78 protein-coding genes, 2 pseudogenes and 1 riboswitch (1 of these 81 running past the window's edge) are annotated in these 93,031 nt (G+C 46.1%); of the genes and pseudogenes, 48 read left to right on the top strand and 32 right to left on the bottom strand.

Features of this window, described 5'->3' with window-relative positions; all coding sequences use genetic code 11:
• The 10 genes and pseudogenes from DKW60_RS05135 to hrpA form a co-directional block, all read left to right on the top strand.
• Nucleotides 1-256: pseudogene (locus DKW60_RS05135) on the top strand (type IV pili twitching motility protein PilT); the annotation flags it as partial.
• Entirely contained in the window at nt 253-1,398 is a 1,146-nt protein-coding gene (locus DKW60_RS05130; RefSeq protein WP_109836590.1) for a PilT/PilU family type 4a pilus ATPase, read from the top strand. The pseudogene DKW60_RS05135 and the gene DKW60_RS05130, both read left to right, overlap by 4 nt.
• Before the next feature lie 23 nt (nt 1,399-1,421).
• Nucleotides 1,422-1,664, top strand: a complete 243-nt coding sequence (locus DKW60_RS05125) for a hypothetical protein (RefSeq protein ID WP_109836589.1) — start codon at nt 1,422-1,424, stop codon at nt 1,662-1,664.
• Between the two features lie 161 nt (nt 1,665-1,825).
• Nucleotides 1,826-3,346, top strand: a complete 1,521-nt coding sequence (locus DKW60_RS05120) for a tetratricopeptide repeat protein (RefSeq protein ID WP_109836588.1) — start codon at nt 1,826-1,828, stop codon at nt 3,344-3,346.
• Between the two features lie 12 nt (nt 3,347-3,358).
• Nucleotides 3,359-5,170 carry a hypothetical protein gene (locus DKW60_RS05115; RefSeq protein WP_109836587.1) on the top strand — a complete coding sequence of 604 codons (1,812 nt, stop codon included), beginning with the start codon at nt 3,359-3,361 and terminating at the stop codon, nt 5,168-5,170.
• Nucleotides 5,171-5,208: 38 nt separating this feature from the next.
• Nucleotides 5,209-6,090, top strand: coding sequence for an OmpA family protein (locus DKW60_RS23945; protein WP_219988638.1), 882 nt, complete (start codon nt 5,209-5,211; stop codon nt 6,088-6,090).
• Nucleotides 6,091-6,105: 15 nt separating this feature from the next.
• Complete coding sequence (locus tag DKW60_RS05105; protein ID WP_109836586.1) at nt 6,106-8,322, top strand: primosomal protein N'; 2,217 nt, start codon at nt 6,106-6,108, stop codon at nt 8,320-8,322.
• A 106-nt stretch (nt 8,323-8,428) separates the two neighbouring features.
• Nucleotides 8,429-9,082 carry an SPOR domain-containing protein gene (locus DKW60_RS05100; protein WP_109836585.1) on the top strand — a complete coding sequence of 218 codons (654 nt, stop codon included), beginning with the start codon at nt 8,429-8,431 and terminating at the stop codon, nt 9,080-9,082.
• A 146-nt stretch (nt 9,083-9,228) separates the two neighbouring features.
• Nucleotides 9,229-10,473: a GGDEF domain-containing protein gene (locus DKW60_RS05095; RefSeq protein WP_181389588.1), complete on the top strand. Its 1,245-nt coding sequence runs from the start codon at nt 9,229-9,231 to the stop codon at nt 10,471-10,473.
• Nucleotides 10,412-14,302, top strand: a complete 3,891-nt coding sequence (gene hrpA / locus DKW60_RS05090; RefSeq protein ID WP_245929589.1) for an ATP-dependent RNA helicase HrpA — start codon at nt 10,412-10,414, stop codon at nt 14,300-14,302. Before DKW60_RS05095 ends, hrpA begins: the two co-directional genes overlap by 62 nt.
• 103 nt (nt 14,303-14,405) lie before the next feature.
• Here hrpA and DKW60_RS05085 read toward each other — a convergent pair whose 3' ends face one another.
• A complete protein-coding gene (locus tag DKW60_RS05085; RefSeq protein WP_109836582.1) occupies nt 14,406-15,365 on the bottom strand; it encodes an ArsR/SmtB family transcription factor in 960 nt (319 codons plus the stop codon).
• Nucleotides 15,366-15,475: 110 nt separating this feature from the next.
• Between DKW60_RS05085 and metH the strand changes: the two genes are divergently transcribed.
• On the top strand, nt 15,476-19,165 hold the full coding sequence (metH, locus tag DKW60_RS05080; RefSeq protein WP_109836581.1) for a methionine synthase: 3,690 nt from the start codon (nt 15,476-15,478) through the stop codon (nt 19,163-19,165).
• A 593-nt stretch (nt 19,166-19,758) separates the two neighbouring features.
• Here metH and DKW60_RS05075 read toward each other — a convergent pair.
• Nucleotides 19,759-20,184: a type II toxin-antitoxin system VapC family toxin gene (locus tag DKW60_RS05075; RefSeq protein ID WP_109836580.1), complete on the bottom strand. Its 426-nt coding sequence runs from the start codon at nt 20,182-20,184 to the stop codon at nt 19,759-19,761.
• On the bottom strand, nt 20,177-20,440 hold the full coding sequence (locus DKW60_RS05070) for a hypothetical protein (RefSeq protein WP_109836579.1): 264 nt from the start codon (nt 20,438-20,440) through the stop codon (nt 20,177-20,179). Before DKW60_RS05070 ends, DKW60_RS05075 begins: the two co-directional genes overlap by 8 nt.
• A 458-nt stretch (nt 20,441-20,898) precedes the next feature.
• Between DKW60_RS05070 and DKW60_RS05065 the strand changes: the two genes are divergently transcribed.
• Both DKW60_RS05065 and DKW60_RS05060 read left to right on the top strand, forming a co-directional pair.
• Nucleotides 20,899-21,486, top strand: a complete 588-nt coding sequence (locus tag DKW60_RS05065; RefSeq protein WP_109836578.1) for a hypothetical protein — start codon at nt 20,899-20,901, stop codon at nt 21,484-21,486.
• Nucleotides 21,483-21,983, top strand: coding sequence for a DsbA family oxidoreductase (locus tag DKW60_RS05060; protein ID WP_109836577.1), 501 nt, complete (start codon nt 21,483-21,485; stop codon nt 21,981-21,983). Before DKW60_RS05065 ends, DKW60_RS05060 begins: the two co-directional genes overlap by 4 nt.
• A gap of 48 nt (nt 21,984-22,031) precedes the next feature.
• On the opposite strand, the gene DKW60_RS05055 is transcribed toward DKW60_RS05060, so the two are convergent.
• The gene (locus tag DKW60_RS05055; protein ID WP_109836576.1) at nt 22,032-22,616 is read right to left on the bottom strand and encodes a TetR/AcrR family transcriptional regulator; all 585 of its coding nucleotides are present in this window, start codon (nt 22,614-22,616) and stop codon (nt 22,032-22,034) included.
• A gap of 136 nt (nt 22,617-22,752) precedes the next feature.
• Between DKW60_RS05055 and DKW60_RS05050 the strand changes: the two genes are divergently transcribed.
• Nucleotides 22,753-23,301, top strand: a complete 549-nt coding sequence (locus tag DKW60_RS05050) for a carboxymuconolactone decarboxylase family protein (RefSeq protein WP_109836575.1) — start codon at nt 22,753-22,755, stop codon at nt 23,299-23,301.
• Between the two features lie 138 nt (nt 23,302-23,439).
• On the opposite strand, the gene DKW60_RS05045 is transcribed toward DKW60_RS05050, so the two are convergent.
• From DKW60_RS05045 to DKW60_RS05035, 3 genes are all read right to left on the bottom strand, one after another.
• The gene (locus tag DKW60_RS05045; protein WP_109836574.1) at nt 23,440-24,324 is read right to left on the bottom strand and encodes a DNA ligase; all 885 of its coding nucleotides are present in this window, start codon (nt 24,322-24,324) and stop codon (nt 23,440-23,442) included.
• 256 nt (nt 24,325-24,580) lie between these two features.
• Complete coding sequence (thiB, locus tag DKW60_RS05040) at nt 24,581-25,558, bottom strand: thiamine ABC transporter substrate binding subunit (RefSeq protein WP_109836573.1); 978 nt, start codon at nt 25,556-25,558, stop codon at nt 24,581-24,583.
• Nucleotides 25,559-25,619: 61 nt separating this feature from the next.
• A riboswitch (TPP riboswitch) is annotated at nt 25,620-25,724 on the bottom strand.
• 55 nt (nt 25,725-25,779) lie between these two features.
• Nucleotides 25,780-27,006: a multidrug effflux MFS transporter gene (locus DKW60_RS05035; protein ID WP_245929588.1), complete on the bottom strand. Its 1,227-nt coding sequence runs from the start codon at nt 27,004-27,006 to the stop codon at nt 25,780-25,782.
• Nucleotides 27,007-27,143: 137 nt separating this feature from the next.
• Here DKW60_RS05035 and ppnN point away from each other — a divergent pair, with 137 nt between their 5' ends.
• Nucleotides 27,144-28,514 carry a nucleotide 5'-monophosphate nucleosidase PpnN gene (gene ppnN / locus DKW60_RS05030; protein ID WP_109836571.1) on the top strand — a complete coding sequence of 457 codons (1,371 nt, stop codon included), beginning with the start codon at nt 27,144-27,146 and terminating at the stop codon, nt 28,512-28,514.
• A 207-nt stretch (nt 28,515-28,721) separates the two neighbouring features.
• Here the strand turns inward: ppnN and DKW60_RS05025 are convergent, their stop codons facing one another.
• Entirely contained in the window at nt 28,722-29,201 is a 480-nt protein-coding gene (locus DKW60_RS05025) for a hypothetical protein (RefSeq protein ID WP_109836570.1), read from the bottom strand.
• Nucleotides 29,202-29,283: 82 nt separating this feature from the next.
• Here DKW60_RS05025 and DKW60_RS05020 point away from each other — a divergent pair, with 82 nt between their 5' ends.
• The gene (locus tag DKW60_RS05020) at nt 29,284-29,757 is read left to right on the top strand and encodes a MarR family winged helix-turn-helix transcriptional regulator (protein WP_109836569.1); all 474 of its coding nucleotides are present in this window, start codon (nt 29,284-29,286) and stop codon (nt 29,755-29,757) included.
• A gap of 101 nt (nt 29,758-29,858) precedes the next feature.
• On the opposite strand, the gene DKW60_RS05015 is transcribed toward DKW60_RS05020, so the two are convergent.
• The gene (locus DKW60_RS05015) at nt 29,859-31,439 is read right to left on the bottom strand and encodes an isocitrate lyase (protein WP_109836568.1); all 1,581 of its coding nucleotides are present in this window, start codon (nt 31,437-31,439) and stop codon (nt 29,859-29,861) included.
• A 114-nt stretch (nt 31,440-31,553) separates the two neighbouring features.
• On the opposite strand from DKW60_RS05015, the gene DKW60_RS05010 reads away from it, so the two are divergent.
• The 3 genes and pseudogenes from DKW60_RS05010 to DKW60_RS24635 all read left to right on the top strand — a co-directional run.
• Nucleotides 31,554-32,492: a LysR family transcriptional regulator gene (locus DKW60_RS05010; RefSeq protein ID WP_109836567.1), complete on the top strand. Its 939-nt coding sequence runs from the start codon at nt 31,554-31,556 to the stop codon at nt 32,490-32,492.
• A 267-nt stretch (nt 32,493-32,759) separates the two neighbouring features.
• A complete protein-coding gene (locus DKW60_RS05005) occupies nt 32,760-33,977 on the top strand; it encodes a mannan-binding lectin (protein WP_109836566.1) in 1,218 nt (405 codons plus the stop codon).
• A gap of 15 nt (nt 33,978-33,992) precedes the next feature.
• A pseudogene (locus DKW60_RS24635) lies at nt 33,993-34,097 on the top strand (hypothetical protein); the annotation flags it as partial.
• A gap of 137 nt (nt 34,098-34,234) precedes the next feature.
• On the opposite strand, the gene DKW60_RS04995 reads toward DKW60_RS24635, so the two are convergent.
• The 3 genes from DKW60_RS04995 to DKW60_RS04985 all read right to left on the bottom strand — a co-directional run bounded on the left by DKW60_RS04995 (nt 34,235) and on the right by DKW60_RS04985 (nt 36,803).
• Nucleotides 34,235-34,636, bottom strand: coding sequence for a thioredoxin family protein (locus tag DKW60_RS04995; protein ID WP_109836565.1), 402 nt, complete (start codon nt 34,634-34,636; stop codon nt 34,235-34,237).
• Nucleotides 34,637-34,651: 15 nt separating this feature from the next.
• A complete protein-coding gene (locus tag DKW60_RS04990; protein WP_109836564.1) occupies nt 34,652-35,365 on the bottom strand; it encodes a cytochrome c biogenesis CcdA family protein in 714 nt (237 codons plus the stop codon).
• A 163-nt stretch (nt 35,366-35,528) separates the two neighbouring features.
• Nucleotides 35,529-36,803 (bottom strand): NAD(P)/FAD-dependent oxidoreductase, encoded by a 1,275-nt coding sequence (locus DKW60_RS04985; RefSeq protein ID WP_109836563.1) that lies wholly within the window; start codon nt 36,801-36,803, stop codon nt 35,529-35,531.
• A 194-nt stretch (nt 36,804-36,997) separates the two neighbouring features.
• Between DKW60_RS04985 and DKW60_RS04980 the strand changes: the two genes are divergently transcribed.
• Entirely contained in the window at nt 36,998-37,585 is a 588-nt protein-coding gene (locus tag DKW60_RS04980) for a DUF302 domain-containing protein (protein ID WP_109836562.1), read from the top strand.
• A gap of 269 nt (nt 37,586-37,854) precedes the next feature.
• On the opposite strand, the gene DKW60_RS04975 is transcribed toward DKW60_RS04980, so the two are convergent.
• The 8 genes from DKW60_RS04975 to DKW60_RS04945 all read right to left on the bottom strand — a co-directional run bounded on the left by DKW60_RS04975 (nt 37,855) and on the right by DKW60_RS04945 (nt 46,490).
• Complete coding sequence (locus DKW60_RS04975; RefSeq protein WP_109836561.1) at nt 37,855-38,628, bottom strand: TspO/MBR family protein; 774 nt, start codon at nt 38,626-38,628, stop codon at nt 37,855-37,857.
• A 146-nt stretch (nt 38,629-38,774) separates the two neighbouring features.
• On the bottom strand, nt 38,775-40,193 hold the full coding sequence (locus DKW60_RS04970) for an MFS transporter (RefSeq protein ID WP_181389587.1): 1,419 nt from the start codon (nt 40,191-40,193) through the stop codon (nt 38,775-38,777).
• Between the two features lie 81 nt (nt 40,194-40,274).
• Nucleotides 40,275-41,060 carry a carnitinyl-CoA dehydratase gene (locus tag DKW60_RS04965; RefSeq protein WP_109836559.1) on the bottom strand — a complete coding sequence of 262 codons (786 nt, stop codon included), beginning with the start codon at nt 41,058-41,060 and terminating at the stop codon, nt 40,275-40,277.
• Nucleotides 41,053-42,384, bottom strand: a complete 1,332-nt coding sequence (locus tag DKW60_RS04960; protein WP_219988637.1) for an acetate--CoA ligase family protein — start codon at nt 42,382-42,384, stop codon at nt 41,053-41,055. Before DKW60_RS04960 ends, DKW60_RS04965 begins: the two co-directional genes overlap by 8 nt.
• A gap of 32 nt (nt 42,385-42,416) precedes the next feature.
• The gene (locus DKW60_RS23940; RefSeq protein ID WP_219988636.1) at nt 42,417-42,803 is read right to left on the bottom strand and encodes a CoA-binding protein; all 387 of its coding nucleotides are present in this window, start codon (nt 42,801-42,803) and stop codon (nt 42,417-42,419) included.
• Between the two features lie 112 nt (nt 42,804-42,915).
• Complete coding sequence (locus DKW60_RS04955; protein ID WP_109836558.1) at nt 42,916-44,076, bottom strand: acyl-CoA dehydrogenase family protein; 1,161 nt, start codon at nt 44,074-44,076, stop codon at nt 42,916-42,918.
• 33 nt (nt 44,077-44,109) lie between these two features.
• On the bottom strand, nt 44,110-45,585 hold the full coding sequence (locus DKW60_RS04950) for a carnitine 3-dehydrogenase (RefSeq protein ID WP_109836557.1): 1,476 nt from the start codon (nt 45,583-45,585) through the stop codon (nt 44,110-44,112).
• Nucleotides 45,585-46,490, bottom strand: a complete 906-nt coding sequence (locus DKW60_RS04945) for a beta-keto acid cleavage family enzyme (RefSeq protein ID WP_109836556.1) — start codon at nt 46,488-46,490, stop codon at nt 45,585-45,587. The genes DKW60_RS04950 and DKW60_RS04945 overlap by 1 nt, the downstream gene beginning before the upstream one ends.
• Nucleotides 46,491-46,588: 98 nt before the next feature.
• Between DKW60_RS04945 and DKW60_RS04940 the strand changes: the two genes are divergently transcribed.
• The 4 genes from DKW60_RS04940 to DKW60_RS04925 all read left to right on the top strand — a co-directional run bounded on the left by DKW60_RS04940 (nt 46,589) and on the right by DKW60_RS04925 (nt 52,645).
• Nucleotides 46,589-47,554: a GlxA family transcriptional regulator gene (locus tag DKW60_RS04940; protein ID WP_109836555.1), complete on the top strand. Its 966-nt coding sequence runs from the start codon at nt 46,589-46,591 to the stop codon at nt 47,552-47,554.
• Between the two features lie 499 nt (nt 47,555-48,053).
• Complete coding sequence (locus DKW60_RS04935; protein ID WP_109836554.1) at nt 48,054-49,235, top strand: D-alanyl-D-alanine carboxypeptidase/D-alanyl-D-alanine-endopeptidase; 1,182 nt, start codon at nt 48,054-48,056, stop codon at nt 49,233-49,235.
• A gap of 109 nt (nt 49,236-49,344) precedes the next feature.
• The gene (locus tag DKW60_RS04930) at nt 49,345-50,238 is read left to right on the top strand and encodes a DMT family transporter (protein WP_109836553.1); all 894 of its coding nucleotides are present in this window, start codon (nt 49,345-49,347) and stop codon (nt 50,236-50,238) included.
• Nucleotides 50,239-50,308: 70 nt separating this feature from the next.
• Nucleotides 50,309-52,645, top strand: a complete 2,337-nt coding sequence (locus tag DKW60_RS04925) for an EAL domain-containing protein (RefSeq protein WP_109836552.1) — start codon at nt 50,309-50,311, stop codon at nt 52,643-52,645.
• A gap of 28 nt (nt 52,646-52,673) precedes the next feature.
• Here the strand turns inward: DKW60_RS04925 and DKW60_RS23600 are convergent, their stop codons facing one another.
• On the bottom strand, nt 52,674-53,063 hold the full coding sequence (locus tag DKW60_RS23600) for a phasin family protein (RefSeq protein ID WP_181389586.1): 390 nt from the start codon (nt 53,061-53,063) through the stop codon (nt 52,674-52,676).
• Between the two features lie 246 nt (nt 53,064-53,309).
• Here DKW60_RS23600 and DKW60_RS04915 point away from each other — a divergent pair, with 246 nt between their 5' ends.
• The 5 genes from DKW60_RS04915 to DKW60_RS04895 all read left to right on the top strand — a co-directional run bounded on the left by DKW60_RS04915 (nt 53,310) and on the right by DKW60_RS04895 (nt 57,209).
• Nucleotides 53,310-54,377 carry an SGNH/GDSL hydrolase family protein gene (locus DKW60_RS04915; protein WP_109836551.1) on the top strand — a complete coding sequence of 356 codons (1,068 nt, stop codon included), beginning with the start codon at nt 53,310-53,312 and terminating at the stop codon, nt 54,375-54,377.
• Between the two features lie 338 nt (nt 54,378-54,715).
• Entirely contained in the window at nt 54,716-55,912 is a 1,197-nt protein-coding gene (locus tag DKW60_RS04910; RefSeq protein WP_109836550.1) for an RtcB family protein, read from the top strand.
• A 139-nt stretch (nt 55,913-56,051) separates the two neighbouring features.
• Nucleotides 56,052-56,240, top strand: a complete 189-nt coding sequence (locus tag DKW60_RS04905; RefSeq protein WP_109836549.1) for a hypothetical protein — start codon at nt 56,052-56,054, stop codon at nt 56,238-56,240.
• Between the two features lie 206 nt (nt 56,241-56,446).
• Nucleotides 56,447-56,671, top strand: coding sequence for a hypothetical protein (locus tag DKW60_RS04900; RefSeq protein ID WP_109836548.1), 225 nt, complete (start codon nt 56,447-56,449; stop codon nt 56,669-56,671).
• Nucleotides 56,672-56,723: 52 nt separating this feature from the next.
• Entirely contained in the window at nt 56,724-57,209 is a 486-nt protein-coding gene (locus DKW60_RS04895) for a flavin reductase family protein (protein ID WP_109836547.1), read from the top strand.
• Here DKW60_RS04895 and DKW60_RS04890 read toward each other — a convergent pair.
• Together DKW60_RS04890 and rapA are read right to left on the bottom strand one after the other, a co-directional pair.
• Complete coding sequence (locus DKW60_RS04890) at nt 57,202-58,125, bottom strand: alpha/beta hydrolase (RefSeq protein WP_109836546.1); 924 nt, start codon at nt 58,123-58,125, stop codon at nt 57,202-57,204. The genes DKW60_RS04895 and DKW60_RS04890 overlap by 8 nt on opposite strands.
• Nucleotides 58,122-60,968, bottom strand: a complete 2,847-nt coding sequence (gene rapA, locus DKW60_RS04885) for an RNA polymerase-associated protein RapA (protein WP_109836545.1) — start codon at nt 60,966-60,968, stop codon at nt 58,122-58,124. The genes DKW60_RS04890 and rapA overlap by 4 nt, the downstream gene beginning before the upstream one ends.
• A 262-nt stretch (nt 60,969-61,230) precedes the next feature.
• Between rapA and DKW60_RS04880 the strand changes: the two genes are divergently transcribed.
• The 9 genes from DKW60_RS04880 (at nt 61,231) to DKW60_RS04840 (ending at nt 70,417) form a co-directional block, all read left to right on the top strand.
• Entirely contained in the window at nt 61,231-62,058 is an 828-nt protein-coding gene (locus DKW60_RS04880) for a c-type cytochrome (protein ID WP_109836544.1), read from the top strand.
• Between the two features lie 23 nt (nt 62,059-62,081).
• Nucleotides 62,082-62,912 (top strand): carboxylating nicotinate-nucleotide diphosphorylase, encoded by an 831-nt coding sequence (gene nadC / locus DKW60_RS04875; protein WP_109836543.1) that lies wholly within the window; start codon nt 62,082-62,084, stop codon nt 62,910-62,912.
• Between the two features lie 495 nt (nt 62,913-63,407).
• Nucleotides 63,408-64,058 (top strand): cell division ATP-binding protein FtsE, encoded by a 651-nt coding sequence (ftsE, locus tag DKW60_RS04870; protein WP_109836542.1) that lies wholly within the window; start codon nt 63,408-63,410, stop codon nt 64,056-64,058.
• 7 nt (nt 64,059-64,065) lie between these two features.
• Complete coding sequence (gene ftsX, locus DKW60_RS04865; protein WP_109836541.1) at nt 64,066-65,025, top strand: permease-like cell division protein FtsX; 960 nt, start codon at nt 64,066-64,068, stop codon at nt 65,023-65,025.
• An 8-nt stretch (nt 65,026-65,033) separates the two neighbouring features.
• A complete protein-coding gene (mutL, locus tag DKW60_RS04860) occupies nt 65,034-66,962 on the top strand; it encodes a DNA mismatch repair endonuclease MutL (protein ID WP_109836540.1) in 1,929 nt (642 codons plus the stop codon).
• Nucleotides 66,962-67,918: a tRNA (adenosine(37)-N6)-dimethylallyltransferase MiaA gene (miaA, locus tag DKW60_RS04855; RefSeq protein WP_109836539.1), complete on the top strand. Its 957-nt coding sequence runs from the start codon at nt 66,962-66,964 to the stop codon at nt 67,916-67,918. The genes mutL and miaA overlap by 1 nt, the downstream gene beginning before the upstream one ends.
• Nucleotides 67,919-68,085: 167 nt before the next feature.
• Nucleotides 68,086-68,319, top strand: coding sequence for an RNA chaperone Hfq (gene hfq / locus DKW60_RS04850; RefSeq protein ID WP_026744930.1), 234 nt, complete (start codon nt 68,086-68,088; stop codon nt 68,317-68,319).
• Nucleotides 68,320-68,445: 126 nt separating this feature from the next.
• Nucleotides 68,446-69,696 carry a ribosome rescue GTPase HflX gene (gene hflX, locus DKW60_RS04845; protein WP_342767107.1) on the top strand — a complete coding sequence of 417 codons (1,251 nt, stop codon included), beginning with the start codon at nt 68,446-68,448 and terminating at the stop codon, nt 69,694-69,696.
• Nucleotides 69,697-69,805: 109 nt separating this feature from the next.
• A complete protein-coding gene (locus tag DKW60_RS04840) occupies nt 69,806-70,417 on the top strand; it encodes a DUF1131 family protein (RefSeq protein ID WP_109836537.1) in 612 nt (203 codons plus the stop codon).
• Nucleotides 70,418-70,489: 72 nt separating this feature from the next.
• On the opposite strand, the gene DKW60_RS04835 is transcribed toward DKW60_RS04840, so the two are convergent.
• Together DKW60_RS04835 and DKW60_RS04830 are read right to left on the bottom strand one after the other, a co-directional pair.
• Nucleotides 70,490-71,650, bottom strand: coding sequence for a glycosyltransferase (locus DKW60_RS04835; RefSeq protein ID WP_109836536.1), 1,161 nt, complete (start codon nt 71,648-71,650; stop codon nt 70,490-70,492).
• Nucleotides 71,651-71,791: 141 nt separating this feature from the next.
• Nucleotides 71,792-72,709, bottom strand: a complete 918-nt coding sequence (locus DKW60_RS04830) for a hydrogen peroxide-inducible genes activator (protein ID WP_109836535.1) — start codon at nt 72,707-72,709, stop codon at nt 71,792-71,794.
• A 160-nt stretch (nt 72,710-72,869) separates the two neighbouring features.
• Here DKW60_RS04830 and gorA point away from each other — a divergent pair, with 160 nt between their 5' ends.
• Nucleotides 72,870-74,231 carry a glutathione-disulfide reductase gene (gorA, locus tag DKW60_RS04825; RefSeq protein WP_109836534.1) on the top strand — a complete coding sequence of 454 codons (1,362 nt, stop codon included), beginning with the start codon at nt 72,870-72,872 and terminating at the stop codon, nt 74,229-74,231.
• Here gorA and DKW60_RS04820 read toward each other — a convergent pair.
• Entirely contained in the window at nt 74,228-74,935 is a 708-nt protein-coding gene (locus DKW60_RS04820) for a DUF3108 domain-containing protein (RefSeq protein WP_109836533.1), read from the bottom strand. The genes gorA and DKW60_RS04820 overlap by 4 nt on opposite strands.
• A 206-nt stretch (nt 74,936-75,141) precedes the next feature.
• Here DKW60_RS04820 and trxA point away from each other — a divergent pair, with 206 nt between their 5' ends.
• Both trxA and rho read left to right on the top strand, forming a co-directional pair.
• Entirely contained in the window at nt 75,142-75,462 is a 321-nt protein-coding gene (gene trxA, locus DKW60_RS04815) for a thioredoxin TrxA (RefSeq protein ID WP_109836532.1), read from the top strand.
• 239 nt (nt 75,463-75,701) lie between these two features.
• Nucleotides 75,702-76,958 carry a transcription termination factor Rho gene (gene rho / locus DKW60_RS04810; protein ID WP_109836531.1) on the top strand — a complete coding sequence of 419 codons (1,257 nt, stop codon included), beginning with the start codon at nt 75,702-75,704 and terminating at the stop codon, nt 76,956-76,958.
• Between the two features lie 78 nt (nt 76,959-77,036).
• Here the strand turns inward: rho and DKW60_RS04805 are convergent, their stop codons facing one another.
• Entirely contained in the window at nt 77,037-77,468 is a 432-nt protein-coding gene (locus DKW60_RS04805; RefSeq protein ID WP_109836530.1) for a hypothetical protein, read from the bottom strand.
• Between the two features lie 76 nt (nt 77,469-77,544).
• Between DKW60_RS04805 and DKW60_RS04800 the strand changes: the two genes are divergently transcribed.
• The gene (locus DKW60_RS04800) at nt 77,545-77,751 is read left to right on the top strand and encodes a hypothetical protein (RefSeq protein WP_109836529.1); all 207 of its coding nucleotides are present in this window, start codon (nt 77,545-77,547) and stop codon (nt 77,749-77,751) included.
• On the top strand, nt 77,751-79,625 hold the full coding sequence (locus DKW60_RS04795; RefSeq protein ID WP_109836528.1) for an ATP-binding protein: 1,875 nt from the start codon (nt 77,751-77,753) through the stop codon (nt 79,623-79,625). The genes DKW60_RS04800 and DKW60_RS04795 overlap by 1 nt, the downstream gene beginning before the upstream one ends.
• 47 nt (nt 79,626-79,672) lie before the next feature.
• Here the strand turns inward: DKW60_RS04795 and DKW60_RS04790 are convergent, their stop codons facing one another.
• Nucleotides 79,673-80,698: a GTP-binding protein gene (locus tag DKW60_RS04790; RefSeq protein WP_109836527.1), complete on the bottom strand. Its 1,026-nt coding sequence runs from the start codon at nt 80,696-80,698 to the stop codon at nt 79,673-79,675.
• Nucleotides 80,699-80,906: 208 nt separating this feature from the next.
• Between DKW60_RS04790 and DKW60_RS04785 the strand changes: the two genes are divergently transcribed.
• Nucleotides 80,907-81,251, top strand: coding sequence for a HopJ type III effector protein (locus DKW60_RS04785; protein WP_109836526.1), 345 nt, complete (start codon nt 80,907-80,909; stop codon nt 81,249-81,251).
• 22 nt (nt 81,252-81,273) lie between these two features.
• Here the strand turns inward: DKW60_RS04785 and DKW60_RS04780 are convergent, their stop codons facing one another.
• The 4 genes from DKW60_RS04780 to DKW60_RS04765 are packed head-to-tail and all read right to left on the bottom strand — an operon-like array spanning nt 81,274 to nt 85,908.
• Nucleotides 81,274-82,479 carry a lipocalin-like domain-containing protein gene (locus DKW60_RS04780; protein ID WP_245929587.1) on the bottom strand — a complete coding sequence of 402 codons (1,206 nt, stop codon included), beginning with the start codon at nt 82,477-82,479 and terminating at the stop codon, nt 81,274-81,276.
• Entirely contained in the window at nt 82,476-84,986 is a 2,511-nt protein-coding gene (locus tag DKW60_RS04775; protein WP_109836525.1) for an FtsX-like permease family protein, read from the bottom strand. The genes DKW60_RS04780 and DKW60_RS04775 overlap by 4 nt, the downstream gene beginning before the upstream one ends.
• Nucleotides 84,979-85,659, bottom strand: a complete 681-nt coding sequence (locus DKW60_RS04770; RefSeq protein WP_109836524.1) for an ABC transporter ATP-binding protein — start codon at nt 85,657-85,659, stop codon at nt 84,979-84,981. The genes DKW60_RS04775 and DKW60_RS04770 overlap by 8 nt, the downstream gene beginning before the upstream one ends.
• A gap of 18 nt (nt 85,660-85,677) precedes the next feature.
• Nucleotides 85,678-85,908: an RND transporter gene (locus tag DKW60_RS04765; protein WP_109836523.1), complete on the bottom strand. Its 231-nt coding sequence runs from the start codon at nt 85,906-85,908 to the stop codon at nt 85,678-85,680.
• A 244-nt stretch (nt 85,909-86,152) separates the two neighbouring features.
• Here DKW60_RS04765 and DKW60_RS04760 point away from each other — a divergent pair, with 244 nt between their 5' ends.
• The 4 genes in view from DKW60_RS04760 to DKW60_RS04745 are tightly spaced (at most 11 nt apart) and all read left to right on the top strand, a layout consistent with a single transcriptional unit that may run on beyond the window.
• Nucleotides 86,153-87,298, top strand: a complete 1,146-nt coding sequence (locus DKW60_RS04760; RefSeq protein ID WP_109836522.1) for an endo alpha-1,4 polygalactosaminidase — start codon at nt 86,153-86,155, stop codon at nt 87,296-87,298.
• A gap of 6 nt (nt 87,299-87,304) precedes the next feature.
• Nucleotides 87,305-91,522, top strand: a complete 4,218-nt coding sequence (locus DKW60_RS04755) for a tetratricopeptide repeat protein (RefSeq protein ID WP_109836521.1) — start codon at nt 87,305-87,307, stop codon at nt 91,520-91,522.
• An 11-nt stretch (nt 91,523-91,533) separates the two neighbouring features.
• Nucleotides 91,534-92,937, top strand: a complete 1,404-nt coding sequence (locus DKW60_RS04750; RefSeq protein WP_109836520.1) for a GAF domain-containing protein — start codon at nt 91,534-91,536, stop codon at nt 92,935-92,937.
• Nucleotides 92,915-93,031, top strand: the 5' portion of a protein-coding gene (locus tag DKW60_RS04745) for a hypothetical protein (RefSeq protein WP_109836519.1). 777 nt of this gene lie beyond the right edge of the window; 117 of the gene's 894 nt are visible here — the first part of the coding sequence; its start codon is at nt 92,915-92,917; its stop codon lies beyond the right edge, outside the window. Before DKW60_RS04750 ends, DKW60_RS04745 begins: the two co-directional genes overlap by 23 nt.

The raw sequence follows: 93,031 nt of genomic DNA, 5'->3' as shown, positions 1-93,031 counted from the left end.
TTTAACTGAGTATTTTAGGATGAAAGAACTGATGGCAAAGTCCAATCAGCTCGGTATGTGCACGTTTGACCAAGCCCTATTCCACATGATTGATGCAGGTATGATCACCGTGCAGGAAGGCATGCGTAATGCCGACTCTATCAATGACCTACGCCTTAAGCTGAAACTACACAGCCGGAAATCAAAAGGTGGTGACTTCTTTAAAGGCACCGATGATCTCTCGATTGAAGAAATCTATGATGAGGCCGCCCAATGAGTGAATGTCATCCACAAATAAAAGCTTTCTTGGCTGCCATGGTGAAACATGAAGCCTCCGACCTTTATCTGACAACCGGAGCTAAAGCCTCTATTAAAGTTATGGGGGGATTTAAACACCTCACCAGAGAAGCACTAAGGCCGGGCATGGTTGAAACTCTCACCCAGACCATGCTGAACGATATTGAATGGGATACCTTCAAGTCCACTAAAGAAATCAATAAAGGGATGGCGATTAATGGTATCGGACGCTTCCGTATTAATGCCTACCATCAACGTGGAGAAGTATCGATGGTGATTCGTCACGTGCGCTCTGAAATTATGACGCCGGAGCAATTAGAACTTCCGGAAGTGCTTAAAGAGCTCGTCATGAAAAAAGACGGCTTGGTGTTATTTGTTGGTTCAACGGGTGCGGGTAAATCAACATCAATGGCGTCCTTGATTCAGTACCGTAATGAGCGTCATGCCGGTCATATTCTGACTATCGAAGACCCGATAGAATTTGTTTTTCAACACAGTAAATCGATTGTTGGTCAGCGTGAGGTCGGTTTCGATACTTTATCCTACCAAAATGCAATGCGTGAGGCGATGCGTGAAGCACCTGATGTCGTGATGGTGGGCGAGGTACGTGACACTGAGACCGTCGACTCTGCAATGGGCTTTGCAGACACCGGACACTTAGTCATAACCACCTTGCACGCCACAAATACCACTCAGGCCTTGGATCGTTTGTTATACCTGTTTCCGGCAGAGCAAAAGCAGCGCATATTGATGGATCTGTCGATGAATCTGCGTGGGGTTGTTGCGCAGCGTTTGATTCCGGATGTGTATGGGCGACGTGTTCTGGCCAGTGAGGTTTTGATTAACACGCCTTTTGTCGGTGAAATCATTCGCAAGGGCAATACACATGAGCTCCATCAGGTTATCGAAAAAGGCTCAACTGACGGCATGCACTCTTTCGATCAGTCTCTGGTGAAGCTGTGTCTGGCGGGGCGAATTACCAAGGAAGCAGCGCTGGAAAATGCGACCTCTAAAAACAATCTGGAATGGCGCTTGAATTTCGAACAAAAGTCTGGAATAGACGATGAAAGTCCGGTAGCCTCCTCCGGCTCGAACAACGAACTACCTGAATTAGAACACTAAAAAATAGAAAACTGGGGAATATAATGAAAAAAATTACAACGGCTGCTGCCATCATTAGCTTTGCATTTTTAACAGGATGCTCGGGACAACAAGTAGCGGATGCGGCTATTGGTGTAGCGAAGGTTCCGTTCAAAGTCGTCGGTGCTGCAGCAACGGCAGCGGCAACAACCGCGGGTACAGTAGCGGGAACAGCAGCAGGTGGCCCACTGGGCGGGGCAGTAGGTGGCGCAGTCGGCGGAGCAATTGTTGGCGCATTAACACCTTAAATTATAGTAATGCTGTAATAAAGAACTATCAGTTTCAGGGACAATGTCTGGTATAGTTAGACACATAACGTACCGGATGTCCTTATGTACCGCGACGATAATTATTATAAGTCATCAAATTCTATGCAGCATACTCAAGCACAGCGCCGGAGTACTTCCGCGTGAGTCAGCAAAACAAAGATCCTAAAGCTCTGTATCGACAAGCAGAGGCCGCCCGTAAAGCGAATAATCCTGAAGAAGCTCAGCAGTTTTATCAAGAAGCGATCAGAAGTACTGATGAACGCACACTTGAGCGTGGTGAATCCGCTATTCTTCGTACTGAGAAAGCTCGCAGTGCCTTAAAAGGCCGATCTACTCTATTCTTCCTACTACCACTACTCATTGCAGGCATTGCTTTTGCGATTTACCGCTACATAGAACATGACTTCGCTAGCAAGCAAGCAGAAACAGATCCTAAGACATTCCAATTTGTGGAGTGGTTAGCGTCACGCCAAACTCAGCAAGTCATCAGTAATATTGTCTCTGCCAATCCCGAACTAAGTTTTGACTTCAGCCGTGCGACCGCCTCTTCTTCAATGAGTCCGGAAGAAGCATTGCAGTCTTTAATGCGCCCGGGTATGCAGGACAGAATTCGCAGTCAAAATGAATCATCAACAGCCAGCAGCAGTGGCGATGGAGAGGGTGACGGGCCTGCACGTTTTGTGTGCTCTGTTGATCCGAACCCAGCATGTTCTGCCGCTGACCAGCCAAGTGCTCCCGGTGAACGACGGGCTGATATCTCAATGCTGGTCCGCTCTTATCGCAGCGTGCTCGACAATGAGCGAGACTGCGAGAAAATGGAAGCAGCCATTGATGTGATTGGTCAAAAAATACAATGGCGAAAGAGCGAAGCTGAGATCAAATTCGAACTGGAACAACTGGCAATGAGCTGCTACTCACGCCAAAAAAATCATGACAAGGTGATTGAACAAGCCAGAAAAATACAATGCTCTGGTGATGCATCAGCCATGAACACTGGCTACTGGCACCTGACTGCCAGTTATTATCAGCAAGGCAGACAAGCTGATGCTCAACGGATGTATACCTGCTTCCGCGAGACCGTACAACATCTCGCCACTTATGAGTTCGAGCCTTGGCGTATCGCAGCTCGTCACCGTGAATCAGGAGCTTTGGCTTGGTTGTATTTTAACGACCTTGATACCGCAGTGGCTGAACTGGAAGCCGCCAGAAATATCCTGAAGAAAGCCAGCGGTGGCTCTAGTAGCCTCAGTGCTGTGGCAGCGGAAGTTGATCTTGATCTGATGGAAACCTACGTTACTGCTAATATTGACCCTGACACCTTCAGTGAACTACATGAAGATATCAATACTAGCGGTTTACTGACCGATGGTTACAAACAAATCAAAGACACACTGGCAGGTATTTATTATCTGCAGAACCGGGAGAACAAGAAGTCTATTGTTGCCCTTGAGAATGTTGCAACCCGATTTAAACACCTGCCAGAATACATCTGCAGCTGGGATTGGTCAGGTTTCCAACGTGGCCTAAAAGATTCAATCAGTGACCCGGTTGCTCGCGAGTACGCAGATAAATTGGTCGTTGCGACTGATTGCTATGTTCCTCAAACCATTGAAAACAGAATCCAGAGTGTGCAAGAGGTACTCCGATGGTTAAGGCGTTAAGGGTGAACACTCATGCTTGATAGTATTTTACTCAAACTCATTCAACAAGAGTCCAATGCTCCAAATCTGGATCCTATGCAAGCAGATAGTTTTGAGCGTCCATCGTTCTATCTACATTGGATCACGCCTGTCCGTCATTTATTGGCGATGCGATATCTAAAGCATAAAAAATCACTGTTAACCGCTTTTACTGAGCAAGCTATCTATCCGATCCATAAGCGTGACTATATTGATGCGCTGGAAGAAAAACTTCAGAAAAAGGCTTGGTTTGGCTGGATGAACAATCCGGGAGCATTCATTAGCCCGCTGTCTGTGATCGTCTTTTACCCATTAGTAATCGCCGCTCTCATCTTTAGCAGCTGGCAAATTCATCACTGGTATGTGGATAAGAAAATGCATTTGGCACTCGCTGACCGCATGCCTTATTACAGCGAACTTCTGCATCGCGCCCAAGTCGCCAGACAATACGCAGCAGACGAACCACTAAAAAAATATCTCGCGCTAGCTGAGGAGGAAAAAAAGAACATTATCTCCTTAGTGCCCAATGAAGGCGCCGTGCACACACTCATGGAGCGTGCGCTATCCAGCATGCAAGATGATACGCAAACCAATGCTGACATTATGGTGCATTTCAAAAACCTGAATGCTGAAATGGACCTTGAAAAGCTGCCTTATTACATGTCTCCAAAGCTCTTCATGGATGACTGCAGCAGCTTTGCACCGGGTGTCGATAAAGAACAAAACGAGATCATGAACCTGCTCGAACGCCTACTGCGAGAACAGGAAGTTGACGACAAACCGCTATGCCGCACCGGCATTATTACTGTCTATAATGTTGATGAGCGACGTGCGCTGGATTATCTCGATCAGGAGAAAGAAGAGCTTCCGCTCTATCATGTGACACGAGCAGATAAGGTACCTGCTGCAGATGGTGCGCTGGGCCTGACCTTCAAAAGCCAAGGTGTCGGGTCAATCATATTGCTTGATCAAATAAAACGCTTTGCCGAGCAATCAATATTGCCAGCTCTGACGTTTCAGGGACGTAGCTATATCATTCCGTACTGGCTGCAAGGCTACTACGATATCGAAGAGAGCATCACTAAGAACTACAAGCACGACATCGGTGAGTTGTTCAAGAGTCCGGAGTCAATAAAGCGACTTCGTGCAGCAGCAAAAGAAATGTTGCTCGACCAACAGCATTTAGCGAGTTCACGCATGCAACAGACTTTGCAACGTTCAACACCAGCAACCACGGGCACTACAGGAATCATTGGTGGACTGGATGCTATTAGTGGCATGATGGACGCAGTGCGTGAACCTAGCAAACAACCCGCTCAGGACGAAGCACGAGAAGAGCTTGACGAGTTAATGGTTAGCCTGCTGCCGAGCATCGAGTATCACGAAGCCTATCATCAGATTGAAAAGGAAAGTTGGCCAGAACCTGCGTGGGTTGCCACTAATTTCAAGGACTTATCTGAGCATGGCATTGAGAGCAGCCTTGAAGAGCTGGGCGCGTATCTTACACAGCTCGTCTATACCGACACGGGGCATAAAGTTTGGTTAACCAAATTACTATTGTTCTCGTTAAATTCAATGACTAAAGATCAACCGGAGTATTACGCCTCATCAATGATCTTCTCGGCATTGCGGGATCTCTATTTGCTGCATGATATAAAACCGAACCACGAGCTAAGCGTGGATGAGAAAGTCGCGATTTTTAAAACACTCTCAGAAATGGGGATTACTGAGTTACAAAATAAAGCCAGCGTTGCATTTGAAGTTTTATTTGAGCGGCCGGTGGTTATCTTGCAGCAAATTGATTAGTATGTAAAAAAATAAGCCATTGCAAGGGGATTCAAAGCATGGACAAAACAATAACAAAACACCTGCCTAAAGCGTTTCTTATCTTAGGAATCAGTGCATTTACCTATGGCTGTAGTAGCCAATCGATTTCTATTCCGGGTAGTCAGCTTTTCGGTCAACAGACGAGTAAAAACTGTATTGACAAGAAGACAGGCAAAACCATTCCCGGCTGCTTAGTCGGTAATAAAACAGCGTCTACTAAGACCACTAAACGAGAGCCACTTCGCTTGCTGGCCGATAAGCCTAAAGAGCCTGTTGTCACCCGTAAAACAGTGATTAAAGCCGATAAAACCGCGGTTACCACAACGAATACACCTGCGGCTAAGACCGGGGTTAGTGCTTCTCCGGCTAAAATACCAACCACTACGACAAGCACAGCGGTGACGACTACAACTGACATACAAAAACCTGAGGGGATGACTAAGCCTAAGCCCGCTCCTATTGTCATTCCTCAGACACCTGTTGTCAGAACTATACCAAAACCAGCACCAGTGAAGGTGCAAGCCGAAACCACACGCCGTCTGACGTTAAGTGGTAGTGCAACCTTCAGAACCGGTAGCTCGTCATTATCACAAGCTGGCAAAACTAAACTATCTGCACTAGCACGAACCTTGACCAGCTCAGGCACCACAATCAGCCGCCTGTTAATTGAAGGCCATACTGACAGCTCAGGCTCTGCTGCTATGAATCAGGCACTATCACTTAAGCGCGCCAATGCAGTTGCAGATTACTTAGCCTCACAGGGCATTATGAGATCATCAATGGAAACAGCCGGTCGTGGAGAAAGCTCACCAATTGCTGATAACAAAACCAGTGCAGGTCGTGCGCAAAACCGTCGTGTAGAAATTACCGCAACCGGAACCCGACAAACCACTCGCTAAACGGTAAACTGTGGTATGCCTAACACACTCGGAATTGTGCGTGTGGTCATACCCAGACCGCTCTATCAAGCATTTGATTATCACTGCCCCCTGCCTCTCCCTGAGGCAGGGTGTCGTGTGCGCGTACCTCTGGGCTTAAACAGCACCGTCGTCGGTATCATTATTGAATCTGGCGTCACATCAGAATTTGAACAGCTCAAAGCCATTGAAAGCGTACTGGATGATAAACCGTTATTAGACCCGTCACTGCTGTCACTTCTTAATTGGGCGAGTATTTACTACCATCACCCGATTGGTGAAGTCCTGTTCTCAGCACTACCTAAACGACTGCGTGAAGGCAGGGAGTTATCGGAAAATTTCTCGTGGCACCTTAATTGTGATGACCACGAAGCTGCGCTTGTGAGCTTGAAACGTGCTCACTTACAACGTGAGCTATTCCAACAACTACAATCTCACAGCATGACCGAAGCCCAGCTGACAAGTTTACACCTCAGCAAATGGCGTAAACCGATGCAACAACTCGAAGCTAAAAGCTGGGTTGAACGACGTAAAATCACTAATGATCACAGCACCGTGCAGGATGTTGATCACCCCAACCAACACCTGATCGAACTCAGCGAAGAGCAAAATGACAGCCTCAGCCAGCTTGCTGAATGGCGTAAATCAAGCATACAAACCCCAGCCCTACTTCATGGCATCACAGGTAGTGGAAAAACTGAGATCTACCTGCGGGCCATTAAGCCTGAACTGGAAGCGGGCCGACAAGCCTTGCTGATGATTCCGGAAATTGGCTTAACGCCCCAGTTATTCCAGCGCTTCTGCGACTTTTTCCCCAATCAAACGGTTGTAGCACTACACTCAGGCTTAAATGATTCACAACGCGCACAAAACTGGCAATCAGCCCAAACGGGTGAAGCGGATATTGTCGTAGGCACTCGCTCCTCTATTTTCTGTGCCTTTAAAAATTTGGGCATCATCATTATCGATGAAGAACATGATGGGTCTTTCAAGCAACAGGAAGGTTTTCATTATCATGCGCGGGATTTAGCTGTGAAAAGAGCAAATCAGCTGAATATCCCGATACTATTGGGCAGTGCAACGCCGGGACTGGAAACATTATTAAATGCTGAGCGCGGGCGTTACCATTACTTACAATTAAAAAAACGTCCGGGTACACGCAAGCCACCTAAAACATCTCTGATCGACATTCGAAGCCAAACGCTAGAGGCGGGTGTTTCTCGTAAATTACTATCCGAAGTTGGTAAGCAGGTGCGTGATGGTAATCAGGTCATGTTGTTTCTCAACAGACGAGGTTACGCCCCCGTATTATTGTGTATCCAATGTGGCTGGCATGCGACCTGCTCAGCGTGCAATGCTGAAATGACTTTTCATGCAGCAAGGCATAAAGCGATTTGCCACCATTGTGGACACCAACAACGTATCGGTACTGCTTGCCCTTCTTGTCAACACCCACAACTAACGACACAAGGTCATGGAACGGAGCGAGTTGAGCATTTATTATTGTCGCACTTTCCAGACACGCCCGTCGTTCGGGTAGACCGTGATACTACGAGTCGTAAGGGAGAGCTTGCACGCAAGCTAGAGATTGTCAGATCAGGTGAACCTGTCATTCTGATTGGAACACAAATGCTAACAAAGGGGCATGACTTTCCAAACCTGACACTGGTAGGTATTTTGGATATTGATCAGGCACTTTTTAGTACAGACTATCGGGCACAGGAACATTTAGCACAGCAGATTGTCCAAGTCAGTGGACGGGCTGGCAGAGGGGAAAAAAAGGGCCACGTGGTACTTCAAACAAGTCAACCACAGCATCCAATGCTAAATCAGCTGCTGACACAAGGGTACAGAGCTGTAGCACAACAATTACTGCAAGAGCGACAAGCTTGGCAGTATCCTCCTTTTGGCTTTCAAGCGCTAATCCGGGCAAATGCACCGCAGTTCGAGGAAGGTCTACTTTTTTTAAGTAGCTTGAGAGATGATTTGCGAGTATTGCCTGAGATAGAAACGGGGGAAGTTTCTCTACTTGGACCAATGCCTTCACCGATGGAAAAGCGATCTGATCGCTATCGTTACCAAATGCTGGTAAGCGCCAATCGCAGATCGTCCTTACATTGCTTTCTGGATCAACTAATTAGCGTCCTCAGGCAGAAAAAAAAGTCTCGGGATCTCAGATACATACTTGATGTTGATCCTACAAACTTTATGTAAGTTCATGTTTATTGAGAAATATTATTGATTTTTTTCCTTGCCAGCCAGAGAGACTAATGGCACTATGCAGGAAAACGACAATTAAACCGGACGTTGAAATATAGCCATGCAAAAAGATTTCAAAACAGCAAAACCAACAGACACAGGGTACAAAACGGGCATGCTGTGGATGCTTTCGGGGGTATTCATGGGCTTATTAGTCGGACTAAGCATGTATTTTTATGCTAACCGTCATGCACCGATATTTGCGACGGCAAATGCAGCTATGGCTGATCAGGATCCTGCAACACTCACACGTGAAGAAAAAGCAGCTTTGGCTAACGCGCAAACACCTGATGCCGTTGTTGCTAATCAGAACGAACAGGGCTTTACACCACTGCCAGAAGTTCTTGAAGAACCTGAGCCAAGAAAACGGGCTGTTTTTAGTTTCCACGCAGTACTACCGACTATTGATATGCCAGTTGCACCTCGCCCTGTAGCACTTACTAAAGCAACAACACAGGAAGTTGCCCAGGCTGCGCCAGCTAAATCAGGTGATTTGTTCTTACAAGTCGCATCATTTAAGTCAATGGCACAAGCTAATCGCTCACAAAATAAGTTGAGTGGTCGCGGTGTGACATCACATGTTGAGAAGCATTCAAGCAAAGGTAAAACCTGGTATCGTGTATTGGCCGGTCCTATTGCTCAAATGCAATTACCGGACTGGAAAAAACAGGTCAAAAGTCTGGGTTATGACCCGCTTGTAAGAAAGGTCAGATAATGTGCTATCATCGGGAATTATGCAGTCATAAAAGTAGTCGCTCTGGCGGCTACATCGATAATTCCGCGTAGAGGTACAATCTCACATCACACATCATTTGCACTCAAAATGATTGTACCTAGCAAAAAGATCACAGAGGTTAGCAAGTGAGTAGTAATACCGTCCAATCAGGGGTAATGACGGAAATTAAGCAAGAACAGGTCACTACCTTATATCGTAAAACGACACTTGGTTTTTGGGGAAATCTGGTACTCGCAGCGATTCTGACACTGTTTTTGTTTCGTCACCATCGAAGCGAATTTAACGACCAAAGTTTCAACTACTACATTATCATTTGGTTAGCACTATTAGTTGCCGTCTGCTTCTACCGACTTAATCTAACCCGTCAGTTCAATCCTAGTCATTATCACGACCCAAACAGTATTGTCCTGTGGGCCAATAAGCACATCTTACTGACGACTATCATCAATACGATTTGGGGAGCAGCTGGTTTCATTTTGTTACCAGAGAACTTCTCGCATCAAGTGTTATTGGCGGCCATATTATTCAGTGTATTGCTGATTTCCATACCCGTACTATCAATATCACGCTTCGCTTACAGCATTCAGTTATTTGCAGTACTGACACCAATACTGGTTTCATTAACAGTTAAGCCTGCTTACACAAGTTCTGGTGATGGTTTTTTATTACCGATGGGCATACTGATCTTCGCAGGCACGCTGTTTTCGGTCTCTGAGTATATCCATCGCATGCTAATGGATCTGCGTGACTCTCAGTCCTCGCTGAAGAAACAAGCCAATACCGACACATTGACACAGATCGCCAATCGTCGCGCCTTCGATCAAACCTTTAAGAACGAATGGCGACGCACTACGCGTGATGAGCTGCCTATTTCCCTGTTACTGATCGACATTGATAACTTCAGTCTCTATAACGAAACACAGGGCCAACGCGCTGGTGACAACTGCCTGAAGTCGATCGCTTCGTGCATGGAAGTCGTCACACGTCGTCCGGCTGATCTCGCAGCCCGTTACAGCGGCGAAGAGTTTGCCGTACTGCTGCCAAACACCACCATGGAAAACGCCACCATGCTAGGTGAAAAGCTACGCGCCAAAGTAGAGCAATTACAGATCCCTCACCCTAGCTCTGAACATAAAGTCGTAACCGTGAGTGTAGGCGTGTCTTGCTGTGCACCTAAGACTGAAGAAGAAAAGGCAGAAGCTGAGGAAGATGATGTGATGTTCCCTGCCATGCTAATGAATGCCGCTGACAACGCCATGTTCCTTGCGAAAAAGCAGGGCCGAAACCGCGTTGCGGAACAAAAATGTGGTGAGCAACGCCTCGCCCTTGTACTACAGAAATATGCCGAAAAAGAAGCTTCAAGAACTTAAGCAACAACTCAACGACTGTCAGGCTGCGCAGCGATTCAAACTATCCCGACGCTTGCAACGCTTACACAAGAAGCCTGACGACAACGCTATCAATAAACTGCAGGATGCCATCACGGCATCCTGTTTACGTCGTGAGCATCGCAAAAACAATCTTCCACAACCGAAATATCCGGAAGACCTTCCTGTTAGTGAGCGTCGTGACGACATCCTAAAATGCATTCAGGAAAACCAGGTCACTATTTTATGTGGTGAAACCGGCTCGGGTAAAACCACGCAAATTCCCAAGATGTGTCTGGAACTGGGGCGCGGTGTAGACGGACTGATTGCTCATACCCAGCCTCGGCGTATTGCCGCCCGTAGTGTGGCTAACCGTATTGCCGAGGAATTAGATTCAAAACTTGGGGACTTGGTTGGGTACAAGGTTCGCTTTAATGAAGAAGGTAGCGAAGACAACTATATTCGCCTGCTGACCGACGGTATTTTGCTGGCAGAGATTCGCAGTGACCGCTTTCTGAATCAATACGACACCATCATTATTGATGAGGCGCACGAACGCAGCCTCAACATCGATTTCTTACTGGGTTATTTCAAATGGTTGCTGCCACGTCGTAAAGACCTCAAACTGATTGTGACTTCTGCCACCATTGATCCGGAACGTTTCTCCAAACATTTCGACAATGCGCCCATTATCGAAGTATCAGGACGTACCTACCCTGTTGAAGTTCGCTATCGCCCCTTAGTCAGTGAAAACGAAGACGAAGCAGACCGTAACCAAATTCAGGGAATTATTGACGCCTCCGATGAGCTAATGAGAGAAGCTCCCGGTGACATCTTGGTATTTTTATCAGGCGAACGTGAGATACGTGAAACCGCTGAGGCACTACGCAAACACCACCCTGCCAGCTTAGAGATTTTGCCATTATTTGCGCGACTCTCGGCAGCCGAACAAAACAAAATATTCAACCCAAAAGGCCGCCCGCGTATTGTATTGGCAACTAACGTTGCTGAGACTTCATTAACTGTACCGGGAATTCGCTATGTCATCGACACAGGTGTAGCGCGCATCTCCCGATACTCGTGGCGCGCGCGTGTACAACGCCTGCCAATTGAAGCGATTTCTCAGGCATCGGCTAATCAGCGCTCCGGTCGCTGTGGTCGTACTAGCGACGGTATCGCGATTCGTTTGTTTAGCGAAGAAGATTTTGAAAGCCGCAGCGAGTTTACCGACCCTGAAATACTCAGAACCAATCTCGCCTCCGTTATTTTGCAAATGGCCATTCTCAGACTCGGGGACGTTTCCAGCTTCCCGTTTGTAGAAGCGCCTGACCGACGCATGATTAAAGACGGCTTCCGTCTGCTGTTTGAATTGGGCGCGGTGACAGAAAGCAACAATATCACCGAAGTTGGCCGCAAATTAGCACACTTACCAACTGACCCACGTTTGGGGCGCATGCTACTGGCCGCTCAAAAGTTCAGTGCACTGGAAGAAGTTTTGATTATTGTCAGCGCTTTGGCCAGCCAAGATCCGCGTGAACGCCCGATGGACAAACAGCAAGCCTCGGATGAAAAACACGCGCGCTTTAAAGATGAAAAGTCTGACTTTATTGCCTACCTGAATCTGTGGAAATACTTTCAGGAAAAACGCAAAGAACTCACTCAAAACAAACATCGCCAGCTGTGTAAAAAGGAGTTTCTGTCCTACCTACGCCTGCGTGAATGGGAAGATATTTACCGCCAGTTGCGTGAAAGTTTACGCGATCAAGGTATTAAAATTACCGGCAATGAAGCGACGCCTGAGTCCATTCACCAAAGCTTATTAAGTGGTCTGCTGAGTCACGTCGCACTGCAAGAAGATCGTCAGGAATATCTGGGAGCGAATGGCCGCAAGCTGTTTATCTTCCCAGCCTCTGGTCTTCGTAAGAAGTCACCGAAATGGATTATGGCGGCCGAACAAGTCGAAACCTCCCGCTTATTTGCACGCACCGTTGCTGCGATTCAACCAGAATGGATTGAGCAACAAGCACAACACCTGATCCGTCGTACTTACAGTGAACCTCGCTGGGAAAAAAGGCCAGCACAAGTAGGTGCGGATGAACGCACCACACTCTACGGTATCACCATTGTTGCGCAGCGTCGTATCAATTTTGGTCCGATTGATCCGGTTGTGGCGCGCGAGATCTTTATACGTCACGCTCTGGTTTATGGTGAGTTTAATAGTAAAGCCGAGTTCTTGGTGCGCAATCGTGAGCTGATTCAGGAAGTTGAAAAGCTTGAAGCCAAGTCTCGCCGCCGTGATATTTTGGTGGATGAAGACATTCTTTATGACTACTACGACCAGCGCGTCCCCAAACACATCTACAACGGTAAAGCGTTTGAAAAGTGGCGTAAAAAACTATTTCAGGAAAATCCAAAAGCACTGATCATGACTCGTGAAGATCTGATGCAGCGGGATGATTCCCATGTAAAGGTCGAGCAATACCCGGACAGTTTAGAAGTACACGGCATGCGCCTTCCATTGAGTTACCTGTTCGAACCGGGTAATGAAAAAGATGGCGTCACACTAAGCATTCCGGCAGCTGCTTTACACCAGATCAATTCCCAGCGATTTGATTATCTGGTGCCGGGGATGCTGGACGAGAAAGTGACCGAGCTGATTCGCTCATTGCCTAAACAGACGCGTAAGCAATTTGTTCCTGTACCGGATTATGCGGCGGCGTGTTGCGAGGCGATTGAAGCCAGCGATGAGGTGAGTTTACTGGCGGCAGTTGCTCATCAACTACACCGAATGTCTGGCACTCAGATTGATCAGGAAGCACTGAAGAGCGTTGAGTTTTCTGACCATAACCGTATGCGCTTTGCCGTAGTCGACGAAGCAGGCAAGGTGATTAAAGCGGGACGAGATCTTGAGAAACTCAAAGGTGGCGTTGAGCGAACCACCAGCGAGCAGCTGCAAAAACGCGCGACCAAAACCATTGAGCGTGAGAACATCACGCAATGGGATTTTGGCGATCTACCTGAAGACACACTCATCAAAACGGCGGGCATGCAAATTAAAGCCTGGCCTGCATTGGTAGATAATAAAGACTCTGTCTCGGTGCAACTCTTTGATAATCAGGCAAAAGCGCAGCGTCAGCAAGGCTTGCGTCGTTTGTATATGTTGGCGCTGAGAAAAGAAGCGACTTATTTACAAAAGAACCTGCCAAATATCCAAAAACTCTGCCTGAATTACGCCTCAACGGGTAGTTGTGATGAGTTGAAAAAGAGCATCGTTGCCAATAGCTTCCGCCTGACTTTTGATTGCAGCGGCATTCGTGCGGAGAAGGACTTTAAGGCTGAGCTTGAACAACACAAAACGGAGTTAATCCCTACTGGTAATCAAATTTGCGAGCAATTAGCGATTTGTCTGCCACTGGTGCATAAGATTCGCAAAGGGCTTAAAGGTGGCATTAATCCGTTAGCACTGGAAGCCTTAGCTGATATTAAAGTGCAGCTAGAATCACTGGTGTATCCGGGCTTTTTGGACTCATTGAGTATGGAGACCTTGCGTCAATATCCACGTTATTTAAAAGCAACGGAACGTCGTTTGGAGAAGCTACAGCACTCCTTACAAAAAGACCGTGGATTGCGCCTGCAAGTGAGTAAACATACCGAACAATATATGAAGTTAATCAAAGCCAAGCCTGAATTAGCCTCGAACGAGGAACTGCTGAAATATCGCTGGATGATTGAGGAGTTTCGGGTGTCTTTATTTGCTCAGGAGTTGGGGACGGCCATGCCGGTGTCTGATAAGCGACTGAATAAGCAATGGCAGTTGATTAATAGCATCTAAGCTACTGCGCTGAGCTCTGTAGCTCTGTAGCTCTGTAGCTCTGTAGCTCTGTAGCTCTGTAGCTCTGTAGCCAGAATAATCCGGAAGTTAACTCCGTACAGCCCTAATCCTCGTCATTATCGTAGTCAGGCACAGCACTCGCCGACCAAATCTTCACCGTCAACGGATCACCCACAAACTGCTGCGGCACCGCGGGTATCAGACCTGCTGCTGTAAAATACCGTCGAATCTCCTCATCCGTAAAGCCTAACCTACGATGCTGGTATTCCTTACGCATATACTCCTCAGAGTGCGCGGCAAAATCCACCACAAACAAGCGTCCACCCGGCATTAATACCCTTGCAGCCTCACGAATAACCTCAGCGGGATCATCACTAAAGTGCAGCACCAGATTCATCGTGATCAGATCAAAACTCTGATCATCCATCGGTAATTGATACATATCGCCTTTGCGCACCTGCATATGCGACAAACCGGCTTGCTTAAGATTGGTCCGTGCCACCGCCAACATGCCACTGGTAAAATCGATACCAATACCACGCTGGGTACGGTCGGCTAATAACTCCAAAATCCGTCCGGTGCCGGTACCGATATCCAGCAAATCACTCACCTTATCTTCACCAATCGACTGACGCAGAGCGGATTCAATTTCCTCCTGCGGCACGTGCATTTGGCGCAATTCTTCCCAGCTACTGGCGATTTCATCAAAGTAAGCTTGCGCTTCCAGTGCCCTAGCATCAGTGACTTGTTTCAAACGAGATAAGTCACGACTTAGCACAGCATCATCTTCATGTAATAGCGCCACCAATGCCTGAGCCAAGGGCGCAACAGAAGCACGGTCGGATAAGCGATAAAACACCTGAGCACCTTCCGGAAAGCGCTCCAATAAGCCAGCTTCTACCATCAGTTTCAGGTGGCGTGACACGCGTGGCTGACTCTGCCCCAATATACGGGTCAGCTCCGACACACTCAGCTCACTGCGTGCACACAGAGCTAATAATCGTAGTCGGGTATGTTCGCCCGCTGCCCGCAAGGCCGCTAGCAAGGTATCAAGATTTTGCATGCATTCATCCAGTCATATAAAGATATGTTTATATTTATATATTACTTATGGTATTGTTCAGCCCTACTTTAGCACAGTCACAACCATACGAAACAAACAGGACTTTCACCATGTCAGCCAACTCGCAAGCCTTTGAAGACGCTCTCAAAAAACGCATCTTAATTCTCGATGGCGCAATGGGCACCATGATTCAGCGGCACGAACTGGAAGAAGCTGACTACCGTGGCGAACGCTTCGCAGATTGGCCAAGCGACCTGCGCGGCAATAATGACCTGTTGAGCCTGACTCAGCCAGACATTATTAAAGGTATTCACGCCGAATATCTGGAAGCTGGTGCGGACATTATTGAGACCAACACCTTTAACGGCACGCAGATTGCCATGGCTGACTACAATATGGAGTCACTGGCTGCTGAAATCTGTGAAGAATCCGCACGTCTGGCCCGCCAAGCTTGTGATGAAGCAGAAGCCAAGAATCCTAACCAACCTCGTTATGTGGCAGGCGTTATTGGCCCAACCAACCGCACCGCTAGTTTATCACCAGACGTCAATGACCCTGGCTTTCGTAATGTGGATTACGATGAATTGGTTGCCACTTACTCCGAGGCCTGTGAAGCATTGATTCGCGGTGGCTCTGACCTGATTCTGATCGAAACTATCTTTGACTGCCTGAATGCTAAAGCGGCTATTTTTGCCGTTGAGCAAGTGTTTGAAAACCAAGGCTACCGTCTGCCGATTATGATTTCCGGTACGATTACCGATGCATCCGGTCGTACGCTATCTGGCCAAACCACTGAAGCATTCTGGAACTCGATGCGTCACGCTAAGCCTGTATCTATTGGTCTGAACTGTGCGCTGGGTGCAAAAGAATTACGCCAGTACGTGGAAGAGCTTTCACGCGTTGCAGACACCCACGTATCTGCTCACCCTAATGCTGGTCTGCCGAATGCATTCGGTGGATACGATGAAACACCAGAAGACATGGCGCTGCACGTTCAGGAATGGGCACAAAGCGGCTTCTTAAATATTATCGGTGGATGCTGTGGAACCAGCCCTGCTCACATCAAAGCGATGCGTGAAGCGGTTGATGGTTTGCCACCTCGTGAGATCCCAGACATTCCGGTTGCTTGCCGATTATCGGGTCTTGAGCCGCTAACCATTAGCGCAGACTCTTTATTCGTCAATGTGGGTGAGCGTACTAACGTCACAGGTTCGGCGATCTTTAAACGCATGATCGTTGAAGAAGATTACGATGCAGCCCTCACCGTTGCTTTGCAGCAGGTTGAAAACGGCGCACAAATCATCGACATTAATATGGATGAAGGCTTGCTGGACTCCAAGAAAGTCATGCAGCGCTTCCTCAACCTGATTGCCGCTGAGCCTGATATTTCACGCGTACCCGTAATGATTGACTCCTCAAAATGGGAAGTCATCGAAGCCGGTTTGAAGTGCGTGCAAGGTAAGTGCGTGGTCAACTCGATCAGCATGAAAGAAGGCGTCGAGCAATTTATCGAACACGCTAAACTTTGCATGCGCTACGGTGCAGCAGTCGTGGTGATGGCGTTCGACGAAGAAGGTCAAGCTGACACCATCGACCGTAAAGTTGAGATTTGTACACGCGCTTACGACATCTTAGTGGATCAGGTTGGCTTCCCGCCAGAAGACATTATCTTCGACCCCAACATTTTCGCCGTTGCAACGGGTATGGAAGAGCATAATAACTACGGCATCGACTTTATCGAAGCCACGCGCCAGATCAAACAAACCCTGCCACACGCGATGGTGTCGGGTGGTTTGTCAAACGTGTCGTTCTCATTCCGTGGCAATAACCCGGTTCGTGAAGCAATTCATGCGGTATTCCTATACCACGCGATTGATGCAGGCATGGACATGGGTATCGTCAATGCCGGACAACTGGCGATTTACGAAGACATCCCGCTGGAACTGCGCGATGCGGTGGAAGATGTGGTACTAAACCGCAAACCAGACGCCACAGAGCTATTATTAGACATCGCAGAAAAATACCGCGGTGATGGCTCAAAAGCTGAAAAGCAAGACGAAGAATGGCGCAAGCTGCCAGTCACCAAGCGTCTGGAACACTCACTGGTTAAAGGCATCACCGAGTACATTACTGAGGACACCAAAGAAGCACTGGAAGCGGTTGGACGCCCGCTGGAAGTTATCGAAGGCCCGTTAATGGCGGGAATGAATGTTGTGGGAGACCTGTTTGGTTCCGGTAAAATGTTCCTGCCACAAGTAGTGAAATCAGCCCGTGTGATGAAACAAGCCGTTGCCTACCTTGAGCCATTTATGGATGCTGAGAAAGCAGGCGTCGATACCAGTAATGGCCGCGTTATCATGGCAACAGCAAAAGGCGACGTGCACGATATCGGTAAAAATATCGTTGGTGTGGTGTTGCAATGTAATGGCTATGATGTCATCGACTTGGGCGTAATGTGTAAAGCAGAAACTATCTTTGAAGCCGCTCGCGAACACAACGCGGATGTGATTGGTATCTCTGGTCTGATCACGCCATCACTGGAAGAAATGACCCACGTGGCCAAAGAAATGGAACGTCAGGGCTTTGAAATTCCGCTAATGATTGGTGGTGCTACCACTTCTAAAATGCACACCGCTGTGAAAATTGCGCCGCACTATAAGCAACCCGTTGTGTATGTACCGGATGCATCGCGCTCGGTGGGTGTGGTGAATCAGCTGCTGAGTGAAACCCTGCGCGAGCCTTACCTTGCTGAACTGGAAACAGAATACGATCAGTACCGCGAGCGCTTTAATGCCAAAATGAAAAAGCAGGACTTCCTACGCCTGGAAATTGCCCGTTCAAATAAACTAGCAACGGACTGGGCGCATTACGATGCGACTAAACCTTCGGTTGAAGGCGTGCAAGTCATTGAAAAGATGGACTTACGTGTACTGGCTGAGCTCATCGACTGGACACCGTTCTTCCACACCTGGCAGCTTCGCAAGAAATACCCACAGATTCTGGAAGATGAAACACTAGGCGAGGAAGCACGTAAATTATTCGCCGACGCACAGGCCATGATCGAACGCTTTATTAAAGACGATACGGTTCAGGCACACGGTGTATTTGGTATTTTCCCTGCCAATACGGTGAAAGAAGACGACATCGAGATCTATACCGATGAGGCCCGGACTGAAGTATTTGATACTGTCGTTGGTCTACGCCAGCAAACAGTACACCCAACGGACCGCCCTAACCTGTCGCTGTCTGACTTTATCGCCCCCAAAGACAGTGGCGTGCAAGACTACATCGGAGCCTTTGCAGTGACCGCGGGTATTGGTTTAGACAAGCTGGTGGCTGAGTACGATGCTGCACAGGATGACTACAACAGCATTATGGCTAAGGCCATTGCCGACCGTTTTGCAGAAGCCTTTGCCGAGTATTTGCACCGCGAAGTTCGTACCAAGCACTGGGGCTATGTAGCGGATGAAAACCTGTCCGGTGAAGCGCTGATTAAAGAACAATACCAAGGTATTCGCCCTGCACCGGGCTACCCTGCTAACCCTGACCATACACAAAAAGAGATCATTTGGGATCTGTTGAAGCCGGTGGAAAATGCCAGCATTGAACTGACGGAAAGCTGGGCGATGTTGCCTGCAGCGTCTGTTAGTGGTTGGTATTTCTCGCATCCTGAATCGCAGTATTTTGGAGTGTCTAAGCTGGATAAGGATCAGGTTGCTGATTATGCGGAACGTAAAGGGATTGAGTTGGCCGAAGCTGAGAGATTGTTAGCGCCTAATTTGGGGTATGAGCCTGCTTGATTCTTAGCTTGGTACTAAATTTATACCTGCGTTTTTAAATCTTTTAAACTCGCAGGTATAAATACCAATCATGTCAGCAAATATGTAACGACAAAGTAAATATTTTGAACTAAGACTATTAGCATCGAAAGATAAAACAGAGAATACAGCGCAACTGCAAAGAACTTAGCGGGTATATATTGTTTTTCCCATGACTTACTAATTAAATTGTACGCCTCTCTACTATTCTCAATATCATTATTCGCTATTGAGTGTGCAATCAATTCACTACATGATCCTGAGACGAGTAAGCCGCCATAATGATGCCTCTCCTCATCTTCTTCAGCTGTTAAGAAACCTAGAACTGTATCAATATCTCTAGAGAAATCACCTTATCTCCAATCGGCACCTCTGAAAGTTGAGAAAGCGATTTTGATGCCAAGGCTTTCTAAGTGATACCCCACTGAAATGATGGCATCTAAATTGTAGTGATTGCTTATACACTTTACTCAGTACTTACATTAGGTACGAACTACCGAGAAAACACTAAACAATTGAAATATAATCAATTTCACATTCACAAAAATGTTACTAGGCGCAATCCGATATTATATTCACACATCACTCAAACCAATTACCTTTAGCGTAAACGCTTCACGCAAGTGTTCGCAGAACTTGTTATCGCTAGTAATCAGATAATCACAGTCGGATTTATCTGCAAGATAAAGCTGTAGTGCATCCTCATAATCATTATTACTATTCCCACCCTGCAGAATGAGGTTAAGTTTTAGAAAATCACCGTTACTAGCACATACAATTTCGACTTCGTTAGCGATCATATCCATGACATTCAAGCATTGTGCTAAGTTTTCATGTTTTTGAACGAAATAGGCAACAGTGGTGAGAATATCACTGCTAGTAAACAACCTGCTTTCTTGCTCTAGTAATCGTCGAAAGCAATCTGCCGCTAAAGGATGACGCTCGCGTTTACTGTCTGCCACATCAAGAAAAAAATTGGTATCCAGAAAATACTTATTCATATTTTGATAGATGCTCGTCACGTAGTTGATCGACAGTTTGATCCGGCTCTTGGCTACTCACGCTGCCAATCAAACCCATAAGGTTTTTACGATTAGTCGCACGTTTTTTTAGCAACTCATCAATTAGTGCTTTATATCGACCATCAAGAAAATAACCTTTCACAACATTTCTTTTTTTATCAACGATTTCGAGAACATCAAAATCATTGAGGTTTTGCAGGTTACGCTGGATTTCGGAAACGGAAACACTCTGCATCACTTTACTCTCATATATGAATTCATATTTAATATGATAACAATGATATTACCAGTCACGCAAGTACAAATAAGGGTGACATTCACGATATCGGTAAGTACATCGTAGGTGTTGTACCCCAATGTAACGGTTTTGAAGCGAAGATGAAGAAGCAAGACTACTTGCGTCTTGTGATTGCACGTTCAAACAAGCTAGCAACTGACTGATGCACATTATGAATGTGAAGAAGCCAGCCATTGGACGTACAAATTATTGAGAAAATGGACTTGCGCGAACTAGCCGCCTCATTAGGATTTAGATATCACAAAATAGCTGATCTAATTAACCCAAGTGTTGGCAAAATCGAAATACTGACTAATTTCATTCCTATAAATTAATATTGAACAATTACTCAATATTAATTTGAACAATCGTTCATTCATGATTATAGTCTCCCCACAAAACATCCACTAACTCACATGAGCACTACTGAAATACCAGTATCACGCTCACTGCAACCTACAAAGGAGCTAAACTTAATTACTGATATTGGCGTGACTAACGCAACAACATTTAGCGAACCCAAAAGTACATTCCGCACACAAGTACTGATCATGGCGGCATTATTCGGTGTGGTTATGGGAATCATATTTATCGTAGTACAGCCGTGGTTTGGTATGGATACATTAACCAGTCGACATACTGCTGCATATCAACAACTCGGCCATTGGAGCAGCACCCCTGCTCTCACAATTGCATGGGCGGCTCATTTAGCAGTGTCAATTTTTTACGGTGTATTAAGTGGTATCGTTATTTTGAAAACATCCAAAGTGTGGATTATCACACTGTTTACGCTGGCGTTTTCATGGCTAACAACAGTGATAGCGCCTCCTGCGAATGCAATGATTGTGCAGCTGGTTTCATTTCAACAGCTTCAGATCGACCAGTTACCCAGTTTAAATTTCAGCTTAGATATTAAGTTTGTGCTACATCTGGTATTTTTCGCTGCCATTACTATTGCACTGTATTTCTACAAACAGCACTCAACTAAAAAGGACGTCGTATGACCACAACCCTCAAGCTAGATTTCGTTTCGGATGTCGTTTGTCCGTGGTGCATTATTGGTTATAAACGCTTACAACAAGCAATTGATGAGCTTGGCGTTCAAGATCAGATTGACATCACATGGCAGCCTTTTGAACTGAATCCTGACATGCCTCCTGAAGGTGAAAATATCACCGAGCACATTGTGCGTAAATACGGTACATCAACCGCTGAAGCAAAAGGTAATGCCGATAACATCGCACGACTGGGTGCTGAGATGGACTTCACCTTTGATTTCTTTGATGACATGCGGATCGTCAATACGCGAGATGCACACATGCTGCTGGAATATGCTAAAGCATCGGGCAAACAGACTGAGCTAAAAATGCGCCTGTTTGATGCCTACTTTACTGACGGAAAAGATATTTCTAATCGTGAGGTACTTGCTGAGGCGGTTGAAGTTTATAAGCAGGTGCTGACTGAAATGCTAGCAGCTGACAAAGCGAGCCAACCCGCATAGTTGCTTTAATAAGCAGGTCTAATGATACGAGCGCAAATTCTTTACCAGTCATCTGACCAATGAGGCAAAAGCATCGTCCGTTAGTGCTTTTATCTCTTGGTCTGAGCCTTCATTTGCACGCGCATAAGCACGGAGGCCCATCAGCTGCATTTGTAGCAAGCTAGCCAAACGCTTAGGATCTTTAGCGCTATCCAATTCACCTTTAGCCTGCGCTTGCGTAAACAGCTCAGCAAACTCAACTTCCACTCCGCTTAACAACTGCTTCGCATCTGCGAGTAGCTCTGCATTGTCGTCTGTCAGTTCTGAGATGGTTTTTACTAACATGCACATATTACTCGGTGCCTGTTTTTGATTAATCACCACACTCGTTAAAAACTCACGCAATGCTTCAAGTGGTGAGTCATTATCTTCAGCATACGACTTTAACAACGCCAAACTGTCATCGGCGTAATACTGCAAAGTCTCTTTGAACAAGCCTTCTTTACTGCCAAAACTCGCGTAAATACTACCGGGTCGCATGTCGATTGCTTCCTGCAGATTACGCATTGATGTTGCGTGAAAGCCTTTCTCCCAGAATAAGTCAGTCGCTTTTTGGATCACATCCTGACGGTCGTACTTAACGGTATTGGCCATAACGGGCCCCTTTTTCTGTACTTGAACAATTACTCAAATATATATTGAACAATCGTTCAAGTCTAGTTATAGTCACCCCACTGAACATTAATTTTCCCCTCTGGGGAGCATCCTAATAAACACTTGGAGAGACATTATGACTACTTTAACCATTCACGATTTAGACACTTCACCCGCTGAGAGCAAAGAGTTTTTGGAAAAGTCATTCAAAGCCAATGGTCGAATTCCTGGCCTGCATGGCGTCATGGCAAGCGCACCTGGTTTGTTGGAAGGCTACCAAAAGCTGCATGAGTTATTTGTAAATTCATCGTTTGATAATGAAGAGCTGACAGTTGTATGGCAGACCATCAACGTTGAGCACGAGTGTCATTACTGTGTACCAGCACATACTGGCATTGCAAACATGATGAAGGTTGACCCAGCGCTAACTGAAGCTTTAAGAAACAGCGAGCCAATGCCAACACCGAAATTGCAGACACTTTATGACACTACTTTGGCGATGGTTCGTAGCCGTGGCAACTTGACTGATGCAGAGGTTAAGACCTTTTACGATGCAGGCTATGGCGAGCGTCAGTTGCTGGAAATCGTGCTGGGATTGTCGCAAAAAGTCATGAGCAACTACGTAAACCACATTGCTGAGATTCCGGTTGACGCTGTGTTTGAAAAATTTGCATGGAAGAAGTAATAGCCGTCGCTATTTAAAGATCGACACACTGCCGGTATGCGTTTGAAATACTTACCGGCAGTTTGCGTAGGAGCGATGGTTTGGTGATATATCGTTCTGTAGACGCAGGTTATCGAATACACCCAGAACCTGAAGATATTATTGAAGCTTTGCCTGCTCAAGCACCGACTGCCTGACCCGAAGAAAACTGGCGAAGCGAGGTTTACCCTTCTTAGTCTTTCCATAGTATTTGTAAGTCACCGAAGCCCCGATTTCTGGCGGGCTTCGGCGCTCTTCATCACTAAAGCCTGAGCCAATCCGAAACCGAATACCATCTGGTGTTTCCAGTAATAAAGCGCCCATCATTCCCGCGTATTTACCTTTACCCGGCAGGTGTTTTATGACTCGTGCTTCAGCATCGTCAAAGCGTTTCACCTTCAATAAATCACTGCTACGACCCGTGCGATAAGGTGCGCTTTCATGGTGAAGCATTAAGCCCTCAGCACCAGCACTTACAACCTCATCCAGCCTTGCCATTAACGCTTTATGAGATGGCACGCGATATTGCTCAACGAGCTTTAGGCGTGGACTACTGACCTCATCAATCAAAGCTTTCATTTGCTGAATACGCTGTGAAAATGTGCCAGAGGCATCCGGCAATTCAAAGATCCTATAGCTGACCTTTTGCCACTCCTCATCGACCGGATCATTTTTACTGACCGTACTCAGCAATTGCTCAAAACTATCCCGCGCAATCCACAACTCACCATCCAGTGGCTGCGTTGGAAGGCCCTCGGTAAACCAAGCCGGTGCATGGAACACATTACCTTGTCGGGAAATAAACTGCTCACCGTTCCAGTAAGCACGCACACCATCGAGCTTCTCGCTGACCCAATAACGCGAAATATCCGAGCGTTTCTTATAAACCTTAGCGAGCACCAAATCCGGCGCGATAGCTTCAGACGTCTTTGCAAAGACCTGAGGAGAAATACAACACAATGAAACACTGAGCGCCAGAACGACATTATTAATATTATTTTTCATGCCGAGGAGCATGCCAGAAACACACTAAATCAGAGATTAACTCACGACAATAAGCAGCAAAACGATAAAAGCATACTCATAAGCATCAAACTCAAGAACCAAGAACCAAGAACCAAGAACCAAGCCATTAAAAACTCCCCTCTCAGCCCCCACAGAAGCAGTCCCGATAGCTGGGATTGAAATCACGCAGACCTTACGACTGAAAGGAGTCGGCGAAGTGAGATCAATACCAGCTATCGGGACGGGACCACCAATACTACTTAGCGGCAGACGTACGCCACTCCTTGATCCATTCCTTACGGTTCTCAGCAACTTCCTTCGGCGTAAATCCAATACGCTCAGGCTTGATCAGCTGGCCAAAAATCTCCGGCAACTCAACCCCAGCTCGTACTGGCAACATGGAGTTAGAGACGGGCAAAATCTTCTGCGCTTCTTCTGACGTCAGGAAACCCAAAAATTGCTTCGCTAATTCCTGATTTTTACTGCTTTTCAACATAGCAGCCACTTCAACTTGCGCCACATGACCTTCTGAGAACAACGCCGCTTTGTACTGCGTTTTCTCTTCATTAATCACATGATAAGCAGGTGATGTGTTGTAGCTCAACACGTAGTCAGACTCGCCTTTCAGGAACATGCTGTATGCTTCCCACCAGCCTTTTGTCACCGTGACGGTGTGGCTGGCCATTTGCTTCCATGCCTCATCCGCTTTATCGCCGTAAACGCTTTTCATCCACAGCATTAAGCCTTGGCCCGGTGTGCTGGTACGAGGGTCTTGGTATAAAACCTTAGCGTCAGACTCAACCAATTCTTTAAGTGAAGTGACCGGTTTTTCAACTTTGGTGCTATCGTAAACGAAGGAGAAATAACCATAATCAAAGGGCACGAATTGCTTATCATCCCACTTTAGCTCTTCGTTTAGGCCTTCCAGTGTTTGGCCATGCTCGGCGATTAAATCCGTTTCGCGAGCTACTTCGATCAAAGCATCATCGATACCTAAAATGATGTCTGCCTTACTCTTCTCGCCTTCAATTTTTAAACGGTTGAGAATGCTCACGCCATCATCAACAGCCACAAATTCCATATCGCAGTCACAAGTCGCTTCGAATGCTTTCTCGATTTTAGGACCAGGGCCCCACTCGGAGTTAAATGAATCGTAAGTGTAAACAGTCAGGTCGGACGCTTGAGTAGCGCCACACAGTGCCAGTGTTGAGAGCAACAGGCTTAATTTTTTCATAATGAAATACCTTAATCAGGGGTCAAAAAAGGTAGTCTCGGGCAGGATAAAGGGAGGTGGTAACAGACCAGCAACTCTTCCCTACGCCGGTACTAACCGGGTCAGGTTCTACGGGTCTGTTCTAATGAACGTCTCAGCCTGTCATTTGGCCCCCCGAGAGTGTGGCGCTAGTCTATCACTATTTTAAGGTGTACCCAAAAACCATTATATCCAACAGATAATTAGCTGCCAGAAACCGGCTCAGTTGCGCCTTTTTCCGCCCAGAACATCAAGGCCAGAGCAATCAGTGTACACAGTAAAAATCCGACCACTAAAGGCATGACGGATTGCTGGTAGGCTTGCCCAATAACAATCCCAATCGGCACAGAAATCAAGGTGGATAATGAACCGACAACCGCCGCCCCTAAACCGGCAATATGACCTAATGGCTCCATCGCGAGTGCATTCATATTGCCGAAGATTATCCCCATCGAAAATAAAGTGATGATGAGATAACCCATGAAGAACATCAACGGCGGCTCACTCCTCATAAAAAACATCAGGAGTAAAAATAGCACCGAGATTACGATGATCACGGTCAGTGCGTAGTGAGATAAAAACCGCATGCCGTATTTGATGACCATTTTTGAGTTTACAAAGGAGGCAATACCAATCGATAACGCAAGTACCGCAAAGTAAATTGTAAAGGTCGCGCCTAATCCGTATTGCTCTTCTAAGATCGGTTGTGCGGTACTTAGGTAGGCCAAAAACGGCCCTGATGCCACCCCGACGGACAAGGTGTAACCGAATGCTTTACGGGTTTTTAGCACTTCTTTGATGCCGTTTAGAATGACTTTTAAAGTGAATGGTTTACGCTTTTCCGGTGCCAACGTTTCAGGTTGACGGAATGCAAACCACAGTGACAGCATCATCGCCATTAATAAGAAACTATAAAAAATGCCACGCCAGTTCGACAGGTACACAATCAACTGTCCAAACATAGGCGCAAGCATCGGCACCAGAATAAAAACCATCATAATCAATGACATAATCCGCGCCATGCCACGGCCTTCGTATTCATCACGAATCAGTGCCATGGGAACAACGCGAGGGCCGGACGCGCCAATCCCTTGCAGTAAACGACCGACCAACATTACGGTAAAATTCGTTGCTGTTGCTGATAATAAACAACCAACAACAAATACCGCAAGACTCAGATAGAGGGATGGTTTGCGCCCGTAGCTATCAGAAAAAGGACCAAAGAATATTTGCCCGACTGCCATGCCCAAAAACACCATCGCGATAACCAGCTGATTGTCATTGCTGTCTTCAACATTCAGTGCCTGCCCGATATCCGGTAGTGCAGGAATCATGGCATCAATCGACAGGGCGACCAACGACGTGGTCAGTGCCATGAGGGTGATGAACTCTATAAACGGTAGACGGTGAACGGGGTTAGGTAATTTCACGGCGCAGATCTGCTTTTGATGGGTGCTGAGCATAGCAACCTTTCAAATCAACCGCAAAATGTTATGCTCATGTCATGAACATCCATTAAACTGGTGTTCCCACAATAAAATCTAATACAAAAAAGGAATATGCGCTAATGAGTTCAGTTGTTATTGATGCAAAAGTTTCTCCCGCCCGTCACCTCGATGTTTTATCAAAAATGGAAGTCAGCCGCCTGCTGGATCACAGTCAGGGCAGTGTTTACCGTTTGTATCGGAATTGTTCTTTAGCGGTTCTGAACTATGGTGATTATTCGGATAATGCGAAGGAACTGATCGATCGCTTTGAGAACTTTGACGTGAAGGTTATTTCTCAAGAGCGTGGCATCAAATTAGAGCTGAATAACGCACCCGCCAGCGCTTTTGTTGATGGCAAAATGATTAAGGGTGTCAATGAGCACCTGTTTTCTGTACTGCGTGACGTGGTGTATATCAATGATGCGATTATTGATAACCCTAAGTTTGATCTCAATGACTGTGATCTGACCACTGATGCGGTTTTCCACATTCTGCGTAATGCGGATGTGTTGCGTCCGGGTCTTAGCCCTCATCTGATCGTTTGCTGGGGTGGTCACTCTATTTCTCGCCTGGAGTATGACTACACGAAGGAAGTGGGTTATGAACTCGGTCTGCGTGAATTAGATATCTGTACTGGTTGTGGCCCCGGTGCAATGAAAGGCCCCATGAAGGGCGCGAGTGTGGGTCATGCGAAGCAACGTATTCTCAACGGCCAATATCTGGGGATTACTGAGCCGGGCATTATTGCTGCGGAGTCTCCAAACCCGATTGTGAATGAGCTGGTTATCATGCCGGATATCGAGAAGCGACTTGAAGCTTTTGTTCGAACTGGTCACGGCATCGTGGTCTTCCCTGGTGGTGTGGGTACTGCTGAGGAGATCTTGTATATCCTGGGTATCTTACTGCACCCTGACAATGCGGAGATTCCTTTCCCATTGGTATTTACAGCCCCTGCAAGCTCTAAGGATTACTTCGCTCAGATCGATGAATTCATCGGTGCAACCTTGGGTGAAAAAGCGCAGTCTTTGTATGAGATTGTGATTGAAGATCCGGAGCGTGTGGCTCAGTTGATGCAAGATGGTATGGCAGAAGTGCGCGCATTCCGCAAATCGCATGGCGATGCTTATTACTTCAACTGGATGTTGAAAATCGATAGTGACTTCCAGAGGCCATTTGTTCCTAATCATGAAAACATGCGTAATCTGCAGTTAAATAAGGACCAGGAAAGTCATGCTTTAGCGGCAGATTTGCGTCGCATGTTCTCGGGAATTGTTGCCGGTAATGTGAAAGAGGAAGGTCTGAAAGCGATTGAGGAGCATGGTAACTTTGAGATTCAGGGTGACCCTGACATTATGCAACGCATGGATAAAATGCTAGCTTCGTTCGTTGATCAAAAGCGCATGAAGATTGCCGCTGAGGCGTATGTGCCTTGTTATACTTTGGTGAAGTAATTAGCGTTTATCGAAAGGTTTGAAAGACTAAGCATCCAGCAATTGCTTTCGGTATTTGCTGGGTGTTATGCCGAATTGGTCTTTGAATGAGCGGGATAAGTGGTAGGGCGCTCTGGCTTAGCGTCAATTATCAATAGAGTCATTTAGATAAATGAAAGGGTGGAATACTCCACCCTCAATCTACGCATTTGATCTTTCTATAACGACTCAGGCAACTTGCGAGTCAAACACAGTCACCGGAATCTTACCGTTAAACGCTGGGTGGTCAGAGGTTATATTCACATGACCAGCTAACACATTCGGTATACCCGACGCATTTACACTTCCCTGACTAGTCGCTTCGACTTCAAATGCCAATCGCTCACCCGGTTGAATCACCACTTTACCGTCCGCAACATTATTCAATCGCACGACCAGCGAGCCATTAATATGCTCTAAGCCAACCGGCTTAATACTATCCAGCGTGACTGGTTGATCCGTCAGATTCATCAAGGAAACAATTTCTTTTCCGATCGTCTGCTGCATATAAATCGTGATGTCACAGCTTGGCAATACAAACTGCATGGATTGATTAATCGTCTCACTCGGCGCAGCAGCCATTACGGTTGACGCTGCAGAGCCCGTCGCTAGTGCAGCCATTCCGTAACCCATACCTTTTAATAATTGACGACGTGATTGATTAACCATTTTTGAAACCTCTTTCTATTAGAACTTGTGATAGTCATCGCGTATAATTACAAGTTATCACAACATTTGTTATAACAAGTATATGCCAACAAAACCGAATCGTAAACCAGAAATTGGAATAAGCAGTATTGAGGCTGATATTTTCAAACAAGCTAACCAATACAGTGACGAGACTTTAGCTGAGATAAATCAGTTACTTATGATCTGGGGAATGACTGCATTGCAGCACAGTGCCCTACGCGTCATTTACGTGCATGACAAGGAGGATGTTGGACTGCCAAGCGGTGAAATAGGAAAACATTTAATCACCCGTGTGCCCGATGTGACCCGCTTACTGGACCGCATGGCAGAAAAAAAATGGCTGATCAGAGAAAGAGATAAGAATAACCGTCGTGTGGTACGCACTCGCCTGACAAAGATTGGTATAGAACTGGTTGAATCAACCCACTCCTCACTAGTTAAGCTGGAGCAAGACCGGCTGGCTCATATGACAGATAGGGAAAAAGCAGAACTGAAAAGACTTTTGGAATTAGCTGTGAATCATCAGGCTGACTGAGGTATCACATCAAATATTTACACAAGCTAGTTTGAACATAAAAAAAGGGCGGAATAAATTCCGCCCAATCACACTAAACTAATTTCAGACAGTTCCTGTATTTAGAACTGGTTCATGGTGTTATCTTTACCAGAAGCCTTCAGAGCTGCTTCACCTGCAAAGTATTCTTTGTGGTCATCACCCATGTCAGAACCAGCCATGTTTTGGTGCTTAACACATGCGATACCTTGACGGATCTCTTTACGCTGTACGCCAGCAACATATCCCAGCATACCCATCTCACCGAAGTATTCTTTAGCAAGGTTGTCAGTAGACAATGCCGCTGTGTGGTAAGTCGGTAGCGTGATCAAGTGGTGGAAGATACCTGCTTCACGAGCACCATCAGCCTGGAAGCTTTGGATACGCTTATCAGCTTCTGTAGACAGCTCAGACTCATCGTAGTCAGCTGACATCAGGTTGTTACGGTCATAAGCAGAAACATCTTTACCTTCTTCAGTCCAAGCATCGAATACCTGCTGGCGGAAGTTCAGCGTCCAGTTGAATGATGGGCTGTTGTTGTAAACCAGCTTAGCATTTGGAACCACTTCACGGATGCGGTTAACCATTCCACCGATCTGACCAACGTGTGGCTTCTCAGTTTCGATCCAGATCATGTCTGCACCGTTCTGTAGTGATGTGATGCAGTCAAGTACGCAACGATCTTCACCAGTACCAGGACGGAACTGGAATAAGTTAGAGGGTAGACGCTTAGGACGTACTAGCTTGCCACCTTGCTTGATCACAACATCGCCGTTAGCCATATCATCCAGAGTTACTTCGTCACAATCCAGGAAGCTATTGTACTGATCACCAAGATCACCTTCTTCACGGCTAACAGCGATTTGCTTAGTCAAGCCAGCACCCAGAGAGTCAGTACGTGCAACGATCACACCGTTGTCTACGCCAAGCTCAAGGAATGCGTAACGTACTGCACGGATCTTCGCCAGGAAGTCTTCGTGAGGAACCGTTACTTTACCGTCTTGGTGACCACACTGCTTCTCATCAGATACTTGGTTTTCAATCTGGATACAGCAAGCACCCGCTTCGATCATCTGCTTAGCCATCAGGTAAGTCGCTTCAGCGTTACCAAAACCAGCATCGATATCAGCAATGATAGGAACGATGTGAGTTTCAAAGTTATCAATTTGATCCTGAATCGCAGGCTTATCTGCTTCTGAAGCCGCATCTAAGTCACGGAACAAACCGCCTAGGACGCGAGCATCAGCTTGACGTAGGAATGTGTATAGCTCTTCGATCAAACCAGCGACAGATGTCTTCTCGTGCATAGACTGATCAGGCAAAGGACCAAACTCAGAACGTAGTGCAGCAACCATCCAGCCAGAAAGGTATAAGTACTTCTTGTCAGTCGTGCCGAAGTGCTTCTTGATAGAAATCAGCTTTTGTTGACCGATGAAACCGTGCCAGCAACCCAAAGATTGAGTATACTGAGAAGAATCAGCATCATAGGCATCCATGTCAGCACGCATGATATCGGCTGTGTACTTGGCAATGTCGATTCCGTTCTTGAAGCGGTTTTGTAGCTTCATGCGAGCCGCTGACTCTGGGTTAATAGCGTTCCATGAGCTTCCTGCAGCTTCACGAAGGTTAGCAACGTGCAACATATCTTCTTGGTATTGTGACATGGTGATTCTTCCTCAAAACAAGTTAGTTGCATTCATCTTATGCCGCACTGCGACATAATTGAAATAAATGCGGGTTATTTTTATTATTCACCAGAAAAATAGTAGTATTTTCTTATGGTCGATCTCGGACGTGTTGATCTCAATTTATTAGTCTATCTTGATGTGCTGTTACGAGAGCGAAATGTAACCAAAGCAGCGGATCATCTGGGCCTCAGTCAACCCGCTCTCAGCAATGGCCTGCGCCGCTTGCGCACATTATTTGATGACCCCTTACTTGTTAGAACCAGCGAGGGAATGACGCCGACAGAAAGAGCTCAACAACTGCAACCCATTGTGCGAGATGTGCTCTCAAAAATTGATAAAGCAGTACAGCCACAAGCGTCATTTGACCCGACGAACGAGGAGTATTTTTTTCGGATCATGGCGAGTGACTACGCTGAGTCCACTCTTTTTCCCCACATTTTGCACCGTCTGCGTGAAGAAGCACCCGGTATTATCCTCGATATTATGACTCCCAGTGACGTCAGTTTTCAGGATGTTGAACAAGGCAAAGTGGATATGGTCATTAATCGATTCGAAGAAATGCCGCTGTCCTTTCATCAAAAGGAAGTCTGGAAAGATGGCTTTGCCTGTCTAATCAGTGTCGACAACCCAATTCTGAATGACTTTACGCTGGAAAGTTATCTGCAAGCCGCGCATATCTGGGTTAGTAAAACGGGCATGGGCGTTGGTGTCGGTATGAACCCTCACGATGTCCAACACTTAGGTTGGGTGGACGAGGCGCTACGAAAAATTAACAAACAGCGTCGTATCACCGTATTCACACGTCATTATCAAGCCGCTATGCTACTCGCTGAGAGCAATGACTTGATTGTGACCCTGCCATTCAGAGCCGCTAAACTTCAACGTGACAATCCTCGCGTGGTCATTAAAGAGCCACCATTCAGAATTCCACCCTTTGATCTCAAAATGGCGTGGAGCCCACTATTACAGCATAACCCTGCCCATCAATGGATGCGTCGGTTTGTGGCTGAAGTGGCTCATAGCCTTTGATCCACCCTCAATGATTTGCCAATGCCATCCGGAACGATTTCGGGAGACTCCAGTCTAGTAAGATGAGCTTACCGGAGAACCAATGAGGTTTTACTCTATTGAATATCGCTCCAGCTAAGCCATATAACCATCTGTGACATGGGTTTAACGCATAAAGCAATATTTTCAAGCCGTACATACTAACCGGTCAGGTAATTCTCGCTGATATTCAAAATATTATGCTAGCGTTAATGCGCAAATGGAGTCTTAATTGAGGAAACACTATAAATGAAACAATTACTTACACGTGGAAAAAAACAAAAACTTATTAGTCTGTCACTGGGTATCGCAGCGGTAACAGCTGGAATGAACAGTGCACAGGCAAAAACCATTAATGCTGAAACCGGGCCAATCTTTAATTCGCTCTTTGCGAAAATTCAATGCGAAAGAGCTGCAGACAAGTTAAACGGTAAATGGAATGGTCGTTACTGGAAGACCCCAGGCTCTATCAATGGGGTATGTCAGGTTGTCGTTCCAGACCCGGTTATAGCCAAGCCAAGTCATAAACCTATTCGCCAGCCTCCTATCAAACCTACAGTCAGACTAATCTCGGTCGATGCTGGCAAACTCTGGAATCAAGCCCATGCAGATTGGCGCTGCCCACAACTGGCCAAACAAAACAATGGACGTTGGACTAAAAACTGGAGTGAAAAAACGGAGAGTAAACCGTCTTACTGTCAGGTTGAGGTCAAAATTAAACCCGTTATCCCACCACCTACGCATAAGATCATGAATGTAAACGCAGGCCGTATCTGGAGTAATGATCATGCAAAGCAGCGCTGTCCAAATATCGCCAAACAGAACAATGGTGTATGGACCGAAAAATGGTCAACAAAAGACAACAAGTCTAGCTGTCAGATTAAGGTAGCCATTAAGCCTCCGGTGAAGCCAGTAGCGCCTCCGGTTGTTAAAGCTCCGCACAAAGGTAGTATTCGTGAAGTCAGCGCTGGTGGTATCTGGGATCAAGCACAAGCAAACCGTAAATGTCCATTAATCGCTGCACAAACTAATGGTACTTGGACCAGTAAATGGCGCAAGACAGGCCCAAATAACGAGGCAGTCTGTGAAATCAAATATCAGCCCCTATCTCAGGTAAGAAAAACACTCGCCACACAAAAACCCGTTGTACAAGCCCCAACTCAAACAGCCTCATCCACACCAGGCAGCAATACCCGCGAAGTTCCGGCAGGCCCAATTTGGGATCAGGCGCAAGCTAGCCAGAAGTGCCCTTTAATCGCCGCACAAAACAATGCTCGCTGGACAAACAAATGGCGCAAGTTAAGTACCGCCACTCATCAGTCTGTGTGTGAAATCACATCGGGATCAGCACCTACAGCGGTTCAAACCAAAACAGTTGTCACCACGCAAACGACTTATGTCAACCTCAAGCCAAAACCTGCTCCGGCAGCGGCTAATGTTCGCGAGATCTTTGCTGGCCCTATCTGAGATGCTAATCAGGCAAAAGTTAAATGTCCGATTATCGCTGCTAACAACAAAGGAACGTGGACAGGCGCATGGCGCAAGACAGGACCTGATCACTCATCTCTATGTTCGGTACGCTTCTAAGTGTGCTAACTAAATAGTTACTGATAACTGTTTGATTAACGGAGTGCGCAATAAAAAAGGGAGTCTGCTAAAAAACAGGCTCCCTTTTTTTATCTGACACGCTTTTAAAACGCTGTCATGTATTTAGCAGTTGAGGCTTAATTCAGGCCTTTATCCAATAGTTCTTTAATCTCATTTATATCGATTCCGGCAACAATTCGTCCGAGTTCTTCCTCACCTTTAAGCATCAGCAAGGTCGAACGACGCGGTACGTTGCGAGAGCTCGTCACGTCATGAGTACTGTAAGAATCCCAATCGACGGTCACAAACACAATGTTCTTATCGTACTCTGGGTTACGTTCACGAAGTTGCGATATTAACTGCCCCTGAAGTCGGCAGGTACCACACCAGTCAGCAGCGTAATCAACAAATACACTCTTACCTTCATCCAAATGTTTTTGAATCAATCCATCGGTATACATCAAATTTGTTTGTGCAAACAGTAGACCTGGAACTAGGGTTAAACCAGCTACCATGCTTAAAAATGTGCGACGTTTCATAATATTTTTCCTTATTTAGTAAGTAATTGAGAGATTCTGGAACCAGTCAGGCAATACTCTCACCAGCCACCCTTCTATTACGTGATGGAATTTAAAAAAGATCATCAGACCTACGAGTAGGAAAGTGATTCCGAGAATCGGTTTCGCTCGTTCAGCTAGTCCGCGTAACTGTTGTTGTCGACTACGAATAGCTTCACGTGTTCCGTAGCCCAATAACAAAATAACCGTGGAGACGCCCAATGCAAAACTGCTCATGATAGCCAGCACCCATAGCAGGTTTTGCCCCTGACTCGCCAAAGAGATGGCACCGCCCAAGGTAGGGCCAACGCAGGGCGACCATACAGCACCCAATAACATGCCGCCAAAGAACTGGCCTTTCATACTGGTCTGAGCAACTTTATTTAGTTGGTCGTCGGCACTACTGCCAAGACCGGCAGTGGCTGTTGCAAAACGCTCATTGAACTGAGGGACTAACAGGACTAGTCCGAAGATCATCATCAGCACTGCGCCTATTTGAGATAACAGACTTTCAGTGAGCCCAATGCTATGACCGACAGTCGCAACCAGCATACCCAAGCCAATAAACGACAAACTCATCCCGGCAGCGACTGCCAGAGGGCCATGACGACCTGCTTGTAAAGCAGACGCTAATACGATGGGTATCACCGGTAATACGCAGGGATTAATCAGTGTAAGCAATCCGGCGATATAGCCAAAAATCAGTTCCATAATCTACTCGAGTTTTTGTTAATCATTATTATGAAAGTGCTATACGCCGAGACAGAACGGCTTGGATGCAAGTTGACGCAAAAAACTAAAATATTCGCTCATAAAAAAAGGCATACCAAAGTGATATGCCTTAAAAGTCTTACCTGCGAGGGTGACGCAATCATTACTTCAAACGATTGATCCCCAACATCTTGAGCATCGACTTCTCGTAGAAGGGCTCAGAGACACCCTGCTTCATTTTACGAATGAAATACTTTTCAAAGGCAATCTTGGCAAGATGTACCCATTTACCCTTTTTAAACCAGGCCACATTACGCGGCGGTATCTGTGGAATCGCCACAAAGGCAGCTCCGGTATCCCCCATGTCAGCTAAACAGAGTGCCGCCCAGGTACCCTCTGCTGCAGGCTCCTCACCCTTTAGTTCGGACGCAATGTTATGAACGATGGCGGTCACCATAGACTCAATCATATAGCCAGTCTTAGGAGCTCCAGTAGGCACAGGCGTCGCCTCAACCGGAGGAATCGCGATAGCCACTCCTGCTGAGTAAATATTCTGATAAGTCGGATTACGCTGATGCTTATCTACCATAACAAAGCCACGAGGATTACAAAGCCCTTCTACCTTAGCGACGCATTCAATACCAAAGAAGGCGGGCAACATCATAGCCAAATCAAAATCTATTTCATGCTGCTCATACAATTCACCTTTAGCATCCAGCTCATCAACGAATAACTTATTCGCTGCGACCTTAGTCGTCTTAGCATTCACAATCCACTGGATATGGTGATTACGTAGTTCTGACTCCAGCATGCTCTTAGAATCACCCACACCACCAAGGCCGAGATGGCCGATGTAAGGCTCTGAAGACACATAAGTCATTTTGAATTTATCGCGGATTTTACGACGTCTCAGGTCAGTATCGACAATCAGTGCAAACTCATAAGCTGGGCCAAAGCAGCTGGCAAATGGCATCGCACCAATCACAATATGGCCACTACCTTTCTCAATGAGTTTTAGATATTCCGCATAGAATGCTTCGGCATGGTCGACCGTACAAACAGAGTGAGTGTGGCCACCATGTGGGCCGCTGCCTTCCACTTCATCAAAGTACAACTTAGGCCCTGTAGCGATAATGAGATAGTCGTAGTTGACTGACTGACCATCTTCCAATGTTAATTGACTATTCTCCGCATCAATATCTGTGCATCGACTACTGATAAAGTCGATATCTTTCTTACCAACATAATCCGCGACCTTGAAAGTGATATCACTGCGCTCACGCCAGCCCACACCAATCCATGGATTAGAGGGGGTGAATTGGAAATAATCACGCTCATTGACAAGCGTAATCTTATGATCCTTGCCGAGTACATCACGAAGCTCATAAACCGCAGGTAAGCCGCCAGTACCTGCACCGAGTACAACAATATGTGCCATAATTTCCATCTCCTTTGAGAAACCATTAAGGTTGATGTGGTCATAACACCATACTCATCCCAGCTCGGTCAACAAGCCTATCATTACTATAAATCACTGATTTATTGTGCAGTATTCACAAATAGATATTGCTTTAGTAGTAATAGATATGTTGATAATCGACGTTCGAGGGAAGAAGAAATCAGGAGCAAAACTTGGGACTTATCAGGAATATTCTAGCAATCATCGGCCTTATCGCAATTCTCGCAGTTGCCTATGGTTACAGTAAGTTTGGCTCAGAACTTGAGGCACTCAAAGCACTCGATCCAAAAGCCCGTGGCGTCTACACTGAGATGTGGCAGAAACTAAAGGAAAATGGTGACTCAGCCAGTGCAACCGTTTGGAAACAAGCACTTGCAGAGGATGTCGACTGGGAAGATGCCGAAGAAGCAATGCGCTCAACGGCTACTGAATTGAATATTCGTGGCGTGGGCGAGCTGCCCCTATCAACTCAGGTTGAGTTAATGACCGGTGAAGAGCAACGCTTCCTGAAAATCTATCAATTCTGCAACCCACAAACAGCGATGAAGATGGTCAATTATCGCGACGCGTTCTCAGCGTATCTCCCCTGTCGTATCGCCATGATTGAAGATAAAAATGGTAAGTATTGGTTATACGCACTCAATATGGATATGATGATTTACGGTGGTAAAACGCTACCACCTGAGCTTCTGGAAGAGGCGATCGCGGTTAAAGAGGCTATTCTTACTATCATGGAGCGGGGCGCGAATGGTGACTTCTGACAGGGCTGATTTAGCGCATTAGAAAGGCTATTTGAAATGGTCAGTAAAACGGTATCACCATCGGGCAATGTTACATCAGCACAAAAAAGGCCACTTCACCCGAAGTGGCCAAATAGCATTCCCTGAACAATTTGGAAAGGTATGAAAACCAAATCGTTTTTTAGTAGGGATACTGGGGTACTATGCATATTATTGCATATTTCACCCCGTCGGTTAATCCTTAATCAAGCCTAAACATCATTGGCTACAGTCAGCTATGGCAGCATACTCTACTTTGGTGCGGAACTATTACCCAATAACTGTCTGATCGACTCAAATGCCACCAAAATAATCACGGTAGCTCCTACCATACCTGCTGCACCAAACACCTCAGGTGTCTCTACTTGCTTAGTCATTATTCCGTTTGCAGCCCAGACAATCACCAAGCCAAAGAAGATGTCGCCCCGTCTTAGCACCACCACAACACCAACTACTGCCGCAATTGCCAGCTTCAACAAGGTCCAGTTTACCTCAGACAGGCCTAGGTTTTCCCAGCCCATAGCCACCTGAAGCACACTGATGTTTGCCAGTGTAGCCACACTGATCCAGCCCAGATACAAACTGAAAGGCAGGAACAAGAACAGATGTTGAGAGAATGTTGCCGGGCTATTGGCTATACCCAACTTGTTATAAATTTTAATCAGTGTTACCAGTATCACTAACATAATGACCAGCGATAATCCCATCAGATTGTAATGCCAACAGAAAATCCACAGGATATTCGCCACACAGTTGATAATAAAAATCTTGCTCACAGTGGCAATCAGTGCATTTTTTCTTTGAGCAGGAAATGCCTGATAGGCAACAAATAATGCCAGCGCCAGATAAATAACGCCCCAAATTGCAAAGGTAAACGAGGCAGGCGTGAACAAGGTTGGAAAATTGTCTGAGACATCCTTCGGTGTCTGACCATTAAGTGGCAATGCATTGGAGAGATAGTTAACCAGCAACACCGCAATAAAAGCAACGATACAGCCACCCCAGTCTGTTATTTTACGTTCCATAAATAGCCTTTTCCTTTAGTTATATGGGTTACTTAAACGCATTCTGATGCAAACACTATGCCTTAGTGTCGGGATGCTGACAAATGGTGGTATTTCACCGCGCAAAGTCCAGATAACTGAGACACTCAGCATCATTGGAATAAGGCTTATGCAGCTTCATTCCTGACTTTTATATGACGCATCGAAAAAGATGCAAACATAGCGATCACCGCACAGCAAAGTGAGAACATAACGGTCCAGTGTAAAACGGTTAGTAATTCATCGTAATACGCAGGTTCGATTTCGGCGTCACCAATGTAGAGAGACATCAGCATGGTCACTAAAGCCGTTCCGAATAATTGACCTAACAAACGGGACATATTAATCAGTGCCGATGCGATTCCTTGACGTGCTTCGCTGACTGCGCCCATTGCACCGCTATTATTGGGTGTAGAAAATAACCCAAAACCCACACCAAGAAATGCCAAGGCCAGTATCACTAGCCAAATCGATGAATGATCATTTAAAAATAAGGCCGTGGTAAAGCTCAGAACAACAGAGCCTGCACCACAGGTCGCCAATAAGTAAGCGGGATAGTGGTCAGACAAGCGGCCTGCAATGGGCGCAATAAATGCCATCAAAATCGCTTGCACCAGCAAGTACTGCCCCGCCTCTGAAGGTGACAAGCCAAGGTTATATTGTAAATACAAACCGATGAGGAACTGCACCCCATAACTACCGGCATAAATGAAACTAGCGGCAATAAGTGATCGTGAGAATCGTTGATTCTCCCACACGAGTCTCAGCTTAATTAGTGGCGCTTCAATCTGATCGCTACGTCTGACAAACCAATAAAGAATCATCATTGAAACCAGTAATGATACGACTGCCAGAGGTTGAGGCAGATTCGTTAATCCAATAAATAGCGAGATTATCCAGCTGGCCAGAATCAACACACCGAACCAGTCTAATCTTTGCGGTGTGTCACTTACCCACTCACCTTTGAGAGTGAATATTGTCAACACAATGGCTAACAGCACAAACGGTACCATCGCCAAAAAAACATAGTGCCAACCGAAATGCTCGGTGACCCAGCCACCAAATAACGGCCCGGCACTCATTCCCAAATACACGCAGGATACAACCCACCCCAAAGCCGCACCACGGCCACCACTTCGGTAAACACTACTGATGATCGCAAAGCCATTACCATAAAACATGGCAGCACCGACGCCTTGTAATCCCCTGAAGAATAACAACATTTCTATAGACGTCGACAAGCCGGAACCAATACTGGCAGCCAAAAAGATAATGCTGCCCCAGTTATAAATTCGCTTGCGTCCGTAGGTATCAGCCGCACGCCCTGACGGTAACAGCGTAATCAAATTACACAATAAAAAAATTGCAGGAATCCAACTGACAAGTACTGCGTCGGCTTTTAAGTCACGGGCAATTTCAGGGGTTGCTACCAGTGCTGCTGACAAAGCCAGTGGTGTGAGAAAGGAGCCGATGCAAACAATAATCAATGCACTCAGTCGCGCTGATTTATTCTCTTGGTAATACTGTTGTGTTTGGTTTGATGTCACTGCCCATAGACCTGTTTGAGTTGTTTTTCCCTTATACAGGTATTTGTTGACAACACAAACAGATAAAATCAGCAGTCGCGATTACTTACCTTTCCACTGCGGATCTCGCTTTTCAGCGAAGGCTTTTGCACCTTCTAGGTTATCTTCACTATCGTATAGAACATCGACAGTAGCGAATTGTCGCTTAGTAATGTTGTTCATAGCCTCCTGAAAAGTCATGGCTTCAGCAGCACGCGCCACTTCTTTAATGGAAGCGAATACCAATGGTGGCCCGGACTCCAGCAACCGGGCCAAATCCCAGGCTCTGTCTCTGAGTGCCTGTTCGTCAGTCAAAACCTCATTGACCAGCCCCCAACGATGGGCCTCCTGAACATCCATCCAACGTCCTGTGAATAATAAATCCATAGCCACGTGATAAGGAATGCGCTTGGGTAACTTGACCGTCGCAGCGTCCGCGAGCGTGCCAGCCTTTATCTCAGGGAGTGAAAAACTAGCATTTTCAGTGGCCAGAATCATGTCGGCGGAGAGCGCGAGTTCAAAACCACCACCGACAGCCATGCCATTAACCGCAGCAATCACTGGTTTATTTAAGTCCCGTAATTCCTGCAAACCGGCAAAACCACCTACTCCATAATCACCATCAACCTCATCACCCTCTGCTGCTGCTTTTAAGTCCCAGCCTGCGCTAAAGAAACGCTCGCCGGCAGTGCGCACAATGGCGACGCGTAGCTCAGGATCATCCCTGAAGCCTTTAAACACCTCGCCCATCATCCGACTGGTTGCGAGATCGATAGCATTAGCTTTTGGACGATCCAAAGTAACTTCAATAATTCCACCTTCACGGCGAGTTTTAATGACATCAGACATACCTGCCTCCCTGATTGAGAACAATAAGTGCATCCGCAGCGTACGCACCCTGCCCTGTCGCACATAGTATTAATGGGTTTACATCCAGCTCCAACAAATCATCTGAATGATTAAGCGCATAACGCTGGATGGCTAGGATGGTGTTGATAGCGGCGGGAATATCAGCAGCGGGCTTGCCACGATAACCTTTTAGCAACGCCGCTGTTTTAAGATTACAAAGCGCCGCTGTGATATCTTCCTCAGTGGCAGGCAGCAACAATGTAACACTGTCTTTGAGAACCTCAACCAGCGTACCACCAGCCCCGATTGTCATTACCAAACCAAACTGAACATCGCGGGTAATACCAATAATCAGCTCAGCGACTGCTTGCCCGATCATCGCTTCAAGGTATAACGACTCACTCAGCTGACTCAAGTCAGCGTAAGCCTCCGCTAGCTGGGACTCGTTTTCAACATTAAGCCTGACAGCATTCAGTTCTGTTTTGTGAGCAATCCCTAGCGCTTTCAGTACCACAGGTGAAGCGCATGAGCTTGCGTATTGTAAAGCCTCCTCAAACGATTCCACTCGCCTACCCCATGGAACCGATACACCGACAGCCGCCAATTGTGACTTGGCAGTGGCCTCGTCAAGTGTGATTGATGAAGCACTTCTCACTGCGTGATTCGTCATATCTGCATGATTGCCACTGTCTTTACTTACAACACGATCCGCTTGACCAGATGTACTTTGTTGACTTGCATTGGCAATCCGCTGAGTCTGCATCACAGCAACTGGCACTGCTCTTTTCCAGGCTTCACCAATATCAGCTGCCACCTCCGCTGCAATCAACGTGACATTCATACCACCAATAGCGACGATGCCTTTTTGCATGAGCTCAGCCACCACGGTCTCCGGAATATTGTCAGACAAACTCGCCGTCAAAACCGCGTTTGCACCAGTCTCCTTAACGGCTTCCTCAAATGCATACAGAGCCACTTCCCAATCATCAGTCGCACAACGCTTTTCACTGGGAAAATCCAAAATCAGAATAGTCAGGTCATGATCTGCCGCCATCATCGCTGAATATGCCTGCTGCATTTTTTGCTGATCACCCCAGATATAAGTGTGATAGTCCAGCGGATTATTGACCGTCACCATAGGCCCCAGCGCCTGTTGAATCCGTTGCTTTTCATCGTCCGATAACTCAGGGAAGTGTATTTTTCTTGATTGCGCAGAGTCAGCCACCAAACTAGCCTCACCACCCGAGCAACTCATTGATCCGATACGGTAGCCTGCCAATGTTCCGTGAATATGCAGAAACTTCAGCGTTTCTAAGAGTGCCACTAAGGTTTTAACCTGCCCAATGCCGAGACGTTTTAAGAAAGCCTGAGACGCCGCATGAGCACTGGCATGGTTCCCGCTCGCTTTAGTAACTCAGCCTGTAGATCCGCCCCTTCCTCATCCGCCTCAAGAAAACCGGAGGCATAGCAGACCGCACCACCTGCACCGATCTTCGCAAGAGACTCCACAATGCCCAATGTAAGGTGGCGATTAACTACAATAAAGGTGGCGTCAGGTACTGCAGGTAAAGCTTCTATGCTGTGATAAGACCTTAAACCTTTGACTTCAGACTTCTTAGGATGAACCGGCCAAATCTCTCCGTCGTAGTCCATTAACTGACACTGACGAATCACCATTGCCGCTTCAGCACCACCAACGACGGCAATGGAGCGTGGTCGTAACATCCTTGTTAAATCAGTCATATTCACTCCCTGATTTCACCATTATTTTCATCATGAGAAGGCCTTTCAATCGGTATGGCATCACGGCTACATCATTTAGCTATGGCTTTTAAACGGCCGTATTCCCAGTAATTTAGCACCCCAAAGGCCGCAGTAAATCACGGGAGATAATGTGTCGTTGAATCTCTGAAGTGCCATCCCAAATACGCTCGACACGGGCATCCCGCCAGAATCGCTCAATGGGTAAATCACTCATCAACCCCATGCCACCAAAGATTTGCAGCGCTTCATCCGTCACTTTCGCCAACATTTCAGAGGCATACAGCTTGGCACTGGCGATTTCACGGTTAGCGGGCAATTCCTGATCCAGACGCCAAGCGCTTGATAAGGTCAGCCAATCAGCCGCGTCAATCTCGGTAATCATGTCGGCAAGCTTAAAAGACACGCCCTGAAAACGCCCGATTTGCTGGCCAAATTGCTTACGTTCAGCGGCATAAGGCATGGCCAAATCAAATACCCGGCGAGCACGCCCGACACAGCTGGCAGCAACCGTTAAACGAGCCCCATACAACCACTGATTCGCCAAATCGAAACCTTTATGAACCTCTCCCAGCACCTGTGCATCGGATAAGCGGCAGTCATCAAAGTTTAAAATGCAATTTTGATAACCTCGGTGACTCACGGAGTCATACCCCGGTGCAATCTCAAAACCAGGTGTCCCCCGGTCAACCAAAAAACACGTGATGAGTTTTTTTGTGCCGCGGGGTGTTTCTTCCTCACCAGTGGCTATAAACACGATTACAAAGTCCGCAATATTGGCATGACTGATGAAGTGCTTACTGCCATTAACGACCCAGTCACCATTACTGCGCTTAGCTGTACACTTCATACCACGCACATCTGACCCGGCATCAGGTTCCGTCATCGCCAATGCATCGAATTTTTCACCCCTCACCGCGGGTAATAAATAACGCTCCCGCTGCTCATCATTGCAGCCCAACAAAATACCTGATGGCCTACCAAAATAAACACCTAATGCCATTGAGGCGCGCCCTAACTCACGCTCCAGCAAGGTGAAATCAAGGTGCCCGAGACCACCGCCACCGACCTCTTCCGGCAAGTTGGCAGCGAAAAAACCCGAGTCGATGCATTTATCACGGATCTCTATACCTATCTCTTCAGGAACGATACCCGTTCTCTCAACCTCGTCTTCATGAGGGTATATCTCATTCTCGACGAAACTACGCACCGTATCGACGATCATTTCCTGTTCTTCAGAAAGTCCAAAATTCATGACTGCTCCCCTTGGCTCACTTACGCGAGGCGTTTATTGAATAGCATTACCCGCACCTTCTGGCCTTGCTAATGCGGACTGCAGTGCACTTATCTCCGCAAGTTTTTCAGCAACCGCTGTTTCGGGATTTGAAGAGCGTCGTGTCTCCAGGCTGACATGCAATAACATATGCTCACCGATCGCCAACAAGTGCCCGTCGGAGTGGTACAACGAATTAAATAATTTGAGTTTTTTACCGTCAGCAGCCAGCACTTGCGTCGTGGTATAAACACTTTCCAGCGCAGTCACTTCGTCTAGATGGCGGATATGTGTTTCGACCGTAAAGTAAGAGTTTCCTGCGGCTACATAATCGGCATCAACACCGATGACTCTCAAAAACGCGTCCGTGGCCTGTGAAAAACACTCCAGATAGCGGCTCTCATTCATATGGTTGTTATAGTCCGTCCACTCCGTGGGAATCACCATTTCAAATGTGCGAATTGGCTGGCTATAGTCTTGTTCAAGAGCTTGCGTCTCAGACATAGCGGCCTTGTCATAACACTGCTTTTCGTAATCACCGAGAACTTTGCCCGCTCCCCAATCTTTAGCTTTCAGCGCTTGCAGAATAGCCACTAAATTATCATCGCGATGTCTTTCCAGCTCGCGAATGCTACAGTGCCCGGATTGCTCATCCGATTGGCCAGCAATTAGATCAACCAGCTCATCATTAAACTCAGGCACATCCATTAGCTTTGTCCATGGCCAACTCAGACAGGGACCGAACTGCTCCATAAAGTGACGCATGCCCGCCTCACCACCGGCAATCCGATAGGTTTCAAACAGTCCCATTTGTGCCCAACGCAAACCAAATCCATAGCGAATGGCGTCATCGATATCTTTTGTGGTGGCAATACCATCTTTGACTAACCACAAGGACTCACGCCACACCGCTTCCAGTAAACGGTCCGCAATGAACGCTTCGATTTCTTTCTTGACTACCAGCGGATGCATGCCCATCGCCTGATAAATCGCACTGGCTTGCGTGACTATATCCGCCGATGTTTTTTCGCCTGCCACTATCTCAACTAATGGCAATAAGTACACCGGATTAAACGGGTGTGCTACCAAAAGACGTTCCGGGTGCTGCATGTCAGCTTGTAAATCAGTTGGCATAATGCCGGAGGTTGATGAGGCAATAATCGCGTCGTTTGCTGCGAATTTCTCAATGTCCGCGTACACGCTTTGTTTGATATCTAACCGCTCCGGCACCGACTCAATGATCAGACTGGCCTGACTGACGGCATCAGCTAATGAAGCGGCATATGCCAGACTGCCCTCTTTTGCGCGCGGTGCCATCGTTAATTTACGGTAAGCATGTCGGCTATTGAGTAGCACTGCTTCAATTTTTTGTTGGGCATCAGGTGCCGGATCATAGACAGCAACATCGATACCATTTTCAATTAATCGTGCCACCCACCCAGCACCAATCACGCCACCACCAACCACAGCAGCTTGTTTTATGATACTCATTACCAGCGCCTCACTAATTGCATCTGTTCACGCACCTCGGCAGCACTCATCATTCTGCTCCCCATTGCCTCAGCAATTGTTACTGCGCGGGACACTAAGTCCGCATTGCTTGCCAATACACCCTTTTCCAGCCAGATATTATCTTCCAGGCCGACACGAATATTGCCACCTGCATTAATCGCCATCGCCACATAAGGTAGCTGATTTCGGCCAATAGAAAACGCTGAGAACGTCCAGTCATCTGGCACCGCATTTACCATCGCCATAAAGGTACTGAAATCATCAGGCGCTCCCCAGGGAATCCCCATGCATAGTTGAATCATGGTCGGGCTATCAATCAAACCTTGCGCCTGAAGCCACTTGGCGAGCAGCACGTGCCCCGTATCAAACGCCTCAATTTCTGGTCGTACACCCATCGCCTGAATTTGTTCCGCCATCGCTTTAAGCATAGCCGGACTATTGGTCATGATGTAATCGCCTTCACTAAAGTTCATGGTGCCGCAATCCAGTGTACAGATTTCAGGAAGTATTTGTTTTACGTGAGCAAGGCGTTCCGTAGCACCAATCATATCCGTGCCATCCTCCGCAGGCGGCAGCGGGTTCTCAGCGCTTCCTAATGTTAGATCGCCCCCCATACCGGCAGTTAAGTTGATCACCATATCAACACCGGACTCACATATATAATCCACCACCTCAGCATACAAAGCTGGGTCACGCGCCGGCGCACCCGATGCCGGATCACGCACATGAATGTGAACCACCGCTGCTCCCGCCTGTGCTGCTTCAATACAGCTGTCCGCTATTTCACGTGGAGTAACCGGCACTTTGTCGGAACGCTCCGTGGTTGCGCCTGCGCCAGTAACTGCACAAGTTATGAACACATTTCGGTTAGGTTGTAACGCCATGCCGTTGATTCCTCACAATCATTTAAGATGAAATCATCATGGCATGCTGAAATACGCTATGATTTACATTAAGCGCAATAAATTTAGCGAAACCCGCAATGTCAACTTTCTCACCAAGCAATGACACACTGGATGTCACACTCCTCGTTATCCCGGAATCATCCATGATGTCGCTGGCGTCAGTACTGGATGTCATGCGCGCCGCGAATCGCTTTTCCCGGCGTAATTTATTTCGCTGGCGGCTACTCACTCTGGATGGCAAACCTGCAAGCTTAAGTTGTGGACTGGCGATTCACTCGGATGATGTACTCACCACGACAACCCAAGGTGACATGCTGATCATCATCGGTGGCTTTAATCAGGATAAGCATGTCAGTCAGGATTCTTTAAAGACATTGCGGCAAGCCATGAGAAAATTTAAAACACTAGGCGGGATCGAGGCAGGCAGCTGGTTATTGGCTCGTGCCGGTAAACTCAATGGCAAAAACGCGACGACTCACTGGGAGGATCTGGATGATTTTGCACTCCGTTTTCCACAAGTTAATGTACGCCCCGACCGCTATGTGATCGATGGCGAAGTGTTTACTACAGGTGGCGCATCACCCAGTTTTGATTTTATGTTGCACCTGATTCGTATTCGTTACGGTTATCATTTGTCCCTGGAGGTAGCCAGTGCATTTATTTATGACGGAGTTCATACCGGAAAAGATGCACAACCGATGATGTCTTTAGGCAAACTAGAACACTATGAGCCCCGTGTCGCTCAAACCATTCGCTTAATGGAACAACATATTGAAGACACTCTGTCTCTCGACATGCTCGCTGAAAGTGTTGCACTCTCCGAGCGTATGCTGACTTATCTTTTTAAACAAAATTTACAACTTTCACCCGGCCAGTTTTATCTACGGTTACGATTACAAACGGCACGGCGCTTAGTCTTAGATACGCGTTTAACCATGCAGGAAGTGGCAGTCAGGACAGGATTTAATTCACTTGCAGCGTTCTCCAGACAATTCAAGCACTATTACAAGGTGACGCCTACGGAATGCCGCAAGGGAAAGTAGTGTTAAAATAAGCAGAGAGCAAGGAAATACAGGAGAGGATGGTGCGAAATGAAAATTGGGAATCCATGAGCGCTAACCCATTGGATTCCCAGATCTTACAGCAAGAAACAACGACTTTTTATTATTGTTATTGTCTTTATTATTTGACTTCGTTTGTCGTTGTTAGCCCCTAGAAGCTGACGACTATTCTACGTTTTCCGACTGAACGACTTCTTAATTGATCAACAAATTTTCTACCAATTTGACAAAAGGTAAGCCGATCCATAAAGGGGCGGTTCAGATACGACAAAAGATCTCTAAAATTCCACGTCACACTGCAGATAATCGTAAAGTTTCGCCCACTTGCTTTATCGACTGAACTATGTGATTTTTTAGTTATCAAGAGAGCTAACGACTATTCACTCATGAAACTACGGGAAACCCAACTCACCGCTAGTTCAGCCGACATAAGGCCAATAGTCACTACACTAAAATAAAAAATACATTTAATGGGGTTACGATGATTCGTTCAATTTTAATTAGCTTATGCTGTGTACTAGCACTCAACACGTCTGTTCATGCCAATGCACTCTCTAAATTTTCACAACTAAAAAATGCCGGCTTATTGGTGGTTGATTCGCGTGGCGATACCTTGCTGGCTGACCATAACAATCGCTCATTTATTCCAGCCTCGACCACAAAGATAGTCACCGCCTGGCTGGCACTGGACCGCTGGGGTGAGAACCACCGCTTTGCAACAGACTTTTATTATGATCCTCAGACTTACACGCTGTCAGTCAAAGGCAGTGGCGACCCGTTTCTGGTCTCAGAGGAGTTAGCCATAATCGCAATTCAGCTTCGTCAGCTGGGTTTAAGCAGAGTAGACACTTTGGTCCTCGATGGTAGTCGCTTCCAGAGTGGTTTGGTACTACCGGGCACCAGCCGTACCAACAATCCTTATGATGCAGTTCCTTCAGCATTGGCGGCAAACTTCAATACAGTTAATCTTAAAAAAGTTAATGGGCGCGTACGCTCCGCTGAAAGCCAAACTCCTCTTACTGCTTATGCTAAAAGCATGGCTAAAGGATTCAAGAAAAACAAATTGCGAGTCAATACCGGCCGCGATCCACGCAAAGCGGAATATTATTTTGGTGAATTACTGGCAGCCTTTCTGAAACAACAAGGCATTGCAGTGGCGAATAACATTGTCAGAGGGCAAGCTCCACAACAGACTCCCTTTTATCATCACTTTAACAGCCGCACATTGGGCGATATGATTCGCCCAATGATGAAGTACTCAACAAATTTCATCGCTAACCAATTAGTCCTCATGATGTCTTCTGAACACTACAACCGCCCTGCGAATGCATCGGATGTGCAACACTACATGGAAGACAATCTCCGTGCAGCGTTTCAATGGCAGAATTTCAGCTTCAATGAGGGTGCAGGCCTGTCACGCACCAACCGTATATCTCCAGAGCAGCTTGTTCACTTGCTGCAAAACTTCAAGCAATGGCGTCACCTACTTCCGGAAGTAGAAACAGGCGTGTTTGCCAAGTCTGGTACGTTGAAGAAGGTCAGCACATTGGCTGGGTTTATCGTGGATAATGGTGAATGGAAACCGTTCGCACTCATGATGAATCAATCAGTTCCATATAAGTTAAGAAACCGCATCGCTAAAGAGTTAAGAAGAACCCTTTAAAACCTGACAAGTCCTTTAGCCACATTCGGAACTGTATTGTAAAAGCGCTAAGACGGACTTTATAAATACGTTACACTGCGATTCTTTTCTCAGAGTCGCAGTGCTTTCTATGCCAACCACCCCTCAGCCGATCCAACTAAAACACGTTCTGTTCTTACTATTGTTGGCCGGCATTTGGGGGGCTTCATTTTTATTTGCGCGCGTCAGCGCCCCGGAGTTCGGGCCTGTTGCCTTTACCAGTTTGCGTATTGGTTTCGCAGCGATTGCCCTATTACCCATCTTATTTATGCATAATCACTGGCAGGTGTTGCGCGAAAACATTGGTCTGATCTCGCTGGTTTCTTTGTTAAACTCTGCCATCCCATTTATGTTGTTGGCCTATACCACGCTCTATTTAAGTGCCGGAATAACCTCAGTATTGAACTCTTTCGTGCCAATATTTTCTGGCGTCATTGCACATTACTACCTGAAAGATCACCTAAGCCGAAAACAATCTATTGGTTTATTAATTGGCATCATTGGTGTGGCAATACTAATGAGTGACAAACTCGCGTTAGGAAACAATACCATTCTCCCACTATGTGCCGCTTTTCTTTCTAGCTTGAGTTATGCAGTCAGCGCCAATGTAACAAAGCGCAAACTAAATCATGTTAAACCTCGTTTATTGGCTGCAAGTAGTATGTTTTGCGCGGGTGTCATTCTTATTCCATTTGGTATTTTGTACTGGCCTGCGCAACTCCCCGGCACAACTGCATGGGCATCTGTCATAGCCGTTGCTTTATTATCGACAGCCTTTGCCTATTTAATTTTCTTTTGGTTGATCAAGGAAGTAGGACCAACAAAAACCGTTAGCGTAACACTGATCATTCCGGTTTTCGGCATCATTTGGGGTGCCCTATTTCTGAACGAATCAATAACTGCTAGTATATTAGTCGGAACACTAGTGATATTATTTGGGGCTTATTTATCACTGGGGCTAAATTGGTTCGTCCGTCAAAGATAATTTTTAGTTAAGCCTGAGAAAGGTTTAAGCGAGGTAAGCTTATCGAAAAAAAGTGCTACCCCCGCAATTTATGATTAGATTTAAACTATTCCCAGGCTCGTTGAAAAAAGTCACTCATTTGGTGACACTGGCTTTAATGTGCTTGTTGTTAAGCCCTCCTTCAATGGCTAAAAGCCAGCAATTGGTCAACACACTCTCACCCTCTGAACGACAATGGCTGATTAACAACCCCGTCATCAAGCTAGGGATTGACCGCGCCTTCCCTCCTTTTGGATCAATCACGGAAAACAATGAATATGTCGGTTTTACCGCTGATTATATGAAACTGATTTCAGAGCGCTTAGGTATCGAGTTTGATGTATTCAAAGATGCTCCGTGGAACGAAACCATTAGTCTCGCAAAGTCTGGCGGCATCGATATGATTGCTGGGCTGGTCAACACAGTCGAAAGACAAAACTATCTGGACTTCTCCCCTACTTATATCAAAACACCCACCATCATCATCAATGATGGTTTGAAAAATGGCTACCCGGGTGATATTCGCAATTTAGAAAACAAGATTGTGGCGGTAGAGAAAGGCTCTTTTGTGTCAGACATGCTAAGTAAAGAATACCCGTCTATTACACAGATTCAGGTAAAGAACACCGAGCTTGCGCTGAGTATGGTGGCAAGAAATAAAGCTGATGCCTATATTGGCAACGCTGCAACAGCCAGTTTTATTATCAAACAAATGGGACTAAACAATCTCTTCTATGCAGGTACAACACCTTATTCCAGTAACCATAGTATTGGCGTCGTAAAAAATAACCCAATGCTCACCTCTGTAATGAACAAGGCGCTGGCTTCGATAGATCAGGAAACTCATGATTCAATCGCGAATAAGTGGTTCGGAATGCAGGTTCGTCCGCATATACAGCGTAGTACGGCCATTGGTTTAGCGACTCTGGCACTTCTGGCGCTGGCTTTGTCTGCATTTTGGATTAACACGCTGTACAGAACGAAAAAAGCACTGAGACTAAGCGAGCGTAAGATTCGTCAACAAGCTAATGTCGATTCATTGACTGGCCTGATCAATCGTCGTCATATGTTGGAAGTACTCAATTATGAAATCAATAAACCGAAAGGGTCAGGCTCGGAATTTGCATTGCTGTTTTTAGACCTTGATGAGTTTAAAGAAATCAATGATACGCTGGGCCATAGTATCGGTGATGAGCTACTGAAAAGTGTCTCTGAGCGTCTCCGTCGCTGTGTGCGAATCAATGATACCGTCAGTCGTCTGGGAGGTGATGAGTTCATCATCATCCTAAAAGAAGTCCACAAGAAGGCCGATATAGAAAGAATCGCACAGAGTGTATGCGATACGCTAAACAAAGAATTCATGATTCAGGATCATCAAATCACTGTATCCACTAGTATTGGTATCACACAGTTCCCGAAAGATGCTGCTACAGCAGATGATTTACTAATTAATGCGGATCAGGCGATGTATGCCGGTAAGCATAATGGTGGAGATGGCTATTCTTTCTTTGATGATTCAATGCGACAAGCGATGATTGAACGTAATCAGACCTTACGCGATCTCAAACTTGCTGTTCCGGGTAACCAGTTTGAACTCCATTACCAACCCATTCTTGATTTAGATAGCGGAAAGATTACCAAAGCTGAAGCATTGATTCGCTGGAGACACCCTACCCGAGGTCTCATCTCACCAGAAATTTTCATTCAGCTTGCTGAGGAGAGTGGTCAGATTATAGAAATCGGCGAATGGGTGTTCAGAGAGGCTGCCAAGCAAGCGGCAATCTGGCAACAAAGCTATTCACCAACATTTCAGATCAGTATTAATACCTCTCCCCTGCAATACCGCGACAATGGTATCGATATAAACAGCTGGTGCCATTATCTGGAACAACTGGGCCTAACCGGACAAGCGATCATCGTTGAAATTACTGAAGGCTTATTGATGGAAAGCAGCTCGGCGGTTAAAGAAAAACTCTGGCACTTGCGAGATGCTGGTATCGAAGTTGCCATTGATGATTTTGGGACGGGTTATTCTTCCCTGTCATACCTCAGGAAATTTGATATTGATTACCTGAAAATAGATCAATCATTTGTCTCTAACCTCTCAGCAGACTCTGAGGATATTGCTCTGTGTGAAGCCATTATCGTGATGGCGCATAAACTGGGTTGCGATGTCGTCGCTGAAGGCGTTGAAGAGAAAGATCAGTCTCAACTACTGAAAAATGCCGGCTGTGATTTTGGTCAGGGGTATTTATTTTCAAAGCCCTTATCAGCTAGTGATTTCACTTTATTGTTAAATTCACCTAACCGACCAAATGATAGCTATAAGGATTCAATTGATACATCACCCAAAACGAAAAGGGCCACACCCGTAAGTGCAGCCCTCTGAGATTCTCAATTAATTGAGGAATCTTTAATTATGCAGCTTTCTTAGCTGGAGCCTTCTTAGCAGGCGCAGCTTTTGCAGCAACTTCTTTAGTCGCTTCAACCGCTTCTTTACTTGTCTCAACAACTAGCTTCTGTACTTCGGCTGTGTACTCTTCACCGATCTTAGCAACGGCTTTACCGTCTTCCAGCATTGTCTCAAGTACTTCTTTCGCTGTCTCGCCTTGCTTTGCAAAGTAAGCTTGAGCAGCTTCAAGATCTTTAACTTCCATCGCTGACTTAACGTTAGTCAGTGCAAGACCACTGTACTTAGTTAATAACTCAGTGTTTAGAGCGATCAGGCTTTCAGTCTTAGCGATTGAAAGTGCAGCGAAAGCTTTAGAAGGTGCTAATGCTTTTTCAAAATCAAATGTTGGTGTCATGGCTTTAATCTCTATAAAAATTTCAAGGAGGAGGAAATTTATTATGCTGCAGTGCAGCAGATAGACGTAATATAGCAACCACTATGTTGCGGTGCAACAATTATTTTTATATGTTTATTCTACACCCGCTCACCTTTAGTCGATAAAACGCCCCCTTCGGCCCTTTAATCCAGAAAACATTCAACCACAATCAAGCCGACTGCTACATTACTGGTGAAACCATAAAATAAAATCATACCCCCTCATATGAAAAACATCACACTAACAGGCTTTTGCCTGTTCACACTTCTCTCCCTTTCTGGTTGTGTATCAGAATCTAAAAATGATGCTAATAACAACCAGTACAGTAATGCCGATGGTAGTAGCGCGGCCCCAACTACGGTCACTGGAGGAAGCGCAGCAGAGACACCGGCATCATCACCTTCTGCTAGCACACCTGTTGATACTCAACCCTCAGAGACGACTCCTACAGAAACAACACCAACGCCATCGACACCATCAACCCCAAGCTCACCGGTTGAACCCCCGGACCCGGTAACAGAAGCAAGTTGGCACAGAGTCTATATGCACTACGGCTTACTCAAGGGTCAACCTCATGAGTGGGGAGAAAGTGGAGGCTATTTGTCTCTGCGCTTAGCGGAGAATGCCTACGAGGGTGCGTATTCAATGCGACTGGATTCGACGTCGGGATTATTGGCTAAACAGTTACTGACGTATCGCGGCAGTGATAATGACTATTATACTGTCACTATCCAAAGCATTAGCGGTAACACCGTGAATCTATCGACACCGTTAGAGAAAAATGTCTGGTATGGCGAGAGCGTCTGGAATTTCTACGAGAACCCTTCTCACCCCAACTATCGCGGTTACCAAAGCATTGCGGATTATGCAGTTCGCAGCCTCGGCCGGGGCCTTCTGAACTATGGCACGCATGCATTACTCGGTGACAGTTGGTTCTCAACGGGTACAGTTCGTGACAGGCTTCAGGAAAAACTAAGCAACACCACTATGATTAATCTAGGCATCGGCGGCAATACAAGTTTTGATTTATTGTCACGTTTTGATCGCGATGTTCCTCAGCACAACCCAGATTTTGTGTGGGTCATGACGGGTACAAATGACTACTGGAACTATATTTCAACAGCTCAGTACAAACAAAATATTCGAGAATTAATCAGCAAGATAGAAGCACTAGGTGCAAAGCCGATTATTATCAGTCCATCCGTTGGTCCGCTCAATTATGGCAGCAGTGAACTAACTGAGTTATCACGTGCCTATACGGATGCAATTGAACAACTTCAGAATGGTTACTAGCTGCAAGTTAAGCAATTTCTGACAAACCACCTTGATTTGGTGGCTGTTTAATTTAGAATAGGCCTCGGCCAACAATGGCCCGATACAATAATTCACACCTAATTTAGGAGACAAATACATGCACGCACTCGCTTTGAACAACACCTAATGTCTCTCCGCTTAATTGCCGGGAGACAATTTATGTCATCCGGCAGTTAATGCGCACAAGGTTGCTGCATGTAATGAAGCCCCGGATGACTCTGTCTCCGGGGCTTTTTTATGCCCGGGAGCCTGATCAGACAAATCGCCCATGACAAGATGCGCGAACTGGTCAGGAAATTGAGAATAAGGGTTATCTCATGCCTGTTAAATTTACGCTCAATAAGGGCAAAGTACCGGTAAAAATATATACCGACGAGTTCGATAGCAACTCATTAGATCAGCTGGGCAATCTAGCTCAACTGCCATTTATACATAGTCATATTGCTGCCATGCCGGATGTTCATGCTGGTATTGGGGCCACCGTTGGTTCGGTTATTCCCACCAAAGGTGCGATCATTCCGGCTGCAGTCGGCGTGGATATAGGTTGTGGAATGAACGCAGTACGTTTGTCGCTTAAGGCAAATCAGCTTCCTGATAGTTTGCGACACGTTCGCAATGCGATTGAAGCCAAAGTGCCTGTTGGTTTTGATTCACACAAATACAATGCGGTGAAAGCATCCACCTTAAAACAAATGGATGCCGGACTTAAACCAATCATCGACAAGCACACTGGTTTGACCAAAATGGTAAAACATTTTCATCATACTTGGGGCAAACAGCTTGGGTCATTAGGTGGTGGTAATCACTTCATCGAGCTTTGTGTTGATGAAGCAGATGATGTTTGGATTATGCTGCATTCCGGAAGTCGTGGGATTGGCAATGCCATTGGTCGTTACTTTATTAGCCGTGCACAAAAAGAGATGGGGAATTTACTCGGCCACTTGCCGCATAAAGACCTCGCTTATTTTGAAGAAGGTACGAAGTACTTTGATGACTACATCGAAGCCGTAGGTTGGGCGCAGGATTACGCGACGATCAATCGCCGTGAAATGATGCGATTAGTCACCAGCGCAATCCAGCCACACTTGCCGGCTTTTACCGCAACCAAAGAAGCGATTAATTGCCATCACAATTATGTGGCCAGAGAAAATCACTTCGGTGCTGAAGTTTATCTGACCCGAAAAGGTGCCATTAGCGCTTATCAGGGTGAGCTGGGCATCATACCCGGTAGTATGGGCGAGCGATCGTTTATTGTCCGTGGTTTGGGTAATGAAACATCATTTTGCTCTTGCTCGCATGGTGCTGGTCGCGTGATGAGCCGTAGCAAGGCTAAAAAATTGTTTGATGCTGATGATCTGGCTAAACAAACGGATGGTGTCGAATGCCGAAAAGATAAAGGAGTCGTGGACGAAATTCCCGGCGCCTATAAAAATATCGATACGGTTATGGCTAATCAGTCTGATTTAGTTGAGATTGTTCATACGCTCAAACAAGTTGTCTGCGTCAAAGGTTAGCGGTACTGCTTAATGAAAACTAGACCACATGAACTTAGCACTGCAGTACAGGTCTCTAATGTATCTGTAGCTTACTTCATAGTATAAATTCAGAAGCGTTACAGATAATAAACGCCTACAAACCAAATGGAGGTTTCACATGGCAAAAGTAAAGCGCAATAAACCGCGTAATCCTGTCGCTAATGCGCCTATTATGCGCAAAGGCGGCGTCCATCAAAAAAGTCGTTCTGGTGAGCGACAGCAAGAGAAACAGCAGCTTAAACAGCTGGTATCTCGGGTTGAGGCCGGATCTTCCGGCCTTGATTTTAAACAATCAATCGCCGCCTGAATCTTGCACTAGCCCCACGCCTCTCCGTCAGCCCTGACAAGACTTAAAAACTAATCCCCTCTCTTCACATCAATAGCAATAGCAAAACACCCTAGTCCCATTAAGCTTCCACAAAGATAAATAAAATCAATAACGATTCATCGACTTCAAGCTTACAAACCAGCGATCATTCGATACTATATTCCACACAACTGGAGTCAAATATCATGTACCAACAAATGAACTGTAGCGGTTGTTACAAGGCTATGCTGCCGCGCGTACTCAGCGAAACCGCAGGAACACCGTTTACACAAAAGAAAATTCAATACTTTTGCCCACTCTGTGGACACGAACAAGCCGAAATGGGGGGAGGCATCAGGCCATGGGTTAAAAAGACTATTATTGTCATTGGTATGTTTGTATTAGTAACTACCTTCCTCTATACCATATAATCCGCTGCATTCCGGGCGACATTACTGCCCATCGACATTGAGATAAAAACGGATGCAGAAGCAAACTATTGATAAACATGACTTTCGTAAAGCGTTGGGGCAGTTCCCGACGGGTGTGACAATCATAACAACAGTCTCAGACACTGGCGAACACATCGGCATGACTGCCAGCAGCTTTAACTCTGTATCCATGAATCCTCCGCTTATCCTATGGAGCATCGATCATCGGGCGCATAGTTTGGAGATCTTTGAAAACTGCGAACACTTCGCAGTGAATATTCTTGGGGAGCAACAACGGGATCTATCTAATCTGTTTGCCAGTACAGGCGCTGATAAATTCAAAGATACAGATTTCACAGAGGGTGCCGGTAAAGTCCCGCTCCTGCCTAACTGCGTCGCACAACTCGAGTGCAAAACGTGGAACACCTACGACGGAGGTGACCACACAATAATTGTCGGCGAAGTGCTGTCCCTACGACACGATGACTCAGAATCCGCTTTAGTGTTCTATCAAGGTGACTATGCAGAGATTAAGTAAGTGCTAACTTTGTAGTGACGAAGTTACCAATTGACTCAATCGCGCGATTCGCTTCGGGTAAGAATGGCGCGAAGCCCTGAAACACATGCGGCATTTCATCCCACACTTCCAAACTGACATCACAGCCCTGAAGCTTGGCCTTTTCTGCCATGCGGGCTGACTCATCCAGCAGCACTTCTGCATCCCCCACCTGCAACAATAAGGGCGGAAACTGACTGAGATCGCCAAACAGCGGTGATAAATAAGGGTCACGAATATCCTGACCGGATGGTAAATACAGTTTCTGCAGTGCCTCAAAGATTGCCGGATGAATAATGGGATCGCGATCTGCCCGGGTTTTAATCGATGGACTACTGGCAGTAAAGTCTACGGCGGGTGAAATCGACACCACAGCATTTGGTGCTGGCACACCTAAATCCTGTAATCGCAGTACAGCGCTGAGCGCTAAATTCCCACCTGCAGAATCACCGCAAATCACAGTCTGTTTTGCCGCAGCTACACCCTCGGGACCATTGCCCAGCATCCACTCAAAAGCATCACAACAATCATGCAAACCAGCTGGAAACTGATGTTCTGGCGCTAAACGATAATCAACACTGAGAACCGCGCAACCTGTTGCACGCGAAATACGTGAAGTTAAGCCGCGATAGCCTTTAGGTGACCCGGAAATCCATGAGCCACCGTGAATGTACATCAGACGATGGTCAGGCTTAGCATTGTCAGCAATTACCCACTCCGCCTTAACACCACCAGCATCAACGTCATACCAATTACCATCCACCACGTGAGTACTCGGATCTACCGAGAAATAAGATTCAATCAGTTCACGACGTGCTGGCAGGTCGCGCAATAAATCAAAGGCTCGCTGCTGGATACCATCCAGATGATCAAATACGGCTTTCGTTTCCGGACTCATACAGTAATTAACACTCTGATTGCCTGAATTTCTAAGGTAGCACGTTGCAGATGCTCTTCAGCCAGTGCTATCTGATCCGTGAAGTACTCGATTTCTTCATCACGAATCGCAGGATTGACCGCCTGTAACACTTTCAAACGCGCCACTTCAGTTTGTAAACGCTCACGATTACATTGCTGCGCCATCTCAATCAGCGCTGGTAACTTTTGATTGGCTAAGGCATCTGCCTTTTCAATAATAGCCTCGATGTCAGTTCGGATTGCTGCAACACCCGCTTGGGCCGTCGCTTTCTTCACCCGCTCGGCACGCTGATTAATTAGTTCATGTGGAATTTTTTCTGCGTAATCCGTTCCCTTGGCGGTCAGGAGCATACGGGTCGGTGTTAGCGGTAAGCAGCTTTCCAGTTGCAATGACTTTGGCGCAATACAGCGCGTACCATACACCACCTCAAGCAAGAGTGAACCCGGACTCAACCCTTTTACAGGTAATGTTGCTACCGTCGCATTACCTGTTTCCCCACTGAGAATCATATCCATGGCATCCGCAACGAGCGGGTGCTCCCAGCTCAGGAAATCCATATCTTCACGGCTCAACGCAAACTGACGATCCGTTGTCACGGTCATATCATTTTCACGCAGCCCAGGAAATACATCCGTGAGCATTTGCTCAGTTGGCCGCAAAATCAAAGCCTGTTGCGAATGATATTCCTGATCGATATTAAAACAATCAAATAGCAGCTCTAAGTAATCATCTAAGGCTTCAGGGTCTTCAGCCACTTCAATTTTGTTAATTAATTCAGCTGCAACGTCTTTATTACAGGAGTTGATTTCCAATAAGCGATCGCGGCCCTGCTCCAAAGCCTCACGCATTTGCTCGGTGTATTCCGCTGTATCGGCAATCAGTGTCTCCAAGCCGATAGCATCATCGTTTTGCTCTAACTGCTCAAGCAAGGCATCTTCAAATCGTTCATATATTGCCTTACCCACTGCGCAGCTCTGTGTAAATTGATTTAAGCCTTGCTCGTACCACTTAAATAATACTTCCTGAGCACTGTCTTCCAGGTACGGTACATGAATTTGGATGGTATTTTTTTGACCGATTCTGTCCAAACGACCGATACGCTGCTCCAGCAGATCTGGATTTAACGGCAAATCAAACAGAATTAAGTGCTGCGCAAACTGGAAATTACGACCTTCTGATCCGATTTCAGAGCACACCAGTACCTGTGCACCATTTTCTTCATCAGTAAAGTAGGCTGCTGCACGGTCTCGCTCAACCACGGACAAGCCTTCATAGAACGCTGCACTGCGGATACCAGCACGCAACTGCAGGTAACCTTCCAAGGCAACGGCAGTTTCAGCGTTGGCACAAATGACTAATGCTTTTTGAGGCTTCAGTGCTTTAAGCTTTTCTTCCAGCCAATTCACACGCGGGTCAGCGCTCAGCCAGAGTAACTCCTCTGCCGCGGTCTCTGGCGTCAGACCTGCGACGCCACGCAGATCATCAACACTGTAAACGCTAGGCGCTTCCAGTGGGTAACCATGTAATTCACGCTCCGGGAAATCCGGGATAGCCGCACGTGTATTACGGAATAACACACGCCCTGTGCCATGCTGATCTAGCAACTGACGAATCAATTGTGATACCGAGGTTGCCTCCTGAGCCTGACCATCTTTAAGGTAGGGTTTTAAAGACGCAAGCTGTTTATCGGACAACACGGCATCATCAGGCAAGGACAACAAAGGCTGCACTACGTCATTTAACGCTTGATAACCCGCTTCTTCCTGACGGAAAGTTTCCAGATCGTGGAAGCGTGACGGGTCGAGCAGCCTCAGTCGGGCGAAGTGACTTTCAATACCTAATTGTTCCGGGGTTGCTGTTAACAGCAATACACCTGGAATGACTTTGGCCAATGCCTCTATACTGCTGTATTCATGACTAGCCTGTTCTGGTGACCACTCCAGATGGTGCGCTTCATCCACCACCATTAAATCGAATCCAGCCGCCTGAATTTGTTCCTGACGCATCGGTGAGTTCGCCAGGAAGTCGAGACTACACATAATTAACTGTTCGCTCTCGAACGGATTCAAGGCAGCCTCTGGTGCTTCTTCTTCACCGAACGGATCATCGGATTCATCAACGGCTAAGCGTGCTTCATTAAAGATAGAGAAATTCAGATTGAAACGTCTACGCATTTCCACCAGCCACTGGTGGACTAGTGACGGCGGCAGTACTAATAACACGCGACTTGCGCGCCCGGTGTGAATTTGCTGGTGTATCACCATCCCTGCTTCAATAGTTTTACCTAAACCAACCTCATCAGCCAGCAATACTCTTGGCGCATAGCGCTGTGCGACTTCGTTGGCAATGTAAATCTGGTGAGGGAGTAAATTAGTACGAGAACCCATCAAACCAGTCACGCCTGACTGTTGAAGACGGTGGGTTTGGCTTAGGGTTTTAACACGTAGTCGGAATGCATCACCGCGATCCAGCTGACTACTAAATAGTCGTTGTACTGGCGAGGTTAATTGAACAAAGCAATCCAGATTTGATTCCGGGACGATATGCTCAGCATCATCAGGGTCACTGCCAAAGTAGATGTAGACACCATTATTCTCCAGCACCTCATCAATGATTAACTGCTTACCATCATTCGTTTGGATTTTTTCACCAACTTTATAGATCACACGACTAAGAGGTGCATTGGTGACGGCGTAAGAACGTTCCTCTTCAACAGCCGGGAAATTAACGGTAATTAAGCGATCAGCAACCTCTGAAATGACTCCCAATCCCAACTGCGCTTCGGTATGGCTTACCCAACGCTGACCTACAATAAAATCCATAACGATGAAAATCTCTCTCTCAGTTGCAAAATGCTAGCTACCGCCGCACTTTACCAACTCTATGTCAGAGTGCAATGGTGGGGTATAAAACTTGTTATGAATTTTATCACGACACCCCTTTAGAAATTCTATACAGGCTATCTTGATTATTAACCGTTGCGCGGTAGAGCCTAAGCAGGCTTTAACTTATAATTGCTGTGCATAATACACAACGACTACTTGTTGTGTTTCACTATCGGGTGCACATTCATCAGGAGTAACCATGGAACAACACCCCCAAAAACAAGATTCGACAAGTCTAATTCTCATGATCGCCGGTGGTGCTGTTTTGGCACTGGCTGTAATTGCCTTGTTATCTAATCTGGGAAGTACCGTCGCTAAGAACAGTGTTGATGATCAGGCTAAAAAGGATTATCAACAAAAAGCTATGACCGCAGTGCTGCAACCTGTCGGCAATGTCGCTGCTGTTGATAAATCACTTGCACCCGTAGAGCGCTCTGGTGAGCAAGTCTACAACGCGGTGTGTGGAGCGTGTCATGCAACGGGCTTACTGAACTCGCCTAAAACCGGCTCTGAAGCTGACTGGTCAGTCCGCGCATCACTTGGTTTAGATGGATTGGTAACTTCTGCAATAAACGGTAAAGGTGCGATGCCTGCCCGTGGTGGTAATCCTTCCATCACTGATAAAGAAATTCGCTCAGCAATTGTCTTTATGACTGCGGATACTGGCATTGACTGGGATGCACCAGCCGATGGTAATAGCGCCGCTCAAGATGCAGAGCCAGCAGAAACTGATAAGACAGAAACTACAGCAGCTAGTGACAAAGCCCCGGCAGTGATGGTTAACAATGTTGCTGGCATTAATACATACGCTAAGAATTGTTATGTATGTCATGACAGCGGTGCCGCAGGTTCGCCAAAACTTGGCGATACAACCGCCTGGAGTGAGCGCCTTGCTAAAGGTCAGGACGCACTTTATGATTCAGCCATAAACGGTGTTAACGCAATGCCGGCTCGTGGTGGTAACTCAGCGCTTAGTGATGAGGACATCCAGGCTGCTGTTGACTATATGATTAGCACTGTCAAATAGTTAACCACTTAGGACACGACAAAATGACCCTGCCTGACAATATAAGCTCCATGGTGCAATTGGCACTTCGCGAAGATATTGGTGATGGAGACCTCACTGCCGATTTAATCGCAGAAGACAGCCAATCAGAAGCAACGGTCATTTGTCGCGAAGAAGCAGTCCTCTCGGGTCGTGCCTGGTTTGACGAAGTATTCAAACAGGTTGATCCTAGTGTGAAAATCACCTGGCACTTCGAAGACGGTGACCGTATTCCTGCGAATGCGATCATCGTCGAATTACAAGGCCCTTCCCGCTCACTACTCAGTGGCGAACGTGCAGCATTAAACTTCGTTCAGACCTTATCTGCAACAGCGACCCAGACTAACCAATACGTCACTAAAATCGCAGGCACCAATACGCGAATTCTGGACACTCGTAAAACATTACCCGGCTTTAGACTGGCACAAAAATACGCGGTTAGCTGCGGTGGTGGTAAGAATCACCGAATCGGTCTATACGATATGATTCTGATAAAAGAAAATCATATTATGGCAGCCGGTTCGATCACGAAAGCCATTCAGAATGCCCGTCAGCTGCACCCCGGCATTAAGATTGAAGTCGAGACTGAAACGTTTGCGGAGTTTGAAGAGGCTTGCGCTGCAGATGCAGATATTATCATGCTAGATGATTTCGACTTAGCCACCATGTGCAAAGCGGTGCAAAATAACCCCAAGAATATCCCATTGGAAGCATCAGGCGGTGTTAATCTGGACACAGTGCTGTCGATTGCAGAAACTGGTGTTGATTTAATCTCCGTTGGTGAGATTACCAAGAACATCGATGCCATTGATCTGTCGATGCGCTTCAAAACCTGACATAGCTACACCTTCCGACATTTTAATGTCACCTTATTCCAGACACTGTCACATTTTGACAGTGTCTTTTTGATTCCGCCTCAGAGAAACCTCCTCAAAACCATACATTTCAAACACTTAGCAAAACCTAATTAATTGGCACGCCGATTGCTATCTGTTAGTCAGGAAAAATAATAATAATAGATGGACTGAAAGAAGAGTATCGATGAGCCCGGTGGCAAACAACTAACAACACTAAATTAATAATAAAAATAAAGCCGGGAAAACAACAACAATAATCTTTGAGATACTCGCACCACAAGAACGCCACTTTTTGTCATTGGAAGTGGCGTTTTTCTTTGTCTGCGATTCAGGCAAGCTCGACCTTTTCTTAAATATTATCGAGTATCACACTGATGCGATTGTGTTTTGCCTGATAAAACGCGTAAAATCGGCTCTAATTTTTTGATCCCCACTAAGACATTAATATTAACAGGGGAATATAGGCAAGGCTGAATGATTGAATTACAGGATGTAAGCAAGAAGTACCCGACCGGGCAGATTGCACTCTACAACGTAAACCTGAAACTTCAAAAAGGTGAAATGGCTTTCCTGACAGGGCATTCTGGTGCAGGTAAGAGTACACTACTCAAGCTAATCGCTTTACTAGACAGACCAACACAGGGCAAAGTGCTGATTGACGACTTTGATATCAGCCAACTCAAACGCAATCAGGTCGCTAACTACAGACGTAGTATTGGCGTGATTTTTCAAGATCACCACCTGCTTTCTGACCGGACGATATTTGACAATGTTGCACTGCCACTGATGATTTCCGGGATGCGTCTGCCCGATATTGAACGACGTGTGCATGCAGCTTTGGATAAAGTGAATTTGATGTCCAAACAAAATGACTACCCGATGATGCTGTCAGCTGGTGAAAAACAGCGAGTTGGTATCGCACGAGCTGTCGTAAACAAGCCTAGCATTATTCTTGCCGATGAGCCGACTGGTAATCTGGACCCCGGCTTAGCCTCTGACATTATGCAAACTTTTCTTCAGTTCAATGACTTAGGGGCAACGATATTGATTGCCAGTCACGATCAACCACTGATCGAACGCATGGGCAAGCGCATTATCTCCCTTCAGAAAGTAAAGAGCAGGTGAGCCGATTATGAGTACCAGACAACAAGCCACCTCGCCACTTCGCAGTCGCATTACGCAACATAAAGAGGCGTTCTCCTACAGCTTGGCACATTTGTGGCAAAACCCAGTATCCACCTGGATCACGCTGGCGGCTATTGCAATTGCACTATCCTTGCCCGCAGGGTTGTATATTCTGCTGGGCAATCTAAAAACACTGACCGATGACAATCGTGAAGTGCCGACGATTTCGATTTACATCAAACAGAATATTACCGAACAACAAGCACAGGACCGGGCTGAGCTTTTGTCGGAGTTAAAAGACATCGAAAACGTTAAGCTCATCAAGCGTGAAGATGGCTTGAAGCACATGAAGCAAATTTCAGGTGTGCAGGACATCATAGACACAGTGGGTGGGAATCCGCTGCCTCACGTTTTGGTAGTGACGCCTCGCATGAGTATGTTTGGTGACTCAGATATTGATCTTGATGAACTAGCCCTGCGCCTAAAGAACTATCCTGAGGTTGACTCAGTACAAATGGATACTGAGTGGGTACAACGTCTCCGCGCTATTCTGAATATCGCTGAACGAGTAGTACTGGTTGTGGGATTCCTGCTTGGACTCACGGTATTACTTGTGGTGGGTAACACCATCCGACTCAATATTGAGAACCGTCGAGAAGAAATTGAAGTATCCCAGCTCGTGGGTGCCACCACGGCATATGTACGTCGTCCGTTTCTGTATGGTGGTATCTGGTACGGCCTGTTTGGGGGTATTCTTAGCTTAGTGATTGTCCACTCTTCACTGTTATTTATGATCGCACCGGTAAACAGGCTCGCTGAATTGTACGGTAGCCATTACTATGTAAGTGGTTTAGGCACTTTTGCTACTCTGATCATTTTAGTTTGCAGCAGTTTGTTAGGCTTATTTGGCGCATGGATCGCAATGGCTCAGCACTTACGAAGACAACACGCAATGCAGGATAGATAACCGCGACAATGTACATAAAACAGCTTCCATCACACCTGATCAATCAAATCGCTGCAGGCGAAGTGGTGGAGCGTCCGGCATCAGCAATCAAAGAGTTACTTGAAAACTCACTGGATGCTGGTGCGACACAAATTGATATCGACGTCGAACAAGGTGGCGTAAAGCGAATCCGCGTACGGGACAATGGCCGAGGGATAAGCAAGGAAGATTTGCCACTGGCACTGAGCCGTCATGCCACAAGTAAAATTGCCTCTCTGGACGACTTGGAACATGTATTGTCCTTTGGTTTTCGGGGGGAAGCACTTCCTAGTATTGCCTCGATATCAAGGCTGACGCTGAGTTCTCGTGAGGAAGGAGCTGAACAGGCATGGCAACTTCAAGGCAGTGGCCAGGAAAGCTTTGATGATCCGGAGCCCTGTTCTCATGCGGTTGGTACGACTATCGACGTGCGTGATTTATTCTTTAACGTGCCTGCCAGACGCAAATTTCTTAAAACTGAAAAAACAGAATTCCGTCATTTAGAAGATGTCGTCAAAAAGGTTGCTTTAAGCCGTTTTGAAACAGGCTTTACCCTTCGTCACAACCAAAAAACGGTATTGAATTTACGTCCCGCAACGACCATAGAAATGGCTGAACGCCGCGTATCGGAGATTTGCGGACCTGCCTTTACAGAGCAATCAATTCGGGTTGAGCATGAAGGAGCAGAGCTTCGCTTAACTGGCTGGATTGGCTTGCCTACATTTTCGCGCTCTCAGGCAGACCTGCAGTATTTTTATGTAAATCATCGCATTGTTAAAGACCGCGTAGTGACACATGCTGTTCGTCAGGCTTATCAGGATGTGCTGTATCACGGACGACACCCTGCCTATGTATTATTTCTGGATATTGATCCGGCCAAAGTTGATGTAAATGCACACCCGACAAAACACGAGGTTCGCTTCAGAGAGTCTAGCTTGGTTCATGGTTTTTTATATCGCAGCCTACATCGCACGTTGGCAGATATTCGCCCACAAGACCAACTTAGTGACGACGCAAGCGGGAGCGAATCAACCGCAGATCAATCAACGGCCAACTCACTAAAAGCCTCGCTGAATTATGCGTCGATGTCAGAACAACGCCCGTTGCATATTCCGGTGAATCAACAGGTCGATTTATACCGCCGCCTTCATGGGAGCGACGGTGTGGCAGAGACACCTGCACCTAGCAGCGGACAAAATAGTCAGGCATTCACGCAACTAAATACAAATACAAATACAAATACAAATACAAATACAAATACAAATACAAATACAAGCTTAGCTGGTGGTATGCACTCGATGCCAGTTCAGGTTGATCATGAGACAACTGGTGAAGCCCCACCACTTGGTTTTGCGCTCGCTCAATTGCATGGCATATTTATACTCGCTCAGAATACTCAAGGATTAATTGTTGTCGATATGCATGCGGCGCATGAGCGAATCACCTATGAATATCTGAAACGTAGTATGTCAGCTGACAGTATCCGCTCACAACCGCTGCTGGTACCGCTAGCAATTTCTGTGAGCAAGAAAGAGGCGGACTGCTCAGACACCAATAGTGAAACCTTCGAGCGATTAGGCTTCAAAATTGACCGCTTATCTCCTGAAAAAATCACCATACGCGCTGTGCCAAGCCTGCTAAAAAACGCAGATGTTGAAGGCTTAGTCAGGGATGTATTATCAGACCTGATTACTCACGGAAGCAGCCAACGAATTCAGGAAGCCATGAATGAAATACTATCAACCATGGCCTGCCACGGCTCTGTGCGCGCCAATCATCGTTTAACGATTCCGGAGATGAACGCCCTGCTTCGAGATATGGAGCGAACTGAGCGCAGCGGCCAGTGCAATCATGGACGCCCAACATGGACTCAGCTATCCGTCGATCAACTGGATAAACTTTTCATGAGAGGTCAGTAATGAGTAGCAATGACACCACCTTGCCACCTGCGATCTTCATTATGGGTCCGACGGCATCTGGCAAAACTGATCTGGCAGTTGATTTAGTTGACAAATATCCCTGTGAATTAATTAGCGTCGATTCTGCACTAGTCTTCAAGGGAATGGATATTGGTACCGCTAAGCCAGACGAAGAAACACTGAGGCGCGCTCCACATAAACTCATTAGCTTTCTTGATCCGTCAGAAAGTTATTCCGCAGCGGACTTTCGCCGCGATGCACTCGCTGAAATGAAAACCGCTACAGAAGCGGGGAAAGTGCCCGTATTAGTTGGTGGCACCATGCTCTACTTTAGAGCTCTCGAACAAGGTTTAGCTGATATGCCGGATGCGAATCCGGAAATACGAGCCAAGCTCACACAGGAGGCTGAAGCCAACGGCTGGCAGTCCTTACATGATCGGCTTGCTCAAGTAGATCCCGAATCAGCAGCGCGTATTCACCCCAATGACCCACAAAGATTACAGCGCGCACTTGAGGTATACGAGGTCAGCGGTGTGTCAATGACCGAGCTACACAAACGTGCTGCGGTCAATGCAGTTCCTTATCGATTACTAAAAATTGCATTAATCCCTTCAGATAGAGAATGGCTAAGAAAACGCGCAGAATTACGTTTTGACCTGATGACAGAAGCTGGCTTTATTGATGAAGTAAAGGCGCTTTATGAACGAGGTGATTTGCACGAAAATTTACCGGCAATTCGCTCAGTCGGGTACCGGCAGGCTTGGGATTACTTAACAGGTAAGGTAAACTACGAGGAGATGAGAAGTCGCGCGATCATCGCAACAAGACAGCTGGCTAAACGACAGTTGACTTGGTTACGTTCTGAGCAAGGAATCACCACACATGATCCGCTCAATAATGACACTTCGTCGATATTAGCCGAAATTGATGCTTTTTTGTCAGCTAAACAGGGTTAGTATGTCGAAATGTGCTTTTAGTTCAATGGAATATACTGGTATCATTCTAATCGAACTATGAAAACGCACCTATGAAGCCCAGGTATAAGAGACAGATCGATCCTGAGTTGCGAGCAACACATAAAATATAGCAATAACCACAACTGAAAAGAATTAAGGAGATACACATGTCGTCTAAGGGACACATGCTACAGGAACCGTTTTTGAATGCACTTCGAAAGGAAAGAATCCCGGTAGCAATTTATCTGGTAAATGGAATTAAACTTCAAGGACATGTCGAGTCTTTCGACCAGTTTGTTGTTCTACTGGGTAACGCAGTCAGCCAGTTAGTCTACAAGCACGCTATTTCTACTATCGTACCTTCGCGCCCTATTAAGCTGAACATCGAAGAATCAGAATAAGCATTGAAGTCAGAACTATACCCCGCAGGAATCTCATTCCTGCAATTGCTTACAACCATACATAGCGGTTAGCAATTGGAACTTTTTGATATACCAAAGCATGGCGAATCCAGAATTGATACCGCCGTGCTGGTCCAAATGAACTTTAACTCCCTGAGTGATAAACGAGATGAACACGAGTTCAAAGAACTTGTTCGATCTGCGGGAGCTACCGAAGTTGCCTTCATAAAAGGCGGACGTGCTGCTCCGGACTCACGATATTTTGTGGGCAAAGGTAAAGCCGACGAAATCCATCACATCATCAAAGCCACTGAGCCTGACGTAGTCATCTTCGATCACGACCTCAGCCCTGCTCAGGAGCGTAATCTGGAAAAAGCACTTGAGTGCAGAGTCATGGATCGTACTGGCTTGATTCTGGATATCTTCGCACAACGCGCTCGCTCACATGAAGGTAAGCTGCAGGTTGAGTTAGCACAACTCAGACACATGTCTACGCGCTTGATACGGGGCTGGACGCATCTTGAGCGCCAAAAAGGCGGTATTGGTATGCGTGGTCCAGGTGAGACACAGCTCGAAACAGACCGCCGTTTAATCTCTATTCGTATTAAGCAGATCAACAAACGCCTTGCCAAAGTCAATAAGCAACGCGAACAAGGTCGTCAGTCACGCAAGAAAGCTGAAATACCCACCGTGTCATTAGTGGGTTACACCAATGCGGGCAAATCAACGCTTTTTAACCGCATGACCGAGTCTGAGGTGTATGCAGCAGATCAACTCTTTGCGACGCTAGACCCCACACTGCGCCGCATTGATCTTGAAAACCAGCAATCCATTATTCTTGCGGACACCGTTGGATTTATCCGAGATTTACCTCACGATCTGGTTGCCGCTTTTCGCGCGACACTTCAGGAGACAACAGAAGCTGACTTAATCCTGCATGTTATGGATAGTCACGATGATCAACGCGAAGAATTCAAATCACAGGTTAATGACGTCATTCATTCTCTGGGCGCGGAAAAAACGCCACAGATTGAAGTAATGAACAAAATTGATCTGCTGCATCAAGAGCCTCGAATTGATCAAGGCTATGACGGGCAACCGACCAGAGTCTGGCTATCAGCTGTCACCGGCGAAGGAATCGATCAACTGCTTACCTTATTGAGCAGCACTTTTTCAGATCAAGTATTTAAAGGCAATCTAAAACTGCCACCCGCATTGAGCCGACTGCGTGCCGGTCTTTATGAGGAAGAAGCCATTATGAGTGAAGACATCAGTGAGCGTGGCGAATACCTTCTTTCTGTGAGCATTACAAAACGACGACTTAATAGTCTGCTCAGTAAAGAGTCCATTGAACTAGAAAGCATCCTGGATCAATAATTTCATTATAATTAAGCATTTAAGAAGCCTTATTAAAGTGCAATATATTGTTTAAGCAAGTAGTTTGTGCCAGAATAGCCCTCAAAACATCTCTACAGGGGCAAAAAACATGTTCATAAAACTACAACGTTGGCTCGGGGCGGCCATCATTGTTAGCCTACTGAGTGGTTGCGGTGATGAAATTACTTCTTCATCGGCGAATGCACAGACTAACAACGATAATGCAACTAGTACTACTAATAAAAACCGACTCACGATATCAAATAAAGGTGTAGGGCCGATTAACAGCACTACACGTTTTAATATTCATGATATTACAGTGGCTTTTCCAAATTATAGCGTCGTGCAGCAGTTAATCTTTCAGGAAGGTGAATCTTATCCGGTCATTAGCGTGTCAAAAGGCGCTAAAAGACTGATGACACTAAACCCTACGACAGATTTAAATTCAATCTACTCGGTAGTGGTTGAGGATAATCTGATTAGTAATAGCCTTAACCACCGTTTAGGAACTATATTCAGCGATATATTTACCGATATCACAAACAACTACACCTGCCAGGCAGGGGTTGAAGAGATGTCAGGGAAGGTACTTTGCCTACCTCCACAGGCTAGCAACATGCTTTACTTATTTACCGGCAAGTGGAGCGGTCCGGATGGCAAAACACCACCACCGGATATACTTCGTGGGTGGGCCTTGGAGTCTATTATCTGGAAACCTTAATCCATCCAATTCTGCACAACGAAAAATAGCGACGTTAAGTCGCTATTTTTTATCTGTCAGCAACCTTGCTAATCAGGAAACGGCACCACTCAGAGCACCCGTACGATCATTAATGCGATGCAGTGTTCGATATAAATCTTCATGCTGTTTCACTTGCTGTTCCAGTGTAAAATTATCAAGGCATCGCTGACGAGCTTTCTGTCCTAAAGCTTTGCGCTCATCCTCACTTAATACAACAATCTTTTCCCAGCTTTCAGCCATCGCCTGATCATCATCAACAGGCACGACATACCCCGTATCCGCAATGATATAAGCATTATCCCCAACATCAGTTGCTACACAGGGAACGGCTGACACCATTGCCTCACCAAGTGTGAGCGGAAATGCCTCACCCAAAGAAGTCAGTGTGGCAATATCATAAGCATTCACGATTTCAGGAATATCTTCACGATTACCTAACATATAGACCTTTCCGTCCAAGCCCAACTCGCCAATCAGATCAGTCAGTGTTGAATTATTCTCATCAACATTAGTGCCAACCAACATGAAACGAACATGATCGTATTTTTCAGCAAGAATCGCAGCAGACCTCAGAAAGCCAACATGATTTTTCTGTCGGTGATAACGCGCAGTTTTTCCAATAACAATGCAATTTTCCGGAATACCAAGTGATTCACGGATGGCTAAACCTTTTTCTTTCGCTGGACCAAACCTGCTGGTGTCGACTCCGTTTGGAATGACCAGCGCTTTTTGATTGTTAAAACCATAAGCAAGGTGCTGTTCCATATTAAGGTGTGACACATACATCAGGCATTCGGGTGAGCCGGACATTTTGCCCCATAAACGAAGCTGCAAACGCTTACGCAAAGGCTCTTCATCATAATGCTCTAATGGCTCGTGAACCGTCCAAATGACATGTGGCTGCTTAGGTAGGAAACGTCGGCACAATGTGCCAAATACACCACCCTGATACATCGTTCCATGAATAACATCAGGATTGAATTGTCTGAGCAACTGGAACCCTTTCCATAGAGCAAAAGGTTGCTTTCGAAGGCATAAAGAATGCACGGGTATACCCAGCTCTCGAATACGATCAGCCAAGTAGGTATCGCGATCCATTGAAATCACCATCATTTCAAATTCATCATGATCCATTGCAGCGATTAATCGCATTAACTGAACTTCAGCACCACCAGTTTCCAGACCGGTAGAAATATGGGCAACTTTTATCATTCTATACACCAGATATTTTTATGATTGGTACAAGTATAGACATTGGTTATTTGACGAATCGACTTTCAACTGACAGGTGGCGACATTAGGGAGTCTAGCTGTCGTTTCAGAATCATTATCCTCAAGAGTCAGCTGATGGAGCTACTCGCCTCTGCTTTGAAACAACTCCTTATGCATTGTGGCGATAACCTCACCTAGCATTTTAAATTCCTCGCCACGCGCGCTTCCCTTTCGCCAGGCTAATCCTATATCACGGTATCTTTGCTCCCCAATCGGATAGGTCTTAATATCCGTGTGTCTGAGGATCATGGAATCTTTTGCCATATCCGTCAGGTAAGTAATACCAATATCAGAGTCCACCATCTCAATCAGCGTGTACAGACTACTCGCCGCAAACCGACTAACCGTTTCCTGATTCTGTATTTTACAGGCAGACAAAGCGTGATCCCTCAAACAATGACCATCCTCCAACAGCAACACACTTTCATCAGGCAATGAATGAAAGTTATAACAGGTGGGATCTAAAAATCGTGTATCTTTATGGCAGGCCAACAAAAAGTGGTCTCGAAATAAGGTAAAAGTCTCTACATTACTCAGCTTATATGGCAGTGCCAGCAGCACAACATCCAACTCACCAGACATCAATCGCCCGTATATGGACTGAGTAGTATCCTCTCTCAAATATAACTGCAAGTCAGGGAAAGACTCTCTCAAACGCGGCATGAGTGATGGCAACACAAATGGCGCAATGGTGGGTATCACCCCCATATTCAAACGTCCGGTCAGCATCTCCTGATTACTTCTTGCGACCTCGGCCAAATACTCAATATCCCGCAGGCAATGACGTGCCTGATTCGCAACCTCTCGCCCTATCCGGGTAATCGTTACATTTTTATTGGTTCTGTCGACAAGCTGTGCACCAAGATGACTCTCCAACTCCTTAATCGCTACACTAAACGCTGACTGAGAAACAAAACAAGCTTCAGCAGCTTTACCAAAATGCTCCTTCTCTTCCAAGGCTACAAAATATCTTAACTGTTTAACGGTAGGTAAATTCATTGTTCTGTTTTACAAATCACAAAAAAGTAATCCATTCAACTTACCAAAATTAGGATAAGACATACAGCCAACTGCCCGAATGAATCAACACTTCTGTTATGCCCTACATGTGGTTAAACTAGTGAATTACTATGATTAAACACTGATAGGTTGGATTTTGATGAGTACGCATTACGACTTGATTGCAATTGGTGCGGGCAGCGGTGGCTTATCCATTGTTGAACGTGCTTCAGAATACGGTGCTAAAACTGCGGTTATCGAGTCTGGTGAGCTCGGTGGCACTTGTGTCAATGTTGGTTGTGTTCCAAAGAAAATCATGTGGTATGGCGCAAGCCTGTCACACTCTCTTGATGACGCTCAGGACTACGGTTTCGAAGTCACCAGAGGCAAGTTGGACTGGCAAAAGCTAGTCGCTAAGCGTGATAACTACATCGGAAATATCACAGACTGGTATCAGGATAGTTTTTTATCGGATCGCGGCATTGACCTGATTCGTGGTTTCGCACGCTTTGTCGACAACACAACGATCGAAGTAGATGGCAAGATTTACACCGCTGATAAAATCGTTATTGCAACCGGTGGTCACCCTGTTATTCCTTCTCATGTTCCCGGCGCGGAATATGGAATCACTTCCGATGAGTTTTTTAACGATCTCGATGAACGCCAACCACAAAAAGTCGTGGTCGTTGGTGGCGGCTATATTGCATTGGAGCTAGCGATGCTGATGAATGCGCTGGGTTCAGAAGTGCATTTACTTCATCAGGGAAGAACAATGCTGCGTAAGTTTGACGGCATGTTACGACGCGCCCTACGCAAGCAACTAGATGATGACAAAGTGTTTATCAATGATAACGCCATGATCGATCGTGTTGAGCGACTAAACAACGACAAGCTCAATATCTTTTATGATGATGGCAGTAGCATTGGCAATGTAGACAGCCTAATTTGGGCGGTCGGCAGACGACCAAATACAAATAATATCGGTCTGGAAAACACGGATATTGAGGTCAATGACGATGGCACCATTCCTGTTGACGATGAAGAGCGTACCAACGTCAGCCATATCTTTGCCATTGGCGATATTATTGGTAAAGCCCAGTTGACCCCGGTTGCAATTGCTGCTGGTCGCCGCATGGGCGATCGTCTCTATGGCAATAAACCAAGCCGTAAAATGGTCTACGATGACATCGCAACGGTCATGTTCACCCACCCGCCTATAGCCACCATGGGACTAAGTGAAGAAGCAGCACGCGAGCAACATGGTGATGCAGTCAAGACCTATACAACGGATTTTGTACCGATGTATCACTCACTGACACGGCATCAGGTAAAGACCCATATGAAGCTGGTTGTTTTGGGCGAGGAAGAGAAAATAATCGGCTGTCACATGATTGGGACAGGTGTTGACGAGATGATGCAAGGTTTTGCAGTGGCTATCCGCATGGGAGCGACTAAACAGGACTTTGACGACACGATCGCTATACATCCTGTTAGCGCTGAAGAACTTGTTACGATGCGTTAACGGCCTCGTGAGTAACGATTCAGTATTGACTTAATAATCGAGTCTTTCTCCCGGTGATACATTTGAGCCGGGAGATAGTCCAACTCTTCTGCCATCCAAAACGTTGTTTCACGATTATTATCCGCACGCTTCACCGACACCTTGATGGTATTAAACACTCCGGCATTCGTTTGTAGCTTTTCACTTCCTAAGCGCACGACGGTATACGTCTTAACCTCGCCTCTTTCCATTACCGGGTAAACCAGTGTCGGAAGTCCTCGTTTCAGATCCCTGGCAACAACCATCTCCAGTGCACTACGATCCACAACATTTGCTGGCGTTGCCACACTATATGCCTTGTCCTTATAGATGCCAGTGGCCTGACCTTGTACAAAACGAGCTTGCTCAACACGAGTCTTGCTTCGGGTTCGCTCATCGTAAAGATAAGTAAGAGGAATGATTGCATGCCCGGCAATCTTGCCAGCGGACTTTTCAGTAATACTGGCATTGGTGAGCAATTTAGCCCACCCAGTCGCTTTTGTGGTCTTCTTGTATTCGTACTGATCACCGGAATACATGAGTGTGCTTTCTAAATATCCGACGGATTTATTATTTCGATAGACATCGTAGACTGCTGTCATCGCCCCCGGAACAGCAAACACTTGTGATGATAAAATCATCAAAGCAGACACTAGTCCAGTGCGGAGTACCCTTGATCGCAACATGCTAAACCTCTTTTTTATAATGTAATGTGACAGAGTGGTAAGGTACAACTAAAGTTCCTTTGTATCTGCATGACTGGTTGCAGCAAATGCCCCGCCAGAAAAATTTATACTTGATATTTCACAAGCAAGCCTGATAATCAGATAGAGAATACGAAAAACATACGCCTTCACAGCGCGATTCGCTAACGAATAATAGAGGTTTTCAAGTGAGTATAGTAGAACTAAGTGATGACAACTTCGATGAAGAAGTACTTAAAAGCAACCAGCCAGTCTTGGTTGATTATTGGGCGGAATGGTGTGGTCCCTGCAAATCAATCGCACCACTGTTAGGCGAAGTCGCTGAAGAATATACCGACAAAATCAAAGTCGCTAAATTAAACATTGATGACAACCCAAAAACGCCACCTACTTACGGTATTCGTGGTATCCCAACCCTGATGCTATTCAAAGATGGTGAAGTCAAGTCTACAAAAGTCGGGGCTTTAACCAAGTCCCAGCTCACCTCATTCCTGAATGAGAACATCTGATTAGTCCTTACACACCCCGACTCTACAAAAAAAGAGTCGGGGTTTTCAACGTTAGCTATAGACACCCTTATTTCCTCATGCTAGGCTAACGTATATCGAGTGTTTCTCGATGCTTCTATTCTCAGTTCGCCGTTCCCGCGACATATAATCTGAGTCACTAAATCAAATAGAGCCTGTCATTGATTCGAACGTTAAACCGTTCCTTTAATCTTATTTAAAATCAAAAAAATTTATCATCCATGAACCTAACCGAACTTAAACATAAATCCCCCTCTGAAATTCTGGAAATCGCCAAAGAACTCGGTGTTGACGGCATGTCACGTGCCCGTAAACAAGACGTTGTCTTTGCGATTTTAAAAGCGCTTGCTAAAAAAGGTGAAGATATTCACGGTGATGGCGTGTTGGAGATTCTACAGGACGGCTTTGGCTTCCTGCGCTCCGGAGACAGTAACTACGTTGCTGGTGCGGATGATATCTATGTTTCACCTAGTCAGATCCGTCGTTTTGGTCTGCGCACAGGTGATACCATATCTGGAAAAATACGCACACCGCGTGATAACGAGCGTTACTTCGCGCTGCTGAAAGTTGATACCATCAACTTCGAGTCTCCCGAAAATGCCCGCAATAAGATTCTATTTGAAAATCTGACACCACTTCACCCCAATGAGCGCATGCGCATTGAACGTGGTAACGGTAGTACAGAAGACATCACAGCCCGTGTTATCGATATTGTTTCTCCTATCGGTAAAGGCCAGCGTAATCTGATTATCGCACCTCCGAAAGCGGGTAAAACAATGATGCTACAGAATATTGCTCAGAGCATCGCGACAAATTACCCGGAGTCACACCTGATCGTTCTACTGATCGATGAGCGCCCGGAAGAGGTAACAGAAATGTCCCGCATGGTTCAGGGTGAAGTTATTTCATCAACCTTTGACGAGCCGGCAACGCGCCATGTTCAGGTTGCTGAGATGGTTATCGAGAAAGCCAAGCGCATGGTTGAACACAAAAAAGATGTCGTCATCCTGCTTGACTCCATTACACGTCTGGCACGTGCTTACAATACGGTTGTGCCTTCATCTGGAAAGGTATTGACTGGTGGTGTTGATGCAAACGCACTGCAACGACCGAAGCGTTTCTTTGGTGCAGCGCGTAACATCGAAGAAGGCGGCAGCCTGACTATTCTGGCTACGGCATTGATAGATACTGGCTCCAAAATGGACGAAGTTATCTACGAAGAATTTAAAGGTACAGGTAACTCCGAAATCCATCTGGACCGAAAAATTGCTGAGAAGCGAGTATTCCCTGCAATCAATATTAATCGTTCAGGCACACGTCGCGAAGAACTTCTGGTTAATGAGGAAGAGCTTCAGGCACTGTGGATTCTGCGTAAATTCTTACATCCGATGGATGAAGTCGAGTCTATGGAGTTCTTATTCGATAAGCTTCAGTCGACACAGACGAATGAAGAATTCTTTGCGTCAATGAAGCGATAAGCAACTACGCAAAACAGTAATGAAAAGGGACGTAAAAATTTACGTCCCTTTTTTTATATTCAAAATAAATCGAAATAATTAATCTATTTTGATTTTAATGGATGATTGCGTTAATTCTGGTTTAGCAGCTTTGCCTGCGACGGGCTGCGGTAACAGCTCCAGTAGCGTAATACGCTTGCCAAAGGCCTGCTCTGAATTATTGATTTTTTCAACGTTAACGGTGCCAAGTTTCAGCGCTTTACTCTCACCTTTAGCATTCTTAACTGTCGCTGCCACAACGGCAACGCCGCTCCAAACACAACGCGCATTTATCGGGCATCGGGAATCCGAATCAATCTTATCAAAACTCACTGATAAACCGGTATCCCCCGCTTTAACCGTTTTGCTCATAGGTACAGTGATTTCAGTAACGACCGGATCTTTTCGATAGTCGTATGCTGGTGACGTGCAACCGCTTATAAAGCCTACTAACAAACCCGTTGTTATAATTTTAATTGGTAGTTTATTCATTAATATCCGCCTTTTATGTTATCGTTTATTTTGGGTTATCACCGACATTATATGCTAAAAAACAAGGAAGAGTGCAATGTCTGCCAATACGGATTTACGCTGGTTAAAGCCATCAGAATTAAAAGGGGCTGCCAGACGCTTTGCTGAGTTCTGCAAAACGGATATCAAACACCAAAGCAAGATCAATAAAGATTTCGATATTGAGACTTATGACAGAGCTGCGCGTTTGATCATTAGTAAATTAAAAGCACCCGGTGAACCGCATAAAAAGGACGATGCGTAATGTTGATACAATCAATAACAGCGACAAACTTTCGTAAGTATCAACAACTCAGTATAAAAGACCTACCCACTCAAGGCGTGATTACTGTCAGCGGTCTTAATGAATCTGGCAAGTCTAGTATTGGTGAGGCAATCTGTTTTGCCTTATTCGGACGTACATTCAACCTGACAGGCACCGCCGTTACTAAGTTGATACGCTGGGAAAGCGACGCAGCAAGCGTGTCGTTAACTCTGAGTAATCAACAAGGCGTGTCTTATACCATTGAACGTAGCATCGATAGCAAAGGCAACAGCGATGCCAGTCTGACCCAGGCCAAGGGTGAGAAAGTCATCGCAAAAGGGACTGTCGATACTGATAAAGCGATTCATGATTTACTTGGCTACACGTTCAATACCTTCACAGACTCTTTCTACTTAGTTGCCCGTGATCTCAGCAATCCTGATCCGGACAGTAACAGCATTAAACAAATGGCGGGCATTGGTGAGTATTCGAAAATAAGTGATGAGCTGACCGAGGCCACCACTCTTAACCAACAGTCCATTGACGAACTGACACCCACGGTGAATAAACATCATCAGGCACTCGACACACTCAACATCGATGAAACTTTACTGCCAGAGCTCGTTGATGCACGTGAAGTTATTGCGCTTGAGAGTGAGCAAAAGCATGAACTCAATGGTGAACTTGCCGAACTCAGCAGCACATACAAAGAACAACAGAAGCAATTTAAACGAACCCGCAATGGTTGGCGCTTCTTTAATACACTGACCTGGATTCTGGTGCCGCTTATGTTGGTCGCGTGGGGGATTTGGTTGTTATTTAACTTCTTCCCACAGCAAGTGGCTGCGCTATCACAGAATCCGGAGATAGCACCCCATCTGGAGAAAGTAAATGACGGGGTAAATCAGTGGGGCTTTCAGGTCACCATGGGATTGGTGTTGTTAACCAGCTTGATATTGTTTTTCAAATGGCGCTCTGAGTCAAAAAACGACTCTCAGCTGGCCGACGCAGAAGCATTGTCAAACACACTCAAAGTGTCTCATGAACACTCTCAGCATTCACTGGATGGACTGGTTACCGCACGTTTAAGACAAACTCTACGAGGTAAAATACAGCCCCAGTCAGCCCTGTCTTCACCACCGCAGAATGACAACCAACGCCTACTCAAGCTGACCGCGGAGTGTAAGGATTTCTCAGCGGATGACACTGAACTAGACAATACAGTACAACGTTTACGCGATACACTGGATCAGCAGCAGCGTGAGCTGGGGCAACTCAGTGAACCGCTTGAAGCTCAAATAGATACCGAGAAAGATCACTCCGACAAAGCAGGTGTTATCCGTTCAGCGCTGCGCGGTGTACAGACAGAAATCGACGACAATCAAAAACAAATCGATACTCAGCAAACTGGCGTACAACTACTGCAACGCGCTTCAGATGCTTTAATCACAGACTTCAACGCATCGATAACGAGTCGTACTGAGAAAACCATGCCGCTGTTTACGGATAACCGTTACAAGCAAATCAAGATCAGCAAAGATCTATCGGTTCATGTGTATTCAGATGAGAAGATGGACTGGATTGATTTTGATGAAGTGTCATCAGGCACACAGCGACAAATACTGCTGGCGGTACGTATTGCCATGTCAGAACAACTGGCGGGAAATACCGACAACCAAAAACAGTTTATTTTCCTGGATGAGCCATTTACCTACTTTGATCAGGAACGAACAAAGTCATCATTGGCAGCATTGCCTAAGATCAATGATACGACTTGTCAGGTGTGGATTGTTGCACAAGAGTTTCCGGAAGGCTCACATTACGATAAACACATCCATTGCCCTGAAACCGGAAATCATATTTTGAGTGCCTGAGAACTGACACTCATTAATAGGTCGAAAATACAGGGATGGCTGAGGCTTTAAACCTCGGCCATTCTTAATGTTGCCATCAATCGCTCCGGATCTAGCTGACGCCCAATAATCTGTAGGTGAGTACTGCGCTCTTCATCAGCGCCCCATCGACGATCGTAACTACGATCGATTCTTGAGCCAACGCCCTGCACAACCTGGCGCATCATTTTATTCGGCAACTCAGCAAAGCCCTTTGTGCGATAGACCGACTGCTCCCGAATCAGCATTTGTAAACGACTGACCAACAGATCACTGTCTACTTTACCAAGCTTGATGATCACCGAATCAAAGCCATTCTCAACTTGCTGTTCATCAATATCAATCTTGTCGATTTCGAGTCGCTGTTCAGTATTACAAGCGCGGTCGAACAGCAAATCAGGATTCACTAAACCGTGCTGCATACTGATAATATCCGGGTCGTGAGTCAGCAAGCCTTTCAGCTTATCCTGCAACTTACGTCTCATCGCCGGAAACACTAAATCAGTCTTACTAATCAGCACTACATCCGCGATATCCAACTGAGCCTGATACAAGAACTGTAAGTCAGTATCAATACTGCGTGACGCAAGACCAGACGCTGTTGTGTAACGACCATCTGCTAAGGCCGGACCATCGGCAACCGTAATCACAGAATCAATCGTGAACTGTGAGGACAAGTCTTCTGAACTTAAACGACGCAGAAATGAGATAGGAAGCTCGGTTCCGGGAGTCTCAATCATGACATGATCAATATCAGCTTTGCGGTGAGCCAGCTCTTTCATCATGTGATGAAAGTCATCCTGAACAGCGCAACACAAACAGCCATTACTTAACTCATAGATACGGTTACCCAGAGGAAGACGACAAACGTTATCGACTGCATCAATATCGGTACCGCGCAGAATATCGGAATCGATACTACTATCAGCAGGAACACTCACTACCACAGCGACACGCCGCCCTGCGGGTTGCTTTAAAACATTGGATAACAATGTTGTTTTTCCACTACCCAAGAAACCCGACACCAGAGTAGCGGGGATTTTTTGTTTATTCATTATATTTATTAGCCCCAATAATATTTGAATATCAGCTACTTACATTACCCTATATGCGTTGATATTCATCCAGATAATAGTAGCACAGCAACTGCTACCTGCACAGATAAGACAACAAGAACGGATAGGCGGTTCAGCATTCACACGCAAAAAAATATAACGATCTATGTTAAGCTCAAACACTATTGAATGAACGGATATTTAAAGCATGAACCTACAACAGTTTTTGAGTCGTCTACGTAGTGAACCCGAGTCAATCGAGTTTGATGATTGTATGGCGGTTATTGAGGCTGAATACAACTTCACTCCCACCGCATTTACAAATGGCGACGTCAGCAATGCCGCTGATGAGAATAATGGCTCTTGTAAGATTTTTGCCTTTGCGCAGCTTCAGTCATTAAGTGCCGACGAAACACTCGCTTGCTTTGGCCGCTATTATCGTGATGATGTATTACAACACCCTGATGGTACAGATCATGCCAACATTCGCAGCTTTATGCAGCATGGCTGGATAGGAGTTGAGTTTAAGGGCATGCCGCTAACAACTGTCTGACAAACAGATATTGCCTGACAGGCTACCTGATGATCTCCACCGGGTAGCCTGTCAGTTCCATATACCCCATTCCTGTATCACTACCTTGCACCTTGACGATACCTTCCCAATAGGGAAACTGCGTATTCATCCATTGCTGATCATAGAGACTATCCACCTGCCATCGCTTATCGAGTCGCGGTATTTCAATCTCCCAACTTAGTGGTAGTTTGACCTTCTTTGCCTGGGAAGGCTTGTCCTGATTCACAATTACCCAACGGTAATCTTTTTCCCGAAGAAGAATATCCGTGCTAGCCAGCGATACACTATTACCCTTTGTATCAATCCAGCTTCCACTCAACCAGTGCTTACCGTCGGTTTGTCTTAAGCGATAAACCATTACCGCATCACCACTCTCCAGATGCAGTGAAAACCAGTCCCAACCTTTTTGTTCCTTTGCCAGTGGCTGAGAGCTCCACTCCCGATCCAACCAGGCATGCCCCGTCAATTGATGATGTTGGCCTTGGTGGCTAATCGTTCCCTCCACCTGAATATGCGGCTGACTGTAATAATAGCTCGCCTGCCCCTTCCCTGATTTTTGACTAAAACCGTTATTGCCCTGCAATACCCAAGGCGTTGAACTGCGCATGTTCAAACGAACCTCGGTGTCGCCAATGTTGTAACTCAGGGTTGATGGAAACGGACTTGCGGTCTGACTTTTCCAAACCCAGTCATCCAACCAAACCTCAAAAGGTTGTTGATAGTTCCTACGGCGATTTGCAGAGAGTACCCCAGCCTGACCAATCCCACCACGTGCGAAACGCTCTGCATATTGGTGTTCATGGGGTGAAGAAACAGCAGCATGTGCCATCCATAATTGATTGCTTTCCCAACCTCGTAACACAGGTTTAGCATCCATGGACTGACGAAACAGCGTCCACTGAATCCCCCAGTCCTTACCTTGCTCATCCTGCAAATTAGCCGTGATGTACCACCATTCAATGCGATAATCAGGGTGTGGCCCATGGTCATCCGGAAAGACAAAAGGTCGATCTGGTGTTACCTCTGCAAAACCATCAACTTGCTGCCTAAGTACCTGATAAGCATCCGATGTATCGTCCTCTGCATGACCCAATAGCGGCACTAAAGCACCCATTACTAGCCATAACAAGAGGCACAAGCTATAACCCTTAGTTCTGCTCAAAGGCTGATTTATCGCCAATGTGTCACAAGTGACGTTAACATTCATCCGGTACTCCCAAGTTGCGCTAAAGCCTTTGGTAATTGAGATCGCAAACGCCAATGAGTCACAGCAACCGAAAACAGCACCAGACTCAAACACAAGACCGCCAAGGCTAAAGCAGGTGTAGCCTGCCATAACATCGGCATACTCCAACCAAAGGACATCACATTCAACTTATGAATCAGCAACCATGACAATAATGCTCCCAACGATACTGCCAGCAACCATGAGATGGTGACGAATAAGAGCAAGGGAATCAGAATAACCATCAGCTGCTCCCAACGATTCACACCTAATGCTGACCAGCCAGCGAATTGAGGTAATCGCTCCTGTAAAATAGCCATCAATGAAGTCAATAAGGCCAAGCCAGCCACGATCAAAGTAAGTGTGTTCATTGCCAGAGTGATGGTAAACGTGCGCTCAAAAATATCCATCGCCACGGCACGCAAGCGTGACTGAGTAATCCAATCACCGGGTGCAAAACCAGCTTTAAGCATCGCTTTCTCCGCCATAGACATGGAGGTGTTTTTTTCTCCTTCCGCCAGATGGTTTACCCAGAGTGCAATGCCGCTATCTCTGGCTTGCGGCCAGTGTTTTAATAACATTTGACGAGGTAAATAAAACTGATAACGGGCATTTCCATAGTCATAAAAGAAACCGGCAACTTTAAAGACTTGAGGTCCATTGACAGTGTCCAGCGTGATTGAGCCGCCTAAAGGTATGCCCGCTAAATAATGCACTTGCTCATTGGCGAGTATCCACGGCTCTGAGTGATCAGATTCATTCCACAATTGCATCGCCTGTGGGATAGCCTTAGCCAAAGGAAGTGTTTGTGTGTCAGGTGCTGTTGGCACCAATCCACGCAGATCAGCCGGACGGTTTTGCCAGTAGGTCGACATCTCCATTCTTGCATGCGTATCACTCAGCCATCCGGTCGACTTACCTTCCGCGATTAACGCTGCGATTTCCGGTCGTTGCTCACGCAAGTAAATGTCTGCCGTGAGACGTTGTGATAGCCAGTCGGTAAACGACGTCCGGAAACTACCGATGAGTGTTTCTACCCCAAAATTACAAGTCAGTGCCAACAGCAGCGCCATCATGGCGGTTCGTAAGGTAGGCAGCTGCGCCCAACCATCACTAATCATCCATCGTAATAATGGTCTCTGCTTAGGCGTTACTTTTGATACTGCAGCCAAGCCTGATGCCAACAAATAAGGCAGCAGCCATGCTGCTGAGAACAATATTAACCCCAAGAGTACAAAGCCCATCAGCACTGAGTCGATAAAGGGATATAACAAAGCTGCAGCAAGTCCCAACATCACACTAAGAATACCCAACTGCTTTCTGGAAACCTTATCTTGTCGCCACTTCGAACTAAGCTGACTACCATGAATCACAGACTGCTTGCTCACTTGCCACATGGGTAAACTTAATGCAAACAACAAACCAATTAAGGTCATTGCCCAGGCGATGAATACAGTTGTTGGTTTTAGCAGTAATTCACTACTCATTTTAGCGCCATAAAGACCATCCATCATGGAGCCTAAAGTAGGCAATAACTTCAAGCTGATCGCATAACCAGCTAACAAGCCAGCACTGGCTGCGATAACACTCCAAAGCAATGCTTCCAGCAACAATGCGACCGCCAAGGTATTTAGACCAACACCCATCAGACGTAAATTTTTAACGGTCTGCTGTCGATACCATAGTGAAAACCTTACCGCGTTGAACACAATAAACAACCCAACTGCGAACGATAATAAACTCATCGCACTAAGGTTAGTATGCAAACTATCGGTAAGCTGAGTCAGATTAAGTGCCTGTTGATTTTTCACCAAGGACAGCGATGCTGGTAATGCCTCTTCAAGCGCTTGGCGTCTTTCATCATCTACTGGACCAACAGCCAGATAATCCAAGGTATCACGGGATAACAACGCTTGAGCTGCACCAATATCGAGTAAGATCTGCCAGCCTTGCTGTGCGTCCGAGCGAATAACCGTGGGTGGCAGGAGATCTCCGTTTTTAAGAAGCAGTTGCTGACCTTGTATCAGGTCTAGTTGATTCGCCAAAGCCTCCGGAATCCATGCCTGATAAGGAGGTTGAATAAAATCCAACCAAGCCCGATTGTCGCCCGCAACTGCAACCCCGGTACTTCCGCTCTCTGTGGGTAACGCAAAAAGGTCTGTCGCAATAATTGAAAGCAACATCCCTTGCTGTGTTTCTACCCGCGCCTCTATCACCGGGAATATCTCTGTAAAACCTTGGCGTCGTAGCTTGATATAACTGGCTTGCTTAATGCTTGTGCCTTGTTTTGGATAAATCGTATATTCCCGTTGCGCGCCCAACAAGGAATCAGCCTGCTCATAACTCGCTTTTGCATGAGCATTGATTACCTGCACCGCCGACCACAGGGCTACTCCGGCAACTAAGCCAGATAGCAAAAATAACGCCTGCCATGGATGTCGCCAGTAATGACTTAATAGTGCCCTAAGCGTCCAGCGCAGCTCAGTCATCAGAGGCACTCAACAAACTGAGCGTATGGTGCTGCAACCACCACTGATGATCTAAATAGTTCGCCATTTCACGGCTGTGTGTCACCATCAACAAGGCACTTCCTGCTTGCTGAACTAAGTCTTTAAATAGCGACATGACTTGTAAACTACTTTGCTCGTCCAGATTCCCGGTAGGCTCATCAGCGAGCACTAAGGCAGGTTTGTGAAGCAAGGCTCGGGCAATCGCAACACGTTGTTGTTGACCTCCAGACAGTTGATGTGGATATTTATGCAACTGATCCTGCAAGCCAAGCTTTCCAAGCAACTCCTGTTCAAACATCTCATCATAACGCCCGCAAAGTGCCGCCTGAAAACGGATATTATCCAATACCGGTAGCGTTGAAATCAGATGAAACTGCTGAAACACCAGACTGAGTCTATCCCTGCGAAGCTTAGCCCGCTCCTGCTCATTGAGTGATTGAATCGCCTGACCGTCAAAATGAATGACACCAGAGTCTGCCTCATCTAGGCCGGCGATTAAGTGCAATAATGTACTCTTGCCACTACCACTTTCACCGCGTAACGCAGCCGATTCGCCCGCTTTCAGAGAGAATCCCACCCTATCGAGTACCGGAGTCACACCCTCGGCATGCGCGTAAGACTTAGTTAAGTCCGTTATATCTAGTAGTGGCATCGCTTGCTCCGCAGTTGTTTATTCGGCTTGTTCGGGGGCGCGGCCTAATGTGAGTTTTAATATCAAAACGACGAGCGGCAAACCGTGCATTAGCATATCGAATATATCAATCATTTCAGTCAGGTTTCCTGCCGCCAACATTTTCAATTTTTCCCATAAATGTGGCTCCGGCTGGAACGGTGCCAAGCCCAAAAAGAGACTAATCATTAGCAATGGAACCAAAGGGATTTTGTACAGTAGTTGTCGCATATTTCAGCCATTTAAAGATTTATGATGAGTTAGATGTGATTAATTTTCTGAATGCCAAATGTTAACCATTCAGCTCGAATTTCAAAAAATCCCACAGTAAGTTTCCGACAAACTCACTCTATCATTTTTTTTGCCGCGTTAAGCCAACATTAAAATGCGAATTCTTACTAAATGGGGATACTTAGCGTCTGTGAATAACACTTCAAATTAAAATAATTATCACGTACAAAATGGAGTCTCCCCCGTGACTAACGTACTGAATAAAGCCTTTTTGGCTATTTTTTTGCTATTGAGTTTCAGCATCGCTACCGCTGCTCGCATGGATGCGCGCAAGAGCACCGCTGTATTCTATGGCCCCAATCTTCCGACTGATGTGCTGTCTCAGTATAGCCGTATCATCGTGGAAGCCGACAATGTAAAAGCACATGAGCTAAAAGAATTGCGCGCCAATGGTGGTGATGTATTCGCCTACCTGAGTGTGGGTGAAGTCTCCCCTACGCGTAAATGGTTTAACAAAATAGGTCAGGAATGGGTTCTTGGAGACAACCGTATCTGGGATAGTAAGGTGATGGATCTCAACTCAAAAGGTTGGCAAGCGTTCGTCATAAACGACATCGTTGATCCTTTATGGCAAGCAGGTTACAGCGGCCTGTTCCTTGATACGATGGATAGCTTCAAGTTATTTGCGAACAGCGATGCGCTGGAAAAGCAACAAACCGATGCACTCGTTTCATTAATGGAAATCATCCACAAGCGTTATCCTGAGATGCGTTTTATCGCCAACCGTGGTTTTGAGGTCTTACCCAGAATTGGACACTTAGTAGAAGCAGTTGCTGCTGAGTCACTCTTCGCAAGCTGGGATAACGGCTTAAAAGTTTACAAAGAGACCAAAGCAGAAGATCAGGATTGGCTACTCAACCAGTTACACACCATCAAAGATAAACTGCCGGTCGACATTCTCATTATTGATTACCTTGAGCCTAATAAACGTGAAGATGCCCAATCACTCGCTGATCGCATTACGCGTGAAGGCTTTATACCGTGGATATCAATCCCCTCACTCGACATGGTGGGCGTGAGTAGCTTTGAGCCTCAGCTAAAAACATTCCTGCTACTAACGGATAGTAAAACGGAAACCCATCATCCGATGAATCTGGAAAAATACCAGATCCTTCAACGCAATCTTGAAGCAGATGGCTTGCGACTGGAAGTCCATGACATTCAGTCAGGCATGCCAACCGGCCACTTAATTGGCCGATATCTGGGCATTGTGACCGCTCAGCCATTTAAACAGCAATTCCCCATTTATCAGAACTGGCTTCGCCGCCAACAAAGTGAAGGCATCAACATACAAGTGCTTTCTCCTGACGCTGCGATTCCAAAAGGATAAGACATAATGAAAAGATCTGAGTCCCCTCAAAAGCTATTTAACGTCCCAGTGCTGCTACTTATTACCGCAGTGCTGATCGGTTTTCTGGTTTTGTTGTTCCCCTGGAAGAGCGCTAATTTCCTTAGCTCTCAGGACTCAGGTGCATTAAAAGAACAGTTTTCCAGTCGCTTGCTGGCACAGTACCACCAATTACTTAACGACCCACAAAGTACTAATGAGCAAGTACTAAAGCTAGCGCAAGAAATGAGTGAGAAAGGCTTGTGGGAATCATCACGCAGACTACTGAGCGAAAAACTCAGTACTGCTGATTTAAGCACGCGTCAACGTAAGCAGTTAGCGACGATCCAGCTTAGAAACTATCTTGATGCTTATTATACCGCGAGCACTTCAGGTGAAGATTTCAGCGATCAACATATTGATGTTAGGCAGCATCTGCAATATTTGGAGGACTATAACAGCCTGAACCGTAAGGAATTGCAAGCTCTGGCTAAAGCAAGTACTGACTTTGGCCTGTTACCGCAAGCTGTTAAAATTTATCACCGTTTAGCAGATGTAGACACTGCAAAAAAAGCATCATGGTTAGCTGAAGCAGGTCGTTGGTCAGAACATGCGGGTGATCCTGTTAGTGCAGCAAAAGACTTCAAAACAGCCAGTGAATTATCTAAAAATACCGGCCGCTTTAATGCTTATACTTACGCGTGGTTATCAGCTGCCTCCAAAGCTGGTCAAAAGGAAGAAGTAAAAGACTTCCTGAATGAAGCACAGTTTCAATTACCCGAGTCGCCAAAGGCACTGGAAGCTTTAGCCAAGGCTAGTCTTGACGCTGGTCTACCAGAAAGTGCCAGTAACCTATATGCGCATTTAGCCAAGCGTGACTCAGTCACGAACAAGCAGCGCTGGTTAGAAAAGGCTGCGCATTGGGCCACCGAAACCAAGATGTACAGCAACGCCAGTCACTATCTGGAAGAAGCGTCTGAGCTTGCGACAAAAGACAGCGACCGCTGGACAATACAACAGCGCTTAATCGAAGTTTATATCAAGGATAATCGCCATAACCTTGCATTGAACATCATTGAACCACTGATCAAACACAATCCCGGCAATATGACACTGCTCAAGAAAGGTGTGGGTATTGCCTTGTTGGAAAAGGATCTGGATTTAGCCAGAGACTGGAATGGAGATCGTCTGGAACTTCAGCCAGACTCTTACGAAGCTATTATCAGTCAGGCTGATATTGAAACCATTGATGAAAATTTTGAAGAGGCTGCAGCCTTTGTTAAACGCGCTGTAAAGCAAAAACCGAAAGACCTGAAGCTGCGTGAGCGATGGGCTTACCTTGAAGAGATGAAAGGTAATGACACACTTGCCCTTCAACTTTGGCAGTGGATTTATGAGCAAAGTGGTGACACTAAACATCAGGAACAAGTGATTCGAATTGCACAGTCTGATTTAGATGGCGACGGACTGGCGTTCTTGATTACTTTGTCAGAGTCTCAGGAGTTACCACACCAGACAGTTAATGACATCTTCTTTCACTTAGTCAGAAAAGCTAAACACAATGCAAAGGCAGAAGAATTCCTGACAGACTACTTAGCTATGCACGGCCCAGACCGAGAGTTCTTAGAAATACTGGCTAAATGGTACGGCGCAGAAGAACGCTACGAAGAAGCACTTGCGACCTGGTCACGCCTTGAGCAAAGTTTTGGTAGCAGCAATCAATATGCACTAACGCGCTTTGAGCTGCATTGGGCATTAAAACAAAAAGATAAGGCTTACCAGTTATGGCGTGAGAACCATCAACAATGGAGAGAGGACGCTACAGACAACCAGCTAGCCATCATGGGTGAAGTAGCATGGACCTATCAGCATAATGCAGTTGCATTAGCTTATTACCAGCGTCTGCTAAAGAGCACGGATCAATCAGAGGTCAAGCAGCGAATCCTGTTCCACACCCGTATCGCGTTGTTGCATGACAAGCTCGGTCAAAGCGCGGCAGCCTTGGCGGCCATCAAACGTGGTTTTATGGAAACCGCTGATACCGACCTAATGATCACCGGTATGCAAATTGCTTTTGATGCGAAAGACTATCAGGGCTTTGCCACTTTATTAGCATTATCAAAAGAGCAGTCATCTCGTTTTGCCTCTGAGCCGAGATATTGGTTGATGCAGGCAGCGATTGCTAATTCACAGAAGAACTACCAACAAGCACTGTCATTATTCCAGAAAGTACTGGCGTTAAATCCAAACTCTAAAGATGCTCAAAGTGGTATTGATTCGATTCAAAAAATTGCACTCGATGCCCGCAAACAAGCAACCCTAAAGCAACTGGTTGCCATGCAGGAAGCATTTGATAAAAAGCAATATGGCTTGCTTGAGAAGCTCTTCGCTGCCTCCGATGCAAAGCTCAGTGAATTTGCTGACATGGCCCAATACTGGTTGTTACGCGCTCAATTTAACTACCAGAAAAAGCACTATGCCCAAGCGATTAATAGTTATAAGCGACTACTTCATCTTAAGCCTGACTCCGTCCCTGCCCGACAAGGAATGATATTAGCTTTCACTCAGTTAAAAGACTTTGCAACACTTAGGCAACTGCTAAAAAGCTGGGAAACGTTTGCAGAGTCACATGATGAACTTTGGCCGAATTATGCGACAGCATATCAGGCAATGAAGGACTACCAGAGCAGTATCAAATGGTTTGAGATGGCTAGCGTTAAACATACTGAAAACTTCATTATGTTACTCAGTTATGCAGAATCACTGGAACAATTAGATCGCAAATCTGAAGCTGCTAAGGTTCGTGCTTTTGGTGTTCAACAACTTAAACAACAACTTGCCTCGGGGTCATTGAACCCTGCCGAGCGTAAAGAGGCTTTATTTCAATACCTGAGCGTGACGCATAAGTCCGGTACACAAGCTGAGTTTGACAAGATCTACGCTGAGCTAGACCGCCTGACCACAGATAAAGCTGACAAAGACCGCATGAATGAAATTGCGATTTCATGGGCTTTGGATAAAAACAATATGACACAACTGAAGCGCTTGCTGGCTCGGACGGATGTCAAACGAATGAAAAAGCCGTTATGGATGGCTTTGTCAATCGCGTTAAAACTTAAAGACAAGCGAACGTTGGCAGCCTTACTCAAGCAGTCTGACCAAATGTCTACCAGTGATCATGTCAGTGTTTTGATTGCTCTGGAGCGCCAACAAGAAGCATTCGATGTCGCGAAACGAGCGATGAATGAAGCGGACACTGCTAAAGAACGTGATACCGCCCGACGCATCGCTCTGTCACTGGCTGAAGGTCGGGTTTCTGAGTTTGTAGCGGCTTACAACGCCAGAAAAGTCGGAACACTCACAACCAGAGAGCAAACCCTTCAATATAAACAAGGGATGGGGAAATATGGTCTTCCGGCAGGCTTTGATATCAAACTTCGCAAAGCTCAGCTCAGTGACAACTCGTTACCTGGCACCAAAGTCAACGAACAGGATGTTTCGGTTGGGTTCGAATGGAAAGATACCACTAATCAGCTGAATGGAAGGCTTGGTATCTATGACAACGGCACTGACTTACAAGCCTATGGTAATTTGAAATACCAGAGACAGCTGAACGAACGACTTCGCGCTGGATTGGAATATGGTTTTCAGGAAACCCCCGATGAAAATTCATATTTAAGACAATACGGTCGCAGAAACAGATTAAAAGTTGACTTCAATGCTCAGCTTGGTGAAAAACAAACGGCTCAGTTGAGTGCATGGAAGCACGAATTCAACCGGACTGATAACGGTCAAAATCTTGCTGATGGACTCGGTGCTCGTGCAGCGGTGGTTCACAGACAAAACACCGTGAATGGTCAATGGTATGGCGGCATTCAAGGAACGTTACAGAAGAACGACAATGCCAGTCAGGTAAGTACGGCGAACGCGCTGCCTGAGTCAACCCAGAGCGTTGAGTTGATCGCTGGTTTTAACCACGGAATACCCGGACAAGGTCTAAGTGGAAAATCAGAGCTTCAGTACAGTGGTTCGGTTGCTCTCGGTAAAGTCTGGCCAACTGGTGAGCTAAAAGCACATGCTGAAGCCGCGGTTAGTAAAGACTTATTTGATAATGATGAATTGAGTTTGGGTGTGTTCTATGACAAAGGCTCACTCGGTAACCCAGAAGACAAAGGCTTATTACTGCAATACCGGAAATTCCTGGATTTCCCGGTAACAGATAAATAAAGATAACAATCATGAAAAGAAAATCCATGCAAGGGCATGTGGTTGTTGAGAATTTTTCAATACCCCGCTCATCAGATTCAACACCTCTGGCACAACTTAGGCCAAAGCCTGAGACAGCAATATTTGAGGTCCTTTTCCTACCACTTTTGGTCCCTTTGCTGGCATGGCTGCTGGGGCGTGAAGATTTATTCTTTCTACAGTCGGCCTTCCCCTGGATGTTATTGGTTCCTACCTTGACTGCTTCACGTTACGGAACGCGCTATGGCTTGCTGAGCTTATTAGTCATGTCATCGTTTTGCCTGCTTTATGTTTTGGTGTTTAATCCTGCCCTTCTGACGGTGGCCAGTCAGATACTTGTCGGAAGCCTGTTAGTCGTCTTAGTCATTGGTGAAATGATTCAGTACTGGGGCAACCGTACTGAGACTCAGGCGAAAGAGCTTGAGAATTACCGACTCAACGCCAGTCAGTCAGAGCAAGCACTGCAGTTACTACACATTTCATACAGTCAACTAGAAGAAGACCTGGTTGCTGAGAGCCAATCACTGGCAAATTCACTACGCTTACTCGACACTTCTGTTAGCTCTGTCGACGCGGATAACAAGGCTGAAGCACTCACTGTAGCTATCGAAAAAATGCAGGAAATACTTGCGCATTACCCTTGGCTGGAGGCGGCTGCCTTTTATCGCATGAGTAAAGATAACCAGCTATACCCAAAAGCACTGGGTAGTGTTGGTATGGTTCACGTCAGCGCCTATCAAGATCCATTGGTAAAAGAAGCGATTCGTTGTAAACAGGCTGTTAGTGTGAAGAACTCTCAGCTGATCCAAAAGCACCAGTTGAATACAAATCTTCAGGCCGCGATTCCATTGATTGACTGCAATGGCAAACTTTGGGGCGTGATGGCCGTAGCGCGGATGGCTAACTCTGCAATGACTCAGCAGAATCTTAACCTTCTGGCATTGCTTTGTAACTACGTGAGTAATCTTCTTGATAACACACAACGCCCAACCACAAGTGCAAAAAAATTACTGCAAGAAATGTATACCGGTCTCAATGTAGTTTTGAATACTGTTCGAACCGCAACACTGATTACACTCACCATTCGCAATACAGACGATAGTGCTGAATATAAAGATTATTTCGTCTCCAAGGTGAGAGGTGCAAACCGCATCTGGCACCTGCAACGTGCGGAAAGCACTACGCTTGTTATTCTACTACCTCTGTTTAATGTTCAGGATTTCAAACAATTCCAGGATAATCTGGCAAGCCGTTTTACCAAACGTTTTGGCAAGGACTTCTCCAATGCGGGAATATCGCTAAAATTCAACCCTATTCGTCATCAGATGCAGCGCACGGAATTGCAAAAATATCTGGTTAGCCTTGGTAAATTTGATGATGCGCGACTTATCCGTTAGTACTTTAGTAGTTTTTTTTGCAGAGCTTGTGTTATTCGCTCTGCTGTGGACAGGTCAACCTAGCTTAATCTTGATTGTTTCTGCACTACACCTT

Source organism: Leucothrix pacifica (genome assembly GCF_003172875.1).
Classification (GTDB): domain Bacteria; phylum Pseudomonadota; class Gammaproteobacteria; order Thiotrichales; family Thiotrichaceae; genus Leucothrix; species Leucothrix pacifica.
The sequence above is the reverse complement of the archived record's forward strand: the minus strand, read 5'-3'. Positions and strand labels throughout refer to the sequence as shown.

Excerpts from the sequence above, each read along its gene's own strand:
- DKW60_RS05130 (WP_109836590.1), top strand. The coding sequence starts at position 253 with ATGAGTGAATGTCATCCACAAATAAAAGCTTTCTTGGCTGCCATGGTG.
- DKW60_RS05125 (WP_109836589.1), top strand. The coding sequence starts at position 1,422 with ATGAAAAAAATTACAACGGCTGCTGCCATCATTAGCTTTGCATTTTTA.
- DKW60_RS05115 (WP_109836587.1), top strand. The coding sequence starts at position 3,359 with ATGCTTGATAGTATTTTACTCAAACTCATTCAACAAGAGTCCAATGCT.
- DKW60_RS23945 (WP_219988638.1), top strand. The coding sequence starts at position 5,209 with ATGGACAAAACAATAACAAAACACCTGCCTAAAGCGTTTCTTATCTTA.
- DKW60_RS05105 (WP_109836586.1), top strand. The coding sequence starts at position 6,106 with ATGCCTAACACACTCGGAATTGTGCGTGTGGTCATACCCAGACCGCTC.
- DKW60_RS05100 (WP_109836585.1), top strand. The coding sequence starts at position 8,429 with ATGCAAAAAGATTTCAAAACAGCAAAACCAACAGACACAGGGTACAAA.
- DKW60_RS05085 (WP_109836582.1), bottom strand. The coding sequence starts at position 15,365 with ATGCAAAATCTTGATACCTTGCTAGCGGCCTTGCGGGCAGCGGGCGAA.
- metH (WP_109836581.1), top strand. The coding sequence starts at position 15,476 with ATGTCAGCCAACTCGCAAGCCTTTGAAGACGCTCTCAAAAAACGCATC.
- DKW60_RS05075 (WP_109836580.1), bottom strand. The coding sequence starts at position 20,184 with ATGAATAAGTATTTTCTGGATACCAATTTTTTTCTTGATGTGGCAGAC.
- DKW60_RS05070 (WP_109836579.1), bottom strand. The coding sequence starts at position 20,440 with ATGCAGAGTGTTTCCGTTTCCGAAATCCAGCGTAACCTGCAAAACCTC.
- DKW60_RS05065 (WP_109836578.1), top strand. The coding sequence starts at position 20,899 with ATGAGCACTACTGAAATACCAGTATCACGCTCACTGCAACCTACAAAG.
- DKW60_RS05060 (WP_109836577.1), top strand. The coding sequence starts at position 21,483 with ATGACCACAACCCTCAAGCTAGATTTCGTTTCGGATGTCGTTTGTCCG.
- DKW60_RS05055 (WP_109836576.1), bottom strand. The coding sequence starts at position 22,616 with ATGGCCAATACCGTTAAGTACGACCGTCAGGATGTGATCCAAAAAGCG.
- DKW60_RS05050 (WP_109836575.1), top strand. The coding sequence starts at position 22,753 with ATGACTACTTTAACCATTCACGATTTAGACACTTCACCCGCTGAGAGC.
- DKW60_RS05045 (WP_109836574.1), bottom strand. The coding sequence starts at position 24,324 with ATGAAAAATAATATTAATAATGTCGTTCTGGCGCTCAGTGTTTCATTG.
- thiB (WP_109836573.1), bottom strand. The coding sequence starts at position 25,558 with ATGAAAAAATTAAGCCTGTTGCTCTCAACACTGGCACTGTGTGGCGCT.
- ppnN (WP_109836571.1), top strand. The coding sequence starts at position 27,144 with ATGAGTTCAGTTGTTATTGATGCAAAAGTTTCTCCCGCCCGTCACCTC.
- DKW60_RS05025 (WP_109836570.1), bottom strand. The coding sequence starts at position 29,201 with ATGGTTAATCAATCACGTCGTCAATTATTAAAAGGTATGGGTTACGGA.
- DKW60_RS05020 (WP_109836569.1), top strand. The coding sequence starts at position 29,284 with ATGCCAACAAAACCGAATCGTAAACCAGAAATTGGAATAAGCAGTATT.
- DKW60_RS05015 (WP_109836568.1), bottom strand. The coding sequence starts at position 31,439 with ATGTCACAATACCAAGAAGATATGTTGCACGTTGCTAACCTTCGTGAA.
- DKW60_RS05010 (WP_109836567.1), top strand. The coding sequence starts at position 31,554 with ATGGTCGATCTCGGACGTGTTGATCTCAATTTATTAGTCTATCTTGAT.
- DKW60_RS05005 (WP_109836566.1), top strand. The coding sequence starts at position 32,760 with ATGAAACAATTACTTACACGTGGAAAAAAACAAAAACTTATTAGTCTG.
- DKW60_RS04995 (WP_109836565.1), bottom strand. The coding sequence starts at position 34,636 with ATGAAACGTCGCACATTTTTAAGCATGGTAGCTGGTTTAACCCTAGTT.
- DKW60_RS04990 (WP_109836564.1), bottom strand. The coding sequence starts at position 35,365 with ATGGAACTGATTTTTGGCTATATCGCCGGATTGCTTACACTGATTAAT.
- DKW60_RS04985 (WP_109836563.1), bottom strand. The coding sequence starts at position 36,803 with ATGGCACATATTGTTGTACTCGGTGCAGGTACTGGCGGCTTACCTGCG.
- DKW60_RS04975 (WP_109836561.1), bottom strand. The coding sequence starts at position 38,628 with ATGGAACGTAAAATAACAGACTGGGGTGGCTGTATCGTTGCTTTTATT.
- DKW60_RS04965 (WP_109836559.1), bottom strand. The coding sequence starts at position 41,060 with ATGTCTGATGTCATTAAAACTCGCCGTGAAGGTGGAATTATTGAAGTT.
- DKW60_RS23940 (WP_219988636.1), bottom strand. The coding sequence starts at position 42,803 with ATGACTGATTTAACAAGGATGTTACGACCACGCTCCATTGCCGTCGTT.
- DKW60_RS04955 (WP_109836558.1), bottom strand. The coding sequence starts at position 44,076 with ATGAATTTTGGACTTTCTGAAGAACAGGAAATGATCGTCGATACGGTG.
- DKW60_RS04950 (WP_109836557.1), bottom strand. The coding sequence starts at position 45,585 with ATGAGTATCATAAAACAAGCTGCTGTGGTTGGTGGTGGCGTGATTGGT.
- DKW60_RS04945 (WP_109836556.1), bottom strand. The coding sequence starts at position 46,490 with ATGGCGTTACAACCTAACCGAAATGTGTTCATAACTTGTGCAGTTACT.
- DKW60_RS04940 (WP_109836555.1), top strand. The coding sequence starts at position 46,589 with ATGTCAACTTTCTCACCAAGCAATGACACACTGGATGTCACACTCCTC.
- DKW60_RS04935 (WP_109836554.1), top strand. The coding sequence starts at position 48,054 with ATGATTCGTTCAATTTTAATTAGCTTATGCTGTGTACTAGCACTCAAC.
- DKW60_RS04930 (WP_109836553.1), top strand. The coding sequence starts at position 49,345 with ATGCCAACCACCCCTCAGCCGATCCAACTAAAACACGTTCTGTTCTTA.
- DKW60_RS04925 (WP_109836552.1), top strand. The coding sequence starts at position 50,309 with ATGATTAGATTTAAACTATTCCCAGGCTCGTTGAAAAAAGTCACTCAT.
- DKW60_RS23600 (WP_181389586.1), bottom strand. The coding sequence starts at position 53,063 with ATGACACCAACATTTGATTTTGAAAAAGCATTAGCACCTTCTAAAGCT.
- DKW60_RS04915 (WP_109836551.1), top strand. The coding sequence starts at position 53,310 with ATGAAAAACATCACACTAACAGGCTTTTGCCTGTTCACACTTCTCTCC.
- DKW60_RS04910 (WP_109836550.1), top strand. The coding sequence starts at position 54,716 with ATGCCTGTTAAATTTACGCTCAATAAGGGCAAAGTACCGGTAAAAATA.
- DKW60_RS04905 (WP_109836549.1), top strand. The coding sequence starts at position 56,052 with ATGGCAAAAGTAAAGCGCAATAAACCGCGTAATCCTGTCGCTAATGCG.
- DKW60_RS04900 (WP_109836548.1), top strand. The coding sequence starts at position 56,447 with ATGTACCAACAAATGAACTGTAGCGGTTGTTACAAGGCTATGCTGCCG.
- DKW60_RS04895 (WP_109836547.1), top strand. The coding sequence starts at position 56,724 with ATGCAGAAGCAAACTATTGATAAACATGACTTTCGTAAAGCGTTGGGG.
- DKW60_RS04890 (WP_109836546.1), bottom strand. The coding sequence starts at position 58,125 with ATGAGTCCGGAAACGAAAGCCGTATTTGATCATCTGGATGGTATCCAG.
- rapA (WP_109836545.1), bottom strand. The coding sequence starts at position 60,968 with ATGGATTTTATTGTAGGTCAGCGTTGGGTAAGCCATACCGAAGCGCAG.
- DKW60_RS04880 (WP_109836544.1), top strand. The coding sequence starts at position 61,231 with ATGGAACAACACCCCCAAAAACAAGATTCGACAAGTCTAATTCTCATG.
- nadC (WP_109836543.1), top strand. The coding sequence starts at position 62,082 with ATGACCCTGCCTGACAATATAAGCTCCATGGTGCAATTGGCACTTCGC.
- ftsE (WP_109836542.1), top strand. The coding sequence starts at position 63,408 with ATGATTGAATTACAGGATGTAAGCAAGAAGTACCCGACCGGGCAGATT.
- ftsX (WP_109836541.1), top strand. The coding sequence starts at position 64,066 with ATGAGTACCAGACAACAAGCCACCTCGCCACTTCGCAGTCGCATTACG.
- mutL (WP_109836540.1), top strand. The coding sequence starts at position 65,034 with ATGTACATAAAACAGCTTCCATCACACCTGATCAATCAAATCGCTGCA.
- miaA (WP_109836539.1), top strand. The coding sequence starts at position 66,962 with ATGAGTAGCAATGACACCACCTTGCCACCTGCGATCTTCATTATGGGT.
- hfq (WP_026744930.1), top strand. The coding sequence starts at position 68,086 with ATGTCGTCTAAGGGACACATGCTACAGGAACCGTTTTTGAATGCACTT.
- DKW60_RS04840 (WP_109836537.1), top strand. The coding sequence starts at position 69,806 with ATGTTCATAAAACTACAACGTTGGCTCGGGGCGGCCATCATTGTTAGC.
- DKW60_RS04835 (WP_109836536.1), bottom strand. The coding sequence starts at position 71,650 with ATGATAAAAGTTGCCCATATTTCTACCGGTCTGGAAACTGGTGGTGCT.
- DKW60_RS04830 (WP_109836535.1), bottom strand. The coding sequence starts at position 72,709 with ATGAATTTACCTACCGTTAAACAGTTAAGATATTTTGTAGCCTTGGAA.
- gorA (WP_109836534.1), top strand. The coding sequence starts at position 72,870 with ATGAGTACGCATTACGACTTGATTGCAATTGGTGCGGGCAGCGGTGGC.
- DKW60_RS04820 (WP_109836533.1), bottom strand. The coding sequence starts at position 74,935 with ATGTTGCGATCAAGGGTACTCCGCACTGGACTAGTGTCTGCTTTGATG.
- rho (WP_109836531.1), top strand. The coding sequence starts at position 75,702 with ATGAACCTAACCGAACTTAAACATAAATCCCCCTCTGAAATTCTGGAA.
- DKW60_RS04805 (WP_109836530.1), bottom strand. The coding sequence starts at position 77,468 with ATGAATAAACTACCAATTAAAATTATAACAACGGGTTTGTTAGTAGGC.
- DKW60_RS04800 (WP_109836529.1), top strand. The coding sequence starts at position 77,545 with ATGTCTGCCAATACGGATTTACGCTGGTTAAAGCCATCAGAATTAAAA.
- DKW60_RS04795 (WP_109836528.1), top strand. The coding sequence starts at position 77,751 with ATGTTGATACAATCAATAACAGCGACAAACTTTCGTAAGTATCAACAA.
- DKW60_RS04790 (WP_109836527.1), bottom strand. The coding sequence starts at position 80,698 with ATGAATAAACAAAAAATCCCCGCTACTCTGGTGTCGGGTTTCTTGGGT.
- DKW60_RS04785 (WP_109836526.1), top strand. The coding sequence starts at position 80,907 with ATGAACCTACAACAGTTTTTGAGTCGTCTACGTAGTGAACCCGAGTCA.
- DKW60_RS04780 (WP_245929587.1), bottom strand. The coding sequence starts at position 82,479 with ATGAATGTTAACGTCACTTGTGACACATTGGCGATAAATCAGCCTTTG.
- DKW60_RS04775 (WP_109836525.1), bottom strand. The coding sequence starts at position 84,986 with ATGACTGAGCTGCGCTGGACGCTTAGGGCACTATTAAGTCATTACTGG.
- DKW60_RS04770 (WP_109836524.1), bottom strand. The coding sequence starts at position 85,659 with ATGCCACTACTAGATATAACGGACTTAACTAAGTCTTACGCGCATGCC.
- DKW60_RS04765 (WP_109836523.1), bottom strand. The coding sequence starts at position 85,908 with ATGCGACAACTACTGTACAAAATCCCTTTGGTTCCATTGCTAATGATT.
- DKW60_RS04755 (WP_109836521.1), top strand. The coding sequence starts at position 87,305 with ATGAAAAGATCTGAGTCCCCTCAAAAGCTATTTAACGTCCCAGTGCTG.
- DKW60_RS04750 (WP_109836520.1), top strand. The coding sequence starts at position 91,534 with ATGAAAAGAAAATCCATGCAAGGGCATGTGGTTGTTGAGAATTTTTCA.